General features: G+C 70.0%; 113 protein-coding genes and 1 pseudogene (2 of these 114 cut by a window edge). 79 read left to right on the top strand and 35 right to left on the bottom strand.

Going from position 1 to position 112,764, the window contains the following annotated elements:
* From KIK09_RS48095 to KIK09_RS48065, 7 genes are all read left to right on the top strand, one after another.
* Positions 1–695, top strand: the 3' portion of a protein-coding gene (locus KIK09_RS48095) for a carbohydrate ABC transporter permease (RefSeq protein WP_214326270.1). It extends 139 nt beyond the left edge of the window; 695 of the gene's 834 nt are visible here — the last part of the coding sequence; its start codon lies off the left edge, out of view; its stop codon occupies positions 693–695.
* A gap of 65 nt (positions 696–760) precedes the next feature.
* Positions 761–1,684 carry a hydroxyacid dehydrogenase gene (locus tag KIK09_RS48090; RefSeq protein ID WP_214326269.1) on the top strand — a complete coding sequence of 308 codons (924 nt, stop codon included), beginning with the start codon at positions 761–763 and terminating at the stop codon, positions 1,682–1,684.
* A gap of 20 nt (positions 1,685–1,704) precedes the next feature.
* A complete protein-coding gene (locus tag KIK09_RS48085) occupies positions 1,705–3,771 on the top strand; it encodes a right-handed parallel beta-helix repeat-containing protein (RefSeq protein WP_214326268.1) in 2,067 nt (688 codons plus the stop codon).
* A complete protein-coding gene (locus tag KIK09_RS48080; protein WP_214326267.1) occupies positions 3,771–4,505 on the top strand; it encodes a hypothetical protein in 735 nt (244 codons plus the stop codon). Before KIK09_RS48085 ends, KIK09_RS48080 begins: the two co-directional genes overlap by 1 nt.
* A gap of 3 nt (positions 4,506–4,508) precedes the next feature.
* Entirely contained in the window at positions 4,509–5,237 is a 729-nt protein-coding gene (locus tag KIK09_RS48075) for a hypothetical protein (protein WP_214326266.1), read from the top strand.
* Between the two features lie 4 nt (positions 5,238–5,241).
* Positions 5,242–5,559 (top strand): hypothetical protein, encoded by a 318-nt coding sequence (locus KIK09_RS48070; protein WP_214326265.1) that lies wholly within the window; start codon positions 5,242–5,244, stop codon positions 5,557–5,559.
* Positions 5,556–6,248 carry a nucleotidyl transferase AbiEii/AbiGii toxin family protein gene (locus KIK09_RS48065; protein ID WP_308164741.1) on the top strand — a complete coding sequence of 231 codons (693 nt, stop codon included), beginning with the start codon at positions 5,556–5,558 and terminating at the stop codon, positions 6,246–6,248. Before KIK09_RS48070 ends, KIK09_RS48065 begins: the two co-directional genes overlap by 4 nt.
* A gap of 26 nt (positions 6,249–6,274) precedes the next feature.
* On the opposite strand, the gene KIK09_RS48060 is transcribed toward KIK09_RS48065, so the two are convergent.
* From KIK09_RS48060 to KIK09_RS48050, 3 genes are all read right to left on the bottom strand, one after another.
* A complete protein-coding gene (locus KIK09_RS48060) occupies positions 6,275–7,750 on the bottom strand; it encodes a nickel/cobalt transporter (RefSeq protein WP_214326264.1) in 1,476 nt (491 codons plus the stop codon).
* A complete protein-coding gene (locus tag KIK09_RS48055) occupies positions 7,747–8,949 on the bottom strand; it encodes a tetratricopeptide repeat protein (RefSeq protein ID WP_214326263.1) in 1,203 nt (400 codons plus the stop codon). The genes KIK09_RS48060 and KIK09_RS48055 overlap by 4 nt, the downstream gene beginning before the upstream one ends.
* Before the next feature lie 211 nt (positions 8,950–9,160).
* Positions 9,161–10,540 carry a DUF4331 domain-containing protein gene (locus KIK09_RS48050; protein ID WP_214326262.1) on the bottom strand — a complete coding sequence of 460 codons (1,380 nt, stop codon included), beginning with the start codon at positions 10,538–10,540 and terminating at the stop codon, positions 9,161–9,163.
* A gap of 227 nt (positions 10,541–10,767) precedes the next feature.
* Between KIK09_RS48050 and KIK09_RS48045 the strand changes: the two genes are divergently transcribed.
* From KIK09_RS48045 to KIK09_RS48035, 3 genes are all read left to right on the top strand, one after another.
* Entirely contained in the window at positions 10,768–12,474 is a 1,707-nt protein-coding gene (locus KIK09_RS48045) for an ABC transporter ATP-binding protein (RefSeq protein WP_308164740.1), read from the top strand.
* A 40-nt stretch (positions 12,475–12,514) separates the two neighbouring features.
* Positions 12,515–14,164, top strand: a complete 1,650-nt coding sequence (gene hutU, locus KIK09_RS48040; protein WP_214326261.1) for a urocanate hydratase — start codon at positions 12,515–12,517, stop codon at positions 14,162–14,164.
* A gap of 358 nt (positions 14,165–14,522) precedes the next feature.
* Entirely contained in the window at positions 14,523–15,332 is an 810-nt protein-coding gene (locus tag KIK09_RS48035) for a MurR/RpiR family transcriptional regulator (RefSeq protein ID WP_250574945.1), read from the top strand.
* Here KIK09_RS48035 and KIK09_RS48030 read toward each other — a convergent pair.
* From KIK09_RS48030 to KIK09_RS48020, 3 genes are read right to left on the bottom strand one after another with little or no spacing between them, the layout of a single operon-like run.
* Complete coding sequence (locus KIK09_RS48030) at positions 15,312–16,061, bottom strand: ABC transporter permease (RefSeq protein ID WP_214326259.1); 750 nt, start codon at positions 16,059–16,061, stop codon at positions 15,312–15,314. The two genes, KIK09_RS48035 and KIK09_RS48030, sit on opposite strands and share 21 nt — an antisense overlap.
* Entirely contained in the window at positions 16,058–17,011 is a 954-nt protein-coding gene (locus KIK09_RS48025; protein ID WP_214326258.1) for an ATP-binding cassette domain-containing protein, read from the bottom strand. The genes KIK09_RS48030 and KIK09_RS48025 overlap by 4 nt, the downstream gene beginning before the upstream one ends.
* Before the next feature lie 17 nt (positions 17,012–17,028).
* Positions 17,029–17,559: a PadR family transcriptional regulator gene (locus KIK09_RS48020; protein ID WP_214326257.1), complete on the bottom strand. Its 531-nt coding sequence runs from the start codon at positions 17,557–17,559 to the stop codon at positions 17,029–17,031.
* Positions 17,560–17,604: 45 nt separating this feature from the next.
* Between KIK09_RS48020 and KIK09_RS48015 the strand changes: the two genes are divergently transcribed.
* The 6 genes from KIK09_RS48015 (at position 17,605) to KIK09_RS47990 (ending at position 23,524) form a co-directional block, all read left to right on the top strand.
* On the top strand, positions 17,605–18,291 hold the full coding sequence (locus tag KIK09_RS48015; protein ID WP_214326256.1) for an SDR family oxidoreductase: 687 nt from the start codon (positions 17,605–17,607) through the stop codon (positions 18,289–18,291).
* A 26-nt stretch (positions 18,292–18,317) separates the two neighbouring features.
* Entirely contained in the window at positions 18,318–19,472 is a 1,155-nt protein-coding gene (locus KIK09_RS48010; protein ID WP_214326255.1) for an allantoate amidohydrolase, read from the top strand.
* Entirely contained in the window at positions 19,463–20,785 is a 1,323-nt protein-coding gene (locus KIK09_RS48005) for a formimidoylglutamate deiminase (RefSeq protein WP_214326254.1), read from the top strand. The genes KIK09_RS48010 and KIK09_RS48005 overlap by 10 nt, the downstream gene beginning before the upstream one ends.
* Positions 20,782–21,921, top strand: a complete 1,140-nt coding sequence (gene hutI / locus KIK09_RS48000; protein WP_214326253.1) for an imidazolonepropionase — start codon at positions 20,782–20,784, stop codon at positions 21,919–21,921. The genes KIK09_RS48005 and hutI overlap by 4 nt, the downstream gene beginning before the upstream one ends.
* 102 nt (positions 21,922–22,023) lie before the next feature.
* Positions 22,024–22,965 (top strand): sigma-70 family RNA polymerase sigma factor, encoded by a 942-nt coding sequence (locus KIK09_RS47995; protein ID WP_214326252.1) that lies wholly within the window; start codon positions 22,024–22,026, stop codon positions 22,963–22,965.
* 31 nt (positions 22,966–22,996) lie between these two features.
* Entirely contained in the window at positions 22,997–23,524 is a 528-nt protein-coding gene (locus KIK09_RS47990; RefSeq protein ID WP_214326251.1) for a PadR family transcriptional regulator, read from the top strand.
* Between the two features lie 16 nt (positions 23,525–23,540).
* Here the strand turns inward: KIK09_RS47990 and KIK09_RS47985 are convergent, their stop codons facing one another.
* The gene (locus KIK09_RS47985; RefSeq protein WP_214326250.1) at positions 23,541–24,110 is read right to left on the bottom strand and encodes a TetR/AcrR family transcriptional regulator; all 570 of its coding nucleotides are present in this window, start codon (positions 24,108–24,110) and stop codon (positions 23,541–23,543) included.
* A gap of 81 nt (positions 24,111–24,191) precedes the next feature.
* On the opposite strand from KIK09_RS47985, the gene KIK09_RS47980 reads away from it, so the two are divergent.
* Both KIK09_RS47980 and KIK09_RS47975 read left to right on the top strand, forming a co-directional pair.
* Positions 24,192–24,989 (top strand): alpha/beta fold hydrolase, encoded by a 798-nt coding sequence (locus KIK09_RS47980; protein WP_214326249.1) that lies wholly within the window; start codon positions 24,192–24,194, stop codon positions 24,987–24,989.
* A 13-nt stretch (positions 24,990–25,002) separates the two neighbouring features.
* Entirely contained in the window at positions 25,003–25,761 is a 759-nt protein-coding gene (locus KIK09_RS47975; protein ID WP_308164739.1) for an MOSC domain-containing protein, read from the top strand.
* 4 nt (positions 25,762–25,765) lie between these two features.
* Here the strand turns inward: KIK09_RS47975 and KIK09_RS47970 are convergent, their stop codons facing one another.
* Entirely contained in the window at positions 25,766–26,683 is a 918-nt protein-coding gene (locus KIK09_RS47970) for an ABC transporter substrate-binding protein (RefSeq protein WP_214326248.1), read from the bottom strand.
* A 201-nt stretch (positions 26,684–26,884) separates the two neighbouring features.
* Here KIK09_RS47970 and KIK09_RS47965 point away from each other — a divergent pair, with 201 nt between their 5' ends.
* The 8 genes from KIK09_RS47965 to dapB all read left to right on the top strand — a co-directional run bounded on the left by KIK09_RS47965 (position 26,885) and on the right by dapB (position 35,841).
* The gene (locus tag KIK09_RS47965) at positions 26,885–28,192 is read left to right on the top strand and encodes an ammonium transporter (protein ID WP_214326247.1); all 1,308 of its coding nucleotides are present in this window, start codon (positions 26,885–26,887) and stop codon (positions 28,190–28,192) included.
* Positions 28,189–28,527, top strand: coding sequence for a P-II family nitrogen regulator (locus KIK09_RS47960; protein ID WP_214326246.1), 339 nt, complete (start codon positions 28,189–28,191; stop codon positions 28,525–28,527). Before KIK09_RS47965 ends, KIK09_RS47960 begins: the two co-directional genes overlap by 4 nt.
* Before the next feature lie 30 nt (positions 28,528–28,557).
* Positions 28,558–30,783 carry a [protein-PII] uridylyltransferase gene (locus tag KIK09_RS47955; protein ID WP_214326245.1) on the top strand — a complete coding sequence of 742 codons (2,226 nt, stop codon included), beginning with the start codon at positions 28,558–28,560 and terminating at the stop codon, positions 30,781–30,783.
* Positions 30,784–31,021: 238 nt separating this feature from the next.
* The gene (locus tag KIK09_RS47950) at positions 31,022–33,661 is read left to right on the top strand and encodes a sensor histidine kinase (RefSeq protein WP_214326244.1); all 2,640 of its coding nucleotides are present in this window, start codon (positions 31,022–31,024) and stop codon (positions 33,659–33,661) included.
* A 7-nt stretch (positions 33,662–33,668) separates the two neighbouring features.
* Positions 33,669–34,091 (top strand): roadblock/LC7 domain-containing protein, encoded by a 423-nt coding sequence (locus tag KIK09_RS47945; protein WP_214326243.1) that lies wholly within the window; start codon positions 33,669–33,671, stop codon positions 34,089–34,091.
* 27 nt (positions 34,092–34,118) lie between these two features.
* On the top strand, positions 34,119–34,481 hold the full coding sequence (locus KIK09_RS47940) for a DUF742 domain-containing protein (RefSeq protein WP_175595572.1): 363 nt from the start codon (positions 34,119–34,121) through the stop codon (positions 34,479–34,481).
* 7 nt (positions 34,482–34,488) lie between these two features.
* Positions 34,489–35,040, top strand: a complete 552-nt coding sequence (locus KIK09_RS47935) for a GTP-binding protein (RefSeq protein WP_214326299.1) — start codon at positions 34,489–34,491, stop codon at positions 35,038–35,040.
* Between the two features lie 24 nt (positions 35,041–35,064).
* Entirely contained in the window at positions 35,065–35,841 is a 777-nt protein-coding gene (dapB, locus tag KIK09_RS47930) for a 4-hydroxy-tetrahydrodipicolinate reductase (protein WP_214326242.1), read from the top strand.
* Positions 35,842–35,924: 83 nt separating this feature from the next.
* Here the strand turns inward: dapB and KIK09_RS47925 are convergent, their stop codons facing one another.
* Positions 35,925–36,086, bottom strand: a complete 162-nt coding sequence (locus tag KIK09_RS47925) for a hypothetical protein (RefSeq protein ID WP_214326241.1) — start codon at positions 36,084–36,086, stop codon at positions 35,925–35,927.
* Entirely contained in the window at positions 36,083–36,781 is a 699-nt protein-coding gene (locus KIK09_RS47920; RefSeq protein ID WP_308164738.1) for a TetR/AcrR family transcriptional regulator, read from the bottom strand. The genes KIK09_RS47925 and KIK09_RS47920 overlap by 4 nt, the downstream gene beginning before the upstream one ends.
* Positions 36,782–36,818: 37 nt before the next feature.
* On the opposite strand from KIK09_RS47920, the gene KIK09_RS47915 reads away from it, so the two are divergent.
* Together KIK09_RS47915 and KIK09_RS47910 are read left to right on the top strand one after the other, a co-directional pair.
* On the top strand, positions 36,819–38,231 hold the full coding sequence (locus KIK09_RS47915; protein WP_308164737.1) for an MFS transporter: 1,413 nt from the start codon (positions 36,819–36,821) through the stop codon (positions 38,229–38,231).
* Positions 38,228–38,548, top strand: coding sequence for a nuclear transport factor 2 family protein (locus KIK09_RS47910; RefSeq protein ID WP_214326240.1), 321 nt, complete (start codon positions 38,228–38,230; stop codon positions 38,546–38,548). Before KIK09_RS47915 ends, KIK09_RS47910 begins: the two co-directional genes overlap by 4 nt.
* Here KIK09_RS47910 and KIK09_RS47905 read toward each other — a convergent pair.
* Complete coding sequence (locus KIK09_RS47905) at positions 38,545–39,321, bottom strand: ABC transporter permease (RefSeq protein ID WP_214326239.1); 777 nt, start codon at positions 39,319–39,321, stop codon at positions 38,545–38,547. The two genes, KIK09_RS47910 and KIK09_RS47905, sit on opposite strands and share 4 nt — an antisense overlap.
* Positions 39,318–40,235, bottom strand: a complete 918-nt coding sequence (locus KIK09_RS47900) for an ATP-binding cassette domain-containing protein (RefSeq protein WP_214326238.1) — start codon at positions 40,233–40,235, stop codon at positions 39,318–39,320. Before KIK09_RS47900 ends, KIK09_RS47905 begins: the two co-directional genes overlap by 4 nt.
* A gap of 59 nt (positions 40,236–40,294) precedes the next feature.
* On the opposite strand from KIK09_RS47900, the gene KIK09_RS47895 reads away from it, so the two are divergent.
* Positions 40,295–41,056 carry a TetR/AcrR family transcriptional regulator gene (locus KIK09_RS47895; protein WP_214326237.1) on the top strand — a complete coding sequence of 254 codons (762 nt, stop codon included), beginning with the start codon at positions 40,295–40,297 and terminating at the stop codon, positions 41,054–41,056.
* Position 41,057: 1 nt separating this feature from the next.
* Here the strand turns inward: KIK09_RS47895 and KIK09_RS47890 are convergent, their stop codons facing one another.
* The 4 genes from KIK09_RS47890 to KIK09_RS47875 form a co-directional block, all read right to left on the bottom strand.
* Positions 41,058–41,996, bottom strand: a complete 939-nt coding sequence (locus KIK09_RS47890) for an ABC transporter substrate-binding protein (protein WP_214326236.1) — start codon at positions 41,994–41,996, stop codon at positions 41,058–41,060.
* Between the two features lie 136 nt (positions 41,997–42,132).
* Complete coding sequence (locus KIK09_RS47885) at positions 42,133–43,104, bottom strand: ABC transporter substrate-binding protein (RefSeq protein WP_214326235.1); 972 nt, start codon at positions 43,102–43,104, stop codon at positions 42,133–42,135.
* Positions 43,101–45,014 carry an ABC transporter permease gene (locus tag KIK09_RS47880; protein WP_214326234.1) on the bottom strand — a complete coding sequence of 638 codons (1,914 nt, stop codon included), beginning with the start codon at positions 45,012–45,014 and terminating at the stop codon, positions 43,101–43,103. Before KIK09_RS47880 ends, KIK09_RS47885 begins: the two co-directional genes overlap by 4 nt.
* Entirely contained in the window at positions 45,011–46,066 is a 1,056-nt protein-coding gene (locus KIK09_RS47875; RefSeq protein WP_308164736.1) for a quaternary amine ABC transporter ATP-binding protein, read from the bottom strand. The genes KIK09_RS47880 and KIK09_RS47875 overlap by 4 nt, the downstream gene beginning before the upstream one ends.
* A 349-nt stretch (positions 46,067–46,415) precedes the next feature.
* Between KIK09_RS47875 and KIK09_RS47870 the strand changes: the two genes are divergently transcribed.
* From KIK09_RS47870 to KIK09_RS47850, 5 genes are all read left to right on the top strand, one after another.
* A complete protein-coding gene (locus KIK09_RS47870; protein ID WP_214326233.1) occupies positions 46,416–49,046 on the top strand; it encodes a sensor histidine kinase in 2,631 nt (876 codons plus the stop codon).
* Positions 49,043–49,465 (top strand): roadblock/LC7 domain-containing protein, encoded by a 423-nt coding sequence (locus tag KIK09_RS47865; RefSeq protein WP_214326232.1) that lies wholly within the window; start codon positions 49,043–49,045, stop codon positions 49,463–49,465. The genes KIK09_RS47870 and KIK09_RS47865 overlap by 4 nt, the downstream gene beginning before the upstream one ends.
* A gap of 69 nt (positions 49,466–49,534) precedes the next feature.
* Complete coding sequence (locus tag KIK09_RS47860) at positions 49,535–49,849, top strand: DUF742 domain-containing protein (protein WP_250574984.1); 315 nt, start codon at positions 49,535–49,537, stop codon at positions 49,847–49,849.
* 4 nt (positions 49,850–49,853) lie between these two features.
* Complete coding sequence (locus KIK09_RS47855; RefSeq protein ID WP_214326295.1) at positions 49,854–50,399, top strand: GTP-binding protein; 546 nt, start codon at positions 49,854–49,856, stop codon at positions 50,397–50,399.
* A gap of 481 nt (positions 50,400–50,880) precedes the next feature.
* Positions 50,881–51,150, top strand: coding sequence for a hypothetical protein (locus KIK09_RS47850; RefSeq protein ID WP_214326230.1), 270 nt, complete (start codon positions 50,881–50,883; stop codon positions 51,148–51,150).
* Between the two features lie 52 nt (positions 51,151–51,202).
* On the opposite strand, the gene KIK09_RS47845 is transcribed toward KIK09_RS47850, so the two are convergent.
* Positions 51,203–51,598, bottom strand: coding sequence for a hypothetical protein (locus tag KIK09_RS47845; protein ID WP_214326229.1), 396 nt, complete (start codon positions 51,596–51,598; stop codon positions 51,203–51,205).
* A gap of 84 nt (positions 51,599–51,682) precedes the next feature.
* On the opposite strand from KIK09_RS47845, the gene KIK09_RS47840 reads away from it, so the two are divergent.
* Entirely contained in the window at positions 51,683–52,240 is a 558-nt protein-coding gene (locus KIK09_RS47840; protein ID WP_214326228.1) for a TetR/AcrR family transcriptional regulator, read from the top strand.
* Here KIK09_RS47840 and KIK09_RS47835 read toward each other — a convergent pair.
* Positions 52,230–52,895 (bottom strand): response regulator, encoded by a 666-nt coding sequence (locus tag KIK09_RS47835; protein ID WP_214326227.1) that lies wholly within the window; start codon positions 52,893–52,895, stop codon positions 52,230–52,232. The genes KIK09_RS47840 and KIK09_RS47835 overlap by 11 nt on opposite strands.
* A complete protein-coding gene (locus KIK09_RS47830) occupies positions 52,892–53,971 on the bottom strand; it encodes a sensor histidine kinase (RefSeq protein WP_308164734.1) in 1,080 nt (359 codons plus the stop codon). The genes KIK09_RS47835 and KIK09_RS47830 overlap by 4 nt, the downstream gene beginning before the upstream one ends.
* 122 nt (positions 53,972–54,093) lie before the next feature.
* Between KIK09_RS47830 and KIK09_RS47825 the strand changes: the two genes are divergently transcribed.
* Positions 54,094–55,386, top strand: a complete 1,293-nt coding sequence (locus tag KIK09_RS47825) for an alpha/beta hydrolase family protein (RefSeq protein WP_214326225.1) — start codon at positions 54,094–54,096, stop codon at positions 55,384–55,386.
* Here the strand turns inward: KIK09_RS47825 and KIK09_RS47820 are convergent.
* Together KIK09_RS47820 and KIK09_RS47815 are read right to left on the bottom strand one after the other, a co-directional pair.
* Positions 55,362–56,327 (bottom strand): SIS domain-containing protein, encoded by a 966-nt coding sequence (locus KIK09_RS47820; protein ID WP_214326224.1) that lies wholly within the window; start codon positions 56,325–56,327, stop codon positions 55,362–55,364. The genes KIK09_RS47825 and KIK09_RS47820 overlap by 25 nt on opposite strands.
* The gene (locus KIK09_RS47815; protein WP_214326223.1) at positions 56,324–57,424 is read right to left on the bottom strand and encodes a hypothetical protein; all 1,101 of its coding nucleotides are present in this window, start codon (positions 57,422–57,424) and stop codon (positions 56,324–56,326) included. Before KIK09_RS47815 ends, KIK09_RS47820 begins: the two co-directional genes overlap by 4 nt.
* A gap of 169 nt (positions 57,425–57,593) precedes the next feature.
* On the opposite strand from KIK09_RS47815, the gene KIK09_RS47810 reads away from it, so the two are divergent.
* From KIK09_RS47810 to KIK09_RS47795, 4 genes are read left to right on the top strand one after another with little or no spacing between them, the layout of a single operon-like run.
* Positions 57,594–58,718 (top strand): polyamine ABC transporter substrate-binding protein, encoded by a 1,125-nt coding sequence (locus KIK09_RS47810; RefSeq protein ID WP_214326222.1) that lies wholly within the window; start codon positions 57,594–57,596, stop codon positions 58,716–58,718.
* Positions 58,719–58,749: 31 nt separating this feature from the next.
* The gene (locus KIK09_RS47805; RefSeq protein WP_308164733.1) at positions 58,750–59,577 is read left to right on the top strand and encodes an ABC transporter permease; all 828 of its coding nucleotides are present in this window, start codon (positions 58,750–58,752) and stop codon (positions 59,575–59,577) included.
* Positions 59,570–60,349 carry an ABC transporter permease gene (locus KIK09_RS47800; RefSeq protein ID WP_214326221.1) on the top strand — a complete coding sequence of 260 codons (780 nt, stop codon included), beginning with the start codon at positions 59,570–59,572 and terminating at the stop codon, positions 60,347–60,349. The genes KIK09_RS47805 and KIK09_RS47800 overlap by 8 nt, the downstream gene beginning before the upstream one ends.
* Complete coding sequence (locus KIK09_RS47795) at positions 60,336–61,385, top strand: ABC transporter ATP-binding protein (protein ID WP_214326220.1); 1,050 nt, start codon at positions 60,336–60,338, stop codon at positions 61,383–61,385. Before KIK09_RS47800 ends, KIK09_RS47795 begins: the two co-directional genes overlap by 14 nt.
* Here the strand turns inward: KIK09_RS47795 and KIK09_RS47790 are convergent.
* Positions 61,379–61,984, bottom strand: a complete 606-nt coding sequence (locus KIK09_RS47790) for a TetR/AcrR family transcriptional regulator (protein WP_214326219.1) — start codon at positions 61,982–61,984, stop codon at positions 61,379–61,381. The genes KIK09_RS47795 and KIK09_RS47790 overlap by 7 nt on opposite strands.
* A gap of 119 nt (positions 61,985–62,103) precedes the next feature.
* On the opposite strand from KIK09_RS47790, the gene KIK09_RS47785 reads away from it, so the two are divergent.
* The 9 genes from KIK09_RS47785 to KIK09_RS47745 all read left to right on the top strand — a co-directional run bounded on the left by KIK09_RS47785 (position 62,104) and on the right by KIK09_RS47745 (position 71,579).
* Positions 62,104–63,378: a glycosyltransferase gene (locus tag KIK09_RS47785; protein WP_214326218.1), complete on the top strand. Its 1,275-nt coding sequence runs from the start codon at positions 62,104–62,106 to the stop codon at positions 63,376–63,378.
* A 4-nt stretch (positions 63,379–63,382) separates the two neighbouring features.
* Entirely contained in the window at positions 63,383–64,780 is a 1,398-nt protein-coding gene (locus KIK09_RS47780; RefSeq protein ID WP_214326217.1) for an aminobutyraldehyde dehydrogenase, read from the top strand.
* Positions 64,781–65,076: 296 nt separating this feature from the next.
* Complete coding sequence (locus KIK09_RS47775) at positions 65,077–67,977, top strand: sensor histidine kinase (RefSeq protein WP_214326216.1); 2,901 nt, start codon at positions 65,077–65,079, stop codon at positions 67,975–67,977.
* Entirely contained in the window at positions 67,974–68,396 is a 423-nt protein-coding gene (locus KIK09_RS47770) for a roadblock/LC7 domain-containing protein (protein ID WP_214326215.1), read from the top strand. Before KIK09_RS47775 ends, KIK09_RS47770 begins: the two co-directional genes overlap by 4 nt.
* A gap of 20 nt (positions 68,397–68,416) precedes the next feature.
* Positions 68,417–68,818 carry a DUF742 domain-containing protein gene (locus KIK09_RS47765; RefSeq protein WP_214326214.1) on the top strand — a complete coding sequence of 134 codons (402 nt, stop codon included), beginning with the start codon at positions 68,417–68,419 and terminating at the stop codon, positions 68,816–68,818.
* Between the two features lie 28 nt (positions 68,819–68,846).
* Complete coding sequence (locus KIK09_RS47760) at positions 68,847–69,377, top strand: GTP-binding protein (protein WP_308164732.1); 531 nt, start codon at positions 68,847–68,849, stop codon at positions 69,375–69,377.
* A gap of 291 nt (positions 69,378–69,668) precedes the next feature.
* A complete protein-coding gene (locus KIK09_RS47755; RefSeq protein ID WP_214326212.1) occupies positions 69,669–70,106 on the top strand; it encodes an RlpA-like double-psi beta-barrel domain-containing protein in 438 nt (145 codons plus the stop codon).
* Positions 70,107–70,116: 10 nt separating this feature from the next.
* Positions 70,117–70,713 carry a cell wall protein gene (locus KIK09_RS47750; protein ID WP_214326211.1) on the top strand — a complete coding sequence of 199 codons (597 nt, stop codon included), beginning with the start codon at positions 70,117–70,119 and terminating at the stop codon, positions 70,711–70,713.
* An 83-nt stretch (positions 70,714–70,796) separates the two neighbouring features.
* The gene (locus KIK09_RS47745; protein WP_214326210.1) at positions 70,797–71,579 is read left to right on the top strand and encodes a MauE/DoxX family redox-associated membrane protein; all 783 of its coding nucleotides are present in this window, start codon (positions 70,797–70,799) and stop codon (positions 71,577–71,579) included.
* 99 nt (positions 71,580–71,678) lie between these two features.
* Here the strand turns inward: KIK09_RS47745 and KIK09_RS47740 are convergent, their stop codons facing one another.
* Positions 71,679–72,449 carry an ABC transporter ATP-binding protein gene (locus KIK09_RS47740; protein ID WP_214326209.1) on the bottom strand — a complete coding sequence of 257 codons (771 nt, stop codon included), beginning with the start codon at positions 72,447–72,449 and terminating at the stop codon, positions 71,679–71,681.
* Positions 72,450–72,530: 81 nt separating this feature from the next.
* Here KIK09_RS47740 and KIK09_RS47735 point away from each other — a divergent pair, with 81 nt between their 5' ends.
* Complete coding sequence (locus KIK09_RS47735) at positions 72,531–73,475, top strand: ABC transporter substrate-binding protein (protein WP_214326208.1); 945 nt, start codon at positions 72,531–72,533, stop codon at positions 73,473–73,475.
* Here the strand turns inward: KIK09_RS47735 and KIK09_RS47730 are convergent.
* Genes KIK09_RS47730 through KIK09_RS47710 form a run of 5 tightly spaced genes read right to left on the bottom strand, consistent with a single transcriptional unit; the run spans position 73,458 to position 78,301 of the window.
* Positions 73,458–74,696, bottom strand: a complete 1,239-nt coding sequence (locus KIK09_RS47730; RefSeq protein ID WP_308164731.1) for a flavin-dependent oxidoreductase — start codon at positions 74,694–74,696, stop codon at positions 73,458–73,460. The two genes, KIK09_RS47735 and KIK09_RS47730, sit on opposite strands and share 18 nt — an antisense overlap.
* 53 nt (positions 74,697–74,749) lie before the next feature.
* On the bottom strand, positions 74,750–75,754 hold the full coding sequence (locus tag KIK09_RS47725; protein WP_214326207.1) for a methyltransferase: 1,005 nt from the start codon (positions 75,752–75,754) through the stop codon (positions 74,750–74,752).
* 11 nt (positions 75,755–75,765) lie between these two features.
* Positions 75,766–76,545: an ABC transporter permease gene (locus KIK09_RS47720; protein WP_214326206.1), complete on the bottom strand. Its 780-nt coding sequence runs from the start codon at positions 76,543–76,545 to the stop codon at positions 75,766–75,768.
* A complete protein-coding gene (locus tag KIK09_RS47715; protein WP_214326205.1) occupies positions 76,542–77,318 on the bottom strand; it encodes an ABC transporter permease in 777 nt (258 codons plus the stop codon). The genes KIK09_RS47720 and KIK09_RS47715 overlap by 4 nt, the downstream gene beginning before the upstream one ends.
* Positions 77,315–78,301 (bottom strand): ABC transporter substrate-binding protein, encoded by a 987-nt coding sequence (locus KIK09_RS47710; protein WP_250574944.1) that lies wholly within the window; start codon positions 78,299–78,301, stop codon positions 77,315–77,317. Before KIK09_RS47710 ends, KIK09_RS47715 begins: the two co-directional genes overlap by 4 nt.
* A 452-nt stretch (positions 78,302–78,753) precedes the next feature.
* Here KIK09_RS47710 and KIK09_RS47705 point away from each other — a divergent pair, with 452 nt between their 5' ends.
* The 19 genes and pseudogenes from KIK09_RS47705 to KIK09_RS47620 all read left to right on the top strand — a co-directional run bounded on the left by KIK09_RS47705 (position 78,754) and on the right by KIK09_RS47620 (position 96,354).
* The gene (locus KIK09_RS47705) at positions 78,754–81,492 is read left to right on the top strand and encodes a sensor histidine kinase (RefSeq protein WP_214326204.1); all 2,739 of its coding nucleotides are present in this window, start codon (positions 78,754–78,756) and stop codon (positions 81,490–81,492) included.
* Entirely contained in the window at positions 81,489–81,911 is a 423-nt protein-coding gene (locus KIK09_RS47700; protein ID WP_214326203.1) for a roadblock/LC7 domain-containing protein, read from the top strand. Before KIK09_RS47705 ends, KIK09_RS47700 begins: the two co-directional genes overlap by 4 nt.
* Before the next feature lie 111 nt (positions 81,912–82,022).
* Complete coding sequence (locus KIK09_RS47695; protein WP_214326291.1) at positions 82,023–82,379, top strand: DUF742 domain-containing protein; 357 nt, start codon at positions 82,023–82,025, stop codon at positions 82,377–82,379.
* Positions 82,360–82,947: a GTP-binding protein gene (locus tag KIK09_RS47690; RefSeq protein ID WP_214326202.1), complete on the top strand. Its 588-nt coding sequence runs from the start codon at positions 82,360–82,362 to the stop codon at positions 82,945–82,947. The genes KIK09_RS47695 and KIK09_RS47690 overlap by 20 nt, the downstream gene beginning before the upstream one ends.
* Before the next feature lie 56 nt (positions 82,948–83,003).
* Entirely contained in the window at positions 83,004–84,566 is a 1,563-nt protein-coding gene (gene ffh / locus KIK09_RS47685) for a signal recognition particle protein (protein ID WP_214326201.1), read from the top strand.
* Between the two features lie 396 nt (positions 84,567–84,962).
* Positions 84,963–85,436: a 30S ribosomal protein S16 gene (gene rpsP / locus KIK09_RS47680; protein WP_214326200.1), complete on the top strand. Its 474-nt coding sequence runs from the start codon at positions 84,963–84,965 to the stop codon at positions 85,434–85,436.
* Between the two features lies 1 nt (position 85,437).
* Positions 85,438–85,683: an RNA-binding protein gene (locus KIK09_RS47675; RefSeq protein ID WP_214326199.1), complete on the top strand. Its 246-nt coding sequence runs from the start codon at positions 85,438–85,440 to the stop codon at positions 85,681–85,683.
* A 75-nt stretch (positions 85,684–85,758) separates the two neighbouring features.
* Positions 85,759–86,247, top strand: coding sequence for a ribosome maturation factor RimM (gene rimM / locus KIK09_RS47670; protein WP_214326198.1), 489 nt, complete (start codon positions 85,759–85,761; stop codon positions 86,245–86,247).
* Positions 86,247–87,026, top strand: coding sequence for a tRNA (guanosine(37)-N1)-methyltransferase TrmD (trmD, locus tag KIK09_RS47665; protein WP_214326197.1), 780 nt, complete (start codon positions 86,247–86,249; stop codon positions 87,024–87,026). Before rimM ends, trmD begins: the two co-directional genes overlap by 1 nt.
* A 138-nt stretch (positions 87,027–87,164) precedes the next feature.
* Entirely contained in the window at positions 87,165–87,527 is a 363-nt protein-coding gene (rplS, locus tag KIK09_RS47660; protein WP_214326196.1) for a 50S ribosomal protein L19, read from the top strand.
* 129 nt (positions 87,528–87,656) lie between these two features.
* The gene (gene lepB, locus KIK09_RS47655) at positions 87,657–88,517 is read left to right on the top strand and encodes a signal peptidase I (protein ID WP_214326195.1); all 861 of its coding nucleotides are present in this window, start codon (positions 87,657–87,659) and stop codon (positions 88,515–88,517) included.
* Positions 88,517–89,110 (top strand): signal peptidase I, encoded by a 594-nt coding sequence (lepB, locus tag KIK09_RS47650; protein WP_214326194.1) that lies wholly within the window; start codon positions 88,517–88,519, stop codon positions 89,108–89,110. Before lepB (KIK09_RS47655) ends, lepB (KIK09_RS47650) begins: the two co-directional genes overlap by 1 nt.
* Positions 89,111–89,150: 40 nt before the next feature.
* Complete coding sequence (locus KIK09_RS47645) at positions 89,151–89,819, top strand: ribonuclease HII (RefSeq protein ID WP_214326193.1); 669 nt, start codon at positions 89,151–89,153, stop codon at positions 89,817–89,819.
* Between the two features lie 24 nt (positions 89,820–89,843).
* Positions 89,844–90,167, top strand: a complete 324-nt coding sequence (locus KIK09_RS47640) for a DUF2469 domain-containing protein (protein ID WP_026215037.1) — start codon at positions 89,844–89,846, stop codon at positions 90,165–90,167.
* 460 nt (positions 90,168–90,627) lie between these two features.
* Positions 90,628–90,981, top strand: a complete 354-nt coding sequence (locus KIK09_RS47635) for a YraN family protein (protein WP_214326192.1) — start codon at positions 90,628–90,630, stop codon at positions 90,979–90,981.
* The gene (locus KIK09_RS47630) at positions 90,982–92,511 is read left to right on the top strand and encodes a YifB family Mg chelatase-like AAA ATPase (protein WP_214326191.1); all 1,530 of its coding nucleotides are present in this window, start codon (positions 90,982–90,984) and stop codon (positions 92,509–92,511) included. It abuts the gene before it with no gap.
* A gap of 1,248 nt (positions 92,512–93,759) precedes the next feature.
* Entirely contained in the window at positions 93,760–94,899 is a 1,140-nt protein-coding gene (dprA, locus tag KIK09_RS47625) for a DNA-processing protein DprA (RefSeq protein WP_250574943.1), read from the top strand.
* A 468-nt stretch (positions 94,900–95,367) separates the two neighbouring features.
* Positions 95,368–95,709: pseudogene (locus tag KIK09_RS60385) on the top strand (site-specific integrase); the annotation flags it as partial.
* 39 nt (positions 95,710–95,748) lie between these two features.
* On the top strand, positions 95,749–96,354 hold the full coding sequence (locus tag KIK09_RS47620) for a tyrosine-type recombinase/integrase (protein WP_308164743.1): 606 nt from the start codon (positions 95,749–95,751) through the stop codon (positions 96,352–96,354).
* Here the strand turns inward: KIK09_RS47620 and KIK09_RS60840 are convergent.
* The gene (locus KIK09_RS60840) at positions 96,339–97,862 is read right to left on the bottom strand and encodes a M23 family metallopeptidase (protein WP_372455790.1); all 1,524 of its coding nucleotides are present in this window, start codon (positions 97,860–97,862) and stop codon (positions 96,339–96,341) included. The two genes, KIK09_RS47620 and KIK09_RS60840, sit on opposite strands and share 16 nt — an antisense overlap.
* 198 nt (positions 97,863–98,060) lie before the next feature.
* Here KIK09_RS60840 and KIK09_RS47610 point away from each other — a divergent pair, with 198 nt between their 5' ends.
* Both KIK09_RS47610 and KIK09_RS47605 read left to right on the top strand, forming a co-directional pair.
* Entirely contained in the window at positions 98,061–98,534 is a 474-nt protein-coding gene (locus tag KIK09_RS47610) for a GNAT family N-acetyltransferase (protein ID WP_372455791.1), read from the top strand.
* Positions 98,535–98,843: 309 nt separating this feature from the next.
* Positions 98,844–99,446 carry a dihydrofolate reductase family protein gene (locus KIK09_RS47605; protein ID WP_214326186.1) on the top strand — a complete coding sequence of 201 codons (603 nt, stop codon included), beginning with the start codon at positions 98,844–98,846 and terminating at the stop codon, positions 99,444–99,446.
* A gap of 239 nt (positions 99,447–99,685) precedes the next feature.
* On the opposite strand, the gene KIK09_RS47600 is transcribed toward KIK09_RS47605, so the two are convergent.
* Positions 99,686–99,910, bottom strand: coding sequence for a hypothetical protein (locus KIK09_RS47600; RefSeq protein ID WP_214326185.1), 225 nt, complete (start codon positions 99,908–99,910; stop codon positions 99,686–99,688).
* A gap of 139 nt (positions 99,911–100,049) precedes the next feature.
* Positions 100,050–101,312, bottom strand: coding sequence for an MFS transporter (locus tag KIK09_RS47595; RefSeq protein WP_214326184.1), 1,263 nt, complete (start codon positions 101,310–101,312; stop codon positions 100,050–100,052).
* A 68-nt stretch (positions 101,313–101,380) separates the two neighbouring features.
* Between KIK09_RS47595 and KIK09_RS47590 the strand changes: the two genes are divergently transcribed.
* From KIK09_RS47590 to KIK09_RS47565, 6 genes are all read left to right on the top strand, one after another.
* Positions 101,381–101,992 (top strand): helix-turn-helix domain-containing protein, encoded by a 612-nt coding sequence (locus KIK09_RS47590; protein WP_214326183.1) that lies wholly within the window; start codon positions 101,381–101,383, stop codon positions 101,990–101,992.
* An 894-nt stretch (positions 101,993–102,886) separates the two neighbouring features.
* On the top strand, positions 102,887–103,855 hold the full coding sequence (gene rpsB, locus KIK09_RS47585; RefSeq protein WP_214326182.1) for a 30S ribosomal protein S2: 969 nt from the start codon (positions 102,887–102,889) through the stop codon (positions 103,853–103,855).
* A 270-nt stretch (positions 103,856–104,125) separates the two neighbouring features.
* The gene (tsf, locus tag KIK09_RS47580) at positions 104,126–104,959 is read left to right on the top strand and encodes a translation elongation factor Ts (protein WP_214326181.1); all 834 of its coding nucleotides are present in this window, start codon (positions 104,126–104,128) and stop codon (positions 104,957–104,959) included.
* Positions 104,960–105,071: 112 nt separating this feature from the next.
* Entirely contained in the window at positions 105,072–105,770 is a 699-nt protein-coding gene (gene pyrH, locus KIK09_RS47575; RefSeq protein WP_214326180.1) for a UMP kinase, read from the top strand.
* Between the two features lie 10 nt (positions 105,771–105,780).
* Positions 105,781–106,338 carry a ribosome recycling factor gene (frr, locus tag KIK09_RS47570; RefSeq protein ID WP_214326179.1) on the top strand — a complete coding sequence of 186 codons (558 nt, stop codon included), beginning with the start codon at positions 105,781–105,783 and terminating at the stop codon, positions 106,336–106,338.
* Positions 106,339–106,525: 187 nt separating this feature from the next.
* Positions 106,526–107,365, top strand: coding sequence for a phosphatidate cytidylyltransferase (locus KIK09_RS47565; RefSeq protein ID WP_214326178.1), 840 nt, complete (start codon positions 106,526–106,528; stop codon positions 107,363–107,365).
* A 185-nt stretch (positions 107,366–107,550) separates the two neighbouring features.
* Here the strand turns inward: KIK09_RS47565 and KIK09_RS47560 are convergent, their stop codons facing one another.
* Complete coding sequence (locus tag KIK09_RS47560) at positions 107,551–108,576, bottom strand: suppressor of fused domain protein (protein ID WP_250574942.1); 1,026 nt, start codon at positions 108,574–108,576, stop codon at positions 107,551–107,553.
* A 742-nt stretch (positions 108,577–109,318) separates the two neighbouring features.
* On the opposite strand from KIK09_RS47560, the gene rlmN reads away from it, so the two are divergent.
* Positions 109,319–110,419 (top strand): dual-specificity RNA methyltransferase RlmN, encoded by a 1,101-nt coding sequence (gene rlmN / locus KIK09_RS47555; protein ID WP_214326177.1) that lies wholly within the window; start codon positions 109,319–109,321, stop codon positions 110,417–110,419.
* Positions 110,420–110,597: 178 nt separating this feature from the next.
* On the opposite strand, the gene KIK09_RS47550 is transcribed toward rlmN, so the two are convergent.
* Together KIK09_RS47550 and KIK09_RS47545 are read right to left on the bottom strand one after the other, a co-directional pair.
* Entirely contained in the window at positions 110,598–111,272 is a 675-nt protein-coding gene (locus KIK09_RS47550) for a hypothetical protein (RefSeq protein ID WP_214326176.1), read from the bottom strand.
* A complete protein-coding gene (locus KIK09_RS47545; RefSeq protein ID WP_214326175.1) occupies positions 111,269–111,970 on the bottom strand; it encodes an ATP-binding cassette domain-containing protein in 702 nt (233 codons plus the stop codon). Before KIK09_RS47545 ends, KIK09_RS47550 begins: the two co-directional genes overlap by 4 nt.
* Positions 111,971–112,063: 93 nt before the next feature.
* Here KIK09_RS47545 and KIK09_RS47540 point away from each other — a divergent pair, with 93 nt between their 5' ends.
* Positions 112,064–112,618, top strand: a complete 555-nt coding sequence (locus tag KIK09_RS47540) for a DivIVA domain-containing protein (RefSeq protein ID WP_214326174.1) — start codon at positions 112,064–112,066, stop codon at positions 112,616–112,618.
* Here the strand turns inward: KIK09_RS47540 and KIK09_RS47535 are convergent.
* Positions 112,615–112,764, bottom strand: partial view of an HAD family hydrolase gene (locus tag KIK09_RS47535; protein WP_214326173.1) — the 3' end only. 498 nt of this gene lie beyond the right edge of the window; only the last 150 of its 648 coding nucleotides appear in the window; its start codon lies off the right edge, out of view; the stop codon is at positions 112,615–112,617. The genes KIK09_RS47540 and KIK09_RS47535 overlap by 4 nt on opposite strands.

Raw genomic sequence — 112,764 nt, 5'->3', positions numbered from 1 at the left:
GCGAGTTCAACCTGTTCACCAACGTCAGGAACGTGCTGGCCGAGAGCGGCGGGATCTTCCTGCGCTGGTACGGCAACAGCGTCCTGTACGCCGGGGTGGGCGCGGCCGTGAGCGCGCTGGTGTCGGTGATGTGCGGTTACGCCTTCGACAAGTACCACTGGCTGGGCAAGGAGAAGCTGTTCGGCCTGGTGCTGCTCGGCGTGCTGGTGCCCACGACAGCCACCGCTATCCCGCTCTACCTGCTGGCCTCCGAGATCGGGATGGTCAACACGTTCTGGTCGGTGTTCGTGCCGGTGCTGGTGCACCCGTTCGGCGTCTACCTGGCGCGCGTGCTCAGCGCGGGATACGTGCCCGGCGAGGTGCTCGAGGCCGCCAGGTCCGACGGAGCGGGGGAGATCACGACGTTCGTGCGCGTCGCGCTGCCGATGCTGCTGCCCGCCTACGTGACGATCTTCCTGTTCCAGTTCACCGCGATCTGGAACAACTTCTTCCTGCCGCTGGTGATGCTCAACGACCAGCACCTCTACCCGCTCAGCCTGGGCCTGTTCACCTGGGAGAAGCAGGGCAACGCCTTTCCCGAGTTCCACAGCCTGGTGATCACCGGCTCCCTGCTGTCGGTGATCCCGCTGCTGCTCGTCTTCGTGTCGCTGCAGCGGTTCTGGAAGGCCGGGATGACGGCGGGCAGCGTCAAGTGACAGACATTTCGGGGGAACGTGTGAAAACTCTTGTCGCCATGGCCGCGGGTGTGGCCGAGCGACTCATGACCAGTGAGATCGAGAGCCGCCTGGCGGAGATCGCCGACGTCCAGGGGCGGGTGGGCGGCTTCGCCGGGGCCGACCTGAGCCAGACCGAGGTGCTGTTCACCTCCTGGGGCTGCCCGCCGGTCACCGCCGAGGTACTGGCGGGGGCGCCCAGGCTGAAGGCCATCGTGCACGCCGCGGGCTCGGTCAAGGGCCATGTCACCCAGGCCTGCTGGGAGCGCGGCATCGTGGTCTCCTCGGCGGCCTCCGCCAACGCAGAGCCCGTCGCGGAGTTCACGCTCGCCGCGATCCTGTTCGCCAACAAGCGCGTGCTGGACATCGCCCGCCTCTACCGGGAACGGCGCGGGCGGCTCGACTGGGACGCCCGCTTCCCCGGGTTCGGCAACTACCGCCGCGTCGTGGGCATCGTCGGCGCCTCGCGGATCGGGCGGCGCGTGATCGAGTTGCTGCGGCCGTTCGACCTGGAGGTGCTGGTCAGCGACCCGTACCTGCGGGAGGACCTGGGCGTGGCGCAGGTCGGGCTCGAGGAGCTGGTCGCCCGCTCGGACGTGGTCAGCCTGCACGCGCCCGACCTGCCCGAGACCCGGCACCTGCTGTCCCGCCCGCTGCTGGCCGCGATGCGCGACGGCGCCACGGTGATCAACACCGCCAGGGCGGCGCTGGTCGACCAGGAGGCGCTGACCGCCGAGGTGGCCTCGGGGCGGCTGTACGCGGTGCTCGACCACACCGAGCCCGAGTTCCTGCCCGCCGACTCCCCGCTCTACGACCTGCCGAACGCCCTGGTGACCCCGCACATCGCCGGGTCGCTCGGCGGGGAGCTCGCCCGGATGGCGGACCTCGCTCTGGACGAGCTCGACCGTTACCGGCGCGGCCTGCCGTTCCTGCACGGCGTGGAGCCCGCCACGCTGTCACGTTCCGCCTGACCCCCCCGAAAGAGGAACACATGCGCTTAACCCCCACCCTCGCCGCCCTGGCGGTCGCGCTCGGCATGATGACGGCCCCGGCCCAGGCCGAGGCCGCGCGCAACTTCTTCGTCGACTGCCAGGCCCCCGACGGCGGCTCGGGCCGCACCGCCGCCGAGCCGCTCAACAGCCTGGCCGCCGTCAACGCCCTGCAGCTGCAGGCCAAGGACAAGATCAAGTTCCGCACCGGCACCGTCTGCGTCGGCCGTCTCGAGCCGGTCGGATCCGGTACGGCGGGCCGGCCGATCACGTTCACCTCTTACGGCGACGGACCCAAGCCGATCATCCAGGGCGACGGCGGCCAGTGGGCGATCCACCTGGTCGACAACAGCTACGTGACGATCGAGAAGCTGCACGTCACGAACCCGGCGCCGACCACGGCCAAGCGCACCGGCATCCAGTACAACTCCACGACCGCCGAGGCCAAGAGCGGGCTGGTGCTGCGCGACCTGGAGATCTCCGACGTGGCCGGCTGGGGCAACAAGACCGGCGCGAACTCCTCCTGGTTCGCCTACTCGGCGGGCATCAGCATCCAGGCGCTGCCCGACGGCGTGCCGGGCCCGATCGACGGCATCACGATCACCGGCAACTACATCCACGACACCGGCGGCGGCGGGATCAAGATCAGCCGCAAGGGCAACGACTACCACCGCGACGTCTACATCGCGCGCAACACGATCAGGGCCGTCGGCGGCGACGGCATCGTGGTGCACGCCTCCGACCGGCCGCTGGTGGAGCACAACCTCTTCGACGAGGGCGGCGCGGGCAAGTACCCCTACGTCGACGGCAACTTCGCCGGCATGTGGCCGATCAACTCCATCGACCCGGTCTTCCAGTTCAACGAGGTGACCAGGCAGCGGCCCACCATCTACGACTCCACCGCCTGGGACTGCGACGGCGGGATCAAGGGATCCTGCGTCTACCAGTACAACTACTCCCACGACAACGGCGGAGGATTCTTCCTCGGCTGCCAGGGCTGCACGGAGTTCCCCAACTACAACGCCACGGCCGTGCTGCGCTTCAACATCGCGCAGGACGACTGCCGCATCGCCGACACCGACACGGCGCCGCTGCGGATCTACAACAACACCTTCTTCTGCGCCAGCCAGAAGGTGGACCTCAGGATCCCCAACAAGGACTCCAAGCTGGTCAACAACATCTTCTACGCCCCGGAGGGCACGTTCCCCGCAGGCACGGGCATCGCCTACGACGCCAACGTCTACTACGGCGGCGTGACCGCGGCGGCCTCCGATGCCAGGGCCGTGACCACCGATCCGAAGCTGGCCGCGCCCGGCACCGCGACCGGCGCCGCCGACGTGGACGGCTACAAGCTGCTGGCGGGCTCGCCCGCGCTGGGCTCCGGCTCGCCGGTCGACGGGCTGGGCGAGCGTGACTACTTCGGCAACCCGCTCACGACCCTGGCCCGGGGCGCGTACTCCGGCGAGGCCGTCGCGGCCGCGCCGTACGCGCGGATCGAGGACGCCTACAACAACGTCGGCGTGAGCTCCGAGCTGAACCCCAACACCGGCGGCCTGTCCACCAGCGGCCGCAGCTACCCGGGGCAGGGGCTGGAGCAGGCCGGGCTGGTCCCGGGCAAGACCGTGAGCGTGCTCGGCGCGGACTTCGTCTGGCACCCGCGCGCCTACGGCTGGGTCGACAACGTCAAGGCCGCGGGCCAGACGATCCGGCTGTCCGGGCAGGGCGGCAAGCTGGTCCTGCTGGGCGTGGGCGTGTTCAAGGTGCGCGAGGGCGTCGTCAAGGTCACCTACGCCGACGGCACAGTCGAGGACAAGATGGTGCGCTTCGGTGACTTCTGGGACTCGACGGCCCCCGAGGGCGGCGTTGTGGTGGCCCACACGGACTACCACAACATCACCCAGACCAGCAGCAAGAACCCGGCCAGCGGCCAGACCCGCGAGTCCGGTGTGTCGGTCTTCGGGTATGCGGTCCCGCTCGACCCGGCCAAGACGGTCGCCTCGGTCACGCTGCCCGACGGCAGCCCCCTGGCCAACGCCGGCCTGCACGTCTTCGACATGAAGATCGCCTGATGACGGGCGCCACGATCAGGGCATTCGGTACGGCTGCCGCCATGGCCCTGGTCGTGGCGCTGACCGGCGCCTGCGGCGGCGGCGAGCCCGCCGCGCTCACCGCCGCGGCCACGCCCGCCCAGGTGCTCGGCACCCGGACGGGCACCGCGTTCGACGGCGAACCCGTGACGGCCACCGAGGTGCTCAGGGCCGCGGCCACGATCAGGGCCGAGGTCGTCTCGGAGTTCTCCCGGTACGGCGTGCCGCTCGGACCCGGGTTCTGGGACAAGCCGCACGCCGGGGTCACCGCCAGGGAACGGCTGCGGCAGCGGGCGGTCGGCCAAGCCGTACTGGACAAGGCCCGGCGGATCTGGGCACGCGAGGAGGGCCTGCTGTCAGACGTCAGCGAGGCGGGCTTCCAGCGGGAGCTCGCGGCCGAGAACCGGCGCAGAGCCGAGGCCGCCGCGGCGGGACGCCCGCTGCCCGGCGTGCCGAGCTACGACGAGTACACCTACGCCCAGGTCCGCGCGGCCGAACTGGACGCCGCGCTCAGCAAGCGCTACGCCGCCCACCTTGACCTTTCCGACCGGCGGCTGCGCGAGCAGTACAGGCGGATGGCGGGCACGGACGCGCCGCCGTTCGCCGAGGCGCGCGAGAACGTGCGCCAGGCGCTCATCCTGGAGGAGTACACGCGGGCACTCCAGAAGCGGGCCGGGTTCGATCAAGTCCGGGGGGCTCGTACCATCGTGTCCTAGGTCATGGGGAACTGGTTCGCGCAAAGCATCGTCGGCACGGGACGGCTGCCGCTGTTCTGTTTCTTCGTCGCGCTCATCGTCACCTTCGTCGCCACCCGCATCAACGTCCGCCTCATCAGGGCCAAGATCGGCTGGTTCCGCAACGTCAGCGTCGGCGAGATGCACATCCACCACGTCGTGTTCGGCGTCGTGCTCATGCTGGTCGGCGGCGTCGCCGGGCTGATGGCCGGCAGCGCGTGGACCGCCGCGATCTTCGGCGTCGGGTCGGCGCTCGTGCTGGACGAGTTCGCGCTGATCCTGCACCTGCACGACGTGTACTGGGAGGAGGAGGGCCGCACCTCCGTCGACGCCGTCTTCGTGGCCGTGGCGGTCACGGGGCTGCTGCTGATGGGGCTCAAGCCGCTGAGCTGGGACTTCAGCACCCCGATCAGCCCTACCGCGATCATCGTGGCCAACCTGGCACTGGCCATCATCACGCTGCTCAAGGGCAAGATCTGGACCGGCCTCGTCGGGCTGTTCGTCCCCTTCCTCCTGGTCATCGGCGCGGTACGGCTGGCGCGTCCGGGCTCGCCGTGGGCCCATTGGTTCTTCGCCTCCAGGAAGGTGGCCAAGGCGCTACGCAGGGAGGAACGCTGGCGGCGCCCGGTCATCCGGGTCAAGATCGCCTTCCAGGAGTTCGTGTCCGGCCGCCACGATCTCCCCTCCACCCGCCGGGGCCGTCGGCATACTTAGAGGTGTGACGCTTCCTTCGCGGTGGGAGGGGATCGAGGATCGGGTGCCCGACTCCCTCGACGACCTGCACGGCCCGGCGGAGGGCACGGTCGAACTGCCGCTGCACCTCGCCTGGTCCGGCCTGCGCGCCTACGACGTCTCCGATCCCCGCCTGCGCATGTCGATGTATCAGGCAGTGCTCGCGGAAGGGCGGCGGGTGGACGTCGAGCAGTACATCTGCGCCGACCACCTGAGGAGCGACTGGCCGCGGTTGCGCAAGCTCATGGGACGCCCGCTGCGCAAGGCGTGGGAGACGCACTTCCCGGGGTTGGCGCCCGAGTGAGGCTCCCCGCCTTCCACCTCCTCCTGCTGGAGACCGCCCGGCCGGTGTGCGAGCGCTTCGGGCTGCTGCTCGCCGGTGGATACGCGATGCGCGCCCACGGATTCACCGAGCGGCCGAGCCAGGACCTCGACTTCGCCACGGCGAGCGAGACCCCGCTGCCCGAGATCGCCGCGCAGGTCGCCGCGGAATTCCGGGCGCAAGGGTTCACGGTCGAGGTGCTGGAGGTCACCCAGCGGATGGGGCGCCTGATCGTCACCGACGAGGTCACCGAGCAGGCCTGCGAGTTCGACCTGCTCCGCGAGGCGTCGCTTGGGCGGCCGCTGAAGCTGGAGCTCTGCGAGGTGGTCGGCCAGGACGATGCGGTAGGCCTCAAGGTCCGGGCGCTTCATCAGCGTGGTGTGCCGCGTGACTTCATTGACGTGGCCGCCGTCTCCGATCTCTACTCCTTCCGGGAGCTGGAGCGGCTCGGCGCACTCCACGATGACGAGTTCCTCCTGGAGGACCTGATCCAGCGACTGGAGAGCGTCGACCTGCTGGCCGACGAGGCGTTCCTGGCCTACGGGATCGGAGAGGAGCGGTTGCACGAGATCCGGCGCCTCGCCTACGCGTGGGTGGAGGACATCAAGCTGAGGCGGGCCGACGACGGGGACGCCGACTGGGACGACCCGGATGTGCCGGAGGTCGACTGATCCCCGGGGCTAGAGGATCGCGGCGGCTAGAGGATCGCGGCCGAGCGGATGGCCAGGCCGGCGCCCAGGAGGACGACCATGGTGGCCGTGCCCAGCGGGGCCAGGCGCGACAGGCGGGTGAAGACGCGGCGGCGGCTGCGCTCCAGGCGGTCGACGACCTTGACCAGCAGGAGTCCCGTGACCGTGAGCGTGGCCGCCATGCCGAAGCCGTAGGCCGTCACCAGCGCCACGCCGAACCAGGTGCGCCCGAGGGCGATCGCGCCCAGCAGGACGATCAGCGCCGACGGGCTCGGCACCAGGCCACCCGCCACGCCCATCCCCACCAGCCCGAGCCGCCTGCCCCGCTCACCACCGTCGCCGCCTTGGTCGCCGCCGTGGTCGTGGTCGTGGTCGTGCCTGTGCCCAAGCCCATGCCCATGCCCATGTCCATGCCCGTGCCCGTGCCCGTGCCCGTGCCCGTGCCCGTGCCCGTGGCCGTGGCCGTGGCCGTGGCCGTGGGTGGATTCGTGGCGGGCGTTGAGGAGGAGGCGGACGCCGATGACCGCGATGAGGACGCCGCTCGCCACCCCCAGCCAGGCCAGCACCGATTCCCCCGCCAGGGCGGTGAAGGCGCTGAGCAGCAGCCCGATCACCAGGACGCCGACCGTGTGCGTGGCGGTGACCGTGGCGCCCACCACCAGCGCGTCCCTGGGCCGGCCGCGGCGGCCTGCCAGGTAGGCGGCCATGATGGTCTTGCCGTGCCCGGGGATCAGCGCGTGCCCGGCACCCAGCAGTACGGCGAGCCCCACCGCCAGCAGGCCCAGCGGCAGCGTGAGCGAGTCGGCGCCCACCATCGCGGTGAACGTCCTGTCCAGGGCGGCCAGCGCGTCCCCGATCGGCCCGCCGATGCCGACCCCGCCGGCGATGTCCGGCGTCGCGGACCCATCCGGCGCGGCCGTGTCTCCCTGAACGGGGAGGGCGCCGGCGAACGGGATGGCCGTGAACGTGGCGGCCCGCTGGTCGAGCGGGTCCGACAGCAGGTCCGCCGGGTAGGCGCGCAGCTCGTGGCTGACGCTGGCGGCAGGGACGGTGGAGCGCGCCAGCCGGACGCCGCGACCCACGGCCGTGACCTCCCGCCACCCGATCCGCTCCTGCTCGAAGCCGTCGGTGAACGACACGTCCCCCGACACCTTCACCCGGGCCACCAGCTCGCAGGTCAGGCGGCTCGTCTGCAGCCCGCCCTGCCCCGGCGCGTAGGAGAAGCGGGCGTCGGCCACCCGCCACGGCGCAGCCGTACCGCCGACCGTCAGATGTTGGGCGGCGGCAAGCGCCGCGCACGTGCGGGAGGCGTAGCCGGTGTCGATGGTCGGCTTGGCCTGCAGCGTGGGCAGCTCGGCCGCGTCCACCACGGCGGTGCTCTCCACCCGGTCGGGGAAGACCCGCAGGCCGTTGTAGTGGTTGACGGTGAAGTTGCCCAGCGGGTGGGCGAGCACGATGGCCATGCCGATCAGCAGCGTTCTCATGACAACCTCGCCAGCGCGGGCAGTGACGTGTCGAAGCCGGGCTCGGGCGCGGGACCCAGGCCGAGCGCGTGCTCGATCGCGGCCCGGTGGTAGCGGATCAGGGGGTTGTGCCATCCGGTCGAGGCGGCCTTCTTCGCGTACGGCAGGGCCTCCCGAGCCCGCCCGTCCTTGAACAGGGCCCAGGCCAGCGCGTCGGCGGCGACCAGGTTCCTGTTGCGCGCGTACTCGGCCCTGGCGTGGCGCACGGCCGCGGCGGGCGAGCCGTGGTCGGCCTCGAACTCGGCGAAGGTGAGGTCGTCGCGCACCCCGGCGGCCTTGAAGAGCCGCTGCTGCGCCTGGAGCAGCGTCCAGTCGGCCGGCTTGCCCGCCTTGATCCTGACCTCGCCCTGCTCCATGAGGTACTGGGGGAGCGGGAGCCGGGCCACGACCTGGTCGTAGAGGCCGAGCGCCTCATCCAGGCGGCCGGACAGGGCGGCCACCCTGGCCTGGCCGGCCAGCGCCGGGGTGAAGCCCGGGTAGGCCTGCAGCGCCTTGGCGTACCAGGAGGCCGCCGTGGCGCGGTCGCCGGTGCGCAAGGCCAGCTCGCCCAGGTAGAAGCGGGCGTAGGCGAGGTCCGCGGGCACGTAGGCGTCGCCGGCGGCGTAGCCCATGTACCGGCGGGCGCCGTCCTGGTCGCCGCGGAGCTCGGCCGCGTAGGAGGCCCTGGCGTAGGCCGCCACGCCGGGCCGCAGCGCCATCATCCGGTCGACCGCCTCGGCCGCGGCCGCCAGGTCGCCGAGCTGAGTGTGGGCGTCGGCCAGCACGCCGTAGGCCGCGGCGCCGTACGGGTTGGCCTCGATCGCGCGCCGCGCCAGCCGTACCGCCGAGGCGAACTCGTGGCGTCCGGCGGCAAGCGCGGCCTGGCCGGTCAGGACGGCGTCGTCGGTGGGGGAGAGGCGGGCGGCGGTGGCCAGCGCGCCCTCGGCCTTGGGGTAGTAGGAGGGATCGCCGGTGATCCTGGCCTTGTCGACGTACTCCATGGCCAGTTGTGCCCAGCCGCGGTAGTCGCCGGGCAGGCGCCTGAGCCTGGCCTGCAGGGTCTCCGGGGTGGTCATGGCCGTGGTCGCCGTGTCGGGCGCGGGCTGCGCCGACACCGCGAAGGCGGTGAAGGCCAGCGCGCCGGCGACGATCAGGCCGGCGGCGGCGAGCAGGTAACGCATCCAGAGCTCCAGGTCGCGGTCGGGCCGCGACGGGCACGGCCGGGACTTGCGGGAGTGGCCGGCCGCGGCGGCGCGGCCGGGAAGTGCGAGAGGGGGCCGGCCGGCCGCGACGGGGGCACGGCCGGCCGGCCGCTGGTGGCGAGCGGTGGGAGAAGGCCGCCCGCCGGGAGGACCGGCGGGCCCGGGGTGGGGGACCCGCCGATCGAGGTGGCTACTTCTGCTGGTTGACCGCGACGTTGCCGGGCAGCGCCACGTACGGGAACGACTGCAGGAAGGGCCTGTCGTTGCTGTCGACCTTGTCGGTCAGGCCGGGCACGAGCTTGCCGGTCTGGGCGGCGCCCGCCACGGCCTGCAGCGAGATGTCGACGACGTCGTCGGCGAGCCGCCGGCCGTTCGGGTAGCCCTGCAGGTCGCCGCCGAGCACGCCGAGCCTGTTGGGGTCCTTGGCGGGCGGGACCGACATGTTCAGCCGCAGCATCTCCGACGGGCGCAGCTTGCCCGCGTCCTTGTTGAGGGTCTGCGAGTTCAGGTCGGCCTTGATCGGGCCGTTGCCCTTGGCGATGCCGGTCAGGAAGATCTCGACCAGGTCGTTGCGCGGGGTCGCGGGCGCCTTGATGCCGTAGATGGACTCCAGGAGCCTGGCCACCTCGGGGTCGGTCACGCGCTTGACCACCGCGGGGATGTCGGCGTCCTTGATCGGGGGCAGCGAGTTGAAGGTGTCCTTCAGCCCGCGTGGCACCACGACCTCGTTGACCAGGGCCTGGCCCAGGCGCGAGACCTGGGCGTAGCCCTTCGGGCTCCACTTGTCGGTGGTCGACCAGACGCCGATCACCGGGTTGCGCTTGGCGTCGCCCTTGAGCGCCAGCTCCTCGGCGGGCACCTGGACGGCCAGCGTGTGCACGCTGTAGCCCTTGAGCGTGTCCTGGCCGACCTCGGACAGGTTGCCGCCGTACAGCAGGTCGAAGACGCGAAGGTCCAGGAAGAACGGGTCGTCGGCCTGGCCGGCGAAGGTCTTGCCGCCGCCAGGCAGGCCCTTGATGGCCTGGGCGCGCAGCGTGCCGTAGTCGGGCATCGAGGCGGCGCCGACGTTGCTCGGGGCCACGATGCCGTCCTGGATCAGCGTCTTGGTGCCCTTGGCCGTGATGACCTTGAGCGTGTAGTGCTGGCGGTAGAGCAGGTTCGCGTCGTTGAGCGAGGTGACGGGGCCATTGTTGTACAGGAAGGTGTTCGTGCCCGCGCGGTCCTCGTCGCGGAAGGTCCACTGGTAGGTGATGTCGGGATCGGCGTCACCGTCGTTGTCGATCTTGATGTTGTAGCGGGACTTGGTGTCGAAGGAGTAGAAGTTCGGGCCGCCCTGCGGCTCCTCGAACGGGATCCAGTTGGCCAGCAGCGTCACCGTGCCGGGCTTGTCGGGGCTGACGAAGGCGTAGGTGTCGGTGTTGTCGTTCCGCGGGTCGCCCGCGATCGCCGGGGCCTCGCGGTGCGAGGAAGCAGAGCCGGTGTCGGTACGGAGCAGGGCGAACGAGGAGGCGGTCAGGGCCGCCGCGACGCCGAGTCCGACTAGAGCGCGCCGGTTGATCCGGAGCTCCATGGTTCGGTCCTTTCAGGTGATCCAGGGAAGTCTGAGGTTCCGGCCGGGTTCCTCGACGGCCTATTCGTCCCTGCCGCGCTTCCGGATGAGACCGGGTTCATCTCCTCCTCAAGGAGGAGCGTCAACGAAAGTTGACATACTTAGGTCGTCAATTTAGGTTGACCGGTGTCGATTGCGTGATCCCGTTCGTTGGGATCTTTCGGGATATATCGCGAGAGGAGACAGCGGTGATCAAGGAGCTGCTGGTCTACATCCGCCCGCACAAGTGGATCCTGGTCTTAGGCGGGGTGCTCGGTCTGATCGGGTCGGCCGCCGGGCTGGCGATGCCTTTGCTGGCCAAGTACGTGGTCGCCGCCTTCGGCGAGCACACCTCGATGGCCGGGCCGCTGATCGGGCTGACGGCGGCGGTGGTCCTCGGCGCGGTGGTCTCGGCCGGGGGCAACTACCTGATGGAGCGCACCGGCGAGGGCGTCGTGCTCGGGGCCAGGCGCAAGCTCGTCGACCGGCTGCTGCGGCTCAAGGTCGCCGACGTCGACCGGCTCAAGCCCGGCGACCTGCTGTCGCGGGTGACCGGCGACACGACGCTGCTGCGGTCCGTGCTCACCAATGGCATCGTCAACGCCGTCGGCTCGGTCTTCATGCTGGTCGGCGCGATCGTCATGATGGCCACCATGGACGGCGTGCTGCTGCTGGTCACGCTGCTCGTGGTCGTCGTCATCGGCGGGCTGGTCGGGCTGATCATGCCGAAGATCCAGCGGGCGCAGAACCAGGCGCAGGCGGCCGTGGGCGAGATGGGCGCGGTGCTCGACCGGGCACTGCAGGCCTACCGGACGGTCAAGGCCAGCGGGGCGGAGGAGCGCGAGATCGAGGTGGTCGGCGAGGCCGCCGAGCGCGCCCGCGACCGCGGCATGCAGGTGGCCGGGTGGACCTCGCTGGCCGGGGTGGCGACCTGGATGGCCGTGCAGCTCGCCTTCCTGTGCGTGCTCGCCGTGGGCGGCTCCAGGGTGGCCTCGGGCGCGCTGGAGATCTCGTCGTTGATCGCGTTCCTGCTCTACCTGTTCTACCTGGTCGCGCCGATCGGGCAGCTGGTCGAGGGGGCCGTGCAGCTGCAGCAGGGGCTGGCCGCGGTCAAGCGGATCAAGGAGATCCAGGACCTGCCCGCCGAGCCCGTCGCCACCGCCGCCCCGCAGCCGCCCGACCCGATCGGTGTCCGCTTCGACGACGTGGTGTTCCGCTACGGCGACGACCGGCCGGTCGTGCACAGCGGCGTCTCCTTCGAGGTGCCGCCGGGCGGGCTGACCGCGCTGGTCGGGCCGTCGGGAGCGGGCAAGTCCACGGTGTTCGCCCTGCTCGAGCGCTTCTACGAGCACCAGGGCGGCACGATCACCGTGGGCGGGCGCGACATCCGCGACTGGCCGCTCGGCGAGCTGCGGTCGGCGCTCGGCTACGTCGAGCAGGACGCGCCGGTGCTGGCCGGCACGCTGCGGGAGAACCTGCTGTTCGCCGCGCAGAACGCCACCGAGGACGAACTCAGGCGCGCGATCAGCCGGACCCGCCTGGACGACCTGGTGAAACGCCTGCCCGAAGGGCTCGACACGGCCGTCGGCCACCGCGGGGTGCTGCTGTCGGGCGGCGAGCGGCAACGCGTGGCGATCGCCAGGGCGCTGCTGCGCAAGCCCAGGCTGCTCCTGCTCGACGAGGCCACCTCCCAGCTCGACGCCGTCAACGAGCTGCGGCTGCGTGAGGTGATCGCGGAGGTGGCCACCGAGACGACCGTGCTCGTCATCGCGCACCGCCTGTCGACCGTGACCAACGCCGACCGCATCGTGGTCATGGAAGGCGGCGGCGTGCGGGCCGTCGGAACCCACGCCGACCTGGTCGGGGAGGACGAGCTCTACCGCGAGCTGGCCGCCACGCAGTTCCTGGTGAGCTAGTACGCTCGTCGTGAATGGGTTCATTCACGAAGGGATCGCCATGAGCAGGATCGTTCGCGCGCCTCGCGGCACCGCCATCACCGCCAAGGGATGGCCGCAGGAGGCCGCCCTCCGCATGCTCCAGAACAATCTGGACCCCGAGGTCGCCGAGCATCCCGAGCAGCTGGTCGTCTATGGAGGGTCGGGCAAGGCGGCCCGTGACTGGCCCTCCTTCGACGCGATGGTCAGGACGCTGACGACCCTGGAGGGGGACGAGACGCTGCTGGTCCAGTCGGGCCGCCCCGTCGGGGTCTTCCGCACCCACGAGTGGGCGCCTCGCGTCCTCATCGCCAACTCCAATCTCGTACCCGACTGGGCCAACTGGGAGGAGTTCCGCCGGCTCGAGGCCGCTGGGCTCACCATGTACGGGCAGATGACGGCGGGTTCCTGGATCTACATCGGCACCCAGGGCATCCTGCAGGGCACCTACGAGACCTTCGCCGCCGTCGCCGCCAAGAAGTTCGGCGGCACGCTGGCCGGCACGATCACGCTGACCGCCGGCCTCGGCGGGATGGGCGGCGCCCAGCCGCTGGCCGTCACCATGAACGGCGGCGTGGCGATCTGCATCGACTGCGACCCGCGCAGCGTCGAGCGGCGCATCGAGCACCGCTACCTCGACGTCAAGGCCGACAACCTGGACGAGGCGCTCCGCCTGGCCTACGAGGCGCGCGACCAGCGCCGGCCGCTGTCGATCGGCGTGGTCGCCAACGCGGCCGACGCCGTGCCCGCGCTCCTGGCGCGCGGCGCGGAGATCGACATCGTCACCGACCAGACCTCGGCCCACGACCCGCTGATGTACCTGCCGCTCGGCATCGCCTTCGAGGACATGGCGCTCGAGCGCGACAAGGACCCGGCGGGCTTCACCCAGCGGGCGCGCGAGTCGATGGCCAAGCACGTCGAGGCGATGGTGGGCTTCAAGGACGCCGGGGCCGAGGTGTTCGACTACGGCAACTCCATCCGCGGCGAGGCGCAGCTGGCCGGGTACGCCAGGGCCTTCGACTTCCCCGGGTTCGTGCCCGCCTACATCAGGCCGCTGTTCTGCGAGGGCAAGGGCCCCTTCCGCTGGGCGGCGCTGTCGGGCAACCCGGCCGACATCCACAAGACCGACCAGGCGATCCTTGAGCTCTTCCCCGACAACGAGCCGCTGGCCCGCTGGATCCGCAAAGCCGGCGAGAAGGTGCACTTCCAGGGGCTGCCCGCGCGCATCTGCTGGCTCGGGTACGGCGAGCGGAACCTCGCCGGGGAGCGCTTCAACGACATGGTGGCCTCCGGCGAGCTCGAGGCGCCCATCGTCATCGGGCGTGACCACCTCGACAGCGGGTCCGTGGCCTCGCCGTACAGGGAGACCGAGGCGATGGCCGACGGGTCCGATGCGATCGCCGACTGGCCGCTGCTCAACGCCATGCTCAACACCGCCTCGGGCGCGGCATGGGTGTCCATCCACCACGGCGGCGGCGTCGGCATCGGCCGCTCGATCCACTCCGGCCAGGTGACGGTCGCCGACGGCACGGCGCTCGGCCGCGAGAAGCTCAACCGCGTCCTCACCAACGACCCGGGCACGGGCGTCATGCGGCACGTCGACGCGGGCTACGACGAGGCGATCGACGTGGCTGCCGAGAGGGGCGTCCGCATCCCGATGCGGGAATCCTGACATCGGTTGTACGGCGGGCCGCTCCTTCCGGCCGCCCGCCGTACTCCGGCTGAGGGCCCGCGGGCGGCGCTTGCGGCGAGTCGGTGACGGTTGCTCGCCGCTACGACTCCGCTGTAGCCCGCCCGAGGGAGCCCGCCGCCTGGCCGCCGACCGCCGTGCGCCGGGCTCCGCCGTACTCCTCCTCGCCGCACCGGCGCGGGGGAGGCCCAGGGTGGCGCTCAGTGAGTGAGCCAGCCGTACCGGAGAGCCTGAAGCCGCGGTGCTCAGGGAGTGAGCGGTGGGTGTTCAGGGAGTGAGACGGCGGGGATGAGAATGCGCCGTGGCAGGCGTTGGAGGTTTCGTGGCGTATCAGGGCGGATTGGATGGGTTGCTGGACGGACGCCGGCTCTCGCCGGTGCAGCGGCGGATCGCGCACTACCTGACGGAGAACCTGCACGACGCGATCTTCCTGTCGAGCGTCGAGCTGGCCGAGCGGGCGGGCGTGAGCCAGCCGTCGGTCACCAGGTTCGCGATGGTGCTCGGCTTCACCGGGTATCCGGAGCTGAAGCAGGCGCTCAGGCCGCTGGTGCTCGGCGAGCGGTCCGCGGCGCCCCAGGAGTCGCTGATCAGGGGCGCCATCGACAGCGAGATCCACAACCTCACCGTGGTGCGCGACCGCCTTGCCGCGCTGCCGCTGAAGGAGCTGGGCGAGGCGCTCGCCGCCACCGAGCCGCTGCCCGTGCTGGGGCTGCGGGTGTCGTCGGGGCTGGCCACCACGTTCGCCTACTACGCCCGCAGGATCCACCCGGACGTGCGGTTGCTGGTGCACGGTGGGTCCGAGCTGGTCGACGGGCTGCACGCGGCCCGGCGGGCGGGCGCGGAGTGGGTGGTGGCGGTCGTGCTGCCGCGCTATCCGGCGGAAGCCGTACAGGCTCTGGAGTACGCGCAGAAGCTGGGGCTGAGGACCGCGGTGATCACCGACAAGCCGGGCTTTCCCGCCGAGGTGGTGCTGGACGCGCCGGTGGGGGACAGGCTCGTGTTCGACTCGCACGCTGCGCCGCTCGCGCTGGCCATGGCCCTGGTGGAGGCCATGGCCGACGCGGCGCCGCTGCGCACCCAGGCGCGCCTGGAGGAGTACGAGCGGATGACCGACGAGACCGGGGTGTTCCTAACCGGCGACGCGTCGTAGCGAGCGCACCGACCAGGCCGTGGTGATCGCGGCCAGCACGATGAACAGCGCGAACGCGATCGGGATCTCCACGGCCGACAGGTTGCCCGTGAACAGCGCCCGTCCCGCCTCGACCGCGTAGTAGAGCGGGTTGATCTTCGCGACCACCTGCATCCAGTGCGGCGCGAACGCGATCGGGATGAACAGGCCTGCCAGCAGCATGACAGGCAGCATGAAGAGGTTCAGCGTCTGCGACATGCCGTTCTCGTCCCGTACGGCCAGCGCCAGGCCCTGCGAGAGGCTGGAGGCGAACAGCCCGGTGGCGGCCATGAGCAGCAGCATCAGCAGCAGCGCCGCGATCCCGATGCGCAGCCCCATCAGCCAGGCCACGACCACGACCAGGATCGCCTGGACGACCAGCGTGACCATGTCCCTGGTCACGCGCCCGAGCACGATCGCGGGCCGCCAGGCCGGGCTGACCGCGTACCGCTCGACCGAGCCGTTGCGCAGCTCGCCGATCAGGCCGAACCCGGAGAACAGCGAGCCGAACACCGCGATCATCATCATCGCGGCGGGGGTGAACAGCTGCAGCGCCTCGACCGTGCTGCCGCCGCGGGTCATCGACTTCAGCAGCGGGGCGAACATCAGCAGGTAGAGCACCGGCTGGATGATCCCGAACAGCGGCCAGACCGGGTTGGAGAAGGACTTCTTCAGCTCGTACCCGGTGAACAGCGACAGATGGCGGATCATGCGGCGGCTCCCGCGTCCCGAAGCGAACGGCCGGTCTTGGCCAGGAAGACGTCGTCCAGCGTGGACCGGTCGAGCGCGATCGAGGCGAGCCCGAGCCCCCGCTCCTCCAGGGTCCGCAGCAGGCCGGGCAGCGCGTGCTCGCCGTCGTCGACGTAGACACGCAGCACGTCGTCGTCGATGCGCGTCTCCCTGGCGTGCGGCTGGAGCGCCTCGGCTGCCTCCTCCAGCCGGTCGAGCCGCAACGTGATGACGTCGCCCGACACCTCGCGCTTGAGCGCGGCGGGGGTGCCCTCGGCCACCACGGTGCCGTGGTCGACGATCACCAGGCGGTCGCAGAGCACGTCGGCCTCGTCCAGGTAGTGGGTGCTGAGCAGCACGCTGGTGCCCAGCTCGCGCAGCCGCCTGATCTGGTCCCACAGGTTGGCCCTGTTCTGCGGGTCGAGGCCGGTGGTCGGCTCGTCGAGGAAGAGCAGCGGCGGGCTGTGCACCAGGCCGAGCGCGATGGCCACGCGCCGTTTCTGCCCGCCGGACAGCGTGCGGCCGGGACGGTCGGCCAGCTCGGTCAGCTCGAACCGGTCGAGCACCTCGGCGGTGGCCTTGGCGGGGTCGGGGACGTTGTGGATCCTCGCGGCCATCATGATCTGCGCGCGGGCGGAGGTGGTGTCCTCCACGCCACCTTCCTGGCTCACGTAGCCGAGCTCGCGGCGGATCGCGGCGGGCTCGCGCCGCAGGTCGTGACCCGCGATGGTGGCCGTCCCCTCGTCGGGGACGATGAGCGTGGCCAGCATGCGGATGGTGGTGGTCTTGCCCGCCCCGTTGGGGCCGAGGACGCCGAAGATCTCGCCCTTGTCGATTTTCAGGTCGACGCCGCGGACCGCCTCGACGGTCTGGGTGCCCTTTCTGGAACGCGTGGTGAACGTCTTGCGCAATCCCTGCGCATCAATGATCACGGGGGGTTGCTCCTTCGTTAGGGGAGTTCGTCCGCCTCGACCTGCTTGATAGCTTCCTCCGCCCAGGCGAGCTGTGTGCGGAGCATGCCGATGGTGAGGCGAAGATTCTCGTCGATGTGGCGCGGCGCGCCGTATGCCTGCTTGCGGCCGATGATGCCTTCGGTGCCCTTGATCGAACCCTTGAGCTGCCCGATGCGCGCCTCGAGTGCGGTGATCAGTTCCTCCTTGGGCAGGTGGTCCATGAACGTGAGGGCCACCTGGAAGGGGTCGATGATCGGTTCGACCTTGTACCAGGCCATCGTGATCAGCAGCTGGAACTCGCGGCGACCAGCCTCGGTGATCTGGTAGACCGTCCTGCCGCCCTTACCGCCCTCGACGACCTCGAGGAGCCCCTCGGCCTCCATCTTGGACAAGCCGTGGTAGATCGAGCCGAAGGCCACGTTGGACCACTGATCGGCGCCCATCCGCTCCAGGCTCCGCCGGACCTGGTAACCGTTCATCGGTCCCTCGAGGAGCTGGCCGAGGATGAGGATTCGCGTCGAAGACATGCTACAAGTTTGTATTCAAATTTGAATATGTGTCAAGATCTACTCATGAGTGATCGACCAACCGCCCTGATCACGGGCGCTTCGCGCGGTATCGGGCGGGCCGTCGCCCAGGCCCTGGCGCCCACGCACCGGATCGTGCTCGGCGGCCGGGACGAGGCCGCGCTTGCCCAGGTCGCCGCCGGGCTGCCGGACGCGACCGTCTGGCCGGTGGAGCTGACCCGCGTCACGGCCGCCGACGTGGCCGGCATCGAGCGGCTGGACGTGCTCGTGCACAGCGCCGGCATCGCGCCGCTGGGCAGGATCGCCGAAACCTCCGCCGAGACCTGGCGCACGGTCATGGACGTCAACGTGGTCGCGGTGGCCGAGCTGACCCGGCTGCTGCTGCCTGCCCTGCGCGCCGCCCGCGGCCACGTGGTCTGCGTCAACTCGGGCGCCGGCCAGCGGGCCAACCCCGGCTGGGGCGCCTACGCGGCGAGCAAGTTCGCCATGCGCGCCTTCGCCGACGCGCTGCGGCAGGAGGAGCCCGAACTCCGCGTGACCACCGTGTATCCCGGCCGCACGGCCACCGACATGCAGCGCAAGGTCAGGGAGCACGAGGGCGGCGCCTTCGAGCCCGAGCGCTACCTGGAGCCGGACACCGTCGCCCGGGCCATCATGGCCGCCGTCTTCGCGGGTCCTGACGCCCATCTCACCGAACTCACCCTGCGTCCGGCGGCCGGACCGGTCACGTGAATGGATCCATTCACTAAAGTGTCAGCATGCTTGACGAACTCGCGCGCATCGGTCGTGATCCCGCCACCAACGGCTACGTCAGGGACGCCTGGTCGGCAGCCGATCTCGAACTGAGGGAATGGTTCCGGGGTGAGGCGGCCCGCCGGGGGCTGGACGTCCATGAGGACCGCAACGGCAACCTGTGGGCCTGGTGGGGCGACCCGTCGCGCCGGGCGGGCGTCGTCACGGGCTCCCACCTGGACTCCGTACGGCAGGGCGGCGCCTTCGACGGGCCCCTCGGGGTCGTGTCGGCGTTCGCCGCGCTGGATGTACTGAAAAATCGGGACTTCGTGCCGGGCAGGCCGCTCGGCATCGCCTGCTTCAGCGACGAGGAGGGAGCCAGGTTCGGCGTGCCGTGCATGGGCTCCCGGCTGCTGACCGGCGTGCTGGACCCGGAGCGGGCCCTGGGCCTGACCGACGACGAGGGCGACACGCTGGCGGACGTGATGGCCGGGGCTGGGCGCAAGCCGCAGGCCATCGGGCGTGACGACGAGACCCTGGCCATGGTCGCGACGTTCGTGGAACTGCACGTGGAGCAGGGCCGCGGGCTGGTGGAGCTCGGCGCGCCCGTGGGGGTCGCCAGCGCGATCTGGCCGCACGGGCGGTGGCGCTTCGACTTCCGCGGCGAGGCCAACCACGCCGGGACGACCCGGCTGGTGGACCGCGACGACCCGATGCTGCCGTTCGCCCGCATGGTGCTGGCCGCCCGCGAGACGGCGACGACGCACGGGGTGGTGGCCACGGTGGGCAAGGTCAGGGTCAGCCCGAACAACGCCAACGCCGTCCCTGGCTCCGTCTCCGCCTGGCTCGACGTCCGCGGGGCGCGCGAGGAGGACGTCAGGGCCGTCGTCGGCGAGCTCGCCCGCGGCGTCGAGGTGAGCGAGGAGTCCTGGACGCCCGTGGTGGACTTCGACGCCGCGCTGCGCGACCGCGTGGCGGCCGTGGCGGGCCACGCGCCCGTGCTGCCCACCGGCGCCGGGCACGACGCGGGGATCCTGGCCTCGGCCGGGGTCCCGAGCGCGATGGTGTTCGTGCGGAACCCGACCGGCGTGTCCCACTCGCCGCAGGAGCACGCCGAGCCCGAGGACTGCGAGGCTGGTGTCGTCGCACTGGCGAACGTGCTGGAGGATCTGTGCCGCTGACGTACTGGTGCGAGCAGGCCTGGCTGCCCGAGGGCCTGAAGGAGTCCGTCCTCGTCGAGGTCGACGGGACCCGCATCGCGAAGATCACCCAGGGCGAGCCCGGCGGCGCGGAGCGCCTGCCGGGACTGACGATCCCCGGCCTGGCCAACGCCCACTCGCACGCCTTCCACCGGGCCCTGCGCGGCGCCACCCAGCAGGGCAGGGGCGACTTCTGGACCTGGCGCGACCAGATGTACCAGGTGGCGGGGGCGCTGGATCCCGACTCCTACCGGGAACTGGCCACCGCCGTCTACGCCGAGATGGCGCTGGCCGGCATCACGTGCGTGGGCGAGTTCCACTACCTGCACCACGGTCCTGGGGGCCGGCCGTACGACGATCCCAACAGCATGGGGCACGCGCTGATCGACGCGGCGCGGGCGGCCGGGCTGCGGATCGCGCTGCTCGACACCTGCTACCTCACAGGCGGGGTCGGGACTGCGCTGGCCGGGGCGCAGGTGCGTTTCGGCGACGGGGACGCCGAGCGGTGGGCCGAGCGGGCCGACGCGCTGGCGGCGGCCTACCACGGGCAGCACGACGTGGAGATCGGCGCGGCCATCCACTCGGTGCGGGCCGTGCCGCCGGACCAGATGCCGCTCGTGGCCGAGTTCTCCCACCACCACGCGGCGCCGCTGCACGCGCACGTCTCCGAGCAGCGCGCGGAGAACGCCGCCTGCGTCGAGCGCTACGCCGCCACCCCCGTCGAGGTGCTGCACGAGCGGGGCGCGCTCGGCCCGCGCTCGACCGCGGTGCACGCCACCCACCTGACCGAGGTGGACATCGAGCTGCTCGGCCAGTCGAGCACCTACATCTGCATGTGCCCCACGACGGAACGCGACCTGGCCGACGGCATCGGCCCCGCCAGGACGCTGCACGACCGCGGCGCGCCCGTCACGCTCGGCTCCGACAGCCACGCCGTGATCGACCTGTTCGAGGAGGCGCGCGCCGTCGAGCTGAACGAGCGCCTGGCCAGCGAGCAGCGGGGCCACTGGCGCGCGGCGGAGCTGCTCGCCGCGGCCACGGTGACGGGCCACGCCTCGCTCGGCTTCCCCGACGCGGGCATGCTGGTGCCCGGCGCCTGGGCGGACCTGGTCTCCGTCACGCTGGACTCGGTCCGTACGGCCGGCACCACGGGACCCGAGGCCGTGGTCTACGCGGCCACCGCGGCCGACGTGCACTCCGTGGTGGCCTCGGGCCGCCGCATCGTGGCCGACGGCCACCACATTTCCGGAAATGTCGGGCGCATGTTGATCGAAGCGATGGGAGCACTGCGATGACCGCAACAGTGATCGACGGGATCGGGCTGCTCTTCACCGGGCACGAGGAGATCCAGGACGCGGCCCTGGTGATCGAGGACGGCCAGGTCGCCTGGACGGGTCCGGCCGGTCAGGCGCCCGAGGCCGACGAACGGCACGACGCCGGGGGCCGGTGCGTGATCCCCGGGTTCGTCGACAGCCACGCGCACCTGGTCTTCGCCGGTGACCGTACGGCCGAGTTCAACGCCCGCATGTCGGGCCAGCGCTACTCCGCCGGCGGCATCCGCACCACCGTGGCCGCCACCCGCCAGGCCGGCGACGCCGAGCTGGCCACGCGCGCGGACGCGCTGGTGCGGGAGATGCTGCGCCAGGGCACGACGACCGTGGAGATCAAGAGCGGCTACGGGCTGACCGTCGAGGACGAGCGCCGGGCGCTGGAGATCGCCACCGGGCTGACCGACGAGACCACCTACCTGGGGGCGCACGTCGTCCCGGCCGACGCGGGCAAGGAGGACTACGTCCGGCTGGTCACCGGGGAGATGCTGGAGGCGTGCGCGCCCTACGCCAAGTGGGTGGACGTCTTCTGCGAGCAGGGCGCCTTCGACGGCGACGAGACCAGGGAGATCCTCACCAAGGGCATGAAGGCCGGGCTCCTGCCGCGCGTGCACGCCAACCAGCTGACCGAGGGGCCGGGGGTGCGGATCGCGGTCGAGCTGGGGGCGGCCTCGGCCGACCACTGCACGCACCTGTCCGACGCCGACGTGGATGCGCTCGCCTCCTCGCAGACCGTGGCCACGCTGCTGCCGGGGGCCGAGTTCTCCACCCGCTCGCCGTACCCGGACGCGCGGCGGCTCATCGACGCGGGGGCCACGGTGGCGATCGCGACCGACTGCAACCCGGGCTCGTCGTTCACCTCCTCGATGGCCTTCTGTGTGGCGCTGGCCGTACGGGAGATGCGCATGACGCCGCTCGAGGCGGTGACGGCCGCGACCGTCGGAGGGGCGCGCGCGCTGCGGCGCACGGACGTAGGCTCACTGGTGCCAGGGGCTCGCGCGGACCTCGTCGTGCTCGATGCTCCCTCGTACGTGCATCTGGCCTACAGGCCCGGCGTACCCCTCGTTCACCAGGTATTTCAGGCCGGTCTCCTCCTTGAGTAGGACATCCAGAATCGTCCCGTGGCCGTAGACCTTTAGGGAATCTTTGCATCTGGCCGGACGTTGGCCGGTTAAGAACGCAGCTGCGGAACGAGGTGCCTGGGGATGGCAAGGCCTACGGGGAGTCGCACGCAGGAGCAGCACGTCGCCGATCGCGATCTGCTGGGGACATATCTGGCCGAGATCGGCCGGGTCCCGCTGCTCACGGCGGAGGAAGAGGTAGAGCTCGCCAAGCGGATCGAGGCGGGGCTCTTCGCCGAGCAGCTGCTCGACAGCGGGGGCTCGGAGCCGCGGATCGGGGACGCGGCGGACGAGGAGCTCGAGCGGCTGGCGGTTTCCGGCCAGCGGGCGAAGGACGAGTTCATCCAGGCCAACCTGCGCCTGGTGGTGGCGGTGGCCAGGAAGTACTCCGGGCGCGGGATGCCGCTGATCGACCTGGTCCAGGAGGGCAACCTGGGCCTGGTGCGGGCGGTGGAGAAGTTCGACTACAAGCGTGGCTACAAGTTCTCCACCTACGCCACCTGGTGGATCCGGCAGTCCGTGGGCCGGGCCATCCACGAGCAGGCCCGCCCGGTGCGCCTGCCCACGCACGCCGGTGAGCAGATGACGCGGCTCATGCGGGTGCGCAGGGACATGCTGGCCGAGTTCGACGTGGAGCCCACCGACGACGACCTGGCCGAGATCCTGGAGCTGCCCATCGAGCGCGTGCGCGAGCTGCGCCGCTGGGCCTCCGACCCGGTCTCGCTGCAGCTCGGCGTGGGCGACGAGGACGAGACCGAGCTGGGCGACATGATCGCCGACGAGACCTGGGCCGACCCCGAGCAGCAGGCCATCGACATCCTGGAGCGCGAGCGCCTCGACACCTGGCTGACCGGGCTCGAGGGCGACACGCGCGACATGCTGCGCTGGCGCTACGGGCTGGTGGACGGCCGCGAGCACACGCTCACCGAGGTCGGGGAGCGGTACGGCATCGGCCGCGACCGTGCCCGCAGGATCGAGCGGGACGCGCTCGCCCGGCTGCGGAAGATGGCCAGCGCCGCCGCCTGACGCTGTCTCTAATCGAGAGTAGGCTCTGGGCATGCTGGAGCTGTCCATCCTGGGCTTCCTCTACGAGGAGCCCATGCATGCCTACGAGCTGCGCAGCCGGATCTCCGGGCTGTCGGGCCACATCCGGCCGGTGAGCGACGGCGCGCTGTATCCCGCCGTCGATCGGCTCCGCAAGGCGGGCTTCGTGGACAAGCAGGAGGAGCCCGGCGGCAAGCGGCAGATGCTCTCGCTGACCGGCGCCGGGCGGGAGGAACTGCTGCGGCGGCTGCGCGAGCCTGCCGAGCTGGAGATCACCGACCGCGACTCCTTCCTCGTCCTGCTGGCCTTCCTCGGCTACCTGCCCGACCCGGCCGACCAGCTGCGCGTCCTGCGCCGCCGCCTGGCCTTCTACGACCAGCCGGCCAGCTACTTCTACGACAGGGGCCGCCCGATGCGGTCGGCGGAGATGACCGACCGCTTCCGCAAGGGCATGCTGACCATCGCCGCCGCCACCAAGCGAGCCGACATGGACTGGCTCCGCACCGAAATCGCCGCCCTGGAAGCGGCTGCCACCGGGTAGCTCTCTTCGACCCCGCCTAATTCGCGCGCAGGAGGCGGTTCAGGAGCTCTTCCGCGGCGGCCTCCGCCGGGGCTGTGTCGTCGGTGCGCGCGGCCAGGAGAGCCAGTTCGTTGATGGCCGCGAGCAGGACGTGTGCCTGCAGGTCGACCTCCTCAGGCGGGAAGGCCTCCGACGCCTCCAGGACCGCCTTGAGCATGCCGAAGGCGTGCCGTTCCTCCATCGCGCGCCAGGCCTCCCAGCCGAGCACCGACGGGGCGTCGATGAGGATGATGCGCCGGATCACCGGATCGCCGGCCAGCCGGATCCAGCTCAGCGCGCCCACTCGCAGCGCCTCGCGGGGATCCTTCAGCCCCGCCGTGGCCCGCGCCAGCTTGACGCCCACGTCTGTCTCGATGGCCTCGAGCACGGCTTCGAACAGCGCGTCCTTGCCCGCGAAGTGGTGGTAGAGCGCGCCCCTGCTCAATCCCGACTCCTGCAGGACCGCCTCGACCGAGGTGCCGTCGTAGCCGTGCTCGGCGAACAACCGCGTGGCGATGGCGAGGAGCTGCTCGCGGGTCGCCGCGCCGCGTTCCGCCTTGAGATTCATGGGACCACTCTAGACAAACCGACAGCCGGTCGGTAATTTCATAGACCGACAGTCGGTATGTAATTTCAACGGGAGGGCTCCATGCACTACGAGGACGTGGGTCAGGGACCGGTGGCGCTGTTCGTCCACGGGGTGGGCACCAGCTCCTACCTGTGGCGCAACGTGATCGCCGAGCTGCGCGACGAGCGCAGATGCGTGGCCGTCGACCTGCCGCTGCACGGCGGCAGCGAGCCGCAGGAGGACCTGTCCATCCCCGCGCTGGCCGAGGCGGTCGAGGAGGTGTGCCAGGAGCTCGGCCTCGACCAGGTCGACCTGGTCGCCAACGACACGGGCGGCGCCGTCGCCCAGATCTTCGCGGTCAGGCACTCCGAGCGGCTGCGCTCGCTCACGCTGACCAACTGCGACGTGCACACCAACACGCCGCCCGAGGCGTTCGAGCCCACCGTCCAGCTGGCCGCCGACGGGCAGCTCGCGGCGCTCACCGAGGCGGTGCTCGACCAGCCGGAGCTGGTCGCCCAGACCGCCTTCGGCGACGGGTACGAGCGCATCGACGACCCGAAGGCGCTGGTGGACAACTTCCTGCGGCCGATCTTCGCCAAGCAGGACGGCGGGCGGGCCTTCGAACGCCTGCTCACCTCGATCGACGCCGAGGACATGGTGGCCATCGAGCCCCAGCTCACGGTCCTGGCCGTGCCCACGCTCGTGGTGTGGGGCACCGGGGACGTCTTCTTCGACAAGAAGTGGGCGTACTGGCTGCGCGACACGATTCCGGGCGTGCGCGAGGTGGTCGAGATCGAGGGCGGCCGGCTGTTCTTCCCCGACGAGCGCGCCGGCGAGCTCGTCCCGCACCTGCGCCGCTTCTGGGCCTCCCTGGACTGATTAGCATCCTCTGGTGAGAATCCAGGCGCTGCGCAGGTATCCGGTCAAGTCCATGCTCGGTGAGGAGATCTCCGAGGCCCAGGTGACGGAGCGGGGGATCCTGGGTGACCGGGCGCGAGCCGTACTCGACCTGGAAACAGGGAAGATCGCCAGCGCGAAGACCCCCAGGCTGTGGCGGGACCTGCTGACGCTCGACGGCGCGAACCCGCCGGGCGACGCCGAGCTGTCGCGGCTGCTGGGACGCGAGGTCAAGCTGGTCGACGCCCCTCCCGAGGGCGCCACGTTCGAGCGATCGGTGCCCGAGGAGGTGCTCGACCGGGGTCTGGAGGCCGAGGTGGCGTTCACGGTCGGGACCCTGGGCGGCCTGGTTCCGGGGACGTTCTTCGACTTCGCGCCGGTTCACCTGGTCACCACCTCGACACTGGCCAGGATCGGCGAGCTCGGCCCGCGGGGGACCGTGGAGGCCCTCCGCTACCGTCCCAACCTCGTGGTCGAGACGGAGGCGGAGGGCTTCGCCGAGAACGCCTGGGTCGGCCGTGAGCTGCGGATCGGGGCCGAGGTGGCCCTGCAGGTCCTGGTGGCGACCCCGCGCTGCGCCGTACCGACGCTCGCGCACGGCGACCTGCCGCGCGACACCGACGCGCTGCGCACGCCCGCCCGCCACAACCGCGTCCAGGTCCTCGACCTGGGCCCGCAGCCCTGCGCCGGGATCTACGCCCGGGTCGTGAACCCCGGAGTGATCAGGGCCGGCGACCCGGTGCGGGTGGTCTGAGGCCTCACTTCAGGTACTTCTCCAGGTCGTCGAGGATTCCGCCGGCCGCGGTCACGCCGATGCCGAGCATCCAGACCTCGTCGTCGACGTTGTGGGCGTTGCCCGACTTGACGCCCGCCAGGTTCTTCCACAGCGGGCCGCCGGTGACCTCGGCCTGGCTCTTGGCCGCGGCGTCGCCGTAGGCGCTGTAGAAGATCGCGTCGCCGTCGGCCTGGGCGATGTTCTCCTGGCTGAGCTTGCCGAAGCGCCGGTCGGCCTGGCCCTCGAGCAGCTGCGGCTGCGGGCGCTGGATGCCGGCGTCTCCCAGGACGATGCCGCTGAAGGACTGCGGGCCGTACATCCTGATCTCGGTGGGCATGAAGCGGACGATGCTCACCTTCAGCTTGGCGAACTTGGCGCCGACCGTCCTGGCCCGCTGCTCGTAGGCGTGCAGCAGGTCCTGCGCCTTGTCGCGGTGGCCGAGGGCGTCGGCGTCCAGAAGGAAGTTCTCCTTCCACGTGACGCCCACCTTCTCCGTGAAGACGGTCGGGGCGATCTTGCTGAGCTTGTCGTAGAAGGCGGCCTGGCGGAACTTCGTGCCGAGGATCAGGTCCGGCTTGAGCGCCATGATGGCCTCGAGGTTGGGCTGCTGCAGCGTGCCCACCGGCTTGGTGGCCGACAGCGCCGAGCCGAGGTAGGCGGGCCACTTCTGGCTCTCGGTCGCCTGCGCCGCGCCGACCGGGCTCATGCCGAGCGAGACCATCGTGTCCAGCTTGTCGGTGTCGAGCACGACCACCCGCTTGGGCTGGGCGGGCACCTTCGTCTCGCCCATCGCGTGCTTGATCGTCCGGGTCGGCCCCTCGGGGGTCGAGCCGCCGGACGAGCCACAGGCGGCGAGGGCGAACACGGGCAGCATGGCGACGATGGCCAGGCGCAATCGCATGACAGATCCTTGCTCGGGGGCAGTTGGGGAAGGTTAGGCAATCCTAAGTCTAACGTCCGGAATGTTTCATGTGAGAAGTCCGAAACGTCCGCGAAACACCGGTGCGGCGAGATTCACGCATGCGAAACACACCCGGTCGAGCCACGAAACGGTGGACGAACACGCTGTGGCCACACGTCACATCGTAAGGAGGGTCGCGTCGTGAAGATCGATAGCGGCACCACGGCCTGGATGCTCGCGGCCACCGCGCTGGTGCTGCTGATGACTCCGGGGCTCGCGTTCTTCTACGGGGGCATGACCAGGGCCAAGAGCGTCCTGAACATGATGATGATGTCCTTCGTGGCCATCATCACGGTGACCATCGCCTGGGTGCTCTACGGACACTCCCTGGCATTCAGCGACAACCCCAGCTCGTTCCTGAACAACATCGTCGGCGGGCTGAAGGACGTAGGACTCCAGAGCCTGGTCGACACGGCGACCAAGGACGACGGCACGGGCATGCCGAGCCTGGTGTTCTCGGCCTTCCAGCTGACCTTCGCCATCATCACCGTCGCGCTGATCTCCGGGGCGATCGCCGACAGGGCGAAGTTCGGCGCGTGGGTGGTCTTCAGCGTCGTCTGGGCGACCATCGTGTACTTCCCCGTCGCCCACTGGGTGTGGGGCACCGGCTGGCTCAACGCCCTGGGCATCGAGGACTTCGCCGGCGGTACGGTCGTCCACATCAACGCCGGCGCCGCGGGCCTGGCCCTCGCGCTGGTGCTCGGCAAGCGCAAGGGCTGGCGCAAGGAGCCGATGCGCCCGCACAACCTGACGCTGGTGCTGCTCGGCGCCGGGCTGCTGTGGTTCGGCTGGTTCGGCTTCAACGCCGGCTCCGAGCTCGCGGTCGACGGTACGGCCGGCCTGGCGTTCATGAACACCCAGGTGGCCACCGCCGTCGCGGCCGGAGCCTGGCTGGTCGTGGAGAAGATGCGTGACGGGCACGCCACCAGCCTCGGCGTCGCCTCCGGCGCGGTCGCCGGCCTGGTCGCCATCACCCCCGCCTGCGGCTTCGTCGACCCCTGGGCCGCGGTCGTCATCGGCCTGATCGCCGGCGTGGTCTGCGCGTACGCCGTGGGCGCCAAGTACCGCCTCGGCTTCGACGACTCCCTCGACGTGGTGGGCGTCCACCTGGTCGGCGGCGTGATCGGCGCCGTGTCCCTCGGCTTCCTGGCCGCGCACCCGTTCCTGCCGCAGCAGCACAAGGGTCTGTTCTACGGCGAGGGCTTCACACAGCTCGGCCTGCAGGTGCTCGGCCCGGTCGCGATCGGTGGCTTCTCGTTCGTGGTCGCCTACGTCGCCGGCAAGATCATCGACAAGACCATGGGCTTCCGGATCTCCGAGGAGGACGAGGTCACCGGCGTCGACATCACCACCCACGCCGAGACCGGCTACGACCTCGGCACCGTGCATGCCTCCGGCGTGGCTTCCCCCAACGGCCCGGCCGTCGTCACTAAGAAGGTGGACGCATGAGGCTCATCACCGCCGTCGTCAAGCCGTTCAAGCTCGATGACGTGAAGGCCGCACTGGAGCAGTTCGGCATCAAGGGCATGACGGTCAGCGAGGCCAGCGGCTACGGCCGGCAGCGCGGCCACACCGAGGTCTACCGCGGCGCCGAGTACCAGGTGGACCTGGTGCCCAAGGTCAGGATCGAGGTGCTCGCCGAGGAGGACGACGCCGAGGACGTGATCGACGTCATCGTCAAGGCCGCCCAGACGGGCAAGATCGGCGACGGCAAGGTCTGGTCGGTCCCGGTGGACACGGTCATCCGCGTCCGCACCGGGGAGCGGGGCCCCGAGGCCCTGTGATCCGGGAGACACGGTGATCCGGGAGACGCTTTGAGGGGCGAGGTTCACTCGTACTCCGCGGCCCGCGCGCAGCGGGCCGCGGACACCGATCGCTGGCTCAAGAATCTCTTCCGTACGGCGAGCGACGGCCAGGGCGCCTCCCTGGTGGCCGTCGGCAGCCTCGGTCGCCGGGAGCTGGCCCCCGGCAGCGACCTGGACCTGGTCCTGCTGCACGAGGGCAGGCAGGACATCGGCCTGATCGCGGACCGCATCTGGTATCCCGTCTGGGACTCGGGCACCGGCCTCGACCACTCCGTCCGCACCGTGGACGAGGCCGTGGACGTGGCCCGCCAGGACCTCAAGGCGGTGCTCGGCCTCATCCAGGCCCGCCACGTGGCCGGCGATCCGGATCTGACCAAGCGGGCCAGGGAGTCGGTGCTGGCCGAGTGGCGCGCGGACTCCCGCCGCCGGCTGAGCGAGCTGCGCGAGGCGGCCGACCTGCGGCTGCACAGCAGCGGCGAGCTGGCCTTCCTGCTCGAACCCGACCTCAAGGACGGCCGCGGCGGTCTGCGCGACGTGCAGGCCATGCAGGCCGTGGCCGCCGCCTGGGTCGCCTCGGCCCCAGGCCCCCGGGTGCGCGAGGCCTACGAGTTCATCCTGGACGCCCGCCACGCGCTGCACATCGTCACCGCCCGCGGCGCCGACCGGCTCGTCCTGCAGGAACAGGAGGCGGTGGCCGGGCTGCTCGGCCTGCTGGACGCCGAGGCGCTGATGCGCAGGCTCGCCGAGGCGGGCAGGACGATCTCGCACGCCTTCGACGGCACCTGGCGCACGGTTGACAGACTCCTGTCAGGACCCGCGCCCCGTGGGCGGCGCCCCCTGGCCGACGGCGTGGTGGAGCACGGCGGCGAGGTCGTGCTCGCCCGCGGCGCCTCCCCGCGCACCGACCCGGTGCTCGTGCTGCGTGCCGCCGCGGCCGCGGCGGGCACGGGATTGCCGCTCGCCCCGGCCACCGTCTCGGTGCTCGCCGCCCAGTCCGCGCCGATGCCGGTGCCCTGGCCGGAGGAGGCCCGCGACGCGCTCGTCGCCATCCTCGGCGCGGGCCGCGCCGCCGTGCCCGTGTGGGAGGAACTCGACCAGGCGGGCATCGTTGTCAAGCTGCTTCCTGACTGGGAGCGCGTGCGCCACAGACCGCAGCGCAACCCCATCCACCGCTTCACCGTCGACCGGCACCTGATCGAGGCCGCGGCCAACGCCGCCGCGCACACCCGCGAGGTCTCCCGGCCCGACCTGCTGCTCATCGCCGCCCTGCTGCACGACATCGGCAAGGGCTGGCCGGGCGACCACTCGGCCACCGGCGAGGTCGTGGTGCGCGACATCGCCACCCGCATCGGCCTGCCGCCGCGCGACGTCGAGGTGCTGGCCACCGCCGTCCGCCACCACCTGCTGCTGCCCGAGACCGCCACCAGGCGCGACCTGGACGACCCCGTCACGATCGAGAAGGTCGCCGGCACCGTCGGCTCGCGCGAGGCGCTCGACCTGCTGGCCGCGCTGGCCGTCGCCGACGGCAACGCCACCGGGCCCGCCGCCTGGAACGCCTGGAAGGCCGGGCTGGTGGCCGACCTCGTGCGCCGCGTGCGCTCGGTGCTGGCGGGCTCGCCGCCGCCCAAGGCACCCAGCCTGTCCGCCGAGCAGGCGGCGCTCGCCCGGCACGGCGGCGGAGCGATCCGCGTCAACGGGGGAGAGGTCACGGTCGTCGCCCCCGACCGCCCGGGGTTGCTCTGGAGCGCCGCGGGCGTGCTGGCCTCGCACCGGCTCGTGGTCCGCTCCGCCTCCTCGGCCGCCGCGGGGGCGACGGCCGTGATCGAGTTCTCCGTCGTCCCGGAGTACGGCACGCCGCCCGACCCCGCCACGCTCGAAGCCGATCTCCGTCTCGTCCTTGCTGGCCGTCTTGACATCGAACAGCGGCTGGCCCGCCGTACCAGGGCCATGAGACCCTCCCGTGTGCCGGTGGCTCCACCCCGTGTGACCTTGGTGGATGACGCCTCGGCGACCGCCACCGTGGTGGAAGTCAGAGCCCATGACAGGCCGGGGCTTCTGTGGCGTATCGGCAGAGCGTTCGGCGACTGCGGGCTTGACGTACGAGCCGCCCGCGTGGAGACTCTCGGCGCGGAGGCGGTGGACGTCTTCTATGTGGTAGATCGCGCCGGACGCCCCCTCAGCGACGACGCGCAGCGGATCCAAGTCCGCGACGTGGTGCTTGCAGCACTGCGGTAACCAACAGCAGACGAACGACGGTCACATTTGTAACGATTGTGTCCGATTTGACCTGGTAAGTCAGTTGCTGCGGATACCTTGTGGACGGTTTTGTGGCCCGTTGGTGAACGGGATGATATTGAGGGGTAGCGAAGCAGTGACGACGGGGACTTCCGACAGCGGCCATGCCGCGAGGCGGGACCGCGGGAAGCGGTCACTGCCCCGCCTGAGCCTGCGTAACTGGCGTGTGAGATGGCGGTTGACCGCCCTGATCCTGGTCCCCACGATCGTCGGCGTCGTGCTCGGCGGCGCGCGCGTGGTGGCCTCCGTCCAGAGCATCGGCGACTACGACAGGGTGGCCTCCGCGGCCCTGCAGGCGGCCGACATCCGCGACCTGGTCCAGGCGATCGGGCTGGAGCGGGACACCGCGGGCTGGATCGGCGCCGCACCGTCGGTGCGCAAGAAGCTCACGCCGCTCTACAACCAGCGCAAGTCCGCCGTGGACGCGCTGGTGAGAACGGTCCAGGGCGACCTGGCGTCGATGGACGAGGCCTACGGCCAGCGCGTGCTCGACGCCGTCAAGCTCGCCCGCTACGACCTCAGCGGCCTCGGCAAGGTCCGCACGCAGGGTCAGAAGGACCCCAGCCGTTACGAGGGCCCGATCGACTCGCTGCTGCGCGTCCATGACGAGCTGAGCCTGCTGAGCGACGACGCCCAGATCGTCGGCCAGTTCCGCGCGCTGAACGCGCTGGCCGGCGCGAAGGAGGAGGTGTCGCGGCAGCGCGTGCAGCTGATCGTGTCCACCTACAACTCCAACGCCGTCGACGCCCACGACGTCGAGAACTTCATCGCCTCCAGCGCCCGCGAGAACTCCGAGATCGCCAGCGTCGGCGCCGAGGCGGGCCCCGAGTTCGGCCGCCTCACTCAGCAGGCGCTGAACAAGGAGGAGTACTACCGGACCGCGCTGACCAAGTCCCGCGCGGTCACGCTGGTCAGCGGCAAGGCGCCGGGCGCGCGGCTGCGCGACGACCTGATCACCGAGCCGCAGCAGTGGTTCAACGACAACACCGCGACCATCGGCATGATGGCCTCGGTCGAGAAGACGCTCAAGGACCGGGTCGCGCTGCGCGGCCAGGAACTGCGCAACTCCGAGACCCGCAACGCCATCATCGGCGGAATCGCCATCCTGGCGCTGCTGCTGCTCGTCCTGTTGCTGACGGTCGCGATCGCGCGCTCGATGGTCACGCCGCTGCGCCGCCTGCGCACCGAGGCGCTCGAGGTCGCCGGTTTCCGCCTGCCCGACGTGGTGCGCAAGCTGCGCGTCTCCGGCGACGCCGCGCCCGACATCCACCCGATCGACGTCGAGGGCAACGACGAGATCGGCGAGGTCGCCAAGGCCTTCGACCAGGTGCACCGCCAGGCCGTACGGCTGGCGGGCGAGGAGGCTGACCTCCGCAGCAACATCAGCTCCATGTTCGTCAACCTGTCGCGGCGTACCCAGACCCTGGTGGAGCGGCAGATCTCGCTGATCGACGGCCTGGAGAAGGGCGAGCAGGACGGTGGCCGGCTGGCCGACCTGTTCAAGCTCGACCACCTGGCCACCCGCATGCGCCGCAACTCCGAGAACCTGCTGGTCCTGGCCGGTCACGAGCCCACCCGCCGGCGGAGCCAGCCGGCCAAGCTGGTCGACGTGGTCCGCGCCGCCCTGTCGGAGGTCGAGGGCTACGAGCGCGTCCAGGTCAAGGTGCACCGGGCCACCTCCGTGCTCGGCAGCGCGGCCAACGACCTGGTCCACCTGGTGGCCGAGCTGGTGGAGAACGCCATCCAGTTCTCGCCGAGCAACACCCAGGTCACGGTCTCGAGCAGCCTCATCGAGGGCGGCGGCGCGCTGGTGTCGGTGAGCGACTTGGGCATCAGCATGACCGAGGAGGAGCTGGCCGAGGCCAACCGGCGCCTGGCCGAGCCGCCCGTCGTGGACGTGTCCGTGTCACGCCGCATGGGCCTGTTCGTGGTCGGCCGCCTGGCGCTGCGCCACGGCATCCGGGTCCAGCTGCGCAAGGGCGACGGCGCCGGCCTCATCGCGATGGTGCTGCTGCCGCCCTCGCTCATCCCCGACGGCACCGAGCAGCCGCTGCCGCAGCGGCCCGCCTTCGGCGGCGGCACGGTCCCGACCTCCGCCCCCGCCCAGTCCAACGGCGCGCGCCGCCCGTTCCCCGGCTACGACTCCTACGGCACAGGGCCCGGTCCCATACGCCAGGGCTCGTTCAACGCGCACACCGACAGCGGCGCGTTCGGGCAGCAGAGCTACCCGTCGCCGCCGCCCGGCTACCACTCGCACCCCTCGTTCCCGAGCGGGTCCTTCCCTCCGTACCCGAGCACGTCCTCCTACCCGAGCACCGAATCTGGTAATGGCGCGTTCCAAACGCCGCCGCCCAATCCGCTGTCCGCCCCTTCGGTCGACGTCTCGCCCATGGAGCAGGAGCAGGAGGAGTACCTGCCGATCTTCGCGGCGGTGGAGTCGGCCTGGTTCCGCAAGCCGCAGGCCGAGCAGGCGACGCCCGCCGTACAGGAGACGCCCCGGGGGGATGAGCCCAGCGCCGCGCAGGCCGTACCCTCTGGGGAGGAAACGTGGCGAACCCCCGCAGACGCTGGGTGGCGTGCGGCGGCTGCCGCGAGCGACCCGAGCCTCGGCGGCATCACCGCGGCCGGACTCCCGAAGCGGACGCCCAAGGCCAACCTGGTCCCAGGTACGGCCGGTCAGGCGCAGCAGCAGGACGAAGGGCAGCGGCCGCCCGCTCCGCCGGTGTCGGCGGACCGGGTGCGCAACAGGATGGCCAGCTTCCAGCAGGGAGTGCGGCGGGCTCGCGCGGAAAGACGCGAACAGGAGGAACGAGAGTGAGCAAGCGGTGACGACGCTTAGCCATGAAGCGCACAGGTTCGACTGGCTGATCACGGACTTCGTGCGGAGCACGCCGGGAGTCGCGCACGCCGTCTGCGTCTCGGCGGACGGGCTCTGCCTGGCCAGCTCGGAGGGCTTCCCGCCGGACCGCGCCGACCAGCTCGCCGCCGTGTCGGCGGGTCTGCTCAGCCTGACCGTGGGCGCCTCGCGCGTCTTCGAGGGTGGCGCCGTGACGCAGACCGTCGTCGAGATGCAGCGCGGTCTGCTGCTCGTGATGGCGATCAGCGACGGCTCCGTGCTGACCGTGCTGGCGGCCCCCGACTGCGACATGGGGCTGGTCGCCTACCAGATGACCCTGCTCGTCGACCGGGCCGGACAGGCACTGACGCCGTCCCTCCGCGCGGAGCTCCAGGCAGCCAGGACGCGGTGAACGCAATGGAACTGATGGGAGAGGGCCGTGTACGGCACTGACGGGACCGGGGACGACGAGCCCCTGTTCCGTCCGTACGCGGTTACCGGTGGCCGCTCCGAGCCTCGCTACCACCTGGCGATGGAGACGCTGATCTCGTCCATGTCGATCCCGGACGACGAGATGGCCCTGCTCACGCCCGAGCAGGAGGCCATCATGCAGCTCTGCCGCACGTTCCGATCCGTCGCCGAGATCTCGGCCCTGCTCCGGGTCCCCCTCGGAGTGGCGCGGGTGCTCGTGGCGGACATGTCCGACGAAGGGCTTGTCCGCCTGCACCAGCCGCGCCTCAGCCAGGGCCAGCCAGACCTCAACATGCTTGAAAGGGTGCTCAGTGGACTACGCAGGCTCTAGCCCCGGCCTGACTTCGACGAAGATCGTCGTCGCGGGCGGCTTCGGTGTCGGCAAGACGACGTTCGTGGGCGCGGTCTCGGAAATCCTGCCGCTGACCACGGAGGCCGTCATGACCGACGCCTCGGCGGGCATCGACGACCTCGGCCTGACCCCGAACAAGCAGACGACCACCGTGGCCATGGACTTCGGCCGTCTCTCGCTCGACCGCGACCTGATCCTGTACCTGTTCGGCACGCCGGGGCAGCACCGGTTCTGGTTCATGTGGGACGACCTGGTGCGCGGCGCGATCGGCGCGGTGGTGCTGCTCGACACGCGCCGCCTGGCCGACAGCTTCCCTGCGATCGACTACTTCGAAGAGGCCAAGCTGCCGTTCGTCATCGGCGTCAACGGCTGGGACGGGCAGTTCCCGCACTCCGACGTGGAGGTCCGCGAGGCACTGGCCCTGTCGCCCCACGTCCCGATCGTCCGCACGGACGCCCGCGACCGCGAGTCGGTCAAGGCCACGCTGATCTCCCTGGTGGAACACGTGGTGCGCCTGCGCGCCACAGTGCCGCAGTAGCGCGGTACCTGATAGGGATGAACCGTGATCCGCGTATGCGTGGCCGGGGCCACCGGCTGGACGGGCGGGGCGGTCGCGGAGGCCGTCGCGGCCGCCGATGATCTGACCCTGACCTCCGCCGTGTCCCGCTCGGCCGCCGGAGGCGGGATCGCGGGCGCGCCCGTGTACGCCTCCGTCAGCCAGGCGCTCGACGGGGTGGACGTGCTGGTCGACTACACCTCGCACGAGGTCGTGAAGGACCACGTGCTGACCGCGATCCTGCGGGGGGTGCACGTGGTGATCGGCTCGTCGGGGCTGTCCGCCGAGGACTTCGACGAGATCCGCGCCCAGGCCGAGGAGGCCTCCGTCGGCGTGATCGCGGCGGGCAACTTCTCCCTCACGGCGGCGATGGCGCAGGCTGCCGCCACGCTCGCGGCCCGGTACCTGCCGAGCTGGGAGATCATCGACTACGCCTCGGCCGGCAAGACCGACGCGCCGAGCGGCACCTCCCGCGAACTGGCCGAGCGCCTGAGCGGGGTGCGTCCGCCCGAGGTCGCGGTTCCGGTGGAGACCACCGCGGGTCACGTAGAGGCGCGCGGCGCCACGATCGGCGCCACGCAGGTCCACTCGGTGCGCCTGCCCGGGTTCAGCGTCTCCACGGAGGTCGTCTTCGGCCTGCCGGACGAGCGCCTGGTCATCCGCCACGACGCCGGCAGCACCGCCGCCCCCTACGTCGCGGGCACCCTCCTGGCGGTACGGCGGGCCCCGCACGTCACCGGCCTGGTCCGCGGCCTCGACACCCTCCTGCTGCAGGGCGATTAGTTCCGCCGCCGCACCAGGACCTCGATGCCGTCCAGGACCCGCTCCAGGCCGAACTCGAAGGCGTGGCCGGCGTTGTAGGCCGCCTAGTGGGTCTCGCCCGCCGCCTGCCCGACGCGGGAGGCGTCGGCGATCGCGCCGAGGAAGGGCGCGTGCGCGTCCCACCACTGCTGGTCCGTCATGCCGGTCTGCGACTCGGCCTGCGGTTCTCGAGATCGCGCGGTCTCGGCGAGGGGCGCCTCCGTCAAAGCCCCAGGGAGCGGATCAGGTCGCGCATTTCGGCGGCGTAGAGGGCCTCGGGATCGTGGGCCAGCGGGCTGAGGTGCCCGTAGATCTCCAGCGCGATCAGCCCGTGCATGCGCCCCCACACCCGCAGCGCCAGCGCCACCGCGGCCGGCGGCAGCCCGGGGAATTCGGCCTGCACCTGCCCCACCAGCGCGGGGTCGAAGTCCGACCAGGCGTAGTCGCCGCCCTGCAGCGCTGACGCGCGAGGCCAGGCGGCGGCCACCAGCCCGGTGAGCCCGGCGCACGCGCGATGCTCCGCCTCGCTTGCCGCCCCGCCGGGCGGCGGCTGGTATCCCGGCACCGGATCGCCGTAGATCAGCCGGAACCCTTCCGGATTGGCCAGCGCCCAGGTGCGCACCGCCTGCCCCCAGGCCAGCACCCGCCCGCCGGGGTCGGATTCGGGCACCCGGTCGCGGGCGGCCTCGGCGTCGTCGACGAGCGCGGTGTAGACGTCCGTGATCAGCGTGGTGATCAGGTCGTCCCTGGTGGCGAAGTAGCTGTAGATGGCGCCCGCGGTCATCCCCATCTCCCGCGCGATGGCGCGCAGCGTGATGGCGTCGGGACCGCCCTCGGCCATGAGCCGCAGCGCGATCTCCTTGATCTCCCTGGTCGTCTCCACGCGGAGCCGGGCCCGCCTGCTCATGGTCTGCTCGCTCACCCTTGACAGTCTACAGCGTTCCGCTACTGTACGCCGTGTGAAGATTGAACACCGTGTAGGAAAGTTGGCGCTGCTGGCGTTCACCCAGCTGATCGTGGCCTTGGACTACAACATCGTTTACGTCGCGCTGCCCGACATCGGCACCGAGCTGGGCTTCGGGGTTCGCTCGGTGCAGTGGGTGGTCAGCGCCTACGCCGTCGGGCTCGGCGGTCTCCTGCTGCTCGGCGGGCGGGCCGTGGACCGGCTCGGCGCGCGGCGCATGTTCATGCTCGGACTGACCCTGTACGGCGTGGCGTCGCTGGCGGGCGGGCTCGCCACGAGCCCGGGATTGCTGGTAGCGGCGCGGGCCGTGCAGGGCGTCGGCGGGGCGCTGATCTCACCCGCGACGCTTGCCTTGATCTTCGGTGCGTTCGCGGAGGGCCCCGAGCGCAACCGGGCGATGGGTGCCTGGGGCATGGCGGGCAGCGCGGGCCTCGCGGCGGGATCGCTGCTGGGCGGTGTGCTGACCCACTACGTCGGCTGGCAGGGCGTCTTCTACGTCAACGTGCCGCTCGCCCTGGGCGCCGCGCTGACGGCGACGCGGCTGCTGCCCCCCGATCCGCCGCCCGTGACGGGCGTGCGCGGGTTCGACCTGCCCGGAGCGCTGCTGGCCACGGCCGGTTCCGTGCTGGTGGTGCTCGGGCTGGCCGGCGGCCCCGACGCGGGCTGGTGGTCGGTGCACGGCGCGGGCTCGCTGGCCGCGGGCGCGATGCTGCTGGCCGTCCTGCTGGTCGTCGAGGGGCGTACCCGTGATCCGCTGGTGCCCGCGCGGCTGATCCGGGCACGGGGACTGGGCACGACGATGGCGGTGATCGCCGTGTTCCAGGGCACCCTGGGCGCCGGGTACTACGTGCTGACCACCTACCTGCAGCCCGTGCTCGGCTACAGCGGGCTCCAGGCGGGGCTGGCGTTCCTGCCGCTCACGCTGGTGTGCATGGTCGCCGCGCTGAAGGCGGCGCCGGCGATGCTCGGCCGGTGGGGGCTGCGCGCCACGCTCAGCCTGGGCATGGCGGGGGCCGGCGTCGGGATGGGCGCGCTGGTGGCGGGGATGTCGATCGGCGGATCGTTCCCTGCCCTGCTGCCGGGCAGCGTGATCTGGGGCTTCTTCGGCGGGGTCGCGTTCGTGGCCGTGTACGCCTCCGCCGGGTCGGGGGCGCCCGCCGGGCAGCAGGGGGTGGCATCGGGGCTGGCGACCACGTCGGCGCAGATCGGCGGGGCCATGGGGCTGGCCGTACTGGTCGCAGTCGCCACGGCGGGACTGGGGCGGCAGCCGCACGCCGTACAGGTGCTGGAGGGATTGCGTGTGAGCGGATGGGTCGCCGCGGCGGCCACCGTCGCGGGCGGGCTGATCGCGCTCGCCTTCAAGCCACAACCGCAGATTGAAACCATCAAAGAAAGGGTCGACGCATGAAGCTCGTCGAGCAGTACCTGGAGATCTGGAACGAGCGTGACGCCGCGCGCAGGGAGGCGGCCATTGAGGAGGTGATGACGGAGGACTCGGTGTACTCCGACCCGGACTACGCCGGGATCGAGGGGCACGCCGCGCTGTCGGAGGCCATCGGGAAGGCGCACGAGAAGTTCGGCGACCTGCGCTTCCGGCTCGGCGAGGTGATCGGCGCCCACCACGACACGGCGCTGTTCACCTGGCACCTGGGGGACGTGGCCACCGGCTACGACATGGTCGAGTTCGCCGGTGACCGCATCCGCAGGGTGGTGGGCTACTTCTAGCGGTCCAGGCGCCGCCACAGGCGCACCGACAGCGCGAAGAAGACCACCGTCAGAGCGACCGGCCAGACGACCGCCATGAGTACGGCGTGCTGCGCCACCCACGAATCGCCGCCCCAGCCAGGATTGCCGAACAGCTGCCTGGCGGCGGCGACCGTGGACGACAGCGGGTTCCACTCCGCGACGGCGCCCAGCCAGCCCGGCATGGTGGCCGGGGCGACGAAGGCGTTGGACAGGAACCCGACGGGGAACTCCAGCATCTGCACACCGGTCACCGCACCCGGATCCCGGGCGAGCAGCCCGAAGTAGATCCCCGCCCACAGCAGAGCGAAGCGGAGCAGCAGCAGGATCCCGGCACCGGCGAGCAGCCCCGGGATGCTCGCCGGGCGCCAGCCCACGGCCAGGCCGCACGCCAGCATCCCGGCCAGGATCAGCACCGAGTTGAGCAGGTCGGCGATGCTGCGCCCGATCAGCACGCCTGACTGCGCCATCGGGATCGAGCGGAAGCGGTCGGTCACGCCCCGCGCGAGGTCCGTGGCCACGGCGACCATCGTGGCGCCCAGGCCGAACAGCATGGTCATGCCGTACATGCCGGGCATCAGGAAGGCGAAGTAGTCGGCCCCGTCCGGCACGGCCACCGCCCCGCCGAACAGGTAGCCGAACGCCAGCGTGATCACGACGGGGAACACGACGCCGAACACCACCGTCATCGGCTGGGCGCGCCAGTGCAGGAGATCCCGCCTGGCCACCGTCCAGCCGTCGAGCACCGCGGTCATGCCGAGCCCCTTTCGGTGAGGGAGAGGAACACTTCGTCCAGGGTGGGCCCGCGCAGGGCCACGTCGTCGACCTCGATCCCGGCCTTGGCCAGCGCGGCCAGGGCGTCGCCGAGTTCTCGGACCCGGTCGGTGACGGGGACGCTGACGTGCCGCGTGTCCTGGTCGACTGTTGCCCGCCCGATGATCCCCGCCGCCTCCTCAAGCCGGTCAGGGTCGCGGACGACCAGGTCGAGGCGGTCGCCGCCGAGGTCGGCCTTGAGCGCTGCCGGGGTGCCCTCGGCCACCACCTTCCCGCCGTCGATGACCGCGACGCGGTCGGCGAGCTGGTCGGCCTCCTCCAGGTACTGCGTGGTCAGCAGCACCGTGGTGCCGCCCGCGACCAGGCCGCGCACCGCCTTCCACACCTCGCTCCTGCTGCGCGGGTCGAGGCCGGTGGTCGGCTCGTCGAGGAAGAGCACGGGCGGGGCCAGGATCATCCCGGCCGCCAGGTCGAGCCTGCGCCGCATGCCGCCCGAGTACTCCTTGACCGGGCCCGGGTGCTCCAGGCCGAACTGGTCGAGCAGCTCGGCCGCCCTGGTCGCGGCCTGCCTGGCCCCCAGGTGGTAGAGGCGGCCGAACAGCTCCAGGTTCTGCCACCCGGTCAGCACCTCGTCGACCGCCGCGTGCTGGCCCACGAGGCCGATGGCCTGCCGTACCTTCTTCGGGTCCTTCGCGACGTCGAAGCCGGCCACCCGCGCGTGGCCGCCGTCGGGGCGCAGGAGCGTGGTCAGGATGCGGACGGTGGTCGTCTTACCCGCGCCGTTGGGACCCAGCAGGCCGAAGACGGTGCCCGCGGCCACCTCCAGGTCCACGCCGTCGAGCGCCGTCTTCTTGCCGTACGTCTTTCGCAGAGCTTGCGCGCTCACAGCTGCCATACGGCGTACCGTACAGCATACGGTTCAAGATGCCAACCGTACGGTGTACCGTACGAAGGGTGACGATCGAGTACAGCGGCAAGGGAGACCCGGCGCGCAGCCTGGCCCTGCTCTGGCGCACCAGCGAGCGGACGAGCCGCAAGGGCAAGCCCGACCTCAGCGTGGACCGGATCGTGCGGGCCGCCATCGAGGTGGCCGACACCGAAGGGCTGCAGGCGCTGTCGATGCGCCGCGTCGCCGAGGGGCTGGGCGTCGGCACGATGTCGCTGTACACCTACGTGCCGGGCAAGCCCGAGCTCCTGGACGTCATGCTCGACACCGTCTATGCCGAGACCGCCAGGCCCGACGACGTGCCGGGCGGGTGGCGCGACCGGCTGGAGCAGATCGCCAGGGAGAACTGGAAGCTGTACCTGCGCCACCCGTGGCTGCTGCAGGTGGCCACCAGCCGCCCGGTGCTGGGGCCCAACGTGACGGCCAAGTACGAGTACGAGCTGAGCGCCATCGACGGGATCGGGCTGACGGACCTGGAGATGGACGCCGTGCTCACCCTGGTCACCGGGTTCGTGCACGGCGCGGCCCGCGGCGCCGTCGAGGCGGCGCAGGCCGAGTCGCAGACCGGCATGACGGACCAGCAGTGGTGGGACGCGCACGCGCCCTTCCTCGGCGCGATCGCCGACGCCTCACGCTTCCCCGTGGCCTCCCGCGTCGGGCAGGCGGCGGGCGAGACCCACCAGGCGGCCTACAACGCCGGCCACGCCTTCGAGTTCGGCCTGGAGCGGGTCCTGGACGGCATCGAGGTCCTGGTCGAGCGCCGCCGCTAGGTCAGCGCGGGATCCAGTCCTTCCAGACGATCTTGTTCTCCTCGACCCACTTCTTGGCGGCCTCTTCCGGCTTCATCTTGCCGTTGACGATGTCGCTGGCCACCGCGTTCTGGTTGTCGTTGGTCCAGGTGAAGTTGCGGATCAGGTCGTAGGCCTTGCCGCCGGTCTGGGCGAACTTCGTGCTGACGATCTTGTCGAGCAGGTAGGGCGGGTAGTCGCAGGACACCTTCGCCGGGTCGTTGTCGCACCCGATGGCGTAGGAGGGCAGGTTCACCTTGACGAGGTTGACCTTGGTGAACAGCCACTGCGGCTCGTAGAAATACATCAGCAGCGGCTTGTTGTTCTTCGTCGCCTCCTCGGCCGCCTTGATCAGAGCGTCCTCGCTGCCGGAGTAGACGACCTTGAAATTCAGGCCGAGGTTACTGATGATCTTTTCGTCGTTGGTGACGAAGCTCGGGTCACCGTCGAGCATCTGGCCGAAATTTCCGGACTTGGCGGTCTTGAAGAGATGCGCGTACTTGTTCAGGTTTCGCCAGTCCGTGATATCCGGATATTTCTTGACCATCCACTCAGGGACATACCATCCGATCACGCCTTTGTTCCCGGTGAGACCGGCGGAGAGCGCGACCTTCTTCTGCTCGATGTACTCCTTCTTGAGATCTTCGTGGCCCCAGTTCTCGACGATGACGTCCACCTTGCCGTTGGCGAAACCCGGCCAGGAATCGGCCTCGGCCACGCCCTTGCGGGTCTGGACCTTGTAGCCCAGCTCGTGCTCGAGCAGGTAGGCGATCACCGCCTCCTGGGCCTCGTAACCCACCCAGCCGTGGACGTCGATGTTGACCGTGCCCTTGGATCCGGCGGCGGGCTTGGGCTCCGCGCCGGAGCAGCCGGCCACCACCAGGGCCAGCACCATGGGGACCGCGAGAGATCTAACGCGCATCATCATCTTCAGCCCGTATCTATGGTCGCGACCGCTTCGAGACTCGTTGGCATTGGTGCCCTCGCTCTCTCCTCTCGAGCTCCTTCGCTCGGGCCGGCCGTGACCCGCTCACGGGGTCACGGCCGAGAGGGGATCGTCACTTGGGGATCCAGGCCTGCCACTTGGCGGTGTTGGCCTCGACCCACTTCTTGGCGGCTTGCTCAGCGCTCAGGCCGTTGTTGGTGATGTCGTCGGCGACGGCGTTCTGGTCCTCGTTGGTCCAGTTGAAGTTCTTGACCAGCTCGTAGGCCTTGCCGCCGGTGTCGGCGAACTTCTTGCTCACGATCTTGTCGAGGTCCAGCTCGGCGTAGTCGCAGGCGACCTTCTTCGGGTCCGTGTCACAGCCCGCGGTGTAGTCGGGCAGCTTGACCCTGGCCAGCTTGACCTTGTTGAAGAACCAGTGCGGCGTCCAGAAGTAGAACAGCAGCGCCTTCTGCTGCTCCTGGGCCTGCGTGGCCGACTTGAGCAGGGCCGCCTCGCTGCCGCCCGTGACCACCTTGTAGTTGAGCTTGAGGTTCTTGACCAGGGCCGCGTCGTTGGTGACGTAGCTGGGGTCGCCGTCGAGCAGCTGGCCCTTGTCACCGGACTCGGAGGTCTTGAACATGTCGGCGTACTTGTTCAGGTTCTTCCAGTCGGTGATGTCCGGGTACTTGTCGGCCATCCACTGCGGCACGTACCAGCCGATGATGCCCTTGTTGCCCGTCGAGCCCGCGGAGACGGCGACCTTCTTCTCGTCGATGTACTTCTTCTTGAGGTCGTCGTGGCCCCAGTTCTCGATGACGACGTCGACGGTGCCGGACTCGAAGCCCTCCCAGGAGACCTGCTCCTTCAGCTCGGGCATCTCCACGTTGTAGTGGAGCTCGTTCTTCAGCAGGTAGGCCACCACGTTGGCACTGGCCGAGTACCCCACCCAGGGGTTGATCGCGATCTTGACCGTTCCCGCGCTCGAGGCGCTCCCTGCATCGGCCTTGGGAGCCGCGGTGGTGGGGTTGTTGTCCACCTTGGCCCCGCCACACCCGGCGGCCGCCATACCCAGCACGAGAAAGCCTGCGACCAGGCGAAATTTCATGTGAGTTTCCTTTTTTGGGGGGAGGGACGCCTGTCGGCGCCCTGCGTGATGCGGTCGAGCATGATTCCCAGCAGGACCGTCGCGATGCCCGCGGCGAAGCCCATCCCGAAGTCCGGTCGCTGGGAGAAGCCCTGGATGACGTCGTATCCCAGGGCCCCCGCGCCCAGCATGCCGCCCACCACGACCATGGCCAGGGTCATGATGATGCCCTGGTTGGCAGCCAGCAGGATCGCCTTGCGGGCGAGCGGCAACTGGACCTTCCACAGCAGTTGGCGGGGCGTGGACCCGGCCGACGAGGCGGCCTCGACCACGCTGACGGGCACCGCCCGGATCCCCTCCTCGACCAGGCGGACCACCGGCGGCACGGCGTAGATCACCGAGGCCAGGATCGCGGTGAACCTGCTCGGGCCGAACAGCGCCAGGGCGGGCAGCAGGTAGACGAACGACGGCACCGTCTGGGCGGCGTCGAGTATCGGCCGTTGGACGGCCGAGAAGCGGGAGGAACGCGCGGCCGCCACGCCGAGCAGCAGGCCGATGACCATGGTGGCCAGCACCGCGACGGTCACGGTGGTGAGCGTCTGCATGGAGTGCTCCCAGGTGCCGAGCAACGCCATGGCGAGCAGGCAGCCCAGGGCCGTCAACGCCGGCCGTACGCCGCTCACCCGCCAGGCGAGGAGCAGCACCGCGGCGGCGACCAGCCACCACGGGGCGGAGGTGAGCAGCCCTTCCAGCGGGTTGAGCAGCACGTAGGTCGTCGTGTCCTTGATGAAGGAGGTGACGTCGAACCAGTGGAACTCGACCCAGTGGACCGCCTCGTTGACCGGGGCGACGAAGTTGACGCTCCAGTCCTCCGGCCACTCGCCGGGCAGCACCGGGATGAGCGCGATTCCGGCCACCGCCAGGACGCCCGCGCCGATCAGGCGGGCACGGCCTCCGCCGGCGTGCGGATCGCGCTTGGCCGGCGCCATCATCATGCGGTCGAGCACGATGGCCAGCACGACGATCGCGATGCCCGCCGGGAGCATGATCCCGACCTGGGCCTCGGACAGGCCCTTGATGATGGGGCTGCCCAGCCCTGGCGCGGCGATCAGGTTGGCGATGACCACCATCGACAGCGCCATCATGATGGTCTGGTTGATCGCCAGCGCCATCGTGGACCTGGCCAGCGGCAGGTGGACCTTGAAGAGCGTCTGACGGCGGGTCGCGCCGAGCGAGGAGGAGGCCTCGACCGCGGTGGGGGAGACCTGCTCGATCGCCAGCGCGGTGATGCGGATCGCCGGCGGGATCGAGTAGATCATCGTGGTGATCGCCCCCGCGGGCGGTCCGATGGAGAAGAACAGCACGAGCGGCGCCAGATAGGCGAACGTCGGCATGATCTGCATGACGTCCAGCACCGGCGTGATCAGCCTGCGCGCCCGCGGCGACAGTCCCGCCCAGACGCCCAGCGGGATGCCGATGGCCAGCGACAGCAGCACCGCCGCCGCGATCAGCGCGAGCGTGTCGACGCTCGCGTCCCACAGCCCGAGCACGCCGAACGAGGCCACGCCCGCCACCGCGAGCAGCCCGATCCGCCAGCCGCCCGCCAGCACGCCGAGCGCGCCCATCACGCCGATGAGCCCCGGCCAGCCGAGCGCGTACAGCGCGGCCTGGAACAGGTCGAAGACCCCGCCCACCAGCAGCCGGATGTAGTTGAGGAAGTACAGGAAGACCGGGCTGGAGTTCCGGTTGTCGTCGATCCACTCGCGCAGGTCGGTGATGGCCTGGAACTGCGGCGCGTCGTCGTCGTGCGGGAGCGTTCCCGAGCCGCGGAAGACCACGTAGGTCACCACGAAGAGCGCGGCGATCCCCGCGGGAACCACCCACCTGGGGACCTTGACCCTGGAGGCGGGCGAGACGGCTGTCGTGCTCATGCGTGTACGGCTTCCGCCACGTCCTGACCGGAGAGGAAGGAGAGCATGTCCACCCGGTCCACGACTCCGACCAGGCGGTCACCGTCGGTGACGCGGATCGGACGGGAGGACTGCGAGGTGGCGCCGATGGCGTCCTTGATGACCGTGGTCACGGGGAGGGCGGGGCCGTCGAGCGGCTCGTCGGGCTCGGGGTCGCGGCAGATCCAGCGCAGCGTGAGCACGTGGCTGCGGGGGACGTCGCGCACGAAGTCGGCCACGTAGTCGTCGGCGGGCGCGCCCACCAGCTCCTCCGGCGTACCGAGCTGGACGATCGAGCCCGCCCGCATGATCGCGATGCGTTCGCCCAGCTTGAGGGCCTCTGACAGGTCGTGGGTGATGAAGACCATGGTCTTGCCGACCTCGCGGTGCAGGCGGATCACCTCGGCCTGCATGTCGCGGCGGATCAGCGGGTCGAGCGCGCTGAACGGCTCGTCGAAGAGCATCACCTGGGGGTCGACGGCCAGCGCCCGCGCCAGGCCCACACGCTGCTGCATGCCGCCGGACAGCTGGTCGGGGTAGGAGTCGGCGTAGCCGTCCAGCCCCACCAGGGAGAGGATCTCGCGGGCCCTGGCGTGCCTGGCGGGCTTGGGCGTGCCCTGGATCTCCAGGCCGTAGGCCACGTTGTCGACGACGCGGCGGTGCGGCAACAGGCCGAAGTGCTGGAAGACCATGCTGACCTGGTGGCGGCGCAGTTCGCGTAACCGGGCGGGGGAGGCGCGGACGACGTCCTCGTCGCCGATCTTGATCTCGCCGGCGCTCGGCTCGATGAGCCGGGTGAGGCAGCGGACCAGCGTGGACTTACCGCTTCCCGACAGCCCCATGACGACGAAGACCTCGCCGGGCTCGACCTCGAAGCTCACGTCCCTGACGGCCGCGGTGCAACCGGTCTTCTCTCTCAGCGCGGCGGGTTCCAGGTACCTGTCATCGCAGTCCAGCACCTTTTCCGCCTTGGGGCCGAAGATCTTCCAGAGCCCCTCGACGGTGATGGCCGCACTGCCGGGAGAAACCCCCACCCTCGCCTCCTCGATTTGACGGGGCTCAACCTATGTCCTGGTAAAGGCAAATCTCAACGTCGTGACCCTCGTGAGACCCGGGCGCCTCTTCGGTGTTACAGGCTTGGAACGGGCCAATCGCCCATAAGCGGACAAGTGCGGATTTTATGGGTTAATCCTCTCCATAAGATCACGATAAATGGAGCTCCAGGTTCTCTACTCCAGAGTCACACCACTCGACTTTTGTCGCGTTATGTTCGATTGGCCGTCCTGCATGGGATGTGTTCCAATTACCCGCACTTGCTGGATTTTCCCAAGGGCCCCATGAAGGGGTTGCATATACGCCGATTCGGGCGAGAGGTTGCGTTCGGTGAGTACACAGTTGGGTGAGAGGCAGGCCGAGGAAGGAACCTGGCGCCTGCGTAACTGGCGTGTGCGGGCACGGCTCGTCGCGCTCATTCTCGTCCCCACCGCCGCGGCCGTGCTGCTCGGCGGCATCCAGGTGTTCGCCTCGACCGGCGCGGCCGCCGACTACGCCCGCACCAACCGCCTGGCGCAGCTGTCCGCCCAGGTCGGCAACCTCACCCACCTGCTGTCGGGTGAGCGAGCCAGGGCCTCCCTCTACATCGCGCGGCGCAGGCCGGCCAGCGAGCTGCCCGTCGTCCGCGAGCAGATGCAGAACGTGGACGGCGCCATCAAGCAGGTCCGCTCCACCACCACGCAGCTGCTGGCCGAGGTGACGGGGCGCACCGGCGACCAGCTCGAGACCATGCTGAGCCGGCTCGACGACCTGAGCGGACTGCGCCAGCAGGCACTCGACGCCGACCTGCTCGCACCGGCCGCCGTCGACCTGTACACCACTGTCATCGAAGACCTGCTGTCGGTGCACAACGAGCTGATCAAGGGCAGCCAGGACGACGAGCTGTTCCGCCAGACCCGCATGCTCGACGCGCTGGCCAGGGCCAAGGAGAGCGTCTCCTACCAGCAGGCCATGGTCACCACCGTGCTCGTGGCGGGCTCCTTCGACCAGGACCAGCTCAAGCGCTTCCTGGGCGAGCTGTCGCGCGAGAGCAACGAGCGCAGGAGCTTCGCCTCCGAGGCCACCGCCGACGAGCGGCGCGTCTTCGACGAGACCGTCAACGGCAGATCCGCCGACCGGATGCTGTTCCTGCGCGAGCTGATACTCAACCGGGCCACCAACAACCAGCCGCTGCGTGGGCTCGACCTGACGCCCAGGCACGGCAACGACGCCAAGGAGTGGTTCGAGGCCACCGACACGGTCGTCGACTCGATGCGCAACGTCGAGCAGCGCCAGGCCTCCGGCATCGTGGCCAGAAGCGAGCAGCTCAGCTCCGACGAGCAGCGCCGCGCCTACATCGTGGCCGGCGCCGTGCTCGCCCTGCTGGTCGCGGTGCTGCTGATCACCACCGGCGTCGCCAGGTCGCTGGTGCGGCCGCTGCGCCGGCTGCGCAGCGAGGCGCTGGAGATCGCCGGCCGCCGGCTGCCCGAGTTCGTCCAGCACTTGCGCGAGTCGCGCGACGGCGCCGTCAACGCCGAGGTGCCGCCCATCGGCATCTTCTCCAGGGACGAGGTCGGTGAGGTCGCGCGGGCCTTCGACGAGGTGCACCGCGAAGCCGTACGGCTGGCGGGCGACGAGGCGCGTCTGCGCTCGAACGTCAACGCGATGTTCGTCAACCTCTCACGCAGGTCGCAGACCCTGGTCGAGCGGCAACTGACGCTGATCGAGCGCCTGGAGCGCGGCGAGCGCGACGACGCCCGCCTCGGCGACCTGTTCAAGCTCGACCACCTGGCCACCCGCATGCGCCGCAACAGCGAGAACCTGCTGGTTCTCGCTGGTCAGGAAGCCGCGCGCAAGTGGAGCGAGCCCGTCGAGCTGATGGACATCGTGCGGGCCTCCCTGGGCGAGGTGGAGAGCTACGACCGGGTCAGCATCCAGATCCAGTCGGAGGCCTCCATCGCCGGCCAGGCCGTCAGCGACGCCGTGCACCTGCTGGCCGAGCTGGTCGAGAACGCGGTCTCCTTCTCCTCCCGCGACACCAAGGTCGTCATCTCGAGCAGCCGCATCGACGGCGGCGGGCTGATGGTCTCGGTCACCGACAACGGCATCGGCATGACGCCGGAGGAGCTGTCGCAGGCCAACTGGCGTCTGGCCAACCCACCCGTGGTCGACGTGTCCGTGTCGCGGCGGATGGGCCTGTTCGTGGTCGGCCGGCTGGCGCTGCGGCACAACATCCGGGTCCAGCTGCGCCGGCAGGACATCGGCGGGCTGACCGCCATGGTGCTGATCCCCGAGGTGCTGCTCACCCCGGTCGCGGCCGCCCCCGTGGCAGGGCCTCCGCCCGTGACGTTCCCGCAGGTGCCCGCGCAGGTCTCCTACAGCCACCACCCCTCGCTCGACAGCTTTGACCTGCCGCACGATCCCGCGCAGCCGATGCCGTCGATGCCGTCGATGCCCTCGATGCCGTCATCGCCGCCGTCGTCGTGGTTCACCTCGCCGCACACCAACAGCCACTCGATCGAGATGCCGCCGCCGGCGGGGATGCCGGCCTCGCCGCAGGCGTTCGGCGGCTCGGACCTGCCGCAGCGGTCGGCACCGACGCCGCCCCCGGCCGCGCCGCCCGTCTCGCCGCCGCCGGCCCAGAGCGGGGACGAGTTCCTGCCCATCTACGCCTCGGTCGAGTCCTCCAGCTGGTTCACCAAGGCGACCCCCGCCACCGAGGAGCGCCACGACACCTGGTCCTCGCCCGCGGACAACGGCTGGCAGGCCGCCCAGGCCGCCAACGAGCCCACCCGCGGTGGCCTGACCAACTCGGGGCTGCCCAAGCGGACGCCGCGGGCCAACCTCGTGCCCGGCGCCGCCGCACCCGCACCACCACCCCCACCTCCCGAGCCGATCTCTCCCGACAGACTGCGTAGCCGGCTCTCCAGCTACCAACAGGGCGTAAGGAAGGGCCGCGCCGAGCTAGAGGAGGACCAATGAAGGATCTGAGCCAAGCCGCCAGGGATGTGAACTGGCTGGTCAGCGGCTTCGTCGAGGAGGTACCCGGGGTCGCGCACGCCGTGGTCGTCTCGGCGGACGGGCTCCCCATGGCCTTCTCCCGCGGATTCCCCAAGGACCGCGCCGACCAGCTGGCGGCCATCGCGGCCGGGCTGATCAGCCTCACCCAGGGCGCCGCCCGGGTCTTCGAGGGCGGCGTGGTCACCCAGACTCTCGTCGAGATGGACCGCGGGTTGCTGCTGGTGATGTCCATCAGCGACGGCTCGTGCCTGGCGGTTCTGGCCGCCCCCGACTGTGACATGGGCCTGGTGGCCTACCAGATGACGATTCTTGTTGAGCGTGCTGGGCAGGTGCTGACGCCCGCCGTACGAGCGGAGCTCTCAGCAGCGCGCCCCTGGTGATGGGAGTGGACGACCGTGGCATCGTGGCATGACGGCGAGCCGGAGGCGGAGCGCAGCTCACTGGTGCGCATGTACGCCGTCACCGGCGGACGCACCGCCCCCCGAAGCGGGCTCGCCATGGAGGCGTTGGTCTCCTCGGCGACGTCGGCCCAGCTCGGCATGAACTACACCCGCGAGTACCGGGCGATCAGCGAGCTGTGTCGCCAGGTCAGGTCGGTGGCGGAGGTCTCGGCGCTGCTGAACATCCCGCTCGGCGTCGCGCGCGTGCTCGTGGCGGACATGGAGGCGGAAGGGCTGGTCCGCGTGTACCAGCCGCAACTCGAGGCGGGCCTGCCCGACAGGAGCCTGCTCGAAAGGGTGCTCAGTGGACTTCGCAGGCTCTAGCGGGCTGACCTCCACGAAGATCGTCGTCGCGGGCGGGTTCGGGGTCGGCAAGACCACCTTCGTCGGCGCGGTCTCGGAGATCATGCCGCTGACCACGGAGGCCGTCATGACCGAGGCCTCCAGCGGCGTGGACGACCTGGCCCACACGCCCGGCAAGACGACCACCACGGTCGCCATGGACTTCGGCCGTGTCTCGCTCGACCGCGACCTGATCCTCTACCTCTTCGGCACGCCCGGCCAGCACCGCTTCTGGTTCATGTGGGACGACCTGGTGCGCGGCGCCATCGGAGCGGTCGTCCTCGCCGACACCCGCCGCCTGGCCGACAGCTTCCCCGCCATCGACTACTTCGAGGAGGCCCGCCTCCCGTTCATCGTGGCGCTCAACGGCTGGGAGGGCCACTTCCCGCACCAGGAGAACGAGGTCAGGGACGCCCTCACCCTCTCGCCCCACGTCCCGATCGTCCGCACGGACGCCCGCTCCCGCGACGCCGTCAAGTCGGCCCTCATCACCCTCGTCGAACACGCTCTCACGGTCCGCACGGCCTACTGACGACATCTCCCGGTACGGCCCAAAGGCGTTCGCTCCGCTCACACGTTCTTCCGAGGCCCGCCCGAAACCCACCTGGACCCCCACCCGCCGGACGCCCACCCCGAGCCGCGGTGTTCGCTACGCTCACGCGCCTTTTGAGAGTTGGCGCCCACGCCAACCCCGCAGGCGTCGCCCGGCCTGCCGTGGTGAGCACGACGACCTGCGAACGGCCTAGGCCATGGGCGCCTGCACGGCAGCCGCATCGCGAAGCTTCCCGCGCGGCGGCACGGACCAGGTTGATCACGAAGCCGGCGACGTTCATCTCAGGATTGTCCGGAGGTCTGACGTCATGATCGTCCGGCGATTCATGTCCAGATCGTCCGGGCCGCCAAACGTATAAAAGATCTTGAGAGTGGTCGGAATACGCGCTATCGATATATCGTTGACGTATCACGACAGCATCGAGCTGTCGGCAGACGAACGTATCGAAGGGAGCGCAGTCATGCGTTACGCACAGGAGATTCACGGTCATCGGCACTTCCCCGGCAAGCGGGGACACCACTTCCGTGGGCCCGAGGGGGCTCGGCGGTGGTTCGGTGGCGAGGAGGGCGACTGGGAGGCCGCTCGCCAGGTTCGTGAGGCCGGGGCGCGGTTGCTGGACGCCTACGTCCAGGCCAGCCGTACCGGCAGCGCGGAGCGGCGCGAGAAGGCCAAGGCCATCGCCGACGAGGCTCGCAGGAGCCTGTACCGGCTGCTCGCAGAAGAGCAGTGACCGAGACAAGGCGCCGTCCCGGTGAGGGGCGGCGCCTTTCGCGTGCTCGGGGTCAACGGGTGCGCTCCTCGATGATGCGGCGCTCGACCTCGTCCCAGCCGATCGGCCGGCCGTCGGCCTGGGTGTTCCAGAAGGTGAAGGTGGACTCCTTCATGACGGCGCGCTTGCGGCGCATCGTCGAGCGGTGGGGCTCAGCGGCGGCGTAGGCCTGGATGGCCGCCTTGTCGTGCCACACCGAGACCGTCCAGAACGTCCGGGAGAGCAGGTCCGCCTTGAGCGCCAGGCCGTAGGCGCCGGGGGAGCGGCGCGCCTGCTGCCACACCTTCATGGAGGCCAGGAAGAACCCGGGCACCTGGAGCAGCGAGCGGACCTCGAGTCTGGAGGCCATGGCCACGACCTCGGCGCCGGGCTCGGGGGTGTTGGGCTGGGTCCACGGGAGAGCTGGCATGTCGGGCTTCCTTTCTCAAATCTTGTCGATGGCAAGATTGCCTCATGCGCCTGAACTTGTCAATGGCAAGATATGGTGGCGGGTATGGCGAACTACCATCACGGCAACCTGCGGCGAGTGATCATGGACGCCGCCGTCGAGGCGATAACCGAGTCCGGCATCGCGAGCTGGAGCCTGCGCGAGCTGGCCAGGCGCGCCGGGGTCTCCCACGCGGCGCCCGCGCACCACTTCGGGGACAAGGCGGGCCTGCTGACGGCGGTGGCCGCGGAGGGCTTCGCGCTGTTCGCGGACGCGCTGGCGGCGGCCGGGGACGACCTGCTGGACACGGGCGTGGCCTACGTGCGCTTCGCGGTCGAGCACCGGGCGCACTTCGAGGTCATGTACAGCCCGGACCTCTACCGGGTCGACGACCCCGAGGTGACCGCCGCGCGTGACAGGGCCACGGAGGAGCTCGCCCGCGGGGTCAGGACCATCACGGCCGACCCGAGTCGTGAAGGTCACTTCGGGATCGCCGCGTGGTCCATCGCGCACGGCTTCGCGACGCTCTGGCTGAACGGGGTCCTGCCCCCGGAGCTCGGTGACGACGTCGAGGAAGCCGCCAGGCCTGTGCTGCGGATGCTGGTGCAGAAGGTCACCGACTGAAGCGGCCGGAAGGACGCAGCAGGCCGGTCTCGTAGGCCGCGATGACCGCCTGGACCCGGTCGCGGAGCCCGAGCTTGGTCAGCACGTTGCTGACGTGGGTCTTCACCGTGTGGTCGCTGACCACCAGCCGCGCCGCGATCTCGGCGTTGGACAGCCCGTGTCCGAGCAGCGTCAGCACCTCCCGCTCGCGCTCCGTCAGCACGTCCAGCGACCCTGGCAGGACCGCGGCGCGCCCCGCGGCCCTGACGGAGTCGATCAGGCGCCGCGTGACGGCCGGCGCGAGCAGCGCCTCGCCTGCCACGGCGACGCGTACGGCGTGCACCAGGTCGTCCGCCCGCACGTCCTTCAGCAGGAACCCGCTGGCCCCCGCCTCGAGGGCGTCGTAGACGTAGTCGTCCTGGTCGAACGTGGTGAGCATGATGACCTTGGTGTCCGTCTCGGCGCACACGATCCTGGCGGCCTCGATCCCGTCCAGCCCGGGCATGCGGATGTCGAGCAGCGCCACGTCGGGCGCCAGCCGCCGGACCGCCTCCACGGCCTGCAGCCCGTCGCCCGCCTCGGCCACCACCGACAGGTCCGGCTGGGAGTCGAGTATCAGCGCGAACCCGCTCCTGACCAGCTCCTGGTCGTCCGCCACGACGACGCTGACCGTCATAGCGGCAACCTCGCCTCGACCTGGAACCCGCCGGGACCGCCGCCGTAGGTGACGGTCCCGCCGCAGGCCGCGGCCCGCTCCCGCATGCCGACCAGCCCGTGTCCCGCACCGTGGCCGCCCGGGCCCCGGCCGTCGTCGGAGATCGTGATCATCAGTTCGCCGTCCTTCCAGTCGAGCCTGACCTCGCCCGTGGTGGCGCGGGCGTGTTTGACCATGTTGGTGAGCGCCTCCTGGACGATCCGGTACGCGGCCAGCTCGGCGTCCGCGGGGAGCGTGGCGGCGGTGCCGGTGACGGCCAGCCGTACCTGGGGACCGGTGGCGGAGACGCGCGCCACCAGGTCGGGGACGCCGGTGAGGGTGGGCTGCGGCTCGCGGCCCATCTCACCGTCCTTGAGCAGGTCGAGCATGCGGCGCAGCTGCGCCTGCGCGTCGCGGCCCGCCTCGCTGATGGCCCTGAAGGCCTGGATCGCCCGCTCGGGCGAGCCGCGGACGGCGAACGGGCCCGCCTCCGCCTGCACGATCATGATGCTGATCGCGTGGGCCAGGATGTCGTGCATGTCGCGGGCGATCCTGGCCCGCTCGCGTTCGGCGGCCCGCTCGGCCATCAAGGCAGCGTTCTCCCGGTGCTTGACCACCGCCCTGCCCATCGCGTAGGCCGCCACCGCGGTGAGCGTGCTGCGCACGAACGTCGAGGGCGAGACCGTGACCGCCGGCGCCAGGCTGATCCCCACCGCGAGCAGCCGCTTCCAGCGCGGCGACAGCTCGGCCACCGTGAAGAGCCCGGCCAGCCAGCCGTAGGGCACGGGCTGCGGCGGGACGTCCGGATCCCTCAGCGAGTACGCGACGGAGGCGGCGGCCACCACGACGAACACCGCCAAGGGATAGCGGCGGCGCAGCAGCAGCGGCACCGAGCCGACCAGGACCGGCCAGTACTCGGCCAGCGTCCACGGCTCAGGCCCCGACATCCGCCGCGCGTACAGGAACGGCACCGACAGCCCGATGAGCACACCCAGCGTGATGGCCAGGTCGACCGCGGCAGGGGGAAGCGCGCGCAGCCTCTGGAGCAATCCGGACACAAGCGCCAAGTATCCCCCGCGCGGGGGAGCATCCAGATCGCCCACACCGGCGATGCCCATTGCGGCCGAAATTTCGAGACTTATCCCAGCAAATGCGGCACGCACTACCTGGAGAAGCCCCGATGATGCTCATGGCCACGGCCCTGCTGGCCCTGTCCCTGCACGGCACCCCCGACACCGCGCTGACGACCACCGACGTCACCTTCACCACGTCGGACGGCCAGCGGCTCGGCGGGGAGGTCTTCCGCCCCGCCCACGCGACGGGCGAGCTGCCAGGCCTGCTCCTGGTGCACGGCTCCGGCCAGGGCAACAGCTGGCGCGAGCTGAAGGCGGAGGCCGAGGCGTTCGCCCGCCAGGGCATGGTGGTGCTCGCGCCGGACAAACGCAGCGCCGGGTACTCCAAGACGCACCGGGACTACGGGCAACTGGCCGACGACGCGCTGAAGGCCTTCGCCGTGCTCAAGCGCCAACCGGCCGTGGGCCACGCCGGGATCTGGGGCCTGAGCGAGGGCGGCTGGGTGGCCCCGATCGCGGCCTCCCGCGCCAAGGACGTGGAGTTCCTGGTCACGGTGGGCGGGCCAGGCCTGTCGCCGCTGCGCACCCAGTCGTGGAACGCCACCAACAAGGTTGACAGGTCCGGCGTCCAGGGCTCGCTGCGCACGGCCTACGCCCGCACCTTCCACCGGCTCGCGGGCGACGCGGGACTCTTCCCCGAGGCCCACTACGACCCGAGCAGGACCCTCGCGAGCCTCACCCAGCCCGTGCTGGCCCTGTGGGGCGCGCAGGACAACCAGGTCATGCCCGCCGAGAGCGCGCAGCGGTTCCTGTCAGGCGTGCACACCAGCCTGACCGTCAAGTTCTTCCCCGGCGCCCCGCACGCCCTGCACACGGGACCCGACACGCTCACCCCCGGCTACCCCGAGACCGTCGGCTCCTGGGTCAGGCGGGTAGCCGCCGGCGACGTTCCCGCCTCCAGCGCCCAGCCGCTGCCCGCACAGCCGGCGCGCAGCGTGGACACGCCGCCGTCGGCCTGGTGGGAGTCGTGGCAGCTGCAGGTCGGCGCCATGGTGCTGATGTTGCTCGTCTTCCTCTGGTACGGCGTGCGCCGCCGGAGCCCTGGCTCGTGGCCCGCCCGGGTGCTGGCCCTGTGCGGCGCACTGTCGATCGCGGGCCTGGTCTACACGATGCTGAGCCTGCTGCTGACCTCCAACGGCGCGGGCGTGTCCACCGGCCCGCTGCTGCTCCACCGCCCGATCGCCTGGCTGGCCGCGCAGCTGCTCGCCGCCGCCACCGCGCTGGCCTCGCTGACGTGCCTGGCGAAATGGCGTACGGCTTCCGCCAGGGTCCGCGTGGCCGCCGTGGCCGGCGCCGCCTTCATCCCGTGGGCCCTCTACTGGGGACTGCTGGTCCCGTGAAGCCACCAGTGGGCGGCGACCAGCTCGGCCACCAGCGTCTCGGTGAGCAGGGCGACGTCGGGGTCGTCGTCGTGCAGGTAGCGGACGGAGGCCCTGGCGTCGGGCAGCTCGCCGCCGACGGTGAGGATCGTCGAGCCGCGTTGCCGCACCCAGTCCATCGCCTGGTCGTCGTAGGCGGAGCCGGGGAAGAGGATCGCCCGGTAGTCCAGGGTCTTGGTGAGGTAGACGTCCACGTGCGACCAGTCGCCCGTCTCGCAGGCGTCGGCCGGGCGGCGCGGTCCTTCGCGGAACATCAGCGCCGACTGCTCGGCCGACGACAGGTGCTCCGCGGGCGCGACGGTGTAGACGCCGTGCGGGCCGTCAAGCAGGTCGAGGACGCCGGGGAGCCACGCCTCGCGCCGGTCGAGCAGGTCGGCGGTGGCCTCGGCGGCCCGCCGTACCAGGGCCGGCAGGTCGCGGTCGGCGGCGGTCAGGTGCGCCTCGAGCGCGAGCAGCAGCGCGAGCGTGTGCTGGAAGGTACGGCAGGCCACACCGCCGCGCTCCTCCCCGGCCAGCATCGGCACCACCAGGTCGGCACCCTCGGTGATGGGGGAGCCGGCCACGTTGGTCAGCACCGCGCGGTAGGAGCCCTCGTGGCGGGCGGCGGCGTCGAGCGTCTCGCGGCTGCCGCCGGTGGCCGAGATCGGGATGACCAGCGTGTCGCGGCCGGGTGGGAAGGACGCGGCGGCCGAGGCGTACTCGGCGTGCGCGTCGATCCCGCGGGCGCGCAGGCGCAGCGCGGCCACCGAGGCGGCGTAGCGGGAGCTGCCCATGCCGAGGAACAGCACCCGGCCGAAGCCGCCGGGCAGCGCCTTCCACGGGTTGGCGCTCAACCCCGCCGCCAGGTCGGCGAGGGCGGCGGGCTTGGCCTCAAGGTCGGCCAGGAACAGCTCGGGTTTCAACGGTTCTCCTCGGAATACCAGGTGCGCAGGACGCCCATCGGGGCGTAGCGCCAGCGTGGCAGGTGGCGGGCGGCGTAGATGAGCTCGCGGCACTCCTGCTCGACCTCGAACGGCCTGATCAGCGCCTCGTCGAGCAGGTCTCCCGCGATCTCGCGGTAGGCGGCCAGCATGCGCTCGCGCGCCTCGCGCGCCCAGTCCAGGGCCTGGGCCGCGGGGGTGTCCCTGCGCTTGATCGCCACCTGCGCCACGTGCTCCAGGCTCGTCGTCAGCTGCGCCACGTCCCGCGCGGCCGGCTGGTACGGCGCGGCGTCGGCGACCGTGGGATTGCCGTCGAAGTCGATCACCGCGTACCCGTCACGCCACTTGAGGATCTGCCCGACGTGCAGGTCACCGTGGATCCTGATATCTCGGGTTTCGCGGGGTATGGCGAGCGGCGCGAGCTCGAGGCGGAGTCTTCCCTCGATGCCGCGGAACCACTCGCCGTCGTCGCCGTCGGTGAGCGCCAGGGCTTCCGTCAGCGCCTGGTCCGCCCTGGCCGCCGCACCGCTGCCGGCCGTACCGGCGCTCGGTGATGGCGCGGCGGGAAGCATGGCGAGGGCCCGGTGGAGGCGGCCCGCCAGGGCACCGAGGTCATCGGCGAAGTCGGTCCGGCCGGCCTCGCACTCGTCGACGCACCACTCCCAGCCGTCGCGGGCCTCGGGAAGGTAGCCGGTGACCAGCGCGATCAGGAGCTCCCGATCTTCCTCAACCCTTGTCAAGGCCGCGTAAGGCGGGGCTGTGTCGTTGAAGCCCACCTCAACGAGGTGCCGCATGAGCTCGGGCGCCGGGTGCGGCAGCGGCACCGGCGGCGTGAGCCATTTGACCACCACGCGCTCGTCCACCACCACCGAGTGGTTCGTCTGATCGACATGATCGCCGAATCCCCGCTCGACCTGCCCCCCGATGTGGAGATCTTCAGGGTCGTACGAGAGGCTGGGCAGCGGCAGAAACCGCTCGACGGCGAAGGGCGGCGGTACGTCGCTGTTGAGGGCCCCGAGGAGAGCCGCGGTGACTCCGCGATCTCGGGCGGTAAGGGGCGTCTCACCCAGCGAGAGCAATCTGCCCCATCTTGAACGTGAATTCAACAGTCAGGCCAAACTTCCTGGTAGCAATGTCTAGAAAAGTCTTGCTCATGTTGATTTCTGCTGCAACACTCCTGGTCTGGTCTACCGTGCCCGGATGGTCGCGAGACCCTCGTCCCCCAGAGATTCAGAAGGAGCAGCGGCCGTGGTCCGTACCCGGTTCACCCGACGTCTCCCGGCCGTCGCGGCGGCGGCCGGTCTCGCGCTCGCCGTGGCGGCCTGTGGCGGTCAGTCGCCCAACAGCCCGGCAGGCAGCGCACCCGCAGCGACGGCGGACCAGCTGAACCCGAATGCCGACCTGTCGAAGCAGTCCATCAGCATCACGGTATGGGACGGCTACACGCCCAAGGAACTGCCGGAGAAGGTCAAGGAGAAGCTCAAGGTCTCCGATGTGAAGATCGCGCTGCACGCCACCAACGAGGAGGCGATGACCAAGCTCACCGCCGGCGGCGACAGCGGCATCGACGTGGCGTTCGTGTCGGGACAGTACGCGCAGGCGCTCAACGAGCAGGGACTGCTCGAGCCGATCCACCCCGAGCTGATCCCGAACCTGTCGAACCTCTACCCCGAGGCCACGCAGCTGTCCTACGACAAGGGCAACAAGTACTCCGTGCCCTACACCTGGGGCACCACCGGCATCTGCTACCGCAGCGACCTGGTCAAGCAGGCGCCCACCAGCTGGTACGACATCCTGAAGCCGCCGGCCTGGGCCGACAAGAAGGTCACCATGATGACCACCGAGCGCTGGCTGGCACTGCCCGCGCTCAAGGCGTTGAACTACTCGGTCAACACCGAGAAGGACGACGAGATCGCCAAGACCAAGGAACTGCTCGTCAACGCCAAGCCGCACCTGCTCGGCTACGACGACACCACCTTCGGCGACAAGCTCAAGAGCGGCGAGGCCCTCATGGTCGAGGCGTGGGACGGCTGGTGCCCGACCACCGACCCGAAGCAGAACATCAAGTTCGTCGTGCCCAAGGAGGGCAGCGACCTTTGGGTGGACACCATGGTGATCATGAAGTCCTCCAAGAACAAGGAGGCGGCGCACGCCTTCATCAACTACATCCTCGACCCGGAGATCCACCGCTGGGCGGCCGAGAACATCAACTACAAGGTCCCCAACAAGGCCGCCATGGACCAGGTGCAGGTTCCCAAGGGCTCGCTGCTGGGCATCAAGCCCGCCGAGCTGCTCAACGGTGAGTCGATCATCGACCTGGGCCAGGCGTCGACCAAGTACTCGCGCATGTCGCAAGAGGTCACGGCGAACTAGAGCGGTGAAGGCAGAAAGCAAGGCTCGGCCGGTGTCCTCGCAGAGAGGGCGCCGGCTGGGCGCATTCGTGTTCCTGGCGCCCGGGCTGACGTATCTGATCGTCCTGCTCCTGGTGCCGATGGCGTTGATCCTCAGCAACACGGTCTTCCAGCGCGGCCGCTTCGGCGGCGTGGTCTACGAGTTCACCTCGGAGAACTTCGAGCGCCTGATCGACCCGCTCTACCTCGGCGTGGTCGGCAACTCGCTGAAGATCGCCACGTTGACCACGCTGATCGCGCTGCTGATCGGCTACCCGACGGCATACCTGATCGCGCAGCTGCCGCGCAAGTGGAAGACCGTGGCGCTGGTGGCGGTCGTGCTGCCGTTCTGGACGAACTTCATCATCCGCGTCTACGCGTGGATCATCCTGCTCAGCGGGCCCGGGCTGATCAACTCGATGCTCGGCACCAAGCTGGAGCTGCTGTACAACCAGGGCGCGATCGTCACCGGGCTGCTGTACTCCTACCTGCCGCTGATGGTGCTGCCGCTGTTCGCGACCATCGAGAAGCTGGATCCGCAGCTGCGCGAGGCGTCGGCGAACCTGGGCGCCTCGGGGTTCACCACGTTCCGCAAGGTGACGCTGCCGCTGACCCTGCCGGGCGTGATGACCGGGTGCCTGTTCGTCTTCGTGCCCAGCTTCGGCAACTTCGTGATCCCCGAGATGCTCGGCGGCGGTAAGTCGATCATGGTGGGCAACCTGATCAGGTCGGAGTTCCTCAAGGCCCGCGACTGGCCCTTCGGCTCGACGCTGGCGCTGGCCCTCATCGCGGTGCTGGTGGTGCTGCTGATCGTGCAGGCATGGGTGGCCCGCCGTGCGTAGGCCGAAGCTCCTCTACGTCCCCTTCTGGGCCACGTACGTCTTCCTGTACGCGCCGATCGTGGTGCTCGTGGTCATGTCGTTCAACTCCGGCAAGTCCGCCTACACCTACGAGGGGTTCAGCCTCAAGTGGTACGGCGAGCTCGCCCAGGACGAGCGCGTCAGGGACGGCCTGATCAACACGTTGATCGTGGCCGCAGGCTCGACCGTGATCGCCACCGTGCTCGGCACGCTGCTGGCCGTCGGCCTGGCCCGCTACACCAAGTCCAAGACGCTCGACGCGATCGCGCTGATGCCGGCCGTACTGCCTGACCTGGTGCTGGCCATCGGGCTGCTGGTCTTCTACGGCATGATCCAGCTCACGCTCGGGCTGTACTCGGTGGTGCTCGCGCACGGCGTGTTCTCGATGGCGTTCGTCGCGGCGGTCGTGCGCACGCGGTTGTCCGGGGCCGACACCTCGCTCGAGGAGGCCTCGCGCGACCTGGGCGCGGGGCCCGTTGTGACGTTCATGAAGGTCACGCTCCCGCAGCTGGCGCCGGGCATCATCGCGGGCGCGCTGCTGGCGTTCACGCTGTCGCTGGACGAGTTCGTGATCGCCTTCTTCACGATCGGCAACACCGAGCAGACGCTGCCGATCGTCATCTACTCAATGATCCGTTTCGGGGTCACCCCGAAGATCAACGCGCTGGCCGCGATCCTCCTCCTGGTGAGCTTCACGGCGGTGATCGTGGGGCAGCGCATGACCAAGATCGGGGAGTCGCGTGCTCAAGATTGACGGGATCACCCGCAGATTCGGTGACGTCACCGCGCTGGACGGGGTGTCCCTCGAGATCGGCCAGGGCGAGTTCTTCGCGCTGCTCGGCCCTTCCGGCTGCGGCAAGACCACGCTGCTGCGCATCCTGGCAGGCTTCGAGACGCCCGACGCGGGCGCGGTCACGCTCGACGGGAGCGACCTGCTGGGCCTGCCGCCCAACAAGCGGCCGATCAGCCTGATGTTCCAGTCGTACGCGCTGTTCCCGCACATGAGCGTGGCCAAGAACGTCGCCTACGGCCTGGAGCGCGAGAAGCTCCCCAAGTCCGAGATCAAGCAGCGTGTCAGCGAGGTCCTGGAGACCGTGGGGCTGGCCGAGCACGGCAACCGCAGGCCGAACCAGCTCTCCGGCGGCCAGCGCCAGCGCGTGGCGCTGGCGCGCTCCATCGTCAAGCGCCCGCGCCTGCTGCTGCTCGACGAGCCGCTCTCGGCGCTGGACAAGAAGGTCCGCGCCGACATGCAGCTCGAGCTCAAGCGCCTGCAGCACGAGGTCGGCATCACCTTCGTGGTCGTCACGCACGACCAGGAGGAGGCCATGTCGCTCGCCGACCGCATCGCGGTCTTCGACCGCGGCAACGTCCGCCAGGTCGACCAGCCCGTCGCGCTCTACGAGCGCCCGCGCACCCGCTTCGTGGCCGACTTCGTCGGCGCCAACAACCTGTTCGAGGGTACGGCCGGCGGCCAGGACGCCCTGGAGACCGAGGGCTTCGGCCGCCTTCCGGGGACCCCGCTCGACGGCGTCGAGGAGGGTGCCAAGGCGCTGCTGGGCGTCCGCCCGGAGAAGGTCAGGCTGGGCGAGCCCGACGACGCCAAGGGGCTACGCGGCAGCGTGCTCGACGTGAGCTTCTACGGCGGCGTCTCGCACCTGTCGGTCGACGTGCCAGGCCAGCCCAAGCCGGTCCTGGTGGCCGTGCAGGGGGCCAGCACGACGCAGCCGGGCGCCGAGGTCGGGCTGTCCTGGGAGCCGCAGGACGCGGTGATCATCCCGGTGGGTCAATGAACGAGGTCGTTGCCCGTGGCCGTCCGCGCGAAGGACAGGATCAGCTCGGCCGCCTCCTCCGGGCCGATGATCGGGTGCCTGGCCGTGATTCGATAGCCGTAGGCGTCCTCCAGCGCCACCAGGTTGCGCGCGACCGTGAGCGAGTCGGAGGTCAGCGTGAACACCCCGAGCGCGGTCCCGGTGTCCAGGATCGACTGGTACATCGAGACCTGCCTGTCGTACAGGGAGGTGAGCAGCACGCCGTACATCCTGTTACGCCCTGCAGCCCCGCCCAGCTCGTTGAGCAGCCGCACGTCGGGGTCCAGCGGGCCGGTGGGCAGGCCGGAGCGGATGGTCATGACCAGCCTCTCGACCGGGTCCATGACCTGGCCGAGCCGGCGCAGGCGCTGCTCGTAGAAGCGTTCCATGGCCGCGTGGTGCGCCTCGACCAGCAGCTCGCTGAGGTCGGGGTAGTGGTAGAGCACCGCGCCGGAGGTCAGCCCGGCCTCCTCGGCCACGTGCGAGAGCTGCACGCCGTCGATGCCGTGGCGGATGATCGCCCGGCGTGCCGCCTCGATGAGGTCGAGGCGCCGGTCGGTCCGGCTCTTCCGCTGGGCCATGATCACCGCCTTCTTTGTTCGGCCTTCAGTAAGTCGTGACCATAGTGCACTGAAGTTGACCTTCACGCTAGACAGGTATTTGAATTCCCGTTCAAGTCAAGTGTCCACCCGGAGCGATGATGTCTCTCACCATCCTGTTCATGCCGGAAAGCGCCTACGGGCCGACGAACAACTGCATCGGCATCGGCGACATCCTGCGTCGCCGCGGCCACCGGGTCGTCTTCGCGGCCGAAGCCTCCTGGAAGGGCAAGCTCGAGGCCCTCGGCTTCGAGGAGGACCTGGTCGACCTGGCGCCTCCGGCCGAGGACGCCGGTGAGGAGCAGGACGCCGGCCAGTTCTGGAAGGACTTCATCAGGGAGACCGCGCCCGAGTACCGCAAGAGCACGCAGGAGCAGCTCGAGACCGTCATCAAGCCGATCTGGGACTCCCTCATCGACGGCGCCAAGTACTGCGAGCCGCAGCTCAAGGCCATCATCGAGCGGGTGAACCCGGACGTGATCGTCGAGGACAACGTGATCACGTTCCCGGCGCTGCTCACGGCGGGCAAGAAGTTCGTCCGCATCGTCTCCTGCAACCCGCTCGAGGTCCGCGGTGAGGACGTCGCGCCGGTCTTCTCCGGCCTGGCCGCCGACGACCGTTCGGAGTGGGACGCCTTCCGCGCCGAGTACGACCGCACCCACCGCGAGGTCTGGTCCGCCTTCAACGAGTGGAGCGTCGAGCAGGGCACGCAGCCGCTGCCCGACCTGGACTTCATCCACCAGGGCGACCTGAACCTCTACGTGTACCCGGAGATCCTGGACTACACCGACCGCCGCCCGCTCGGGCCCACCTGGCACCGGCTCGACTCCAGCGTCCGCGAGACCGACGAGTCCTTCGAGCTGCCCTTCGAGCGCGGCGAGGGCTCCCTGGTGTACTTCTCGCTCGGCTCGCTCGGCTCCTCCGACGTGGAGCTCATGCAGCGGGTGATCGACGTGCTGGCCCAGACGCCGCACCGGTTCATCGTCTCCAAGGGCCCGCTGCACGAGGAGATCAAGCTCGCCGACAACATGTACGGCGCCGAGTTCCTGCCGCAGACGAAGATCATCCCGCTCTGCGACCTGGTGATCACCCACGGCGGCAACAACACCACCACCGAGTCCCTGCACTTCGGCAAGCCGATGATCCTGCTGCCGCTGTTCTGGGACCAGTACGACAACGCCCAGCGCGTGCACGAGCTCGGCTACGGCGTGCGCCTGTCGACCTACTCCTTCACCGACGACGAGCTCACCGGCGCGCTCGAGCGCCTCCTCGGCGACACCGAGATGCGCGCCCGCCTGGCGGCCGCCGGTGAGGAGATCCGCAACCGCGACGGCCTGCGCAAGGCCGCCGACCTCATCGAGCAACTGGGTAGCTGAACCGATGCGTGAACTGATCAACCCCGCCACCGGGCTCCGTTTCGCCGAGCTTTCCGACACCCCCGTCGAGCAGGTGGCGCAAGCCGTACGCAGGGCTCGTGAGGCCTTCCACGAGTGGTCGCAGACCACTCCGGCCGAGCGGGCCAGGCTGCTGCTGCGCCTGGCCGACCTGGTCGAGGCCGACAGTGAGGAGCTGACCCGGCTCGAGGTCGAGGAGACCGGCAAGCCGGCCGCCGTCTTCCGCGACGGCGAGCTGCCCTTCGCGGTGGACAACCTGCGCTTCTTCGCCGGCGCCGCCCGCTCGCTCGACGGGACCGGCGCCGGGGTGCTCAGCTCCGGGTACACCTCGGTGCTGGTGCGCAGGCCGGTCGGGGTGGTCGGTTCGATCGCGCCGTGGAACTTCCCGTTCATCATGGCCATCTGGAAGGTCGCGCCCGCGGTCGCCGCGGGCAACGCCGTGGTGATCAAGCCGGCGCCCGCGACGCCGCGCACCACGCTGCGCCTGGCCGAGCTGTTCGCCAAGGCGGGCGCGCCCGACGGGCTGGTGCAGGTCGTGCTGGGCGACGGCGAGGTGGGCGAGGCACTCGTCACCGACCCCGGCGTCGACATGGTCAGCGTCACCGGCTCGACGGAGACCGGGCGCCGCGTCATGAGCGGCGCGGCGCAGAGCCTCAAGCGCGTCCACCTGGAGCTCGGCGGCAAGGCCCCCGCGCTGGTCTTCGAGGACGCCGACCTGGCCGAGATGGCCCGCGGCGTGGCGATGGGCGCTACCTACAACACTGGCCAGGACTGCACCGCGGCCACCCGCGTCTACGTCGCCAGGCAGGTGTACGGCCAGGCCGTCGAGGCCCTGCGCGAGAAGCTGGCCGCGATCACGGTCGGCGACCCGTGGGACCCGGCCACCGACATCGGCCCGCTGGTCTCGGCCGCGCACCGCGAGCGGGTGCACGGCTTCGTCGCCCGCTCCGGCGGCCGGATCGTGACCGGCGGGGCGGCTCTGCCGGGTGAGGGTTTCTACTACCCGCCCACGCTTGTGGCAGATGTCGCCCAGGACAGCGAGATCGTTCAGGGCGAATTGTTCGGGCCCGTGCTGGTGGTCCTCCCGTTCGACGGCGAGGACGAGGCGGTCCGGCTGGCCAACGACACCCGCTACGGCCTGGCCTCCTCGGTCTGGTCGCGCGACGTGGCCCGCGCGATGCGCGTCTCCCACCGCCTGGACGTGGGCGTGACCTGGGTGAACGATCATCTGCCCATCGCCAGCGAGGCGCCGCACGGCGGGGTCAAGGGCAGCGGATTCGGCAAGGACATGAGCCAGGAGGCGGTCCAGGAGTACTCCGTGACGCGCCACCTGATGATCAAGCACGCGGCCCCCGTGGAGCACGACTCCTTCAGGCCTGCCTGAAAACGTGCGCGGCGATATGCGCCCTCAAGTGACACTTTGGGCGTATTTGATGGGAAATGTTCGGTTGGCCGATCTGGTACGGGTTGTGTTCCAATTACCCAGCCCGCAGAATCCCAAGCGCCCCACGCGTGTCAGATTTTCGAGCACGTAACGGCGAGAGGTTGCGAGACTCAGTGAGGACGAAAGACCCCCGGCACACGAGGTCAGGGGACTACACAGGCGGACGGTTCCGGCTGGCCAACTGGCGCGTGCGCTCTAGGCTGGTGGCGCTGATCCTCATTCCCACCATCGTGGGTGTGCTTCTCGCCGGCGTGCAGCTGGCGAACGCGATCGGCACCAGCGCCGACTACCGCAGGCTGACCCAGGTCGCCGAGCTGGTGCAGCGCGTCGGTGTGCTCTCGCACGAGCTCGGCAAGGAACGCTCGCTCACCGCGTGGTACGTCGCCGACAAACGGCGCCCGCGCGGCATGGTGCAGCTGCGCGCCGAGCGCCAGAAGGTCGACTCGGCCAAGCAGCGCGTGATGGAGGCGATGTCGGCCATCGACGCCTCGCACTCGGCCCGCGTGCTCGACGAGGTCGCCCAGATCCGCCGGTGGCTGACCGGTCTCGACGGACTGCGTGCCAACATCGTGGGCGACTCCGTGCCGCCCCGAGCCGCCATCAGGACCTTCTCCAGCATGATCGCCGTGCTGCTGAACCTCCAGGACGACCTGGGAGACGGCGTCAACGACGACCGGCTCCAGGGTGACGTGGCCGCGCTCACCGCTCTCTCGCGCGCCAAGGAGGAGGTCTCGCGCCAGCAGGTCATCCTCGTGGTCGCCCTGGTCGAGCGGAAACTGGACTACGACGACCTGTCGGACTTCCTCGGCTCGTGGAACACCCAGCAGGCGATGCTGGCCACCTTCGACCAGGAAGCCGAGACGCAGGACAGGCAGGCCTACCGGCAGGTCATGCGCGGCCCCGACATCGACCGCGCCGATGCCATGCGCCAGCGCGCCCTGGCCCAGCTGCGCGAGTACAAGGAGATCCGCGACCTCGACGTCACCAACCGGAGCAGGGCCAAGGACCTCGACCTCTGGTACCGCAGCACCGACCTGCAGGCCAACGCGATGCGCAAGGTCGAGGACGGCCTGGCCACCCGCATCGTGGCCCAGACCCGCGACCTGAGCGACACCGAGCAGCGCAACGCCATCATCTCGGGCGCGCTGATCCTGGTGCTGCTGCTCCTCGTCCTGGTGATCACCACCCGCGTGGCCGGTTCGCTGGTCCGCCCGCTGCGCCGGCTGCGCGCCGAGGCTCTCCAGGTGGCCACCACCCGGCTGCCGGAGACGGTCCGCGTGCTGCGTGAGTCCGGCGACGGCGCCGCCATACCCGACGTGCCGTCAGTCGGCGTCAACACCCGCGACGAGATCGGGGAAGTGGCCCGGGCCTTCGACGAGGTCCACCGCGAGGCGATCAGGCTGGCCGGCGACGAGGCCAAGCTGCGCGCCAACGTCAACGCCATGTTCGTCAACCTCTCGCGCAGGTCCCAAACGCTGGTCGAGCGGCAGCTGCAGCTCATCGAGGGCCTGGAGCAGGGCGAAGAGGACGAGCAGCGACTGTCCAACCTGTTCCGCCTGGACCACCTGGCCACCCGCATGCGCCGCAACAGCGAGAACCTGCTGGTCCTCGCCGGCCAGGAGGCCGCGCGCAAGTGGAGCGAGCCGGTGCCGCTGGTCGACATCGCCCGGGCCTCGCTGTCGGAGGTCGAGAACTACGAGCGGGTCCAGATCCAGATCCCGTCCGGGATCATGATCGCCGGCCCGGCCGTCACCGACGCCGTCCACCTGCTGGCCGAGCTGATCGAGAACTCGATCTCCTTCTCGCCCCGCGAGTCCAAGGTGCAGGTGACCAGCTCGCCCATCGAGGGCGGCGTGATGGTCACCATCAACGACCTGGGCATCGGCATGACCGGCGAGGAACTGGGCGAAGCCAACTGGCGCCTGGCCAACCCGCCGGTCGTGGACGTGGCCGTCTCGCGGCGCATGGGCCTGTTCGTGGTCGGCCGCCTGGCGCTGCGCCACGGCATCAGGGTCCAGCTGCGGATGCGGGAGACCGGTGGCCTGAGCGCGCTGGTCATGATGCCCGACATGCTCATCTCCCAGCCGGGCGGCACCGTCCCGCAGCAGCGGGGCCAGTACGACAGCTTCACCAACTTCGACCCGAGCATGTTCGGCGAGCCCCAGGGTCTCTACTCGGCCCCGTCCGCGATCGACACGCCCGACGTGCGTCCCGACTCCGGGTCACCGATGGACACCGAGTGGCCGCCGGCGGGCACCAACTGGCCCTCGTTCGCCGACGAGCCGGTGCCCGCCCAGGAGGAGCCGCGCTGGCCGTCCTTCGCCGAGGAGCCGCCGGCCGCCGCTCAGGACGAGCCGCGCTGGCCGTCGTTCTCCACGGAGCCGCCCGCCGCGAAGGAGGAGCCGCGCTGGCCGTCCTTCGCGAGCGAGCCGCCGCCCGCGCAGGAGGCCCCGCGCTGGCCGTCGTTCGCCGAGGAGCCGTACACCCCGAACGGCAACTCCTCCTACAACCACGAGGCGCCGAGCTGGCCGTCCTTCGCCGAGCAGCCGCCGCAGAACGGCGACTCCGCGTTCACCGCCTTCGGGCGGCGCGAGTACACCTCGCAGGACATGACCGGCCCGCTGCCCGTGGTGCGCAACTCGCCCATCGAGGAGGAGGACGGCGAGGAGTTCCTGCCGATCTTCTCGTCGGTGGGTTCCGACTGGTTCCGTCGTCCGGAACCCCCCGAGTTCACCCCGCAGCCTCCGGCCGAGCCTGAGCCCCTGCCGCAGCCGATGGCGCAGCCCATGGCGGAGCCCATCGCCGCCGACACCGTCGACAAGCCGGCGTTGCCGCAGCGCAGGCCCGGCCAGTCGGGCGCGGGCGCCTCGTGGTCCTCGCCGGCCGACACCGGCTGGCAGGCCGCCCAGGCGGCCGCGCAGCCCAGCCAGGGCGGCACCACGGCCTCCGGCCTGCCGCGGCGCGTGCCCAAGGCCAACCTGGTGCCGGGCACGGCCAGCCTGGCCGAGCCCCAAGCAACTTCACCGGCGCCGCAGATCTCTCCGGAGCGGCTGCGGAGCCGGCTCTCCAGCTTCCAGCAGGGTGTGCGGCAAGGCCGCGCGTTCACCCGTGGAGAAGAGAATGAGGAAGACAAATGAGAGAACTTAGCCAGGGAGCGCGTGGCATCAGCTGGCTGATCACTGATTTCGTCAACAACGTGCCTGGCGTGGCGCACACGGTCGTGGTGTCCTCCGACGGATTGCCGCTTGCCTACTCCGAGGGGTTCCCCAAGGACAGGGCGGACCAGTTGGCCGCGGTCGCCTCCGGCGTGATCAGTTTGACCCAGGGGGCCGCGCGCGTCTTCGAGGGCGGTATGGTGACCCAGACCGTGATCGAGATGCAGCGAGGCCTATTGATGATCATGTCGATCAGCGACGGATCCTGCCTCGCGGTCCTCGCGGCGCCAGACTGTGACATGGGCCTCGTGGCCTACCAGATGACACTGTTGGTCGAGCGGGCCGGCCAGGTGCTCACCCCGGCCGTCCGCGCCGAGCTGCAGGCGGCCCGCCCCCGCTAGCCGGGCGGTGACAGGAGATCATGGTGTCAGGTCAAGGTTGGGCTGGTGATACTCCGCCGCATCCGTCGGCGCCCCGTCCGCAGAAGCCGAGCTCCCTGGTGCGGCCATATGCCGTGACCGGGGGGCGGACGGCTCCGCGGATGAAGTTCGCCATGGAGGCACTCGTGTCCTCCGTGACGTCGGAATACCAAGACATTTCACTACTTAGTCCGGAATATCAGGCGATCATCCAGCTGACCCGCAACGTCAGGTCAGTTGCCGAAATCTCCGCCCTTTTACGGCAGCCGCTCGGGGTGGTCCGGGTGCTGATCGCCGATATGGCGTCGGAGGGCCTCATCCGCGTGCACCAGCCTGCGCTGGAAGCGGGTAAGCCGGACCTCAACCTGCTCGAAAGGGTTCTCAGTGGACTTCGCAGGCTCTAGCCCCGGCCTCACGTCGACGAAGATCGTCGTGGCTGGGGGCTTCGGCGTGGGCAAGACGACGTTCGTGGGCGCGGTCTCGGAAATCCTGCCGCTGACCACGGAGGCCGTCATGACGGACGCCTCCGCGGGCGTGGACGACGTCTCGCTCACGCCCAACAAGACGACCACGACCGTGGCCATGGACTTCGGCCGTGTATCGCTGGATCAGGACCTGATCCTGTACCTGTTCGGCACGCCCGGGCAGCACAGGTTCTGGTTCATGTGGGACGACCTGGTGCGCGGCGCGATCGGCGCGGTCGTCCTGGTGGACACGCGCCGCCTGGCCGACAGCTTCCCGGCCATCGATTACTTCGAAGAGGCCAAGCTGCCGTTCGTCATCGGCATCAACGGCTGGGACGGGCAGTTCCTGCACGATCCGGACGAGATCCGCGAGGCCCTCTCGCTCAACCCGATCACCCCGATCGTGCGCCTCGACGCCCGCTCCCGCGACTCGGTCAAGTCCACCCTCATCACGCTGGTCGAGCACGCCCTCACCCGGCACATGCACACGCCCGCGTAAATCTCCCTGGTACGGCAGAGCCACCCCACCGCCATCCGCCGCACGGGGCCGGGCTCTGTCCAGGGAGACGCTCCTCCGGCGATGAGGGGTTGATCACCGTTACGGCTCCGCCCCTGACCACCTAGATGGTCAGGGGCGGAGCCGTTTGTGCCTCCAGGAGTGACCGAAGGCAGCAAGGGCTTCTGACCAGCGCCTGAAAAATTGGGCATTGACGAAAAATTCTTACATGTTACTCATAGATCAGGTCAGAAAGTTTCAATGCCGGAGCCCACCCCCCAAGGAGGCACACGCATGCCCGCTGACCCGCCGGCCGACTTACTCGGTCCCGTCCAAGGAGAGGTTTCCTGGTTCTGCTGCGGCAACGCCTGGGGCCCGTGCGGTACCGCGGGGCACGGCGCCTGCGGCACCTGCAACTCGGGAAGCCTGCAGCACGCCTGGCCCAACACCTCCGACGCCTGCTGGGCGATCACCCACCCCGACACCTGCGGCGTGGGCCTGTCCAGGAGGACCTGCGGCTTCCAGCACCGCACAACCTCGCTGTGCGGCGGAGGCAGCGTCGTCACCTCGATCGCCGACTGCGGCCCGCAGACCGACCTGTTCTGCGGCGAGCGCAGCTGCTGCGGCGCCACGTGCGCCGGCAACCGGCTGATCGACCTCACCCCTGCGGCCTACAGCCGCATCGCCAGCCTCTCCGCCGGCCTGCGGCCGTGCGAGATCTCGACGGTGTAGGGGGCCGAGGATGACCACGAGAAGGCAGATGCTCAAGTCCGCGGTGCTCGGCGGCGGCGCGAGCGTCATCGCCGCGTCCGTGATGGGTTCGCTCGGCCCGGAGGCCGCGTTCGCCGCCACCGCGCCGCAGGTCGATCCCGGCGCTCCCGACCCGAACTTCGCCGAGGGCAGGATCCGCTCGATCAAGGGCAACACGCTCCTGGTCCTCGGGTCGAACCTGGTCTTCCACCGCATCAGGGTGGTCGACGGCACCTCCCTGTGGAAGCTCGGGCCGGTCGGCTTCGACCAGGCCAAGCCCGGTGACGGCCTCTACGCGCGCGGCGTCAGGATGCCCGACGGGATGCTGGCGGCCGAGGCGGTGTGGCTCAACATCGTCAACATCAAGGGCCACATCAGGAACATCTCCAGCGACACCCTGCATCTCGACCACAACGGGCAGGAGATCCTCTGCCACGTCGTGGCCGGCAAGTCGGTGGCCGTGCGCTCCGACGCGCCGCCCACCGGCGACCTGTCGCTGCTCGGTGTGGGGCAGCACGTCCAGATCCTGGGGGCCTGGCGCCCCGACACCAACGAGGTCGACATCGCCTCGGTCTTCTCCCCGCACTAGGCACTCCCCGGCCAAGAGACCCCGGCCCGGCCTTGGGGTCTCTTGGCGTGGGCCCGTCACCTCAGGAACAACAGGAGCCGCACATGCAAGGGATCGCCGCGCTGCAGCCGTACGTGATCGCCGTCTTCCTGGCCTGGGCGGGCCTGGCGAAGCTGTCCTCGCGGGCACGGCCGGACAGGACTGCGCTGGCCCGGCTCGTCGGCCCGGCGCGCGCGGTCCCCGCGCTGCGCCTGGTGGCGCTGGCCGAGCTCGCCGTCGCCGCCGTGCTGGTCCTGCCTCCGCACGAGGCCTGGGAGGGTACGGCTGCCGCCGCCCTGTCCGCGGGCTTCCTCGGCTACCTGGTGTACGCCAGGGTCAGCGCGCCCGCCTCGTCCTGCGGGTGCCTGGGTGCGCACGCCACCCCGCTGAACCGGCGGGCTTTCCTGCGGGCGGGCCTGCTGCTTGCCATGAGCGTGGCCGCCGTCTGGGCGGGGCCGCAGCCACCGGACGCCTGGCTCGCCGGCCTGGGCGTGGTGGAGCTCGCCGTGCTGCTCGGGCTCTCGGCGGAGCTCGACCGGCACTGGCTGACCCCGCTGCGGCGCCTGATCGTCCGGGTCCGTAAGCCGCTCGCCACGACGGGCGACTTCCCGCCCCCGCTGGAGGCCTCGCTGCGCCAGCTCTACCGGAGCCCGGCCTACTGCTCGGTGTCGCGCTGGCTCAGCTCCGACGCCCAGGACGCCTGGGACGAGGACGGCACGCGCTTCGTCGCCTACGCCGCGAGCGGGCGGACGGCTGTCTTCGCCATCCCGCTGTGGGAGACGGATCCGGCGCTGGTCAGGGTCGTGGTCGTCGACGAGCCCGAGATGGCGGTCGACGTGGCGCCGTGACGGCGGGCGACCGTCATCGACTCGCCGGGGTCGCCGGTCGCGGGTCCTCAGCCGAAGTGCGGCGGGCGGCCGGTGGGGTGGCCTGCCGTACGGGAGGAGCTAGGAGACGGCGGCGACGCCGCGGACGAGGCGACCCACCTCGGCCCTCAAATGGACGAAGTCCGGATGCTCGCGGGTGGAGATCTGGTCGCGCGGGTCGGGCAGGTCGACCTTGAGGTCGCCGACGACGTGCGCGGGGGCCTTGGACAGCACGACCACCCGGTCGCCCACGTAGACGCTCTCGTCGATGTCGTGGGTGATCAGGACGATCGTCATCCGGTGGTGGCCGCGCACCTTCAGCACCAGGTCCTCCAGGTCCTCCCTGGTCTGCGCGTCGACCGAGCCGAAGGGCTCGTCCATGAGCATCAGCGCCGGCCGGTAGGCCAGCGCGCGGGCGATCGCCACGCGCTGCTGCATGCCGCCCGAGAGCTGGAAGGGATACTTACGGCCCGCGTCGGCGAGCCCCACCGACTCCAGCGCCTCCTGGGCGACCTCGCGGCGGCGCTTCCTGTCCATGTCCCTGCGGCGCAGCGGCAGCGCCACGTTGTCGGCCACCGACATCCACGGGAAGAGCGAGCGGCTGTAGTCCTGGAAGACGACCGCGAGGTTGTCCGGCGTCTGGCGGACCAGTTCGCCCTCGACGCGGATCTCGCCGCCGGTGGGCTTGATCAGGCCGGCGATGGAGCGCAGCAGCGTCGACTTGCCGCAACCGGACGGGCCGACGATGCACAGCAGCTCACCCTCGGCGACGCTGAGGCTCAACCCGTCGATGGCGTGATGGGCGCTCGGGCCCTCGCCATAGGTGTGCGTGAGGCTGTTGATTTCGAGCAACCGAATTCCTTGGGGGCGAAATCCGTGGACAATACGGTGACTCTATCGGCAAATGCCTCACGCATGGCTGGAGCCCCCAAAATGCCACGAGCCATCGTTATCTGTGCCGCCCTCTGCTTAGCCCTCACCGCCTGTAGCGGTCAGAGCGGCAGCGGAGGCGGTCTCGAGAAACCAACGATCAAGGTCGGGATTCTCCCCATCCCCGACGACGCCGCGCTCTTCATCGCCAACTCGAAGGGCTATTTCAAGCAGGAGGGCCTCACGGTCCAGCCGGTGGTGATCCAGGGAGGCGCGGCGGCGTTGCCCCAGATCAAGAGCGGCGCCCTGGACGTGTCGATCTCCAACTACGTCTCCACCTTCCTGGCCGCGAGCAAGGGAGAGAAGATCAGGTCCCTGGGCGGCCTCTACCAGGCGGCGCCCAACACCTTCGACCTCATGGTCGGCAAGGACTCGCCCGTCAAGACCGTGGCGGACCTCAAGGGCAAGACGATCCTGGTCAACACGCTCAACAACGTCGGCACGCTGGCCGTCACCACCACGCTGAAGGCCGCCGGGCTCTCGGCGGGCGACGTCAAGTTCGCCGAGAAGCCGTTCCCCGACATGGCCAACGCCGTGGCCGCGGGCCAGGCCGACGCCGCCTGGATGCCCGAGCCGTTCATCACCGCCACCCAGGCGCAGGGCTTCACCAAGCTCGCCGACACGATGGTGAACGAGACCGCCGACCTGCCGGTCGCCGCCTGGATCGCCACCGACGACTGGGTGAAGAACAACCCGAAGACGCTGGCCGCCTTCAAGCGGGCGATCACCAAGGCTCAGCAGCTGGCCGCGAGCGACCGCAAGGAGGTCGAGGCCGTGCTGCCCACCTACACCAAGATCGACGCGGCGACCGCCTCGAAGATCACCCTTGGCGTCTTCCCCGTCTCGGTCGACTCGGGCAAGCTGCAGAAGGTGGCCGACCTGATGAAGGAGTACGGCTACCTCCAGGCGCCCATCGACGTCAAGACGGTGCTAACCGATACTCCATGACGCGCGCTCGTTGAGCGCCCGCACGTCGGAGTCGGTGATGCCGTGCTGGGCCGCGGCCATGCGGTCCAGTTCCTCCGGCGTCAGCACGTCCGCGATGTCGGCGAACCCGTCGGGCGCCCGCTCGGTCACCAGCTGGACGATCTCCTCGATGGGCAGCGCGCGATGCCCGAGGATCAGCTGGGTGGTCGGCGGGCGCCGCTCGACCTCGTAGCCGGCCAGCGCGCCCGCCGGATCCGGCTCGGTCGCCAGCCACCTGGCCAGCACCCGGGCGTCGAGCACCGCCTGCGAGCCGCCGTTCGAGCCGATCGGGTACATCGGGTGGGCGGCGTCGCCGAGCAGCGTCACCCGCCCCTCGCCCCAGTACGGCAGCGGGTCCCTGTCCACCATCGGATACTCCAGGATCCGCGGCGAGGAGGCGAACAGGGAGGGGATGTCCACGTGCGGGAACTTCCAGTCGGCGTAGTGCCCGGCCACGTCCTCCAGCCGCCCGGCCCGCGACCAGTCGGCCTTCTCGATGGTGCCGGGCTCGCCCACCTTGACCTCGGCCACCCAGTTGATCAGCCGCGGCTCGGCGGGGGAGATGTGGTAGGTCACGATCCGCGAGGCCCGGTTGGAGCCGGCCACCAGCTGGGTGGCGCCGTCCAGAATCGGGTCGCCCTCGCCGACCCCGCGCCACATCTGGATGCCCGACCAGCGCAGCGGGTCGCCGTCCGGGTGCAGCAGGGCCCGGGTCGCCGACTGGATCCCGTCGGCGCCGACCAGCACGTCGGCCCGCTCGCGGTACTCCCGCCCGGTGGCCGTCTCGCGCAGCACGACCGTCACGCCGCCGGCGTCCTGCTCGAAGTCGTGCAGCCGCGTCCCGAGGCGCACGTTGTCCGCGCCGACCGCGGCGAGCAGGATCATCTGCAGCTCGCCCCGGTGGATGGAGTACTGCGGCCAGCGGTAGCCGGCCGCCCGCCCCCGGGGCAGCGCCAGGATCGTGCCGCCGTGCCGGTCGGTGAACCTCATGAACGTGACGGCCAGGCCCGCGGCCGCCAGCCGCTCGCCCAGGCCGAGCTCCGTCAGTTCCCGTACGGCGTGCGGCTGCAGGTTGATGCCCGCGCCGAGGGGTCGCAGCGCTGTCGTCGCCTCCACGAGCACGCAGTCCAGGCCCGCGGCCCGGAGGCTCAGAGCCGCGGTCAGCCCGCCGATGCCGGCCCCGATAATCACGGTTCTCGTCACTTGATCACACTAAGTTTCGATTTAGGGATTTTTCGGGTTTTGTGAATCCGGTGCTAGCGGGGCCTGGCCTCGACGAGGCTGGAGCCGGTGGCGAGCTCGACGACCTGGACGAGTTCGAGATCCGCCTGGTGCAGCAGGGCCGCGTACTCCTCCCTGCTGCGCTCGAGCCCGCCGTCGAAGATGGCCAGCATCCGCATGTCCACGTCCTTGCCCAGGTGCGGCGCGTCGTCGTCGGGCAGCACCGCCTCGAGCAGGAGCACCCTGCCGTCGGGGTTCATGGCGGCGCGCACGTTGCGCAGGATCCGCACCGAGTCGGCGTCGTCCCAGTTGTGCAGCACGCTGGCCAGCAGGTAGGCGTCGCCGCCCGGGGGCACCGAGGCGAAGAAGTCCCCGCCTACGAGCTCGCACCGCTCGGCCAGCCCCTCGGCCGCGATCAGCTCCGCGGACCGTTCGACCACGTGCTCCAGGTCGAACAGCACGCCCCGCATCTCGGGGTGCGCCTGCAGCACCGTGGCCAGGATGTGCCCCTTTCCGCCCGCCACGTCCACCAGGGTCCGCACGGCGGAGAAGTCGAAGCGCTTGACCAGGCTCTCGGCGAACGGGATGGCCCTGCCGAGCATGTACTCGTCGAAGATCCGCCCGGTCTCCGGGTTGGCCGCCAGGTGCTGGTAGAGCGGCCCGTACCGCTGCACGAACGCCGACCTGCCCTGCCGTACGGTGACCGGCAGGTTGCCCATGGCGTACCAGAACCCCTCCTCACCCAGCATGCGGATCGACGAACGGATCGAGCCGGGCGCGTCGGAGCGCAGCGCGTTGCCCATCTCGGTCAGGTCGTAGCGGTCGGAGTCCAGGGTCCGCACCATCCCCGTCCCGGCCAGCTCGCGCAGCACCCGGCGCAGTGCGGGCACGTCGGCCTCGCAGCGCCCGGCCAGCTCGGCGGTGCTGAGCGGCCCCTGCGCCAGGTGGTCGGCCAGGCCGAGCTCGGCCATGGTGTACAGGGCGGCGAAGCGGGACAGGTCGGCGACAGCTCCCCAGAGGAGGTCGTCGGTGTTGGACATGCGTTCTCCCGTCAGGCGGTTCTGGTGGCTTGCCGCTGCCAGACCAGCAGCCGGTTCTCCGCGACCACGAACAGGGCGTTGACCGTGCAGCCGAGCAGGCCGAGCAGGGCGATGGTGGCCCACACCCCCGGCGTGTCGAAGCTGCGCTGGGCCTGCAGCAGCTGGTAGCCGATGCCGTCGGTGCTGCCGAACAGCTCGGAGATCACCATGAGGATCAGCGCGAGCGACAGGCTCAGCCGGAGTCCGGCGAAGATCTTGGGCGAGGCGGCGGGGATGACGACCAGGCGCAGGCGCTGCGTCCTGGTCAGCGCGAACACGGTGGCCGTGTCGAGGTAGCCGCGGTCGACGGACTTGGCCCCGTCGATGGAGTTGAGCAGCACGGGCCAGATCACGCCGAACACGATCGTGGCCAGCTGCAGGCGCAGCCCGGCGTGGAAGACCACGAGGAAGGCGGGCAGCAGCAGCGGGGGAGGGATGGCGCGGCCGAACTCGATCAGCGCGTCCACGTAGTCGGTGGCCACCCGCGAGCGCCCGAGCAGCATGCCCAGGATCACGCCGATCACCGCGGCGAGCACCCAGCCACCGAACATCCGCCCGAGGCTGGGCAGCATGTTGGCCACCGCGTCGTCGGTCAGGAACAGCCGCCCGGCCGGCCCCGAGAACCACAGCTCGTGCATCTTCTGGACGATCACCGTGGGCGGCGGGAAGTCGTTGTCCTGGAGCGCCCGCGTGACGACCTCCCAGACCACCAGCACCGCCGCGACGACCCCGATCCTGGCCAGCGCGATCATGACTCCACCATCCCGGTCCTGATCTTGTGCCAGCGGAACAGCCGCCGCTCCCCGGCCAGCAGGACGGCGTTGGCGATCAGCCCGATGGCGCCGGCCCAGAATGTGGCCGCCAGGATGAGGTCGGTTCGGTTGCCGCTGCCGGCCTGGATGACGAACACGCCGATCCCCGCGGTGCCGCCGGCCAGCAGCTCGGCGCTGACGGCCAGGATGAGCGCGATCCCCGCCGCGATCCTGACCCCCGTCGCCACGAACGGCGCCGCACTGGGCAGGCTCACCCGCACCAGTACGGCCAGCGGCCCGAACCCGAAGCTCCGCAGCGACTCCTTGGCCAGGGGATCCACCTCGCGCATGCCGTACAGCGTGTTGATGAGGATGGGCCAGATCGAGGCGTAGACGATGACGGAGATCTTCATCATGCCGTCGTCGGGGATCAGCAGGATCGCCAGCGGGATGATCGCCACCGACGGGATGGGCCGCAGGAACTCAAGCAGCGGCCTGATGGCCCGCTCCACCGGTGACAGCGCGCCGAGCAGCACTCCGGCGGTCACGCCCACCGCGACGGCGGCGAGCAGTCCGAGCGCCCAGTTGGTCAGCGTCTGCCCGACGCCGGCCAGGAACTCGGGGTCGGCCAGGACGAGCGCGGCCTGGTAGAGCACGACCGAGGGCGGCGGGAAGTCCACGTTGTCGCCCAGGCCGAAGCGGAAGACCAGCTCCGCGACGGCGAGGAACCCCGCGGCGCCGATGGCGCCGCGGAGCAGTCGTCCACTCGTCATCCGCCCGCGGGAGCCGCGATGACCGACTTCACGTCGATCGGGCTCTGGATGTACTTGTACTCGAGCATGAGGTCGGCCACCTTCTGGAGCCTGTTCACGCTGAGGGCGTTGGGGTAGGTGCCGAGCGTGATCACCGAGGCGGTCTGCGCGTCGATCTTGGTGTAGGTGGGCAGGGTGGCCTCGATCAGCTTGCGGTCACTGGCGGCCAGAGCCTGCGCCTTGCCGATGGCGCGCTGGAAGGCGGCCAGCGTCTTGGGATACTTCTGCGCCCACTCATCGGTGGCCATCCAGCCGGCGATCGGCAGGTCCTCGGTCTGGCCCGTCATCGTGTCGGCGAGCTTGCGGAAGCCGAGCTTGCTCTGGTTCGCGGTGATGAACGGCTCGGTGATCCAGCAGGCGTCCGCCTGGCCGCCGGCCACCGCGTTGCCCATCTCGGGGAAGGGCTTCTCGGCGAACTTGACGTCCTTGTCGGTCAGGCCCGCGGTCTTGAGCGTGGTGGTCACGGCGAGCGTGGCGATGTTCCTGAGCGTGTTGACCAGGATCGTCTTGCCCTTGAGGTCGGCCACCGTCTTGATGGGCGAGTCCTTGGGAACCATGATGTTGAAGGTGTTCGGACCCGCCTGGTAGGCGTCGGCGATCAGCTTGATCTTGTCGCCCGCGCTCGCCGCCAGGAAGGTGGAGACGTAGTTCGTCTGCGAGATGTCCAGCGCGCCGCTCTTGACCTGCGGAATCGCCACGGCGCCACCGGCGATCGTGACGGGCTGGACCGTCAGGCCCTCCTCCTTGAAGTAGCCCTTGGCGTTGGCGATGTAGAGCGCCACGGAGTCGGGGATCGGCAGTGCCCCCACCTTGATGGTGGCCTTTTCCAGGCCCTTGCTGTTAGCCGAGGAGTTCGACGGCTCATTGGAGCCGCTGCAGGCGGCTAGAGAAAGCGCGGCCGCGACGCCGAGCACGAGGGCTCGGACGCGCAAGGTGCGTGTCATCGGGGGGGTTCTCCTACCAGGGGAAGCATTCCGGAGATCGGCATCGGCGATGCCGGGCGTGAAGCGTACCCGAGGGGCGATCAGACATGAAGTCAAATGCCTTGTATATGGCGATTTTTCCCTGAGAGGGCGATTTATCCTGAATTACCGCTATCGACACTCCGTGTCAGTTTTGGATGTATGTCCAGATTGGGGGCGATGCGGTTGCGCTGCGTGCGCAGGGGTTAGCTGGGTGCATACGGTGTCCTTTGGAACGGTTGAAAACTCGCGAGACGTTGGCTCAAGTAAGAGGTTTGTGCTCAAATTGGGCCCTAACTTGCCTGCGACCTCTTCGTCCGTGTGACGAACCAGTTCATCTCTCCAGCAGGCCTTGGCGCGAGAGGTTGTCACCAGTGAGGACGACAACGGCCGGATCCGGTCGTAGTACGACTCCGGACTTACCAGGCCAGTCCATGGCCCGTGAGGTGCCGGCAGGACGGGTGCCCCGGGCGGGCAGCTCGTTCGCGCTGCGGAACTGGCGCGTGCGCACGCGCCTCATCGCGCTCATCGCCATCCCCACCATCGTGGGCGTGCTCCTCGGCGCGCTGCGAGTCACCACGTCGATCACAAGCGCACAGCAGTACCAGCAGGTCAACGACGTCAGCGGGCTCGTGGCCCAGCTCGGCGAGCTCGCGCGCAACCTCGCGCTCGAGCGGGACCTGTCGGCGCGGTACGTGGCCTCGGGCCGCAAGGAGACCCAGCGGCAGCGGCTCGCCGGCCAGCAGGAGATCGTCAACAACTCCGTCAACAAGGTGCTCGGCACGGCCGCCGGGGTCGAGGAATCGCTTTCCGACCTGGGCCGCAAGAAGCTGGCCCACGTCCGCACCCGGCTTTCGCAGCTGAACTCGCTGCGCGACACGGTGGCCAAGACCCAGCTGCCGCCGCTGCCGACGACGGAGAAGTACTCCGAGACCATCGCCGAGATGCTGCAGCTGTTCGACGAGGTCGGCCAGGGCTCGACCGACGAGCAGCTGGTCTCCACCGCGGCCGCGCTGCGCGCCGTCGCCGGCGCCGAGGAGGAGGCCTCCAAACAGCGGGGCCTGCTGTCGATCGCGCTGGTCAGGGGCGACTTCGAGGAGCCGGAGTACAACGCCTTCCTCGACGCGAAGTCCCGGCGTGACAGCGAGCGCGCGGCCTTCCGCGCCGTGGCCACCCCCGAACAGCGCCAGTTCTACGACGACACGGTCGCCAGCCAGAAGATCGGCCGCGCCGAGTTCTACGTCGGCCGCGTGGAGTTCCTGCACAACGCCGGCCAGTCGCTGCGGCGGCTCGACCGGGCGGCGCCCAACGACGACTCCCGCTGGTTCGACTCCATCAGCGAGACGGTCGACCGGCTGCACGCCGTACAGAAGTCCCTGATCGAGCAGATCGCCACGCGCAGCGCCGACCTGCGGGGCGGCGACCGGCAGGTGGCGGCGCTGAACATCGCGCTGGTCCTCATCCTGCTGGTGCTGGTGCTCGCCATCACCGCCGTGATGGCCCGCTCCCTGGTACGGCCGCTGCGGCGGCTGCGCGGCGACGCGCTCAAGGTCGCCGGCCAGACGCTGCCCGAGCTGGTCCAGACGCTGCGCGAGGGCGAGGCCAATCCCGACGCGGTGCACGTGCCGCCGATGGAGATCTCTTCCAAGGACGAGATCGGTGAGGTCGCCCGGGCCTTCGACGAGGTCCACCGCGAGGCGGTACGGCTGGCCGGCGAGGAAGCCAGGCTCCGCTCCAACGTCAACGCCATGTTCGTCAACCTCTCGCGCAGGTCGCAGACTCTGGTCGAGCGGCAGATCACCCTCATCGACGGCCTGGAGCAGGGCGAGCAGGACGAGAGCCGGCTGGCGAACCTGTTCAAGCTGGACCACCTGGCCACCCGCATGCGCCGCAACAGCGAGAACCTGCTGGTGCTGGCCGGGCAGGACCCGCCGCGCCGGTGGAGCCAGCCGGTCAAGCTGGTCGACGTGGCCCGCGCCTCCCTGTCGGAGGTCGAGAACTACGAGCGGGTCGTCCTGCAGGTGCCCGACGGCGTGTCGGTCGCGGGGCAGGCGGTCAACGACATCATCCACCTGCTGGCCGAGCTGGTGGAGAACGCGCTGTCGTTCTCGCCGCGCGAGACCAGGGTCACCGTGTCCGGCAGCAGGATCGACGGCGGCGGCGTGATGCTGTCGATCACCGACTCCGGCATCGGCATGACGGCGGAGGAGTTCGCCCAGGCCAACACGCGCCTGTCCGACGCGCCGACCGTGGACGTGTCGGTGTCGCGGCGGATGGGCCTGTTCGTGGTCGCCCGCCTGGCGCACCGCCACGGCGTCCGCGTCCAGCTGCGCCCGCACGGCTCCGGCGGCATGACCGCGATGGTGCTGCTGCCCGAGGCCCTGCTCGGCGCCCAGGCTGCCCCGGCCTACGCCGGCGGCTCGCCCGCGCCGCAGGAGACCTTCACAGGACCGCCGCCGTGGGAGGCGCCCTACCAGATGGGGTCGGGACACCCGTCCTTCCCGTCCGAGCCGCTGGCAGCCCATCCCTCCTTCCCGTCCGAACCGCTCGGCGCGCACCCTTCCTTCCCGCCGAACCCGCAGGCCGACGGCTCGTGGCCGTCGATGCCCTCCCTGCCGCAGTGGCCGGCCGACCCGCGCAGCAGCAGCGGTGGATACGACACCGCCGACGTGTGGGTGCCCTCGAGAGGCCCGAGCTGGAACGGGGACGAGCTGCCCAAACGGCCGCTCTCCGACGAGCAGTCGCGGCAGCGGTACGACTTCCCCGAGACCGAGGCGGCCGCCACCGGCCCGATCCCCGCGGTCAACCAGGGCGACGACTACCTGCCGATCTTCGCCTCGGTCGAGTCGGCCTGGTTCGACCACAGCGAGCCCGGCGCCACCTGGGGATCGTCGCAGGCGGACGCCGGATGGACCGCGGCCGAGGCCGTGATCGAGCCGGTGCGCGACGGGGCGACCGCCTCCGGGCTGCCCAAGCGGGTGCCCAAGGCGAACCTGGTGCCCGGCTCGGCCGACACCGCGTCCGCGCCCAAGGGCGTGGCGCCGATGCCGTCGATCTCGCCAGACCGGGTGCGCAACCGGTTGTCCAGTTTCCAGCAGGGGTTCCGAGCCGCCCGTGACGACATCAGCGAGGGCCGGGCGAATCCCAGGATTGCACGGGAGGAGGACGCATGAACGACCTCAGTCACGGGGCACGCGGAGTCGACTGGCTGATCACTGACTTCGTCACCAGTGTCCCCGGCGTCGCACACGCGGTCGTCGTGTCATCCGACGGGCTGCCGCTGGCGGCCTCGGCCGGATTCCCCGTCGACAGGGCCGACCAACTGGCCGCCATCGCCTCCGGTCTCATCAGCCTGACGCAGGGCGCGGCCAGGGTCTTCGAGGGCGGCGCCGTCACGCAGACCATCGTCGAGATGCACCGGGGCCTGATGCTGATCATGTCGATCAGCGACGGATCCTGCATGGCGGTCCTGGCCGCCCCCGACTGCGACATGGGACTGGTGGCCTACCAGATGACGTTGATGGTCGACCGCGCCGGACAGGTGCTGACCCCGGCGGTGCGCGCCGAACTGCGCGCCAGCCAGTCCAGGTGATCCTGTGAGCGAGCTAGTCGAGCCGACGATCAGATACAGCACGGCCGTCACGGGGCCGGCGAAGGAGGCGCCGTGACGGATCCGCGCTGGAACAGCGGTGGGTGGGAGCCGATGCCGCCGCCGGCCTCGGAACCCGCCTCCCCGGTACGTCCCTACGCCGTGACGGGAGGAAGAACCGCTCCCCGAGTCAAGCTGGCCATGGAGGCCCTGGTCTCCTCGGCTACGGCCGAGCACCGCGAGTTCTCCCACATCACGCCCGAGTATCTGGCGATCAGCCAGCTCTGCAGGCAGGTCCGCTCGGTGGCCGAGGTCTCGGCCCTGCTGCGGATGCCCCTGGGCGTGGTGCGGGTGCTCATCGCCGACATGGCGGCCGAAGGTCTGGTCCGGGTGCACCAGCCCGCTCTGGACGCCGGTAGGCCAGACGTCAACCTGCTGGAAAGGGTGCTCAGTGGACTTCGCAGGCTCTAGCCCCGGGCTCACATCGACGAAGATCGTGGTGGCCGGCGGCTTCGGAGTGGGCAAGACGACGTTCGTCGGCGCGGTCTCCGAGATCATGCCGCTGACCACGGAGGCGGTCATGACCGACGCCTCGGCGGGCATCGACGATCTCGGTATGACGCCGCTGAAGTCCACCACGACCGTGGCCATGGACTTCGGCCGCGTCTCGCTCGACCGCGACCTGATCCTGTACCTGTTCGGCACGCCGGGGCAGCACCGGTTCTGGTTCATGTGGGACGACCTGGTGCGCGGCGCGATCGGCGCCGTGGTGCTGGTGGACACGCGCCGCCTGGCCGACAGCTTCCCGGCGATCGACTACTTCGAGGAGGCCCAGTTGCCCTTCATCGTGGGGGTGAACGGCTGGGACGGGACGTACGCGCACAGCGACACCGAGGTGCGCGACGCGCTGACCCTGGCGGCGCACATCCCGCTGGTGCGGCTGGACGCCCGCTCCAAGGACTCGGTCAAGAGCGCGCTGATCAATCTCGTCGAACACGCGCTGACGGTCAGGATGGCCGTGCCAGGCTGGAGCGGCTGACGGACCGGATAGGCTGACAGTCAGACCTATTTTCGCTTCGAGGACTGGCCAACCACGTGTTCGAGACGCTTTCCGACCGGCTGACATCGGTCTTCTCCTCCCTCCGATCCAAGGGTCGGCTGTCCGACGCCGACATCGACGCCACCGCGCGCGAGATCCGCATCGCGCTGCTCGAGGCCGACGTCGCGCTGCCTGTGGTCAAGGCGTTCGTCGCCCAGGTGAAGGAGCGCGCCCGCGGCGCCGAGGTGTCACAGGCGCTCAACCCGGCGCAGCAGGTCGTCAAGATCGTTAACGACGAGCTGATCCAGATCCTCGGCGGCGAGACCCGCAGGCTGCGCTTCGCCAAGACGCCGCCGACGGTCATCATGCTCGCCGGTCTGCAGGGTGCGGGTAAGACCACGCTGGCGGGCAAGCTGGCCAGGTGGCTGCGCGAGCAGGGCCACGCGCCGCTGCTGGTGGCCGCCGACCTGCAGCGTCCCAACGCGGTCGGGCAGCTGCAGGTGGTCGGCGAGCGCGCGGGCGTCGCCGTGTACGCCCCCGAGCCCGGCAACGGCGTCGGCGACCCGGTGGGCGTGGCCCGCAGGTCGGTCGACGAAGCCAAGCGGCAGAACCACGACATCGTCATCATCGACACCGCCGGCCGCCTGGGCATCGACCAGGAGATGATGAAGCAGGCCGCCGACATTCGCGACGCGGTCTCGCCCGACGAGGTCCTGTTCGTGGTCGACGCCATGATCGGTCAGGACGCGGTGACCACCGCGCAGGCCTTCATGGAGGGCGTCGGCTTCGACGGCGTCGTGCTGACCAAGCTCGACGGCGACGCCCGAGGCGGTGCCGCGCTCTCGGTCAGGCACATCACGGGAAAGCCCATCATGTTCGCCTCGACGGGTGAGAAGGTCGAGGACTTCGACGCCTTCCACCCCGACCGGATGGCCTCCCGCATCCTCGACATGGGTGACATCCTCACCCTGATCGAGCAGGCGCAGAAGACGTTCGACGAGGAGCAGGCGGCCAAGATGGCCAGCAAGCTCGCGTCGGGCGACAACTTCACCCTCGAGGACTTCCTCGAGCAGATGCAGATGGTCCAGCGGATGGGCCCGATCAAGAACCTGCTCGGCATGATGCCCGGCATGGGGCAGATGCGCGACCAGATCAACTCGATCGACGACCGCGACCTTGACCGCATCGCCGCCATCATCCGCTCGATGACGCCCGCCGAGCGGCAGGACCCGAAGATCATCAACGGCTCCCGCCGCGCCCGCATCGCCAACGGTTCCGGCGTCACGGTGTCCGCCGTGAACAACCTGGTCACCCGCTTCTTCGACGCCCAGAAGATGATGAAGCGGATGGCCGGCGGCATGGGCATCCCCGGCATGCCCGGCGGTCGCGCCACCAAGGCGGCCAAGGCCCAGAAGAAGGCCAAGGGTCGCCGCATGAGCGGTGACCCGCGCAAGGCCGCGCTGGGCAAGCCCGCCGCCCCCGACGGTCAGGAGGCGGCCGAGCCCAAGAAGGGCGGCCTCCTCGGCAACCTCGGCGGCAAGCAGCCCAAGCTGCCCCCGGGCCTGCAGCTTCCGCCCGGCTTCGACCCGAGCAAGCTCAACCTGCCCGACGACAAGTAGTTCTCTCCGGTACGGCGGGCCGCTTCGGCCCGCCGTTGCCGTGTGCGCCGTCAGGGCGCTCCCGCTTCCCGGCGGCCGGTTCTGGCGAGACGTCACGGCGGTCAGGCCGTGAGCCAGGAATGGCGTTGAAGTGACAGAGCTCGGCCCATGACGGCGGGGAGTGGGTGGGGCGGCCTTGCCGTACCGCAGAAACCAACAGCGCGTGCAGCAATTATGGTGGTCTGTTGGCGCGGACAGTGGGGGCGGTCTGGCACAATGACATGTTGGAACACCGTGACCAGGTGGGTGCCCTCTCATCTCCCGCCCGGCCGCGCCTGTCCCTAGAGCGGTCCCGCGTCGTGCCCCACTCGACAAGGCGCCGTTCACCCACGCTCGAATGCAGGAGAGACCACACCCGTGGCAGTCAAGATCAAGCTCAAGCGGCTCGGCATGATCCGCAACGCGCAGTACCGTATCGTCGTCGCCGACAGCCGCACCAAGCGTGACGGCCGGGCGATCGAGGAGATCGGCCTGTACCACCCGAAGGAGACCCCTTCGCGCATCGAGGTCGACGCCGAGCGCGCGGCCTACTGGCTGGGTGTCGGCGCGCAGCCGACCGAGCCGGTGCTCAAGCTGCTCAAGCTCACCGGTGACTGGCAGAAGTTCAAGGGCGAGCCCGCCCCTGCGCCGATGAAGGTCGCCGAGCCGGCTGCCGACCGTCACGCGCTCTACGAGGCCGCGGCCAAGGAGGCCCTGTCCGGTGGCGACACCGGCACGACCGCCACCACGCCGAAGAAGGCCAAGAAGAAGGACGAGGCTCCGGCTGCCGAGGCCACCGAGGCTCCGGCCGAGGCCACCGAGACCCCGGCGAAGACCGAGGGCGAGGCCTGACGTGCTCGAGGAGGCTCTCGAGCACCTCGTGAAGGGCATCGTCGAACATCCAGACGATGTCCGGGTCCGCGCACGCCGCATTCGCAGCGGGCGCGTCCTGGAGGTCCGGGTGCACCCCGAGGACCTGGGCAAGGTCATCGGTCGCGGTGGTCGCACCGCCAAGGCGCTGCGCACCGTCGTGAATGCTCTGGCCGACGGGAAGTTCGTCCGGGTCGATCTTCTCGACCTGCACGAAGCAGTCCGATAGCGTCAGATCTTTCCCGCGCCCTCATCGGCTCGCCGCCGGTGGGGGCGCTGGCATTTCACGGAAGGCAGGTTTCACGTGCAGCTGGTCGTGGGCCGCATCGGCCGCCCGCACGGGGTGCGCGGCGAGGTGACCGTCGAGGTCCGCACCGACGATCCCGAGCTGCGTTTCGCGCCCGGCTCCTCGCTGACCACCGACCCCGCCTCGGCCGGCCCGCTCCTGGTGGAGTCCGCCCGCTGGCACAAGGGCATCCTGCTGATGCGCCTGGAAGGCGTCTCCTCCAGGGAGGCCGCCGAGGACCTGCGCGGCACGATGCTGGTCATCGACTCCGCGGACGTGGTGCCGTCGGACGATCCTGACGAGTTCCACGACCACCAGCTCATCGGGCTGACGGTGGTGACCGTGTCGGGGGAGACGGTCGGCGAGGTCACCGACGTCCTGCACCACGGCCAGGACCTGCTGGTGGTGGGGGAGGACGTGTACATCCCCTTCGTCAAGGCGCTGGTGCCCGAGGTCGACCTGGCCGGCGGCCGGCTCGTGGTCGATCCGCCCGAAGGGCTGCTGTGATGCGGCTCGACATCATCTCGATCTTCCCCGAGTACTTCGCGCCGCTGGACGTCTCGCTCATCGGCAAGGCGCGCGAGCGCGGCACGCTCGACGTCCGCCTGCACCAACTGCGCGACTGGACCCACGACGTGCACAAGACCGTCGACGACACCCCGTACGGCGGCGGCCCCGGCATGGTGATGAAGCCGGAGGTGTGGGGCGAGGCCATCGACACCGTCATCGGCTCGGGCGAGCCCAGGATGATCGTGCCCACCCCCAGCGGCCGCCCCTTCACCCAGGAACTGGCCCAGGAGCTGGCGCGGGAGCAGTGGCTGCTGTTCTGCTGCGGCCGCTACGAGGGCATCGACTCGCGCGTCATGCGGGAGTACGGCTCGCGCATGCGCGTCGACGAGGTCAGCATCGGCGACTACGTGCTGGCCGGTGGCGAGGTCGCGGTGCTCGTCATGGTGGAGGCCATCGGCAGGCTGCTGCCGGGGGTCCTCGGCAACGCCTGCTCGGTGGCCGACGACTCCTTCGCGCCCGGGGCGATGCAGAACCTGCTCGAAGGGCCCGTCTACACCAAGCCGCCCGTGTGGCGGGGGCACGAGGTGCCGGCCGTACTGCTGTCGGGGCATCACGGGAAGGTGGCGCGCTGGCGGCGGGACGAGGCGCTGCGCAGGACCGTGGCCAACCGGCCCGAGCTGGTGGCGGCGATGGATCCCGACACGCTCGACAAGCATGATCGGCGGCTGCTGGATGAGCTGTCGTTTCGCGTCGAGCCGGAAGATGTGGCAAACTGAATCGCTGCCGACCATCACGAGGTCGGTGATGCATGCCCGGAGTCCGGGCGTCAGGAGAGAGCACGCGCGTCCCCTTTGCCGCCCTCACGGGCCGGGTGGGACCTCCGTGTGCCCCGCGAACTTTGAGGATTAAGCGCTATGCACACGAAGATCCAGGAGCTGGAGAAGGCTTCGCTCCGCAGCGACGTACCGGGGTTCCGTCCCGGTGACACGCTCGAGGTTCACGTCCGCGTGGTCGAGGGCAACCGGTCCCGTATCCAGGTCTTCAAGGGCTTCGTGCTGCGCCGTCAGGGCGCCGGCGCCCGCGAGACGTTCACGGTCCGCAAGGTCAGCTACGGCGTCGGCGTCGAGCGCACCTTCCCCGTGCACAGCCCGGTCATCGAGAAGATCGTTCTCGTGACCCGCGGCGACGTGCGCAGGGCCAAGCTCTACTACATGCGTGACCTGCGCGGCAAGGCCGCTCGTATCCGCGAGAAGCGCGAGTCGACGCCCGCCAAGTAGTTCCCGGTTTTCTGAAAGGCCCGGTACGGCTTCGCCGTGGCGGGTCTTTCTTTATGTGGAGCGACTCGTGATGAGGTGTACCGTCGGTCGAGGCTTGTCGAGCCCCCGCATCATCTAGGCTCGTCAGCGATGATTAGCGAGAGTCAGGAGCCCGGCGCGACGCGCCGCCCTGTCAAGGACGAGGTGGACGTGGTCGCCGAAGAGACTCAAATGCCAGCCAAGGGTGGCAAGAAGGAAAAAAAGGGTTCTTTCTGGAAAGAGCTCCCGGTGCTGGTGGTCGTGGCGCTGGTGCTGGCTCTGCTCATCAAGACCTTTGTGATTCAGGCCTTCTACATCCCGTCCGAGTCGATGGAGAACACGCTTCTCAAGAACGACCGGGTGCTGGTTAACAAGATCGTCTACCACACGCGCGACATCGAGCGCGGCGACGTGGTGGTCTTCTCCGGCGCCGACTCGTGGGATCCGGAATTCCAGCTCGAGGAGCCGTCCAACCCCGTCGCGGCGTTCTTCCGCTGGGTCGGCACCGCCTTCGGCGTGGTGCCTGGCGAGAAGGACTACATCAAGCGGGTCATCGGCGTGGGCGGCGACCACGTCAAGTGCTGCGACTCCAAGGGGCGCATCACGGTCAACGGGGTCGCGCTCGACGAGCAGAGCTACCTGCATCCCGGTGACGTGCCCTCCGATCGCTACTTCGACATCAAGGTGCCGGAGGGGCGGCTGTGGGTGATGGGCGACCACCGCTCGGTCTCGCTCGACTCGCGCGCCCACCAGGGCGACCCCGGCGGCGGCTCCATCCCGGTGGACCAGGTGGTCGGGCGGGCGTTCGTCATCGTGTGGCCGTTCTCGCGGGCCACCACGCTGTCGATCCCCGACACGTTCTCCCAGTCCGGGCTTCAGGCGCTCGGTGACTCAGCCCCGCTGGTCGCCGGGTTCGCGCTAGCCGTACCCTTGATCCTGGTTCGTCGGCGTTGGCTGGGGAGGAGGCGCTGATGGCCGTCACGAGGAAGGCCGCAGTGGGGGAGAAGAAGAAAAAGGGCGGCTTCCGGGAAACCGTGCTGCTGCTCGTGCTCGGCGTCGGCATCGCGCTGCTGCTGCAGGCCTTCGTGATCGGGTCGTTCTACATCCCGTCGGAGTCGATGGAGAACACCCTGCTGATCAACGACAGGGTCTTCGTCAACAAGCTGGCGGGCGCGCCCGAGCGTGGCGACATCGTCGTCTTCAAGGGCTGGAGCACCGGCGAGGACACCATCAAGCGGGTCATCGGCGTCGGCGGCGACAAGGTGGTGTGCTGTGATGCCAAGGAGCGCATCACGGTCAACGGCACCCCGCTGGAGGAGAAGTCGTACCTGTACCCGGGTGACTTCCCCTCGGGCAAGAAGTTCTCGGTGACGGTCCCGGCGGGCAAGCTCTGGCTGATGGGCGACCACCGCAGCGCCTCCGCCGACTCGCGCGCCCACATGGACGAGCCCAACCAGGGCTTCATCGACGACAAGGACGTCATCGGCAAGGCGGTCGTGCGCTACTGGCCGTTGAACAGGGGCCTCATCTTCACCAAGCCAGACACTTTCGACAAGGTCAAGTAGGTCGCGGTTTGCCGTGATTCGGGCGTACGCTGCCTGTGTCATGACAGCAGCGTTCCGCCCTCGACCCAGCGTTGTCCGGCGCGATTCCGGGCTCTACGCCTATGAGCGGGCGCTCGCCCGCCGCGGCCTCACCCCGATCGCAGGAGTCGACGAGGCGGGCCGCGGGGCGTGCGCCGGACCTCTGGTGGTCGCGGCCGTGGTCCTGCGCAGGCCGATCGACGGTCTGGGGGACTCCAAGCTGCTCACGGCCGCCGTCAGGGAACGCCTCTACGAGCAGATCATGGCATCCTCCGAGGTCGGGCTCGTGGTGATCCCGCCGGCCGAGATCGACGCGCGGGGGCTGCACAAGTGCAACGTCTCAGGAATGCGCCGGGCGGTCGCGCGGTTGACCTGTGACCTGGAGTACGTCTTGACGGACGGGTTCCCCGTGCCGGGGCTGCCGTGTCCGTCGCTGGCCGTGTGGAAGGGGGACCAGGTGGCCGCGTGCATGGCGGCCGCTTCGATCGTGGCGAAGGTGACGCGAGACCGGATGATGATTTCGCTTGATGCGGAATTCCCGATGTATGGATTCGCCGAGCACAAGGGGTATGTCACTCCTGGGCACCGGACGGCGCTGGCGACGTACGGTCCCTGCCCGCACCACCGCTACTCCTTCGTCACGGTGGCCAGGGAGATGGGCGAGAATGAGATGGGGGCCGGGGTTGCCTGACCCCGGCACTACAGGAGGGACGCGATGAGCGCAGAGGATCTCGAAAAGTACGAAACCGAGATGGAGCTGCAGCTTTACCGCGAGTACCGCGACGTCGTCGGCCTGTTCACCTACGTCGTGGAGACGGAGCGGCGCTTCTACCTCACCAACTCGGTCGACCTCGACGTGCGCACGGCGGAGAACGGGGACGTGTTCTTCGACGTGAAGATGCAGGATGCCTGGGTCTGGGACATGTACCGGCCTGCGCGGTTCGTGAAGAACGTGCGCGTGGTGACGTTCAAGGACGTCAACGTGGAAGAACTGGCCAAGGCCGACCTCGAGATGCCCAAGGAAGGCTTCTCCGGCTAACCCCCAACCCCGACAACCTCCGGCTGCCCACCGCAGCCGCCTCCCCCCACGCCCTCCCCGGTCTTCCAGCCGGCCCCCTGGCGTCCCCCTACGCCCAGCCCGCAGAACTCACCTTGGCCTCGCGCCACCTCCCTCCACGTCTGCCCGCTCCGGTCTTCCGTCCTGCCTCCTGTCGCTCCCACGCCTAGCCCGCAGACCTCCGCCTGATCCCGCGCCCGCCTCTGCAGGCTCCCTCCGCGCGCCTCAGCGCCAGCCGGTCTCCCCCGCCCGCGCCATGCCTCCGCAGCCTCGCTTCCTTCCGCGCCTGCCACCCCGCGCGTCGCTCCGTCTATCCCGCAGGCGTGCGCTTATCTCCACGGCTGGCCGAGTTATCCACAAGCCCCGCACCACCGCCCACCGCTGTCCACAGAACGCGTTTCTGGCACCCACCCCCACCTCCCGCTCCGGCACCCTCATCGCCATGGCCACCAAGGACGAACTCGGAAGGCACGGCGAGCAACTCGCCGTCGACTACCTGACAGCCGAGGGCATGCACATCATCGACCGCAACTGGCGCTGCAGAGAGGGCGAGATCGACGTGATCGCCCGCGACGGCGAGACCCTGGTCGTGGTCGAGGTCAAGACCCGCTCAGGCACCTCACACGGCACCGCTCTCGAGTCCGTACGGCCGGCCAAGGTGGCCCGGCTCCGCAAGCTCGCCGCCAGATGGCTGGCCACCCAGGAGACCAGCTTCGACACGGTACGCGTGGACGTCATCGCCCTCGAGCGCTTCGCCGGTGACTACGCCATGCGTCACGTCCGGGGCGTGGTGTAGATGGCCGTCGCACGCACCAGAAGCGTGGCGCTGATCGGCGTCGCCGGCCGTACCGTCGAGGTGGAGGCCGACGTCGGCGGCGGCCTGGCGGGCATCCACCTGATCGGCCTGCCCGACGCCGCGCTGAGCGAGGCTCGCGAGCGCGTCAGGTCCGCGATGGTCAACAGCCGCTACCCGTGGCCCGACGCCCGCATCACCGTCAGCCTGTTCCCCGCCAGCTTGCCCAAGCGCGGCAGCCAGTTCGACCTGGCCATCGCCGTGGCGATCCTCGGCGCGGCCGGTCTGGTGCCCGTGGCCCGCGTGGCCCAGCCGTACTTCCTCGGAGAGCTCGGCCTCGACGGGCGCCTCAGACCGGTGCGCGGCGTCCTGCCGTCGGTGATGGGCGCCGCCAAGCAGGGTCAGGTGGTGGTCGTGGTGCCCGCGGCCAACGCCGCGGAGGCCGCCCTGGTGCCGGACGTCAAGGTCGTGCCCGTCAACGACCTGCGCGAGCTGGTCGAGTGGCTGCGCGGCGGCGATGACCCGCCCGACTACCAGCCGTCCGAGGAGCCTGTCTGCACCATCGAGCGCCCGGCCGTCGACCTGTCCGACGTGGTCGGCCAGCCGATGGCGCGCAAGGCGCTGGAGGTCGCCGCCGCGGGCGGCCACAACCTCTGGATGCTGGGCCCGCCGGGGTGCGGCAAGACGCTGCTGGCCGAGCGGCTGCCGACGCTCCTGCCCGACCTGGAGCTCGACCATGCTCTGGAGGTGACGGCCATCCACTCGGTCGCCGGGGTTCTCCCGCCCAACAGCCCAATGACGAACCGCCCGCCGTTCGTCAGTCCGCACCACACGGCCACCGCTGCCGCGATCGTCGGCGGCGGCAGCCAGACGGTCCGTCCCGGCGCTGTCTCCCTCGCCCATCGCGGCGTGCTGTTCATGGACGAGGCACCGGAGTTCGCCCGCCCCGTCCTCGACGCGCTCCGCCAGCCGCTGGAGTCGGGCACGGTCACGGTCTCGCGGGCCGCCGGCTCTGTCACGTTCCCGGCCCGCTTCATGCTGGTCCTGGCGGCCAACCCGTGCCCGTGCGCCCAGCCGCAGGACCAGTCCGAGCCCTGCCAGTGCAGCCCCAACGCCCGCCGCCGCTACCTGGGCCGCCTGTCGGGCCCGCTCCTCGACCGCGTAGACATGAAGGTCACGATGGCCCGCTCGTCGCGCCGCGAGCTCATGGCCGACCGCCAGTTCGTCGAGCCCAGCCGTACGGTGGCCGAACGCGTCCTCCTGGCGCGCGAACGAGCCCGCAAACGCCTCTCGGACACACCGTGGCGCACGAACGCCGAGATCTCCTCGGCCGCCCTCCACACCACCTACCGCCCCTCACCCGCCGCCATGAAACCCATGACGGCCGCCATCGACACCGGCACCCTCAGCGCCCGCGGCGTCGACCGCGTAATCCGCGTCGCCTGGACCCTCACCGACCTAGCAGAAAAGCACACCCCCGACGTAGACGACACGGCCACAGCCCTAGCCCTATGGATGGGAACAGCCATCTAATCCGCGCTCCACCCAGCGCCCCGCCCCCGAACTCTCGCACACCGACCCCAACCCTGGCCCACGCCGTCGCCCACGACCGGCCAGACCCCCGATCCACCCACCCACAAAGCACGCGTTCAGCCCGCACCATCCACCGGATCGGATCACGCACCGACCCCTACGTGCACCGACCCCAACGTGCACCGACCCCAACGTGCACCGACCCCAACGTGCACCGACCCCTGCGCCCCCACCGGCGCGCTCCTACCCTCTGCCTGCACTGCCCCGAGGGCGCACCAACGAAGCGAGCACCGCCTCGCAGCGTGCACCGACCCTGCGCCCCCACCGGCGCGCGCTCCCACCTTCTGCCTGCATCGACCCGAGGACGCACGAACGAAGCGAGCACCGCCCCGCAGCGTGCACCTCACCCCCGCGCGCACCAACCCCGCACCCAGCCGACCCGCACTCACGCAGCCCAACCCCGCGCACCCGGCTCACCTACGCACCCGCACCTACGCACCTGCACCTACGCACCCGCACCTGCATGCACTCCCACGAATCCGCATCCATCCGCACCCACACCCATGCAGCCACGAACCCATGCAGCCCGCACTCCACGCACGCGTTCGCGCAGTCCACGCACCCGCACCTCACATAGCCCACACACCCGCACTCCCACGCGTCTGCACCCCCGCGCAGCCGCACCCGCACGTACCCACAAGCATCCGCACCCCCGCACTCCCCACAGCCATGAACCCCATGCCGTCGGCGGCCATGCACCCCGCCCACGAATCCGCACCTACACACCCACAAGCATCCGCACCCCGCAGTCGCACTCCCCGCAGCCATGAACCCCATGCCTCGGCGCCCATGCACCCCAAGTACTGAACCCCGCACCCACACAACCCACGCACTCCAATGGACCCCACGCACATGCAGCCCACTCGGCACCCGCGTGCGCCAATCCCCAATAGCCGTTCCGCGAGTCCGGCCGACCTGCCTTGTCCGTCGTGGTCAGTCAAGCGGACTCCGGCTCGCTGCGGAGCGGCCCATGGCATCGCGCCTTTGGAGGCGTGCTGAGGTGGTCGTGAGGGCGGATCCGTGGATGCGGCGGTGGCTGGAGGGGCGAGGCTCTCAACCGCGCCGCGGTTGAGCGGCGTGGTGGCTCCAACCCCTGGCGGAGGTCCTGGCAGCCGTGCGCGTCACGTAGGTCCGCAACCAGAGCCCACCACTACCAGTCACGATGCCATGAACATACGAGGAGACGCCTTGAACGAGCTCGAGGCACGCGCCGCCTTGATGCGAGCGGCAGACGTGGGCGACCCCATCATGGGCCGACTCCTGGACCACTGCGGCGCCCACGACACGGTCACCGTGATCCAGAAGGGGATCATCCCAGAGCCCTTCGCCACCAATGAGAGCAGGGAAGCACTCCTGCAGCGCCGCCTGCGACGCTGGCTGGCACGCCTGGAGATCGCCGACCCCGCCGCAGACCTGACCGCAGGCGAGCAGGCAGGCGCCAGGCTGATCATCCCAGGCGACCAAGAATGGCCCACCCAGCTCGACCAACTGGGTCACGGCCGCCCGATCGGAATCTGGCTGAGCGGGACGGCAGACCTGCGCTTCTCCTGCCTGAAGTCGGTCGCCGTCGTCGGCGCTCGAGCCGCCACCTCGTACGGCGTGCACGTCGCATCCGAGTTCGGCGTGGGCCTGAGCGAGACCGGTTGGACCGTGGTCTCAGGCGGCGCCTACGGCATCGACGGCGCGGCCCACCGTGGCGCCCTCGCGGCCGACTCACCCACGGTCGTCGTCCTGGCGTGCGGCGTGGACATCAGCTACCCCAGCGGCCACCACAACCTCTTCGCCGCGGTCCGTGACCAGGGTGTCATCGTCAGCGAGTGCCCGCCGGGCGTACCCCCGACCAGGGGCCGCTTCCTCATCCGCAACCGCCTCATCGCCGCCCTCTCCCGCGGCACGGTCGTGGTCGAGGCCGCTCTCCGCAGCGGCGCACTCAACACCGCCAAACACGCCCTCGCCCTGGACCGCCACCTGGCAGCGGTCCCCGGCCCGGTCACCTCCGACATGTCGGTCGGCTGCCACCACCTTCTCCGCGAACGCAAAGCCATCTGCGTCACCTCACCCGAGGAAATGATCGACCTCGTAGGCGCCCTAGGCGACGACCTAGCCCCCAACCGCCGAGGCCCAATCCTCCCCAGAGACTCTCTGAGCGAACCAACCCGCCGAGTCCTCGACGCCATCCCCACCCGAGCCAGCCTCGGCCCCGCCGCAATAGCAGTCGCAGCCGGCGTAGACCTCCCCACCACCCTCAGCGCCCTAGGCTCCCTATCCGCCGCCGGCTTCATAACCCGCACCCCCACCGGCTGGCGCCTCCAAAAACCCTCTCCCTAACCCCTCCTCCCACCCCCACCTAACGCCCACCTCCCTGCCTCACGCCCACCCCACCTCCTGGCTCATGCCCACCCCCTGACTCACACCACTCCCTGCCTCACGTTGGTCAAGAATCCCGGGAGCGTTCCGAAACGGCGGATCTAGCCTCCTGTCCGCCTCGACAGAAATCGCACGGCCTGCGGCAACCTCCCTGGCGGACATTCGCGTCAGCCGGAGGTCGAATAGTCCCTCCGACAGAGACTGCGGGACCTGCGACAACCTCCCGGGCCGATCTCCGGCCGACGGGGAGATCCCGCCGGGGTGGTTGGTGCAGGTCTGCGGCTCCTGTTGTGTGAGCAGGAGGCTAGATCCACTGTTTCTCGAACACACCCGACGCTTTCGCTGTGGTCATTGTCGGGTGGGGCCGTGGGTATTGGGGATTGCGAGCATGATGTGGGAAAGCGTGAGAGGTGCCGCTAGAGCCGGGGCATGGCCTGTGGCGGCCTGGGGGTAGGTGGAGGCGTGGCTGTGGAGGGTGTTCCGAGGACTGGTCCTGCCGCAGGGGGCGATGGCTCAGGGGGTGGGTTGGGGCCGGAGGTGGATGCGGTGTTGGGGGCGTTTGAGCGGCATCTGCGGTTCGAGAGGGATCTGTCAGGCCATACCGTGCGGGCCTATCTGGGAGATGTGCGGGCGTTGCTCGGGTTTCTTGGGGGGCGTATTGAGGGGCTCGAGGTTGGTGGGCTGCGGGGGTGGTTGGCGGAGATGCATGGGGCGGGGGCGTCGAGGGCCACGTTGGCGCGGCGGACCGCATGCGTGCGGACGTTCACCGCTTTCTGTCATCGGAACGGGTGGTTGAGCCAGGATCCGGGGTTGCTGCTCGGTAGCGCGAAGGCGGGTAGGGAGCTGCCGGCCGTACTGGATCAGGAGCAGGCGCGGGAGGTGCTCGACGTGGCTGGGGCGGGTGCCGAGCCGAAAGAGCTGCGGGATCAGGCGGTGCTTGAGCTGCTGTACGCCACGGGGGTTCGGGTCAGCGAGTTGTGTGCGTTGGATGTGGATGACGTCGATCGGGATCGGCGGGTCTTGCGCGTCATGGGCAAGGGGCGGAAGCAGCGGTCTGTGCCGTTCGGGGCTCCGGCGCTCCGGGCGCTTGATCGGTGGTGCGTGCATGGGCGGCCGCTGTTGATGCGTGAGGGGTCGGGGGCTGCGTTGTTCCTCGGGGTGCGGGGTGGGCGGCTGGATCCGGGGACGGTCCGGCGGATGGTCCATGCCCGGCTACGGCAGGTCGAAGGGGCGCCGGACATGGGGCCGCACGGGCTCCGGCATACGGCTGCGACGCATCTCCTTGAGGGTGGGGCGGATCTTCGTAGTGTTCAGGAGTTGCTGGGGCATGCGTCGTTGAGTTCGACGCAGATCTATACGCATGTCTCGATTGAGCGGCTGCGGGCGGCCTATCGGCAGGCTCACCCCCGGGCTTGAGGTTTTGGGGCGTCCTGGGTAGTTCGTCTTCGACGCCGTCTCAGCGTCGAGGCAGCGCCTCCCAGAGCCAGGGCGCTGAGCGCGGCCAGAGATGTCACGGCGTTGGCGGTGGTCAGAGCCGATGCCAACGGCAGGTGTGTGTCCGGTGCCTTGGGCGCAGTGTTGGGGCGAGGCTTTGTGCGAGAGACCTCCACGGGCTCGGCAATGTTGGGCAGCAGTGCTGGTTCGCGTGGGTTGGGCACCTCGATGAATCCATTAGGTCTGAGCTCAGTGACGGGTTCGCTGTGGATGTGCGTGGTTACGGCCATGTCGGAGATGAGCAGGACGGGTTCGCCAAGCGCGGGCGGCGTGGGTTCTCCGGACGTGGGGAGGACGGGTTCGTCAGAGGCGGGTGGGGTGGGTTCGACAAACGTGGCGAGGGTGGGTTTGCCAGGCGTGGGCGGCGTGGGTTTCCCGGACGTGGGGAGGACGGGTTCGTCAGAGGCGGGTGGGGTGGGTTCGACAAACGTGGCGAGGGCGGGTTTGCCAGCCGTGGGCGGCGCGGGTGCCCCAAAAGTGGGGAGTGCGGGTCCGCCGGATGTGGGCGGTATGGCTTCGGTCGGTGTGGGTAGCGCGGTGGGTTCGTCAAAGCGGAGGGGCGGGGCGAGTCCGCCAGAGGTGGGTGGCGGCCCGGCGGTGGGTGGCTGCGTTATGGGTTCGCTGAGAGTGGGTGTGCGGTCGCTCGGGCTGGGCTGGGGAGTAAGGGCGTTCGAGGGTGGGGGGAGCGGTTGTTGGGTGGGCCAGTAGGGGAGTAGGCGGATGTTGGCCTGGGTCAGCAGGAGGAGCGGGTCGAGGTAGCGGGTTGCGCGGAGCAGGCCCCAGTGGAGGCAGGACACGGGGCAGTGGCCGGGGGCGGCTTCGATGACGCCCAGGGGTGTGGCTGCGGTTACGGGTTGGCCTTGCCGTACGGAGGCTTTGACCGGCAGGTAGGTGGTGCGGAGGCCGGTTGGGTGGGTGATGGCTATGACGCCTCGGTTGGCCAGGCGGGCGGCGAAGGTGACCACGCCTGGGCCTGCCGCATAGACCGGAGTGCCGGGGAGTGCTGCCAGGTCTATGCCTCGGTGGCCGCGTAGCCAGGGCACCGGGGGCGGGGTGAAGCGGCGTAGGACAGTTGGGTGGCCGTCGAGGGGCCAGCGCCAAGGGGGGTCCGGGTGGGGTGCGAGTGCGACGCGCGTGGGTGCGCGTATCGGGCTGTGAGCGATGGCGGGTGGCGTCAGCAGGACCGTGAGCGTGATCGCGAGGATGAAGACGGCGCTGGTTTGACGGATGTATCTCGCCGTTGTGCGAGGCCGCGCGCGCCTGGAGTTGCTGTTGACGACCTCGCTGTCCGGGCGACGTATGAGGTCGTGTTGGGAGTCAGCGTCGGCATGGATAGTGCATATGTGCAGGTTGGCGTCCGCCGAGATGGTGTGTGGGTGCGGGTCGGGGTGGGTGCGGAGGGTCCGCGTGCTCGGGTCGGCTGCCTGCATGGTGGGTTTGTGTGGATGGGCGTCTTGTGCGGTGCGTCGTTGCGGGGGGCTCTGAGGGATGGGCATGCGGGGAGTTTGGGGGGTGGGGCGTGGGTGAGGGCTGGGCGAGCGTAATTCTGTTGATAACTCGGGGGCTTGAGGCCAGCCTGTGGATAACTAGGGCGGCGATGGCGTTCGGTGGTGTTGGGAGGGGCCATGATGGTGCTGCGAGGTCCACGGGTGGTGCTGCGCGACGCTACTGATGAAGACGAGCCGCGGCTCAGCGAGATCGCGGGCACGCCCGAGGTGACCAGATGGTGGGGGCCGGTCGACGAGTTCGAGGACATGCTGGCCATCACGGTCGATGGGATGGTGATCGGGGCCATCCAGTTCGATGAGGAAGAAGACCCGATGTATCGCCGTGCGGGGATCGACATCTTTGTTGACCCCAAGTGGCACGGGCAGGGATACGGGCAGGAGGCGATCCGGACGCTGGCGCGCTGGCTCATCGATGAGCGAGGGCATCACCGGATCACCATCGATCCGGCTGCCCACAATGTGGTGGCCATCAAGGCGTACGAAGCGGTGGGGTTCCGGCGGGTCGGCATCATGCGGGCATACGAGCGCGATCCGGCCACCGAGGTGTTTCATGACGGGCTGCTGATGGATCTGCTGGCGGACGAGCTGGCCTGACCGCGGCTGACCGACATGGCGGTTATTGCCTGATCGCCTCGGTGTGGCTGGTGCATGAGTCCGATCTGGTGCGACCGGCTTATGGGCGGCAGCGAGGGCAGTCCGGCAGTGCGGTGGCGTGAGGGTAGCCCGGTGGTGCGGCCGCTGTAAGGGCAGTTCAGTACGGCTGTCTGTGATGTGTCCGCCTCAGTACGGCTAACCCCGCATCTTGGGGAGGCACTGCTGTGATGGTGTCGAGACGGTGGGGGTGGCTCCGACTACCTCGTGACGGCGCCGGAGGGCGGTGCCGGGGCGCGTAGGAGGTTGGCGATGGGCGGCAGGGTCGTGCTGGACGTGTCGGTGTCCCTGGACGGGTTCACGGCCGGACCGAACGTGCGGGACTCAGAGCCGATGGGGGACGGCGGCGAACGTCTGCACACATGGATGGCTGGGAACGGGGCCGACGGGGAGATCGATGTCGGTGTGCGCCGGGAAGTGGACGCGGCCGTTGGAGCCACGGTGATCGGGAGGCACACGTTCGATCTCGGTGTCGGGCCTTGGGGTGGCACGCCGTGGCCTGGGGTGCCCAGCTTCGTGGTCACTCATCGGACCAGGGAGGACCTCCTCGGCGACAACGGCGGGATCTTTGCCTTCGACGGGCTGCAGGCCGCGCTCCAGCGTGCCAAGCAGGCCGCGGGGCACAAGGACGTTCTGGTGCTGGGCGCCGATGTCGCCCGGCAACTGCTCAGGGCAGGTCTGCTCGACGAGATACGCATCCACCTCGTTCCGGTTCTTCTGGGGGCGGGAACACCGCTGTTCGACGGGGAGCAGGCCGAGCTGATCCCAGAGGGAAAGCCCGTCACCGGGACTGTGACGCACCTACGGTTGCGGGTCGCGAAGGCCGCAGATCGCGCTCCAGGGGTCGGGTCATAGCCATTCATCGATTGCCACGATGTGGCGTGCGGCCAGGTAACGGCACGGCTAGTTTGCCGTGCCGCGTGGCCGCACTGCGATGGCGTGTGCTGGGTGGTCGGACTGCGATGCGGGTAGCGGGTGGTCGGGCCGGGGTGGCGTGTGCTGGGTGGTCGGGCCGCGATGCGGGTTACGGGTGGTCGGGCCGGGGTGGCGTGTGCTGAGCGGTTGGATCGCGATGCGGGTGCTGGATGGCTGCTTCACAGTGATGTGTGCCGGGTGGTCGTGTCGCGGTGGCGCTCGCTGGTCGTCGCGTGTCGGTGGTGTTTCATCCGGCTGATGCCGTACTTCACCGCGTGGCCCTGCTGGCAGATCTCGGGGTCGAAGGTGGGTGATCCCTGCTTGAGCTGGTTGTCCGTCTGGTCGATCTTTGATCGGGATGGTGCTGGGTTGGGGCGGGAGCCGTACGTCTTGTTGGACGGCATGCGGTTGGGACGGGGGCGTGGTCGACCACCCGCCAACCCGGATGCGGGCCAGGGCCGGGTGAACTGTGGGTGTGCTGGAGGCGTCGTTGCGAGTCGACCAGCGGTGCACCGACCGTCAACCTGAGCTTTGAAACACCGCTCAGGCGGGTTGAGGGGTGAGGGTTTTGGTGGGGTGGGGGTGGCGTAGGGGGGAGGTCCAGATCCAGATGGTGCTGAGGGCGATGCCTGCGGCGGTGACGAGGATGACGGGGCGGAGGCCGATGAGTTCGGCGAGGAAGCCGCCCGTGAGGCTGCCGAGCGACATGATGCCCTGGATGGCGAAGGTCTGAGTGGCGTTGATGCGGCCGCGGAGCTCGGCGGGCGCGTCGCGCAGGGTGACGGAACCCAGGCAGGTGGCGAAGGCGACCACGATGCCGCCGGTGATCGTGCCGGTGATGGAGAGTACGGCGAGCTTCCACCAGAGCGGGCCGCTGAGCAGGCCCACGGCGACGATGTCGATGGGGAAGAACAGAACGGTGACGAGCAGGATCCGGTTCTCGCCGACCCGCTTGGCCACGCGGGCGGTGATCCACGCGCCGAGCAGTCCGCCGAGGCCGCTGAGCGCGATGAGCATGCCGAGTAGCCCCTTGGGGATGCCGAGCGTCTTGACCACGTAGAGCATGTGCACCGCCATGTACGCCGTGGCGAAGAAGTTGATCGTGACCCCGGCGCCTAGCAGCGCCCGGATGGACCTGTGCGTGACGCTTGCGCGCAGGCCCTCCACAACGTCGTGCCACATGCCACGGGATTGGGCGGGCGTGTGCCGCTCGGGAGTGCGCATCGACCGGAGCATGAACGCCGAGGTCAGAAAGGACAGGCCTTCAACGAGTACGGCAAGCGGCGCGGAAAGGATCTGGACCAGTACCCCGGCCAGCCCGGGACCCGCCACGGAGGCGACCGAGTAGGACGCCTGGAAGCCGGCCGTGGCCTCCGTGCGGAGATCCTCGGGGACGACCGAGGCCAGGTGCTGGAAGTTCGCCGCCCTGAAGATCACCGCCGCCGAACCGATCACCAACGCCACCACGATCAACCACGTCACGGAGAGGATGCCGAGCAGCCAGGCCACAGGGACGCTGACGGCCGCCACACAGGAGACCAGCTCGCAAGCCACCATGAGCGGGCGGTGCCGCCGCAGCCGGTCGGCGAGCGCCCCCGCCTGGAGGCTCAGCAGCAGCGCCGGTAGTGACGCGGCGGCCGTCAGCACGCCCATCTGCCCGGGGGAGGCGGCAAGCAGGGACACCGCGGTGAGCGGGACCGCGAGCTTGGAGACCTCCGACCCGGTGATCGAGATCGTCCTGGCGGACCAGAGGAGCCGGTAGTCGCGCTGCTTGCGGAGCGGCTGAGTCTGAAGGGTTTGCTTCATAACTGTGAAAGTAATCCTTCAGAGTTGTGAAGGCAATACTTCAGATCTGATCCGGGTACCTTTGGCCCATGGAGGAACGGGAGCCGCTCAGCGACCCCAAGGCGATGCGGGCGCTCGCGCACCCGGCGCGGCTGGCGATTCTCAACCAGCTCGGCGCGGCCGGGTCTGCAACGGCGACCGAGGTGGCGGAGAACGCCGGCATCTCGCCCAGTGCGGCCAGCTACCACCTGCGGATGCTGGCCAAGTACGGCTTCGTCGAGGACGCTCCCGGCACGGGCGACGGGCGGGAGCGGGCTTGGCGGTCCGTACGGTCGTCGTTCAGCGTCGGCACGCGGCCCGACGACCAGCCCGAGGTCAGGGCGGCCAAGGACATGCTGATCAGGGAGTTCCGCAAGCAGGCGGGGGAGGCGGCCGAGCGGGCGCTGGCCAACCTCGATCGCGAGCCGGAGGAGTGGCGGGACGCGACCATGTTCAGCACCTCGACGCTGCTGCTCGATGCCTCCGAGGCCAAGCTGCTTGCCAGGGAGATCGATCGGCTGCTCGAGCCGTACGTGGCCAGGAACCGGCGTCGTGGGCGGGTGCCGGAGGGGGCTCGGATCGTCGAGGCCCAGTTCAACATCTTCCCCCGGGCTGCCCGCCCGGTCCCCGGGTTGCCAACCGAGGACCACGACGCTCGCTGACACCGCCGTCCACGTCGAGCGCAAGATCGAGCCTACGTAAGCCTGCGGCGTGAGGTATGTGAGCGGGGTGGGGTACGCGAGTCTGCTGTGCCGGGGTGCGCGGGCTTGCGGTGTGAGGGTGCGGGAGCGTGCGGCGCGGGCCTGCGGTGTGAGGGTGCGCGAGCGTGCGGTGGGGTGAGCGTCTCGCTGGAGCGGGTGACTTGCGATGGGGCGGGGGCGGGAAGTCGCAGTTCGGGGCTTCGGTGGGAGCGAGGGTGAGGCCTTGAAGGTGTCGGGCGGGTGGGTGTCGGCGCGCTGGCTGCTCAGAGCGCGGCGTTGTGAAGTGCGGGCGTGGAATGTGCGGGCGTGGAATGTGTGGGCGATGCGGAGAGTGTGCGATGGCTGGGACGGGTGCGGTCTGGACGGCTGGTGGGAGATAGCGGTGTGGCCCGGACGGCGGCTGGCCGGGCGTGGTCGTGGCAGGTGTGTGGGTGGGGCGATCGGGCGTGGTGTGGAGCTGGTTGGGGCGGAGGAGTGAAGTCGCCGTAGGGGAGCGGTGGGCGGTTGGTGAGTGAAGCGTGGACGGGTGGCGTGAGGTCACGGAGGGAGTGGCCGGGCTGGTGGTGGGACGGTGGGGTGGGTGAGCCGGCTGTGGGGTGGGCGGGAGGTCGGGAGGGGGAGTGGGCTGGTTGGGAGGCGTTCTGCGGTCTGGTTGGGGTGGTGTGGGAGGTAGACTTTCCGATGGCCTGTGTACGCGGGCCGACTTCGCATGCCCCATCGCGAACCGCTCCTTCGGTCCGGGCTCGTGCCCGGTTGGCGCGGTTTCGGGGCATCAGGGCGGCAGCCCCATGGTTGCCGCGGCACAACCGAGAACCGCGCCCTTCCCGCAGGGCGCCAGACCTGGAGGACCATCACATGGCCCCCGTCGTCACCATGCGACAGCTGCTCGAGAGCGGCGTTCACTTCGGCCACCAGACCCGCCGCTGGAACCCGAAGATGAAGCGCTTCATCATGACCGAGCGCAACGGCATCTACATCATCGACCTGCAGAAGTCGCTGTCCTACATCGACCGCGCCTTCGACTTCGTCAAGGAGACCGTCGCCCACGGCGGCACGATCCTGTTCATCGGCACGAAGAAGCAGGCGCAGGAGGCGATCGCCGAGCAGGCGGCTCGCGTCGGCATGCCGTACGTGAACCAGCGCTGGCTGGGTGGCATGCTCACCAACTTCTCCACCGTGCACAAGAGGCTTCAGCGTCTGAAGGAGCTCGAGGAGCTCGACTTCGACAACGTCGCCGGGTCGGGGCTCACCAAGAAGGAGCTCCTCATGCGCCGCCGCGAGAAGGACAAGCTCGAGCGCACGCTCGGCGGTATCCGTGACATGGGCCGCGTGCCCAGCGCGGTGTGGGTCGTCGACACCAAGAAGGAGCACATCGCGATCTCCGAGGCCAAGAAGCTTGGCATCCCGGTCGTCGCGATCCTCGACACCAACTGCGACCCCGACGAGGTCGACTACCCGATCCCGGGCAACGACGACGCCATCCGCGCCGTCGGCCTGCTGACCCGCGTGGTCGCCGACGGTGTGGCCGCCGGTCTGATGGCGCGCTCCGGCGCCGCCCGCGGTGACGAGAAGCCCGCCGCCGCCGAGCCGCTGGCCGAGTGGGAGCGCGAGCTGATCGAGCAGGCCGGTGAGCCGCAGGCCGCTGAGCCGCAGGCTGAGCGCGCGGTCGAGGACGCCGACGTCGCGGCCGAGGCCGTGGCCGAGGACACCGCCGAGGTGGCGGCCGAGGCCGACGCCGCCCAGGCCGAGGTCCAGGCGGACGTCGAGGTCCAGGCGGACGTCGAGGTCCAGGCGGACGCCGAGGGCGAGACGGAGCAGGCCTGAGGCCATCTCCTCGGCGTCAGCACGAGCGGTGACCGCCACCGAGGGTTCGGTGGCGGTCCCCGCCGCTGGTGATGCCCCCGAGGCTCCGGGGAAGAGCCACGTGTACGGCTCGCGCGGCGCGAGCCGTACACGAACGAGCCGCGCGAACGAGCGAGCGAGCCGTACGAACGACACAGGCAGCCGGACGATGGACGAAGGCCGCCTCACGAACGACAGGATGGGCCGGGCGCCCATCCGATCCACGACGAAATCCCACGAGGAAAAAGAGCAATGGCTTCCGTGAACATGGCCGACGTCAAGCGGCTTCGCGAGATCACCGCTGCCGGCATGATGGACTGCAAGAAGGCGCTCGAGGAGTCCGAGGGCGACTTCGACCGCGCCATCGAGCTGCTGCGTCTGAAGGGCGCCAAGGACGTCGGCAAGCGCGAGCAGCGCACCGCGTCCAACGGCCTGGTCGCGCTCAAGCAGGACGGCGACTCCGCCGCCGCGCTGCTCGAGCTCAACTGCGAGACCGACTTCGTGGCCAAGGGCGAGCGCTTCCAGGAGCTGGCCGCCGGCGTCGTCAACCACATCCTGGCCACCAAGCCGGCCGACGTGGACACGCTGCTCGCCTCCGAGTTCGACGGCAAGACCGTCAAGGAGCACCTGGACGAGGCCAACGCCGCGCTGGGCGAGAAGATCGAGATCCGCCGCTTCGCGGTGCTCGAGGGCGGCTACATCGGCGCCTACATGCACAAGACCGACCCGGCGCTGCCGCCAGCCGTCGGCGTGCTGGTCCAGCTCGACAAGCCGAACGCCGAGATCGCGAAGGACATCGCGCAGCACGCCGCCGCGATGGCCCCGCAGTACCTCAAGGCCGAGTCCGTCCCCGCCGACGTCGTCGAGAAGGAGCGCAAGCTCTTCGAGGAGATGACCCGCGAGGAGGGCAAGCCCGAGGCCGCCATCGGCAAGATCGTCGAGGGCCGCGTCAACGGCTGGTACAAGGACTTCACGCTGCTCCAGCAGGCCTTCGTGAAGGACAACAAGAAGAGCGTGGGCAAGTACGCCGAGGAGAACGGTGTCGAGGTCCTCGCCTTCGTTCGATTCAAGGTCGGCCAGGCTTAGGCTTGAGCAAGCTTGGAGCCCAACCAACCGCCTAACGAAGGAGGCCGCCGCCGTGCAGGAGAACCAGGAGCCAGCCACGTCGGCGGCTTCTTCGTATTCGTATAAAAGGGTCATGCTGAAGCTGTCAGGCGAAGCCTTCGCCGGCAGCGAGCCGCTGGGTATCGACCCGGTCGTCGTGGGCCATCTGGCCGACTCGATCGCCGAGGCCGTCCGTGAGGGCGTGCAGGTCGCGGTCGTGGTCGGCGGTGGCAACATGTTCCGCGGCGCCGCCCTGTCCAAGGGCGGCATGGATCGCGGCAGAGCCGACTACATGGGCATGCTCGGCACGGTCATCAACTGCCTGGCGCTGCAGGACTTCCTGGAGAAGCGCGGCATCGAGACGCGGGTCCAGACCGCGATCACCATGCAGCAGGTCGCCGAGCCCTTCCTGCCCCGCAGGGCGATCAGGCATCTGGAGAAGGGGCGCGTGGTCATCTTCGGCGCCGGGCTCGGCACGCCGTACTTCTCCACCGACACCTGCGCCGCGCAGCGCGCGCTCGAGATCGGCGCGGAGGCCCTGCTCAAGGGCACCCAGGTGGACGGCGTCTACGACTCCGATCCGCGCAAGAATCCCGATGCCGTCCGGTTCGACCACCTCGACTACGCGGAGGTCCTGGTGCGCGACCTCGCGGTCATGGACCAGACCGCGATCAGCCTGTGCAGGGAGAACGACCTGCCCATCGTCGTGTTCGACCTGATGGGCGACGGGAACATCCTGCGCGCTGTCCGCGGTGAGAAGATCGGCACGCTGGTGAGTCCGGCAGGGAAGTAAGGGAGCCGCTGTGATCGACGAAACTCTCCTCGAAGCAGAGGAAAAGATGGACAAGGCCGTCTCGGTCGCGAAGGAGGACTTCGCGGGCATCCGGACGGGCAGGGTGACCCCCTCGATGTTCAACAAGATCAACGCCGAGTACTACGGTTCGCCGACCCCGATCCAGCAGCTGGCCTCGTTCCACGTGCCTGAGGCCCGCATGGTCATCATCCAGCCCTACGACAAGGGCTCGATGGCCGCGATCGAGAAGGCGATCCGAGACTCCGACCTGGGCGTCAACCCCGGCAACGACGGCGCGGTGATCCGCGTGTCGTTCCCCGAGCTGTCGGAGGAGCGCCGCAGGGAGTACATCAAGGTCGCCAGGAACAAGGGCGAGCATGCCAGGGTCTCCGTGCGCAACATCCGCCGCACGGCCAAGGAGACTCTGGACAAGATGATCAAGGATGGCGAGGCCGGCGAGGACGAGGTCCGCCGCGCCGAGAAGGAGCTCGACGACATCACCCACAAGCACGTCGCCAAGATCGACGAGCTCCTCAAGCACAAAGAGGCCGAGCTCCTCGAGGTGTGAGCCTGCACTTTCCGTACGGCAAGCCGGGGAGGGCCCAGTCACCGCACTTCGGCTGGGCTCTGTCCAGGGAGACGCTCCTCCGGCGATGCGGGGCTTGGCGCCGTTACGCCGCACTGTGGGCGTGGACCAGCTGGTTCGTGCGGGAAGCGGTGTGACGCCGAGCGGTTGACCGGGTTTGGGAGAACGAGTGGAAGAGCGTACGGCTGGCACCAGCCCGAGCGGCGGCAGCCGTACCGGAAGGAACCTGCCCGCGGCGATCGCGGTCGGGGTGGTCCTGGGTGCGGCGGTCATCGCCTCGCTGTACACGATCAAGGAGCTGTTCCTCCTGGTCGTGGCCGCGGCCGTCGGCGTCGGCGTGGTGGAGATGACCCAGGCGCTGGGCACCAGGGACATCAAGGTGCCGCCGGTGCCGGTGCTCGGCGGCATGGTGGCGATGTTGGCGGGCGCCTACTGGGGCGGGCCGGTGTGGCTGCTCGGCGCTTTCGTCGCGTTCGTGTTCGTGCTGCTGATCTGGCGGATGTTCAGCTCGGGCACCGAAGGGTACGTGCGTGACTCCACGGCGTCGGTGTTCACGCTGATCTACCCGCCGATGCTGGCCGGGTTCGCGGCGCTGCTGCTGCGGCCCGCCGACGGCGACAACCGGGTGCTGATCTTCATCGCGGTGACCGTGGCGAGCGACATCGGCGGTTACATCGCGGGCGTGCTGTTCGGGCGGCACAAGCTGACGGCGATCAGCCCGAAGAAGACCTGGGAGGGTTTGGCCGGGTCGATCATCGCGTGCACTGCGGTCGGGGCCTGGCTGGTGGTCTGGCTCATGCACGGGGCGATCTGGCAGGGCGCGCTGATCGGGGCGCTGGCGGCGCTCCTGGCGACTGTCGGCGACCTCATCGAGTCCATGATCAAGCGGGACCTGGGCATCAAGGACATGGGCACGATCCTCCCCGGCCACGGCGGCCTGATGGACCGCCTCGACTCCCTGGTCACCACCCTCGTGCCGGTCTGGCTCCTGATGACCATCTTCTTCTAACCCAACGCCCGCCGTACGGCCCGCCCATCCTCCCCAGCACGACGATCCTGACGCCCCTGTACGGCGGGGCCCGTCTTCCTCAGTGCGGCGATCTTGACGTCCCCCGTACGGCGGGCCCGCCCTCCTCGGCACGAGGCTGCAGATCTGCGGCGGGTCTCTTTCGGCCGGAGATCGGACAGTCCCTGTTAGGGGGTTGGGGGTGTGTTGAGGGTTTCGGGGGTGATGGGGTGGAGCCAGAGCCAGCGGACAGCCTCGCCACCGAAGACGAAGCCGGACATGTCGGGCATGTCTGGGGGGTCGGCGGTCATCAGGACGCCTGAGTATTGCGGGCCCAGGGGGAAGGTCGACGGTTCGTGGTACCAGCGGGCCGTGTGGCCGTGGCCGAGCCAGGTGACCGAGTGCCAGGGGTACTGGCCCAGCCACACGAGCAGGAGCGCGGCGTCGCGGGGGTCTTCGCGGGTGGCCACGGCCAGCTCGATTCTGGCGTAGGCGCCGGGCTGGTCGATCCACTGCTCGACGGTGGGCATGCGCTGGCAGCTCATGCCCACGGTCGACAGGACCGTGTACTCCCTGTCCGCGTACGGCGGGCGCTCGGTGATCCCGACGGTGGGGAGGCGCTCGCCGCCCGCGTCCCAGTAGCGGCCCGCGGGGCCGAGCGCGCGGTCCAGGTGTCCCATGACGAACTCCTGGAACGACGGCCACGATCCCTCGCTGTGCCGCCAGCGCCAGTACGAGCGGGCGTTGGCGATCCGGGGCTCCAGGCCTTCGAGCGCCTCCGAGAGCGCCCAGGCGAAAGGCGACTCGCCCACCGCGTCGCGGGCGTAGCCGGGCATGCCGCGGCTCATGTCCGCCCATCCGGGGATCACCGCGAGCAGGCTGCTGTCCTCGTAGAGCGCGACGCCGTCGCCCTCCTCGAACCAGAGCGCGGTCAGCTGCCCGAGCGGGCGGCGGCCCTCGGGGTGGAGCGTGTTGGGGCGGGGCATCAGCGGTGGCAGGCCCGCGTTGATCCGTGCCAGGTCCACGACCGAGGGGGCGGGGCAGTGGTTGGCCAGCCAGACCGCGCCGTGCACCTGGCCGTCGGATGAGCACAGGTAAGCGACCGAGGAGTCCTCGTCCCGCTCGACCACCAGGGTCCGGCTGCCGTACGGGTTGCCGGCAGTGAGGACGACCTCGGCCTGCCCCTCGCCAGACGCCGACCGAAACATCGCCATACGAGTACGACTTTAGATCGCGAAATATCTCCCATGCGAGGCATCTCGCCACCAGGAGTTCCCCCACATCCCTTACCCCCCACCCGACCTGCACCGCAGGGGCGGGATGTAGTGACTCGCGCGTGGCGGTGGACGCGTTTCCTGGGGTCGCGTCGTGGGTTCGGGGGTGCGGGGCGGCCATGTGTGCCGCGAGCGTGGGCTGTGGTGCGTCGCGCATAGAGGTGGACGCGTTTCCTCGGTCGCGTCGTAGGTCGGTGGCGGGGGTGCGGGTGGTCGAGCGTGGGCCGTGCTGAGTCGCGGATGGAGGTGGATGCGCTCTCTGGGATTACCTCGCCGAGCCGGGGAGCGGTGCGGATCGATCGTGTGTGGCGCAGGCCGGGGACGTGCGGGCGCGTGGAGGTTGACGCGTTTCCTGGGGTCGCGTCGTGGGTCGGGGTGCGGGGCGGTCATGTGTGTCGCAAGCGCGGGATGCGGTGCGTCGCGCATAGAGGCGGACGCGCTTGCTGGGATTGCCCCGCGAGCAGGAGGCGGGCGCGGATCGGTCGTGGGTGCCGCAGGGGCGAGGAAGTAGTGGGCGTGCGGTCTGGGGGCGATTTGTGGGTGCGGGGTTTGGTGGGGGTCGGGGTGGGCTTCGCGGTGGTGGGTGGTTGGCTGGCCGTACGGGTGGAGGGGTGGAGGAATGCGCGGGGGGTGGGGAACGTTCACTACGCTGGTCGGAAACAGTCGAGAAAAGGCAAGCCACGTGTCCCAGCCTCCAGGCCAGCTCACCTTCGTCGCGCCCCGCCGGGCCAAGCCCGCGCGGCACCTGGCGGACCTGAACATGGCCGCCCGCAGGGCCGCGGTGGCCGAGCTGGGTGAGAAGCCGTTCCGTGCCGACCAGCTGTCCCGCCACTACTTCTCCCACCTGACCAGCGACCTCGAGGCGATGACGGACCTGCCGGCCGCCGCCAGGGAGAGGCTGGGCGCGCTGCTGCCGACGCTGCTGACGCCTGTCAGGGAGATGACGACCGACGCCGGCACCACCCGCAAGACCCTGTGGCGGCTGTTCGACGGCGCGCTGGTCGAGTCGGTGCTGATGCGCTACCCCGACCGGGTCACGATGTGCGTGTCGTCCCAGGCCGGATGCGGCATGAACTGCCCCTTCTGCGCCACCGGCCAGGCGGGCCTGACCCGCAACATGTCGACCGCCGAGATCGTCGAGCAGGTGGTCGCCGGTGCCCGCGCGCTCGCGCAGGGCCAGATCCCCGGCGGTCCCGGCCGGGTGAGCAACGTCGTGTTCATGGGCATGGGCGAGCCGCTGGCCAACTACAAGCAGGTCGTGGAGGCCGTCCGCCGCATGGTGGAGCCCGCTCCGGACGGCCTGGGCATCTCCGCCCGCGGCGTCACCGTCTCGACGGTCGGGCTGGTGCCCGCGATCGGCAAGCTCGCCGACGAGGGCATGCCCGTCACGCTCGCTCTGTCGCTGCACGCGCCCGACGACGAGCTGCGCGACACGCTCGTGCCGATCAACACCCGCTGGAAGGTCGCCGAGGTCCTGGACGCCGCCTGGGCGTACGCGGCCAAGACCAAGCGCCGGGTCTCCATCGAGTACGCCCTGATCAAGGACATCAACGACCAGGAGTGGCGGGCCGACCTGCTCGGCAAGCTCGTGCGCAACAAGCTGGTGCACGTCAACCTGATCCCGCTCAACCCGACGCCCGGCTCGAAGTGGACGGCCTCCCGGCCTGAGGACGAGCGCGCCTTCGTCCGCCGCCTGGAGTTCCACGGCGTCCCCGTGACGGTCCGCGACACCCGCGGCCGTGAGATCGACGGCGCCTGCGGCCAGCTCGCCGCCGCCGAATAGCTCTCGCTGCTGTTGTACGGCAGGCCACCGCAACCGCCCCGCGCCGACGTCCCCTGAGGCCCGGCACGGGTCGCCACGGATGAGTGCCCCGCGCTTCTCGCCGCTACGACACCTCGTCAGCCAGGCACCACGGACCCCGGCTGCCCGTGCCACGTAGAGGCGGCCCGCCGTACGAGGGTCAGGCGCCGCGGGTGTGGCGCAAAGTGCAGTAGACGGCCAGGCCCAGCGCGCACCACCCCAGGGAGATCCCGGCGAGCAGCGGCAGGTCGGCGGGGAGGTGGCCGAGGCCGGCGGACTTCATCCAGCGGGTGATCGGGACCGTCAGCCAGTAGGCGGGGCTGGAGCTGACCACCAGCATGACGAGGAACCCGATCAGCAGCGCCATGATCGAGACCGCGGGAGAGCGCAGGATCGCCCGGCTGGTGAGGGCGCCGAGCGTGACCCCGGCCAGCACCGCGAGCGCATGCAGGACGATCGCGGCCGTCAGGACGGCGGAGGAGGGCGAGACCGCGACTCCGAGCAGCACACCCCAGCCCAGGGCGAGCGCGGCGAAAACGGTCGAGACGCAGGCGGCGGCGAGCAGACCGGCGAGAATCTCCTTGCCGGGCCCGCCGACGCCGGTGGCCGAGATGGCGCGCTGCTGGTCGGGCTCGGTGTCCAGGAGCCCGCGCGACGACCAGGCCAGGAACGGGATGACGAGCACGGCCGAGTCGGTCAGCGCCGCGGCTTCGGAGCCGGCGGGAGCCCGGCTGGCGTAGACGATGGCCAGCATCACCAGGATCGGCAGCAGGGCCTGGTAGACGCGGTGCGAGCGGACGTAGGCCGCCACGCGGAAGACGGTGAGCGCGATCACCGTCCCACCTCCCTGGCCTGGTAGCCCTCGGCACGCATCCGCGCCAGGAACCCGGCGACCTCGACGGACGGCACGTCCACCTCGATCGTGGACCGGGTCGCGAGCGAGGACTCCTTGACGTGGCCGCTCACGACCGTGAGGTGCCGCACGGAGGACAGGTCGCGCAGCCCGCCCTGGTGGTCGCTGGCGATGACGATGGTGCCGTCGGCGGAGAGTTCGGTGATGAGCCCGGGAAGGTTCGACCGGGTGTCGGCGTCGAGCCCGGCGAACGGCTCGTCGAGCACCAGCAGCCCGGGGGAGGCCATCAGCGCCTGGGTCAGGCCGACCTTGTGCGCGCTGCCCTTGGACAGTTCGCCCAGCCGGAGCCCGAGCAGTTCGGTCATGCCCAGCCGTTCCGCCCACGGCTCCCAGCGGGCGCCGCCGCGCACGCGGGACATGTGCCGCAGATAGCCCGACACGGTGAAGGGCTGCTCGGCGGGGAACCTGTCGGGCGCGAACCCCACCACGGCGGGACGGCCGGTGATCGTGCCGGTCGTCGGCCTGGTCAGCCCGCCTAGCAGGCGCAGCAGGGTGGATTTGCCCGCCCCGTTGCCCCCGGTCACCTCGATCACGTCGCCCGGCTCGAGCGCGAGGTCCACGTCGCTGAGCACGGAGGGGGAACGCCTTCGATACCGGAAGGAGACCTTCGAAAGACGCATAGGGCTGCAACCGTATCGGGCGACTCGCATTGTCAGGATAAAGAGCCCCACAATAGGGATACCCTCGGCACACGTTGAGATTGGAGCGCAGGCTTGAACCGCTTTCCGCGCGTCATGGGTATGCGCTCCGGTTACGACCCGGCCGAGGTCGACGCTCTGGTCGCGCGCATCGAGGCGACCCTGGGCCGGGGCAAGCGCGACGTCGAGCCGGTCACCGCCGACGAGGTGCGCAGGGCCACCTTCCGCGGCAGGCGCGGCGGCTACCACGAGACCGCAGTCGACTTCGCGCTCGAGGCGTTCGTGGTGGCGCTGGAGACGATGGCCAAGAGCCCGTTACGGCTGGCCATGGCCGAGCCCACCGGGGACCTGCTGCGCGAGGAGTGGTTCGAGACGCAGGCGGCCCGCGTGGAGCGGGTGGCGTTCAGGCCCGGCCGGATGGGCACCGGCTACAACGAGGACGAGATCGACGCGTTCCTGGACCGGATCGTGGCCACGCTGCGCGGCACCACCGCCTACCCGGTGACGGCCAAGGAAGTCCGCGCGGCCAAGTTCTCCACCGTGCTGCTGCGCCCCGGCTACCTGATCGCCGACGTGGACGCCTTCCTGGCCGGGATCGCCGACGTGCTGGAGCAGCGCGAGGGCGGTTAGGCCCGCTCGACGGCCGCCAGGAGGCCCTTCAGGTCGGGCAGCACCTGCTGCAGGATCGACGGGTCCGCGGGCCGCTCGTCCTGACGGTTGATCCACACCCGGGCGATCCCCAGCCGGTGCGCGGGCACCATGTCGTGCACGTAGCC

It is taken from the genome of Nonomuraea sediminis (genome assembly GCF_018531495.1).
GTDB lineage: Bacteria > Actinomycetota > Actinomycetes > Streptosporangiales > Streptosporangiaceae > Nonomuraea > Nonomuraea sediminis.
This window is presented reverse-complemented; position numbering and strand designations above follow the sequence as displayed.

What these genes read in the sequence shown, in the direction of transcription:
- KIK09_RS47980 (WP_214326249.1), top strand. Translation starts at nt 24,192, where the DNA reads ATGCACTACGAGGACGTGGGTCAGGGACCGGTGGCGCTGTTCGTCCAC.
- KIK09_RS48010 (WP_214326255.1), top strand. Translation starts at nt 18,318, where the DNA reads ATGCTTGACGAACTCGCGCGCATCGGTCGTGATCCCGCCACCAACGGC.
- KIK09_RS47825 (WP_214326225.1), top strand. Translation starts at nt 54,094, where the DNA reads ATGATGCTCATGGCCACGGCCCTGCTGGCCCTGTCCCTGCACGGCACC.
- KIK09_RS47710 (WP_250574944.1), bottom strand. Translation starts at nt 78,301, where the DNA reads ATGACACGCACCTTGCGCGTCCGAGCCCTCGTGCTCGGCGTCGCGGCC.
- KIK09_RS47865 (WP_214326232.1), top strand. Translation starts at nt 49,043, where the DNA reads ATGAAGGATCTGAGCCAAGCCGCCAGGGATGTGAACTGGCTGGTCAGC.
- KIK09_RS47850 (WP_214326230.1), top strand. Translation starts at nt 50,881, where the DNA reads ATGCGTTACGCACAGGAGATTCACGGTCATCGGCACTTCCCCGGCAAG.
- KIK09_RS47605 (WP_214326186.1), top strand. Translation starts at nt 98,844, where the DNA reads ATGGGCGGCAGGGTCGTGCTGGACGTGTCGGTGTCCCTGGACGGGTTC.
- KIK09_RS47960 (WP_214326246.1), top strand. Translation starts at nt 28,189, where the DNA reads ATGAGGCTCATCACCGCCGTCGTCAAGCCGTTCAAGCTCGATGACGTG.
- KIK09_RS47885 (WP_214326235.1), bottom strand. Translation starts at nt 43,104, where the DNA reads ATGAAATTTCGCCTGGTCGCAGGCTTTCTCGTGCTGGGTATGGCGGCC.
- tsf (WP_214326181.1), top strand. Translation starts at nt 104,126, where the DNA reads ATGGCTTCCGTGAACATGGCCGACGTCAAGCGGCTTCGCGAGATCACC.
- KIK09_RS47610 (WP_372455791.1), top strand. Translation starts at nt 98,061, where the DNA reads ATGGTGCTGCGAGGTCCACGGGTGGTGCTGCGCGACGCTACTGATGAA.
- KIK09_RS47635 (WP_214326192.1), top strand. Translation starts at nt 90,628, where the DNA reads ATGGCCACCAAGGACGAACTCGGAAGGCACGGCGAGCAACTCGCCGTC.
- KIK09_RS47835 (WP_214326227.1), bottom strand. Translation starts at nt 52,895, where the DNA reads ATGACGGTCAGCGTCGTCGTGGCGGACGACCAGGAGCTGGTCAGGAGC.
- KIK09_RS47640 (WP_026215037.1), top strand. Translation starts at nt 89,844, where the DNA reads ATGAGCGCAGAGGATCTCGAAAAGTACGAAACCGAGATGGAGCTGCAG.
- KIK09_RS47890 (WP_214326236.1), bottom strand. Translation starts at nt 41,996, where the DNA reads ATGCGCGTTAGATCTCTCGCGGTCCCCATGGTGCTGGCCCTGGTGGTG.
- KIK09_RS47755 (WP_214326212.1), top strand. Translation starts at nt 69,669, where the DNA reads ATGCCCGCTGACCCGCCGGCCGACTTACTCGGTCCCGTCCAAGGAGAG.
- KIK09_RS47560 (WP_250574942.1), bottom strand. Translation starts at nt 108,576, where the DNA reads ATGGCGATGTTTCGGTCGGCGTCTGGCGAGGGGCAGGCCGAGGTCGTC.
- KIK09_RS47995 (WP_214326252.1), top strand. Translation starts at nt 22,024, where the DNA reads ATGGCAAGGCCTACGGGGAGTCGCACGCAGGAGCAGCACGTCGCCGAT.
- rplS (WP_214326196.1), top strand. Translation starts at nt 87,165, where the DNA reads ATGCACACGAAGATCCAGGAGCTGGAGAAGGCTTCGCTCCGCAGCGAC.
- KIK09_RS60840 (WP_372455790.1), bottom strand. Translation starts at nt 97,862, where the DNA reads ATGCAGGCAGCCGACCCGAGCACGCGGACCCTCCGCACCCACCCCGAC.
- KIK09_RS47860 (WP_250574984.1), top strand. Translation starts at nt 49,535, where the DNA reads ATGTACGCCGTCACCGGCGGACGCACCGCCCCCCGAAGCGGGCTCGCC.
- KIK09_RS47590 (WP_214326183.1), top strand. Translation starts at nt 101,381, where the DNA reads ATGGAGGAACGGGAGCCGCTCAGCGACCCCAAGGCGATGCGGGCGCTC.
- KIK09_RS47705 (WP_214326204.1), top strand. Translation starts at nt 78,754, where the DNA reads ATGGCCCGTGAGGTGCCGGCAGGACGGGTGCCCCGGGCGGGCAGCTCG.
- KIK09_RS47970 (WP_214326248.1), bottom strand. Translation starts at nt 26,683, where the DNA reads ATGCGATTGCGCCTGGCCATCGTCGCCATGCTGCCCGTGTTCGCCCTC.
- KIK09_RS47840 (WP_214326228.1), top strand. Translation starts at nt 51,683, where the DNA reads ATGGCGAACTACCATCACGGCAACCTGCGGCGAGTGATCATGGACGCC.
- KIK09_RS47735 (WP_214326208.1), top strand. Translation starts at nt 72,531, where the DNA reads ATGCCACGAGCCATCGTTATCTGTGCCGCCCTCTGCTTAGCCCTCACC.
- lepB (WP_214326194.1), top strand. Translation starts at nt 88,517, where the DNA reads ATGGCCGTCACGAGGAAGGCCGCAGTGGGGGAGAAGAAGAAAAAGGGC.
- lepB (WP_214326195.1), top strand. Translation starts at nt 87,657, where the DNA reads ATGATTAGCGAGAGTCAGGAGCCCGGCGCGACGCGCCGCCCTGTCAAG.
- KIK09_RS48060 (WP_214326264.1), bottom strand. Translation starts at nt 7,750, where the DNA reads ATGAGAACGCTGCTGATCGGCATGGCCATCGTGCTCGCCCACCCGCTG.
- KIK09_RS47985 (WP_214326250.1), bottom strand. Translation starts at nt 24,110, where the DNA reads ATGAATCTCAAGGCGGAACGCGGCGCGGCGACCCGCGAGCAGCTCCTC.
- KIK09_RS48050 (WP_214326262.1), bottom strand. Translation starts at nt 10,540, where the DNA reads ATGGAGCTCCGGATCAACCGGCGCGCTCTAGTCGGACTCGGCGTCGCG.
- KIK09_RS48075 (WP_214326266.1), top strand. Translation starts at nt 4,509, where the DNA reads ATGGGGAACTGGTTCGCGCAAAGCATCGTCGGCACGGGACGGCTGCCG.
- trmD (WP_214326197.1), top strand. Translation starts at nt 86,247, where the DNA reads ATGCGGCTCGACATCATCTCGATCTTCCCCGAGTACTTCGCGCCGCTG.
- KIK09_RS47785 (WP_214326218.1), top strand. Translation starts at nt 62,104, where the DNA reads ATGTCTCTCACCATCCTGTTCATGCCGGAAAGCGCCTACGGGCCGACG.
- KIK09_RS47770 (WP_214326215.1), top strand. Translation starts at nt 67,974, where the DNA reads ATGAGAGAACTTAGCCAGGGAGCGCGTGGCATCAGCTGGCTGATCACT.
- KIK09_RS47845 (WP_214326229.1), bottom strand. Translation starts at nt 51,598, where the DNA reads ATGCCAGCTCTCCCGTGGACCCAGCCCAACACCCCCGAGCCCGGCGCC.
- KIK09_RS48090 (WP_214326269.1), top strand. Translation starts at nt 761, where the DNA reads ATGACCAGTGAGATCGAGAGCCGCCTGGCGGAGATCGCCGACGTCCAG.
- KIK09_RS48020 (WP_214326257.1), bottom strand. Translation starts at nt 17,559, where the DNA reads ATGTCTTCGACGCGAATCCTCATCCTCGGCCAGCTCCTCGAGGGACCG.
- KIK09_RS48055 (WP_214326263.1), bottom strand. Translation starts at nt 8,949, where the DNA reads ATGCGTTACCTGCTCGCCGCCGCCGGCCTGATCGTCGCCGGCGCGCTG.
- pyrH (WP_214326180.1), top strand. Translation starts at nt 105,072, where the DNA reads ATGCTGAAGCTGTCAGGCGAAGCCTTCGCCGGCAGCGAGCCGCTGGGT.
- KIK09_RS47790 (WP_214326219.1), bottom strand. Translation starts at nt 61,984, where the DNA reads ATGGCCCAGCGGAAGAGCCGGACCGACCGGCGCCTCGACCTCATCGAG.
- KIK09_RS47700 (WP_214326203.1), top strand. Translation starts at nt 81,489, where the DNA reads ATGAACGACCTCAGTCACGGGGCACGCGGAGTCGACTGGCTGATCACT.
- KIK09_RS47745 (WP_214326210.1), top strand. Translation starts at nt 70,797, where the DNA reads ATGCAAGGGATCGCCGCGCTGCAGCCGTACGTGATCGCCGTCTTCCTG.
- KIK09_RS47765 (WP_214326214.1), top strand. Translation starts at nt 68,417, where the DNA reads ATGGTGTCAGGTCAAGGTTGGGCTGGTGATACTCCGCCGCATCCGTCG.
- KIK09_RS47780 (WP_214326217.1), top strand. Translation starts at nt 63,383, where the DNA reads ATGCGTGAACTGATCAACCCCGCCACCGGGCTCCGTTTCGCCGAGCTT.
- KIK09_RS47720 (WP_214326206.1), bottom strand. Translation starts at nt 76,545, where the DNA reads ATGATCGCGCTGGCCAGGATCGGGGTCGTCGCGGCGGTGCTGGTGGTC.
- KIK09_RS47600 (WP_214326185.1), bottom strand. Translation starts at nt 99,910, where the DNA reads ATGCCGTCCAACAAGACGTACGGCTCCCGCCCCAACCCAGCACCATCC.
- KIK09_RS47630 (WP_214326191.1), top strand. Translation starts at nt 90,982, where the DNA reads ATGGCCGTCGCACGCACCAGAAGCGTGGCGCTGATCGGCGTCGCCGGC.
- KIK09_RS47645 (WP_214326193.1), top strand. Translation starts at nt 89,151, where the DNA reads ATGACAGCAGCGTTCCGCCCTCGACCCAGCGTTGTCCGGCGCGATTCC.
- KIK09_RS47715 (WP_214326205.1), bottom strand. Translation starts at nt 77,318, where the DNA reads ATGACGAGTGGACGACTGCTCCGCGGCGCCATCGGCGCCGCGGGGTTC.
- KIK09_RS47990 (WP_214326251.1), top strand. Translation starts at nt 22,997, where the DNA reads ATGCTGGAGCTGTCCATCCTGGGCTTCCTCTACGAGGAGCCCATGCAT.
- KIK09_RS47725 (WP_214326207.1), bottom strand. Translation starts at nt 75,754, where the DNA reads ATGTCCAACACCGACGACCTCCTCTGGGGAGCTGTCGCCGACCTGTCC.
- hutI (WP_214326253.1), top strand. Translation starts at nt 20,782, where the DNA reads ATGACCGCAACAGTGATCGACGGGATCGGGCTGCTCTTCACCGGGCAC.
- KIK09_RS47910 (WP_214326240.1), top strand. Translation starts at nt 38,228, where the DNA reads ATGAAGCTCGTCGAGCAGTACCTGGAGATCTGGAACGAGCGTGACGCC.
- KIK09_RS47880 (WP_214326234.1), bottom strand. Translation starts at nt 45,014, where the DNA reads ATGAGCACGACAGCCGTCTCGCCCGCCTCCAGGGTCAAGGTCCCCAGG.
- hutU (WP_214326261.1), top strand. Translation starts at nt 12,515, where the DNA reads ATGAGCAGGATCGTTCGCGCGCCTCGCGGCACCGCCATCACCGCCAAG.
- KIK09_RS47595 (WP_214326184.1), bottom strand. Translation starts at nt 101,312, where the DNA reads ATGAAGCAAACCCTTCAGACTCAGCCGCTCCGCAAGCAGCGCGACTAC.
- KIK09_RS47900 (WP_214326238.1), bottom strand. Translation starts at nt 40,235, where the DNA reads ATGGCAGCTGTGAGCGCGCAAGCTCTGCGAAAGACGTACGGCAAGAAG.
- KIK09_RS48015 (WP_214326256.1), top strand. Translation starts at nt 17,605, where the DNA reads ATGAGTGATCGACCAACCGCCCTGATCACGGGCGCTTCGCGCGGTATC.
- KIK09_RS47905 (WP_214326239.1), bottom strand. Translation starts at nt 39,321, where the DNA reads ATGACCGCGGTGCTCGACGGCTGGACGGTGGCCAGGCGGGATCTCCTG.
- KIK09_RS47750 (WP_214326211.1), top strand. Translation starts at nt 70,117, where the DNA reads ATGACCACGAGAAGGCAGATGCTCAAGTCCGCGGTGCTCGGCGGCGGC.
- rpsB (WP_214326182.1), top strand. Translation starts at nt 102,887, where the DNA reads ATGGCCCCCGTCGTCACCATGCGACAGCTGCTCGAGAGCGGCGTTCAC.
- KIK09_RS48030 (WP_214326259.1), bottom strand. Translation starts at nt 16,061, where the DNA reads ATGATCCGCCATCTGTCGCTGTTCACCGGGTACGAGCTGAAGAAGTCC.
- KIK09_RS47545 (WP_214326175.1), bottom strand. Translation starts at nt 111,970, where the DNA reads ATGCGTCTTTCGAAGGTCTCCTTCCGGTATCGAAGGCGTTCCCCCTCC.
- KIK09_RS47695 (WP_214326291.1), top strand. Translation starts at nt 82,023, where the DNA reads ATGCCGCCGCCGGCCTCGGAACCCGCCTCCCCGGTACGTCCCTACGCC.
- KIK09_RS48080 (WP_214326267.1), top strand. Translation starts at nt 3,771, where the DNA reads ATGACGGGCGCCACGATCAGGGCATTCGGTACGGCTGCCGCCATGGCC.
- KIK09_RS48085 (WP_214326268.1), top strand. Translation starts at nt 1,705, where the DNA reads ATGCGCTTAACCCCCACCCTCGCCGCCCTGGCGGTCGCGCTCGGCATG.